The organism is Streptomyces sp. NPDC026092 (genome assembly GCF_040638605.1).
In the GTDB taxonomy this organism is placed as follows: domain Bacteria; phylum Actinomycetota; class Actinomycetes; order Streptomycetales; family Streptomycetaceae; genus Streptomyces.
Genome location: NZ_JBEZYN010000013.1, coordinates 1 through 115,343, shown reverse-complemented (window position 1 = coordinate 115,343; position 115,343 = coordinate 1). Strand labels below are relative to the sequence as shown.

The window sequence follows — 115,343 nt, the reverse complement described above, 5'->3', positions numbered from 1 at the left end:
GCCAGCTGCGGGTCCCCGAACAGGACCGCGAAACGGCACAGTTCGTCGGCGCGGCCGGCGACCGTGCCGAGCCGGTCCAGCCACTCGCGCTCCAACTGGGCCTGGGCGCGCTCCATCTCCTCGGGCGTCGGGCCCTCGGCGGCGAACCGGGCCAGCTCCTCGTCGACGGCCGTCTCGATCTCGGGCACCTCGACGCCACCGGAGGTCTTGACGTCCAGCCAGCCCAGCGAGGGCGCACCGGCCAGGCGCAGCAGGCCGAAGCCGGCCGCCACGGCCGTACGGTCGCGGCGCACAAGGCGGTTGTGGAGCCGGGACGACTCGCCTCCGCCGAGCACGGTCAGGGCGAGGTCGGCGGCGTCGCACGCGCGCGTGCCGTCGTGCGGGAGGCGGTAGGCGGCCATCAGCGCCCGGGCCGGGACCTCCTCCTCGACGACCTCGCGCAGCTGCTCCCCGATGGTGTCGGGCAGGGTGCCGTCGCGCGGGGGCAGCTTGCCGTCGTGGGACGGGATGGAGCCGAAGTACTTCTCGATCCAGGCCAGCGTCTGCACCGGGTCGATGTCGCCGACGACCGAGAGGACCGCGTTGTTCGGCGCGTAGTACGTACGGAAGAAGGCCCGCGCGTCCTCCAGCGTCGCCGCGTCCAGGTCGGCCATGGAGCCGATCGGCGTGTGGTGGTACGGGTGGCCGTCGGGGTACGCGAGGGCGGTCAGCTTCTCGAAGGCCGTGCCGTACGGCACGTTGTCGTACCGCTGGCGGCGCTCGTTCTTGACGACGTCCCGCTGGTTCTCCATGGACTCGTCGTCCAGGGCGGCGAGCAGGGAGCCCATGCGGTCCGCCTCCAGCCAGAGCGCGAGCTCCAGCTGGTGCGTCGGCATGGTCTCGAAGTAGTTGGTGCGCTCGAAGCTCGTCGTGCCGTTGAGCGAGCCACCCGCGCCCTGCACCAGCTCGAAGTGGCCGTTGCCGTGGACCTGCTTCGAGCCCTGGAACATCAGGTGCTCGAAGAGGTGGGCGAGGCCGGTGCGGCCGGCGACCTCGTGGCGGGAGCCGACGTCGTACCAGAGGCACACCGCGGCGACCGGGGTCAGGTGGTCCTCGGAGAGCACCACCCGCAGGCCGTTGGCCAGCCGGTGCTCGGTCGCTGTCAGGCCGCCTGAGCCGGCCTCTGCCGTGGCCGTGTGACCCATGGGCATGTACGTCCCTTCGATCGCGATATGGAAAAGTCCTGCCACCCTATGCAAGCGCACTGACCCCTCGCGAAGTTCCCACAGGTTCCCCGCGTCCCTCTTCCGGGTCGCGTGGGCGTCGCGGAAACGATTCACGGCCCGATGACGGACGGCTCACGACCCGACGGCGGGCGGCTCACGGCCCGACGGCGCACGGCTCACGGCCCGACGGCGGACGGTTCACGGCCCGACGGCGGGCGGTTCACGAACCGCTCGCGGACCGTGCTCGAACCGCTCCGCTACGGCCCGACCGCCGCTCACGCCCGGGTCGCGGTCGGCGTTGTCGGTGGGACGGTCCACAATGGTCCGCGTCAGATCAACCTTGTTGGTGAAGGAGCCGCAGCCGCGATGGCCCGCCGCAGCACGAAGACACCGCCGCCGGACGACGCGTTCGAGGAGAGGATCCTCGACATCGACGTCGTCGACGAGATGCAGGGCTCCTTCCTCGAGTACGCGTACTCGGTGATCTACTCCCGCGCGCTGCCGGACGCCCGCGACGGCATGAAGCCGGTGCAGCGCCGCATCGTGTACCAGATGAACGAGATGGGGCTCCGCCCCGACCGCGGCTATGTGAAGTGCGCCCGCGTCGTCGGCGAGGTCATGGGCAAGCTGCACCCGCACGGCGACGCGTCGATCTACGACGCGATGGTGCGCATGGCACAGCCCTTCTCCATGCGCCTCCCGCTGGTCGACGGCCACGGCAACTTCGGCTCGCTCGGCAACGACGACCCGCCGGCCGCCATGCGGTACACCGAGTCGAAGATGGCCGCCGCCGCGCTGATGATGACGGAGTCCATCGACGAGGACACCGTCGACTTCACGCCGAACTACGACGGCCAGGAGCAGGAGCCGGTCGCGCTGCCGGCCGCGTATCCGAACCTGCTGGTCAACGGCGCCTCGGGCATCGCGGTCGGCATGGCGACGAACATGCCCCCGCACAACCTGGGCGAGGTCATCGCGGCCGCCCGGCACCTGATCCGCCACCCGAACGCGGACCTCGAGGCGCTCATGCGCTTCGTGCCGGGCCCCGACCTGCCCACCGGCGGCCGGATCGTCGGCCTCTCCGGCATCAAGGACGCGTACGAGAACGGCCGCGGCACGTTCAAGATCCGCGCCACCGCGACCGTGGAGAACGTGACGGCCCGGCGCAAGGGCATCGTCGTCACCGAGCTGCCCTTCACGGTCGGCCCGGAGAAGGTCATCTCCAAGATCAAGGACCTGGTCGGCTCCAAGAAGCTCCAGGGCATCGCCGACGTCAAGGACCTCACCGACCGCAGCCACGGCCTGCGCCTGGTCATCGAGGTCAAGAACGGCTTCGTGCCGGAGGCGGTCCTTGAGCAGCTCTACAAGCTGACGCCGATGGAGGAGTCCTTCGGCATCAACAACGTGGCGCTCGTCGACGGCCAACCGCTCACGCTCGGTCTCAAGGAGCTCCTTGAGGTCTATCTCGACCACCGCTTCGACGTGGTGCGCCGACGCTCGGAGTTCCGCCGTACGAAGAAGCGCGACCGGCTGCACCTCGTCGAGGGCCTGCTCGTCGCGCTGCTCGACATCGACGAGGTCATCCGCCTCATCCGCTCCAGCGAGAACTCGGCGCAGGCGAAGGAGCGGCTGATCGAGCGCTTCTCGCTGAGCGAGGTCCAGACGCAGTACATCCTGGACACCCCGCTGCGCCGGCTCACCAAGTTCGACCGGATCGAGCTGGAGACCGAGCGCGACCGGCTCAACGGCGAGATCGACGAGCTGACCGGGATCCTGGAGTCCGACAGCGAGCTGCGCAAGCTGGTCTCGGCGGAACTGGCGGCGGTGGCCAAGAAGTTCGGCACCGACCGTCGGACGGTCCTGCTGGAGTCGGCGGGCGCTTCGGTCGCCGCCGTGTCCCTCGAAGTCGCGGACGACCCCTGCCGGGTGCTGCTGTCCTCGACGGGGCTGCTGGCGCGTACGGCCACGGCCGAGATCCCGGCCCCCGCCGAGGACGGCAAGCGTGCGAAGCACGACGTGATCGTCTCGGCGGTCCCGGCGACGCAGCGCGGCGACGTCGGCGCGGTGACCTCCACGGGCCGGCTGCTGCGGCTCGCGGTGATCGACCTGCCCCAGCTGCCGGACACGGCCGCCGCGCCGAACCTGGCGGGCGGGGCGCCCCTGGCGGAGTTCCTGACCCTGGAGGACGACGAGACGGTGGTCTGTCTGACCACGCTCGACGAGTCCTCGCCGGGTCTGGCGCTCGGCACGCTGCAGGGCGTGGTCAAGCGCGTGGTCCCGGACTATCCGTCGAACAAGGACGAGCTGGAGGTCATCACCCTCAAGGAGGGTGACCGGATCATCGGCGCGACCGAGCTGCGGACGGGCGAGGAGGACCTGGTCTTCATCACCTCCGACGCCCAACTGCTGCGCTACCAGGCCTCGCAGGTACGGCCCCAGGGCCGTCCTGCGGGCGGCATGGCGGGCATCAAGCTGGCGGACGGCGCCGAGGTGCTCTCGTTCACCGCGGTGGACCCGGCGGCGGACGCGGTGGTCTTCACGGTCGCCGGCTCCACGGGCACGCTGGACGACGGCGCCGCCACGTCGGCGAAGCTGACGCCGTTCGACCAGTACCCCCGCAAGGGCCGTGCGACCGGTGGCGTGCGCTGCCAGCGGTTCCTGAAGGGCGAGGACGTGCTCATCCTCGCCTGGGCGGGCGCCACCCCGGCGTACGCCGCACAGGAGAACGGCACGCCGGTGGACCTGCCCGAGGTGGACCCGCGCCGCGACGGCTCGGGCACCCCCCTGCCGAAGCCGGTCTCGGTGCTGGCGGGCCCGGCGAGCTAGCCCTCTTCCGGCTCGTTCTCGTTCTCCTGTACGTACCGCAGGACGCCCCACATGCTGTGCTCGTCGGGGGCGTCCTGCGGGCCGTTCACGCGGCAATCGTCGAGCGCCTTGCGCAGGGCTCCGGCGTCGATGCCGGAGCCGATGAGGACGAGCTCGGTGAGCCGCTCCTGCCCGGCGGTCCAGGGCTCGGGGTAGAAGCGCAGGAACCTGCCGACGGCGTGCACCGCATAGCGGTTGGCGGGGTCGGCGGCGCCGAAGTCGAGGAAGCCCTTGATGCGGTAGAGGCCCTCGGGCCGGGAGTCGAGGAACTCCATGAGCCTGCGCGGGTGGAGCGCGGTGCCGGAGGACAGGGAGAGGGTCTCGTAGGCGGCGTGCGGATGGTCGTGCGCGTCGTCGTCCCCGTACAGCAGGTCCTCGATCGACATCTGCCCCTCGATCTCCCCCTCGGGCACGACCCGGTCGAAGAGCAGTTCGGGGTCGACGCGGCCATGCGCGGCCCGGACCACGGCGGCACGCCCGGCGAGCCGCGCGACGCTGTCATGAACCGCTGCCAGCTCCTCCTCCCCCACCCGATCGACCTTGTTGAGGACGACGAGGTCGGCGAGAGCCAGATGCCGGTCGGTCTCGGGGTGCGCGGCCCGAGTCCGCGCGAACTCGGCGGCGTCGACGACCTGCACGAGCCCGCCGTAGACGACGCGCTCGTTCTCGCTGGCGAGCACCATCCGCACGAGCTCCTGGGGCTCGGCGAGACCGCTAGCCTCGATGACGATCACGTCGAGCCGGGCCTCGGGACGGGTGAGCACCTCCAGGTACTCGTCCAGCTCGCTCGCGTCGACGGCACAGCACAGGCACCCGTTCCCGAGCGAGACGGTGGAGCCGACCTGCCCGGCGACGGTCATGGCGTCGATCCCGATGTCCCCGAAGTCATTGACCATGACCCCGATCCGGGTCCCGCGGGCGCTGCGCAGCAGATGGTTGAGCAGCGTCGTCTTGCCCGACCCGAGAAACCCGGAGAGAACGACGACGGGAATCTGCTGCTTGGTCAAGGGAAACCCCTCCGACGACTGGACACACACCAAAGCCCCAGAATAGGCAACCGCCACCCAACCGGCCCCCACCCCACCGCCCCACAGCCGCCGACGGTGAGCAACCGCCCACTGGCCGACCCGCACCTCTGCCCTCCGTCCCGCACGGGTGGTGCGGGTGGGAACCCCAAGCCCGGCCGGAGGCCGGGCGCACCCCCACCGGCCCGCGGCCGCACCACCCGTCCCCGCCCGCGCCGCCGCCCGCCCAAGGGCCCCGCACATTTCCGGTCCCCGCCCCCACCCCCGTACCGTTCCTGCCATGCCCCCCGCAGCGACCACCCCCACGCGACGCAGGCGCTTCGGCTGGCCGAGGCGGGTCTTCGCCCAGGTCCTCCTGATGCAGCTGGCCATCGCCGCCGGCGTCACCGTGCTGGCCACCGGCCTCTTCCTCGCGCCGCTGAGCGACCAGCTCGACGACCAGGCCATGCGGCGCGCCCTCGCCATCGCGGAGACCACCGCCTCCCCCGAGGTGGCAGCCGCGCTGCGGACCACCGGGCCCTCCGCCGACGGCCCGGTGCAGCGCGAGGCCGAGCGGATCCGGCAGTCCACGGGCGCCGAGTACGTCGTGATCATGGACACCCGGGGCGTCCGCTGGTCCCACACCGACCGGACCCAGATCGGCAGGATCGTCTCCACGGACCCCAGCGCCGCGCTCGCGGGCCGCGAGGTCATGGAGATCGACAACGGCACCCTCGGCCGTTCGGCCAGAGGCAAGGCCCCACTGCGGGACGCGGACGGAACCATCGTCGGCGCGGTCTCCGTCGGCATCGAGTACGACAGCGTCCACGACCGGCTCCTCGGGGCGATCCCCGGGCTCCTCGCGTACGCGGGCGGCGCCCTGGCGGCCGGCGCCCTGGCCGCGTACCTGATCTCGCGCAGGCTCCAGCGCCAGACCCACGACCTCGCGTTCTCGGACATCTCCGCGCTCCTCGCCGAGCGCGAGGCGATGCTCCACGGCATCCGCGAGGGCGTCGTCGCCCTCGACCGCACCGGACGCGTCCGGCTCCTGAACGACGAGGCGCAGCGGCTGCTCGGCATCGGCCCCGAAGCGACCGGGCGCCCGCTGGAGGAGGCGCTCGGTTCCGGTCGTACGGCCGATGTACTGGCCGGCCGGGTCACGGGTGAGGACCTGGTCACCGTACGGGGCAACCGTGTGCTGATCGCCAACCGGATGCCGACGGACGACGGCGGCGCCGTCGCCACCCTCCGCGACCGGACCGAGCTGGAGCGGCTCGGCCGGGAGCTGGACTCCACCCGGGGCCTGATCGATGCCCTCCGCGCCCAGGACCACGAGCACGCCAACCGGCTGCACACCCTCCTGGGCCTGCTGGAGCTGGAGATGCACGACGAGGCGGTCGAGTTCGTCACCGAGGTCGTCGGGGTCCACCGCGCCACCGCCGAGCAGGTCACGGAGAAGGTCCACGACCCGCTGCTCGCCGCGCTCCTGGTCGGCAAGGCCACGGTCGCCGCCGAACGGGGCGTGTCCCTGCGGATCTCCACCGACTCGCTCCTCCCCGACCGGCTGGTCGACCCCCGCGAGCTGGTCACGGTCGTCGGCAACCTCGTCGACAACGCCCTGGACGCCGCCGCGGGCACCGCCCACGCGCGCGTGGAGATCGCCCTGCGGGCCGAGGGCCGTACGGTCGTCCTGCGGGTCACCGACAGCGGTCCCGGCGTACCGGACGACCACCGCGAACTGATCTTCACCGAGGGCTGGACCACGAAGGAGCTGCCGTCCCACGGCAAGCGGGGCCTGGGCCTGGCCCTCGTACGCCGGCTCGCCGAACGCCGCGGCGGCAGCGCCCTGGTCGGCACGGGCCCGGACGGCAACGGCGCCGAGTTCACCGTCGTCCTCCCGGAAGCGCTGAACGAGCCGGCGCCGCAGCCAGACCCGGCCCCGGACTCGGACCCGCCGGAGCGTACGGCCGCACCCGTAGGAGATCCGCGATGATCGACGTACTCGTCGTGGACGACGACACCCGCGTGGCGCGGATCAACGCCGCGTACGTGACGAAGGTGCCCGGTTTCCGGGTCGTCGCCACCGCCCACTCCACGGCGGAGGCGCTCGCCCGTCTGAGCGAGGTACCGGTCGACCTGATCCTGCTCGACCACTACCTGCCCGACGAGAACGGACTCGCCGTCGTACGGGAGCTGCGCCGCCTCGGCCATCAGACCGACGTGATCATGGTGACGGCGGCGCGCGACGTGGCGACCGTCCAGGCGGCGATGCGCCACGGCGCGCTGCAGTACCTGGTCAAGCCCTTCGCCTTCGCCGGGCTGCGCGCCAAGCTGGAGGCGTACGCAGGCCTGCGCGACACGCTCGAACGCGGCGGCGAGGCGGAACAGGCCGAAGTCGACCGCATCTTCGGCGCCCTCTCGGCGGGCGCCGTGGAGCCGGACCTCCCCAAGGGCCACTCCCCACCACCGCGGAGCTGCTGCGCCAGGTGCTGCTGGCCGCCGACGGGGCTCTGTCCGCGCAGGAGATCGCCGAGCGGGCGGGGGTGAGCCGGCAGACCGCGCAGCGCTATCTCAAGCTGCTCGAACGGGCCGGCCGGGTGCGGCTCTCGCTGAAGTACGGCGAGACGGGCCGCCCCGAGCACCGGTACGTCTGGGTGAAGGCGACCGGCTGAGCCCTGCGGAGGCTCCCTCCGGGCCTCAGACCGCCCCGGCCCCCGTCAGCGCCCTGACCTCCGTCTCCGCGTGCTTGGCCGCGTCCGGCGGCTCGGGCGAGGTGACGGTGCCGATCCAGCCCGCCAGGAAGCCGAGCGGGATGGAGACCAGGCCGGGGTTCTGGAGCGGGAAGACATGGAAGTCCACGCCCGGGAAGAGCGCCTCGGGGCTGCCGGAGACGACCGGCGAGAGGACCACGAGCAGCATCGCGGGGACGAGCCCTCCGTACACCGACCAGACGGCGCCGCGCGTGGTGAAGTTCCGCCAGAACAGCGAGAAGAGCAGCACCGGCAGGTTGGCCGAGGCGGCGACCGCGAAGGCGAGGCCGACCAGGAACGCCACGTTGAGGTCGCGGGCGAGCAGACCGAGCCCGATCGCGGCCGCGCCGATCCCGGCCGCGGCCATCCGCGCCACGGTCACCTCGCTGTACTGCTTGGCCCGCGCGCGCCTGCGGCGCAGCGAGGCGTACAGGTCGTGGGCGACGGAGGCGGACGAGGCGAGCGTGATGCCGGCGACCACGGCCAGGATGGTGGCGAAGGCGATGGCGGCGACGATCGCGAACAGCACCGTGCCCCCGGTCGACCCGGCCCCTCCGCCGAGGTCGAGGGCGAGGAGCGGTACGGCGGTGTTCCCGGCGGCGTTGGAGGCGCGAACGGCGTCGGGGCCGATGATCGCGGCGGCGCCGAAGCCGAGGACGATCGTCATGAGGTAGAAGCCGCCGATGAGTCCGATGGCCCAGACGACCGAACGGCGGGCGGCCCGCGCGGTGGGCACGGTGTAGAATCGGGACAGGATGTGCGGCAGGCCCGCCGTGCCCAGGACGAGGGCGAGGCCGAGGCTGATGAAGTCCAGCCGGGCGGCCCATTCGCCGCCGTAGCGCAGGCCCGGCGCGAGGAAGTCCCGTCCGTGTCCGCTGCGTTCGGCGGCCGTGGCGAGCAACTGGTTGAAGTCCCCGTGGAAGCGGAGCAGCACCAGCACGGTGAGGGCGATCGTGCCGGCGATGAGCAGCACGGCCTTGACGATCTGGATCCAGGTGGTCGCCCGCATCCCACCGAGCGACACGTAGATCACCATCAGCGCGCCGACGCCGATCACGGTCCAGGAGCGGGCGGCCTCACTGGTACCGCCGAGGAGTAGGGCGACCAGGCTGCCGGCCCCGACCATCTGGGCCACCAGGTAGAGCACGGAGACGGTGACGGAGGACGTGCCGGCGGCGATCCGGACGGGGCGCTCCGCCATCCGCGCCGCGACGACGTCGGCGAGCGTGAACCGGCCGCAGTTGCGCACCAGTTCGGCCACCAGGAAGAGGACGACCAGCCAGGCGACGAGGAATCCGACGGAGTACAGCATGCCGTCGTAGCCGAAGAGCGCGATCAGGCCGGAGATGCCGAGGAAGGAGGCGGCGGACATGTAGTCGCCGGCGATGGCGAAACCGTTCTCCAGGGGCGAGAAGAGCCGTCCCCCGGCGTAGAACTCCTCGGCCGAGCCGTGCCGGTTCCGGCTCGCCCAGGTGGTGATCCCGAGAGTCACGGCGACAAAGGCGCTGAACAGCAGCAGCGCGAGCATCTGATGGTCGTTGGTCACCGCTGCACTCCCCGTGTCATCTCCTGTGCCCGCGTCTCGTCGAACACCGTCCACCGCAGCTCCAGCGCGGCCCGGTCCCGCCGTAGCCGGGCGTGCCGGGCGTAGGCCCAGGTCAGCAGGAAGGTGGTGAGGAACTGCCCGAGCCCGGCCAGCATCGCCACGTTGATCATCCCGATGACGGGCCGGGCCATCAGCTCGGGTGCCGCCGTCGCCGCCACGACATAGGCGAGGTACCAGAGGAGGAAGGCGAAGGTCGCCGGGATCACGAACCGCCGGTAGCGGCTGCGCACTTCCTGGAAGGCCGGGCTGCGCTGGACCTCCAGATAGACGGCCGCCGCACTCCGGTCGGAGCCGTGCACCGAGCCGTGCACCGAGCCGCGCTCGGACCCGTGCCTCGAGTCCCGCCGCCCCGAACCGTGCGCCGACCCGTGTTCCGGCTGCTGTCGCGGTACGGCTCCGGTCGCCGGCGCTGCGGTCCCGTCCTCGGTGGTCGGTGCCTCCGCGTCGACCGACTCGCCCCAGCCGGAGGCGAGTGCGTCGTACCAGGGGTCGTCGATCCGCACCGCGGGGACGCCCGGCCCTTCGTCCTTCTCCACCGCTGAACTCTCCTTGTCAGCGAACCGTTTCGGCCGCGTGCCCAAGGATGGACAGAGCGGGAAGATCCCGGACTCTTCTCCCTCCTTACTTCACCCCATCAGGTGATGGTTTCGCCTGGTGGTGCGACGAGCCCATGCCGATATGCGTACCGGACGGCCTGCACCCGGTCGCGGACTCCGATCTTGGCGAAAAGGTTGTTGATATGGGTCTTCACCGTGGCGGTCGAGATGCTCAGCCGGGCGCCGATCTCCTGGTTGGAGAGGCCGTCCGCGACCAGGGCGAGCACCTCGGCCTCGCGCTCGGTGAGCCCGTCGGGCAGCGTGGCCGGTTGCCGCCGCGGCCGGCCTCCTGGCAGGTCGCCGACGGGTCCGTCGCGCCGCTCGGGTTCGACCATCAGCTTTTCCAGGAGCCGCCGTTGGACGGCGGGAGCGAGTCCGGCCCGTCCGTCGAGCACGTCGTGCACCGCGCGCACGATCTCCTCCCCTCCCGCGTCCTTGGTGAGATAGCCACGTGCCCCCGCCCTGAGCGCCGGGAAGAGGGAGTCGTCGTCGGCATACGTGGTGAGCACCACGACCTCCGTGCCGGGGTGTTCGGCGCGGATCCGCCGGGTCGCCTCGACTCCGTCGCAGCGCGGCATCCGAAGGTCCATCAGCACCACATCGGGGGCCAGTTCGGCGGTCAGGGCGACGGCCTCCTCACCGTCCTTGGCGGCCCCGACCACCTCGATGCCGGGCAGCAGGCCCAGCACGAGCACGATTCCCTCCCTCACCATGGACTGGTCGTCGGCGACGATCACCCGCGCGACCCTGCCGTCGCCCTGCCGGTTCCCGGAGCCGCTCATGCCGGCACCCTCAGCCGCACCGCGAAGCCGTCGCCCTCGGGCCCCGCGTCCAGCGTCCCGCCGAGGAGCTCGGCGCGCTCGCGCATCCCGAGCAGCCCGTAGCCGGACCCCGAGGCGCTCAGCCCCGCGCCGCTCGTGACCGCACCGGGTGCGCCCGAGTCCCGTATCTCCAGGGCGACCTCACCCGTCTCGTAGGCCAGGAGCAGGCGCGCCCTGGCCCCGGGAGCGTGCTTGCGGACGTTGGTGAGGGCTTCCTGCGCCACTCTCCGTACGGCTTGGGAGGCTTCCGCCGGCAGCTGTCGGCGCGCGCCGACCACCTTGACCTCGGCCCGGTCCTCGCGTGCCAGCTCCCGTAGGTAGTCCTCGACGGGCGCCATGTCGCCCCGGAGTGCGGAGAGCGCCTGCCGGGTCTCGGCGAGCCCCTCCCGGGCCATGGACCGGGCAGCGACCACCCGCTCCAGGATCGTCTCCCGCTCGGCGCCGGCCTCGATCTGGAGCCTGGCCGCCTCCAGGTGCACCATCTGCGCGGAGAGGCTGTGGGCCAGGACGTCGTGGATCTCGCGCGCGATCCTGGCCCGCTCGGCCAGGGCCGCGGAGGCCGCCTCGGCGTCGCGTGCGGCGCGCTCCTGGGCGAGCAGCCGGAACCCGGCGCTGCGGGCTTCGGCGTCCAGGCGCAGGGAGTACCCCGTGAGCAGGACCGCGGCGGTGGTGACCGCGGCCCCCGCGACCCCGGTCTCGTCGGCGTCGACGAACCCCCCGGAGAGGAGCAGCACGGTGGCCAGGGCGACGAGCATCGGCAGTCGCTGCATCGCGGCGACGGAGACGACGATCCAGAGCAGCGTGGCGGTGACGTGCGCTCCCGCGAGGTGTGCCGCGAGGCCGAGGCCCGCGACGGCCCCGAGCAGGGCGAGGGAGGGCAGGAGCCGGTTGGCCAGGGTCGTCCGGTGGTAGGCGCAGAGTGCGGCCCCGGCCAGGACGAGGCCCAGCGGTGGAAAGACCCCGTACCAGCCGGGGGAAGCGCCCGAGAGATAGGCGCTGATCACGGTCCACCCGCTTATCGCGGCGAACAACAGTCCGTCGATCACGAGGCGGCCGCGTGGCACACCGACCCGGGTCAGTGCCTCCGGCGCGGGCCACGCGAACCATCGCCCGGTCGACTTGTTGCCTTTCACATCCGTCCCCCTCCGTCATCTCGATGCTACGGAGAGGGAGCGCGTCCGTGATCAGCTCAGGGGTGGAACTCGGTGGCTCCACCCGTGGGTGGAGCCACCGGCTACGCGTCGATCCGCGAACGGTCGAGCGTCGCCGCGGAGCTGGTGATGAACTCCTTGCGGGGCGCCACGTCGTTGCCCATGAGCAGGTCGAAGACCGTCTCGGCCGAGTCCAGGTCGCCGATGTTGATCCGGCGCAGGGTCCGGTGCCGGGGGTCCATGGTGGTCTCCGCCAGCTGGTCGGCGTCCATCTCGCCGAGGCCCTTGTAGCGCTGGATGGCGTCCTTGAAGCGGATCCCCTTGCGCTGGAACTCGAGCAGGGTCTGGCGCAGCTCGTTGTCCGAGTACGTGTAGACGTACTTGTCCTGGCCCTTCTTGGGCTGGACGAGCTCGATCCGGTGCAGCGGCGGCACGGCGGCGAAGACCCGGCCCGCCTCGACCATGGGGCGCATGTAGCGCTGGAAGAGGGTCAACAGCAGGCAGCGGATGTGCGCACCGTCGACGTCGGCGTCGACGAGGAGCACGATCTTGCCGTAGCGGGCCGCGTCGATGTCGAAGGTCCGGCCCGAGCCGGCTCCTATGACCTGGATGATCGCCCCGCACTCGGCGTTCTTGAGCATGTCCGAGACCGAGGACTTCTGGACGTTGAGAATCTTGCCGCGGATCGGCAGCAGGGCCTGGAACTCGCTGTTCCGTGCGAGCTTGGCGGTGCCGAGCGCGGAGTCTCCCTCGACGATGAAGAGCTCGCTGCGCTCCACATCGTCGCTGCGGCAGTCGGCGAGCTTCGCCGGCAGGGAGGAGGACTCCAGCGCCGTCTTCCTGCGCTGCGCGTCCTTGTGCTGGCGGGCCGCGATACGGGTCCTAGCGGCCGCGACGGCCTTCTCCAGGACGGCCCGAGCCTGGGCCTTGTCGTCGCGCTTGGTGGACGTGAGGAAGGCCTTCAGCTCCTTGGCGACCACGTTGGCGACGATCCGGCGGGCCGCCGAGGTGCCGAGCACCTCCTTGGTCTGCCCCTCGAACTGCGGCTCGGCCAGCCGGACGGTCACGACGGCCGTGAGCCCCTCCAGTGCGTCGTCCTTGACGATGTCGTCCTCGGCGACGCGCAGCATCTTCACGGAGCGCAGGACCTCGTTGACCGTCTTGGTGATGGCCTGGTCGAAGCCCGAGACGTGGGTGCCGCCCTTGGGCGTGGCGATGATGTTGACGAACGACTTGACCGTGGTGTCGTAGCCGGTGCCCCAGCGCAGGGCGACATCGACGCCCAGCTCGCGGGTGACCTCGGTCGGCGTCATGTGGCCGCGGTCGTCGAGGACCGGGACGGTCTCCTTGAAGGTGCCCTGGCCGGTGAGCCGGAGCACGTCGCAGACGGCCTTGTCCTGGGCGAGGAACTCGCAGAACTCGCTGATGCCGCCGTCGAAGCGGAACGTCTCCTCGCTCTTGCCCACGCCCTCCAGGTCGCGCTCGTCGCGGACGACGATGGTCAGGCCGGGGACCAGGAAGGCGGTCTGCCGGGCGCGCTGGTGCAGGTGCTCCAGGGAGAGCTTGGCGTCCTTGAGGAAGATCTGGCGGTCCGCCCAGTACCGCACGCGGGTGCCGGTGCGGGTCTTCGGGACGCGCTTGCCCTTCAGCAGGCCGCTGGACGGGTCGAAGGGGCTGTCGGGGCCCTGCTCGGTGAAGATGCCGGGGACGCCCCGGCGGAAGCTGATCGCGTGCGTCGCGCCGTTCCGGTCGACCTCAACGTCGAGCCGGGCCGAGAGCGCGTTCACCACGGAAGCGCCGACGCCGTGCAGACCGCCGGAGGCCGCGTACGAGCCGCCGCCGAACTTTCCGCCCGCGTGGAGCTTCGTCATGACGACCTCGATGCCGGACAGTCCGGTCTTGGGCTCGACGTCGACCGGGATGCCCCGGCCGTTGTCGCGCACCTCGACGGAGCCGTCGTCGTGGAGGATCACGTCGATGTGGTCGCAGTAGCCACCGAGAGCCTCGTCGACCGAGTTGTCGATGATCTCCCAGAGGCAGTGCATCAGACCGCGACTGTCGGTGGACCCGATGTACATACCGGGGCGCTTGCGGACAGCTTCGAGCCCTTCGAGTACGAGCAGGTGCCGCGCGGTGTAGTTGGAACCGTCACGGTCTGCGGTCAGCAGCGCACTGGACGGCACGGACGTCTCGGCGGTCACGCGGTTCGCTCCTCGCTGAATTTGAAAACTGGCCCGGTGGGGTAAGGCCCGGCGTCATTCACCGGTCAGAGGGTACCGATGCCTGGTAGAGCCGTTGTCACGCCACCCTCCTGATTTCTCATGCTAGTGCAGAGTCGCATGGGTGTTCGATCCCTCGAAGGGGTGACGCGAACATCACGTTCCCTTCGAGGCATGAACCATTTAGGCTCCGGGCACGTCCTCATGAACAACCGGCAACCCAGCCGGGAGGACGAAACCGAGACAAGCAATGCGAAATCCGTAGAGCGACGCAATACGGCTCATTCGCCGCCAACCGGCAGCAGACAGCCACCTCGGGAAGAAGTTTCGAGGAAAAGCCACGAGCGGGAACGTTTTCGGCCTGGTTGGATGTTGACCCTGGTACGACAGCTCGTCGAGCTAGAGAAGAGGCGACGTGACTACTGTTCTGACCCCCGCGAGCCCCCTGACGGCCGCTGACCGCTGCGACCGCTGCGGCGCCCAGGCGTACCTGCGCGTCGTCCTGACAAGCGGCGGTGACTTGCTCTTCTGCGCCCACCACGGTCGCAAGTTCGAGCCGGAACTCAAGAAGATCGCCGCGGAAATACAGGATGAGACCGACCGGCTCACCGATGTGCCGGCCAAGGCAGTAGACGAGGACCGCTGACGCCTCGCATCCACGACGAGCCAAGGGCCGGTCACTGATCGGTCGACGGGCGGCCACCCCCGCACCCAGGGGGGTGGCCGCCCGTTCTCGTACCCGAGGGCTCAGAAGCTCTCCGGCAGCACCGTCGAGACGCGGGTGTAGACGCCCGGGTTCTCGGGCTGTCCGCAGCCGCTGCCCCAGGACACCAGACCGATGAGCCGCCCGCCGGCCACCAGCGGCCCGCCACTGTCCCCCTGGCAGGCGTCCCTGCCTCCCTGCGGGTCACCGGCGCACAGCATCGTGGCGGACCGGTACGCCGCCCCCCAGCCCCCCGGATAGGCCCGCTGGCACGCACTGTCGGGCAGCACCTGGACGCGCGCCGAGCGCAGGGTGGAGGCGTAGGTGCCGTTTCCTGTGGTGTCCCCCCAGCCGTACACGTCCGCCGCCGTGCCGGGCGTCTCGGCCGCGTCCCCGGGGACGGCGGTCTTGATCACGTACGACTGCGGCAGCGGGCTCGCCAGCGTCAGTACGGCGAGGTCGTTGGTGTTGGCCGTCGGGTCGTAGTCCGGACTGATCCAGGTGCTGGAGACCCGGATCTCCTGTCCGTCCTGGCCGTGGAGAGCGCTCCGGCCCGCGATCACCTTGAAGTCGGGCAGCTGCGAGGGCTCGCCTCCGAGCACGTCCCTGCCCAGGCAGTGGGCGGCGGTCAGCACCCGCGTGGGTGCCACGACCACTCCCCCGCAGAACTGGCCCGCCCGCGTACCCCCGAACCGGTCACGGCTGGACAGCGCCACGGCCCACGGAGCGTCCGCGGCGTGGGCGGGCTGCCCGCCCACGACGACGCTGTCGGCAGCTGCGGGGGCGACGGCGGCGAACGGACCGGCCGCAGTCGAGATCAGGCCCAGGGCAGTGGTCACTGCTCGGGCGATGGGGCGACGCATAGAGCCTCCTGACTCTCCGGTGACGTCTGTTCACCCAGAGTCGTTCAGGCCTTCCCGCCGTGCACCCGCGCAATGCCGAAGGGCCCGGCCCCCTTTCGGGGAACCGGGCCCTCCAGTTCGAACGATCGCGGACTAGTCGAGGTAGTCGCGCAGCACCTGCGAACGGGACGGGTGGCGCAGCTTCGACATCGTCTTCGACTCGATCTGACGGATGCGCTCGCGCGTCACTCCGTAGACCTTGCCGATCTCGTCCAGCGTCTTCGGCTGACCGTCGGTGAGACCGAAGCGCATGGAGACCACGCCGGCCTCACGCTCGGAGAGCGTGTCGAGCACGGAGTGCAGCTGCTCCTGGAGCAGCGTGAAGCTGACCGCGTCGGCCGGGACGACCGCCTCGGAGTCCTCGATCAGGTCGCCGAACTCGCTGTCGCCGTCCTCACCCAGCGGGGTGTGGAGGGAGATCGGCTCGCGGCCGTACTTCTGGACCTCGATGACCTTCTCGGGGGTCATGTCGAGCTCCTTGGCCAGCTCCTCCGGGGTGGGCTCGCGGCCCAGGTCCTGGAGCATCTGGCGCTGGACGCGCGCGAGCTTGTTGATGACCTCGACCATGTGCACCGGGATGCGGATGGTGCGGGCCTGGTCGGCCATGGCGCGGGTGATCGCCTGACGGATCCACCAGGTGGCGTACGTGGAGAACTTGTAGCCCTTGGTGTAGTCGAACTTCTCGACGGCGCGGATCAGACCCAGGTTGCCCTCCTGGATCAGGTCCAGGAAGAGCATGCCGCGGCCGGTGTAACGCTTGGCCAGCGAGACCACCAGACGGAGGTTGGCCTCCAGGAGGTGGTTCTTGGCGCGGCGGCCGTCCTCGGCGATGATCTCCAGCTCGCGCTTGAGCTTGGGCGCCAGCTTGTCGGAGTTGGCCAGCTTGTCCTCGGCGAACAGACCGGCCTCGATGCGCTTGGCGAGTTCGACCTCCTGCTCGGCGTTGAGCAGCGGGACCTTGCCGATCTGCTTGAGGTAGTCCTTGACCGGGTCCGCGGTGGCACCGGCGACGGCGACCTGCTGCGCGGGAGCGTCGTCCTCGTCCTCGTCGGACAGGACGAAGCCCTTGTTCTCGCCCTCGGCCTCTTCGTCCTCGCCCTTGCCGGGCGCGACGTCCTCGAGGAGCTCCTCGCCCTCGACGGCCTCGTCGGCGTCCTTCTTGGCGGTGGTCTTCTTGGCCGCCGTCTTCTTGGCGACGGTCTTCTTCGCCACCGTCTTCTTGGCGACGGTCTTCTTGGCGGCCGCCTTCTTGGCCGGCGCTCCGGCCTCGTCGGCCGGGTCCGCGCTCTCTGCCGCCGGGGCCGCCGTGGCGGCCGCGACGCTCTTCGTCACGGTCGTCTTGGCGGTGACGGTCTTGGTGGCGGTGCGCTTGGCCGGGCTCTTCGCTGCGACGCTCTTGCGGGCGCGCTTCGGCGACTCCGCTGCACTGACCATCAGCGTCACACCCTCTTCCTCGAGGATCTGGTTGAGGCTGCGCAGAACATTCTTCCACTGGGTTGGCGGAATCTGGTCAGCCTCGAAGGCCCGACGCACGTCATCGCCGGCGATCTGCCCATCAGCCTTTCCCCGCTCGATGAGCGCCATCACAGACTCGGACTCGGCGATCTCCGGCGGGAGCGTACGGGATGTGCTGGCCGACACGAACAACCTCTCGGAACGATGGAAAACGGCTTCCGGCCCCGCCCAGGATCGGGCCGGAGCCGACGACCGTCGACGGGGAATGTGCCGACGGCGCGGGCTGGACCGGGGAACTGCACAGCGCCTGGGACGGCTGCTGTATTCCTTCCTCGGCTGTCACCTCTTAAGTCATCGCACGGCTTCGAGGAGTGTTACGCCCAATCCGCGTGGCCCGAGTCACACCCCATGTGCGACGAAAGCGGCCAGAACGGGCGTTCGTCGCACATTCGCGCCACCGGAGCCCCCGCGACCCCGGGTCTCACCATGATTCCCGGGTTCCGCGCGGCTCCGGCGGCACGTGACGTGTACGCCTCGCGTGCCCGGCCACGGCCCGTAGGTCAGTGCTCGCGCGGAGCGGGCACGACGCGCTCCACCTCCGGGTGGACCGTGAGCAGCTGGCGCATGGCCGTCTCGGCCCCCTGGGCGTCGCCCGTCGCGAGGCAGTCGGCGATGCGCGCGTGGTGCGCCAGGCAGGACTCACCCGGGCGGTCACAGCCGGTGACCGGGCCGCCGGAGACCTGGAGCGCTGCGGCGACGATGCCGGAGAGGTGCTCCAGCATGCGGTTCCCGGCGAGCTGGATGAGCAGGGAGTGGAACTCGGCGTCGGCCCGGGAGAAGGTGATGCCGTCCCCCTGGGCATAGGCGTGGCCCATGATCTCGACCATGTCCGAGAGCCGCTGCTGGACGTCCTCACGGCCGTGACCGGCGGCGAGGCGGGCGGCGAGGGGCTCGATCGTCCACCGCAGCTCGTTGAGCTCGCGGCGCTGGTCGTCGCGAGCCGGGCCGAAGGCGCGCCACTCGATGATGTCGGGGTCCAGCAGGTTCCAGTCGCTGACCGGCCTGACCCGGGTACCGACGTTGGGGCGGGCGCTGACCAGGCCCTTGGCCTCCAGCACGCGCAGCGACTCGCGCACGACGGTGCGGGAGACCTCGAAGCGCTGACCGATCTCCTCCGGGACGAGCGGGCGGTCCGCGCCGAGGTCGCCGGAGACGATCATCTGGCCGAGCTGCTGGACGAGCTGGCCGTGCAGTCCGCGGCCACGGCTGCCGGCGCTGCGACGACCGACCCGGCCGAGGTCCGTCTCCACCCCTTCCCAGGAGGGGGGACCCACGCGCTCGGCGACGGGCGCCTCCGCGTACGGGTAGCGATCGAGATCGCCCGGGGCGCCGAGGCCGGAGTCGACGGGACGGGCGGCGGTCATCATGGTGTGCGCAAGGGTACTCACGCATCCTTTGTCGGCGTGGCCCTCGTGACCCTTGAGGTCTTTGGTGAAAAGCACACGAAAGGGTGATCGGCGCCCCCTACACAATTGACGATTATTCGGACATAGTCGGGCATTTTCAAGAGAGTTACATGGGAACCGGAACGATTCGATCCGGTTTTGATCACCAACGCGCCTTGCGATGAAGGCCCGTGATCACATACGCGCAGAGGAGCGCGGTCAACGCCAGCGCCAGCGCCACCCCCACGGGCTGCGCGACCACCCGGAGGGCGCCCAGCAGCCAGCGGTCGGCCGCCATGGGCCACTCCATGCTGACGAATTCCCTCAGCCTGCCGGGGAGTCCGGCGATCGACCGGCCCGCGGGGCCCGCGGTCGTCTGACGCAGCAGCGGAGCCACGACGACGGGCACCGCGAGCACAGCCGCCACTCCCGCCGCGGCCACTCGGAAGACCCCGGCCCCGAGCACCCCCGCCCAGGCGCACCCGACGATCAGACCGAGCCAACTCGCACACAGAGTCGGCCAGTTTTCCGGTACGGGAATCAACTCGCCGCCGTACACGAGGCGGAGCGCCTCCAGGTCCGCCACCACGACGAGCACCGCGATGACCAGGGCGGTGGCGGCCGCGACCGCGAGCTTGGCGAGCAGCAGCCCCAGCCTGCGGGGAACGACGCCTCGGCCGGTCGTGAGCGCCGGGTAGCGGTACTCGTCCCCGAACGAGAAGGCGCCGAGCAGCCCCGCCCCGAGCGCGGCGGGAGGCAGCGGCGAGACGGCGGGCCATCCGGCGAGCACGGTCGGCAGGGGTGTCCGGCCACTGCGCGCGAGGAGCAGCGAGATCACCACGGAGGCGACGAGGACCGCCGCCACGACGAGCGGTGTCGCCGGCACGCCGAGCAGCCTGCGGATCTCGTACCGCAGCGGCCGCAGCGGCGAACGGGCCGGCCGCCGCCGGGGCTCCGGCGGCCCGGAGTCCGGCGTGGCGGCGGCAGCGGGAGCGGGCCGCTCGGGCTCGGTGTCGGAACGCCCCTCACCCCGGGTGTCGCGGCCGGTGTCGACGGGGGCGGTGTCGCCCACCTCGTCGGTCAGCCGATGGATGAGGACTCCGTGGCGGAAGGCGGTCTCCCCGATGGCGGCGCAGTCGCTGCCGTAGACGGACAGGCGGTTGCCGCGTTCGGTGATCACTTCGACGGTGCGGCGCGCGGCGCGCGCCTCCTGGGTGACGGCGGCGGCGAGCCGCGCGGCATGCGGTGTGCGGACGGCCACGCGCGGCCGGAGCCGGGTGTGCGCGAAGTCGGCGGCCGCCTGGGCCGCGACGAGCCGTCCCTTGTCGAGGGTGACGATCCGGTCGGCGTTGCGGGCCGCGTCCTTGGGGTCCTCGGTGGTGTAGAGGACGGTGCCGCCCTCGGTGGCGTGGGCGCGCAGCAGTTCGTGCAGCCAGGCGCGCTCGCGTACGGAGAGCCCGGCGCCGGGCTCGTCGAGCAGCAGCGTGTGCGGGTCGCCCAACAGGGCCGAGGCGAGGCCGAGTCGACGGTCCATGCCCCGGGAGAGCCGGCCGATGCGCTGATCGTGCAGGCCGGCGAGTCCCACGAACTCCAACATCTCGTCGGCCCTGGACGCGGGGACCCCCGCTGCGGCGCTCAGCATCCGCAACTGGCTGCGCAGGGTCCGTGAGGGGTGTCCGGGAACGTCACCGAACAGCACGCCCACCTCGCCGGCGGGGTGGGCGATGCGCTGCAGGGGGCGGCCGCGGAAGTAGGTGACGCCTCGGCCCGGCTCGAGTTCGAGCATCAGCCGCAGGGCAGTGGTCTTCCCGGATCCGGCGGAGCCGAGAAGGGCGGTGACCTGCCCCGGCCGTGCGTCGAAGGTGAGATCGTCCACGGCGGGCGGGAGGTCGCGGCGGGGGCTGCTGGTGAGTCCGATGACCTGGAGCATCGCTTCTCTCGCGGTAGGTGAGACCGCTCCGCGGCAGGGCGGCTATCGAAGCAAGATAACGCTACATTTCGGACTTTTGGTGCATGGCTGAGGCCACGGGTCGCCCCGGAGCGGGGCGATCAGACCTCGGGACGGAGCATCGGCGGGTTGAGCAGCGTCGCCCCGCCCGCCCTGAACAGCTGTGCGGGACGCCCGCCCTGACGGGTCGTGGTGCCGCCCGCCGGAACCAGGAAGCCCGGCGTACCGGTCACCTTCCGATGGAAGTTGCGCGGGTCGAGCGCGACACCCCACACGGCTTCGTACACCCTGCGGAGCTCGCCGACCGTGAACTCCGGCGGGCAGAAGGCCGTTGCCAGCGAGGAGTACTCGATCTTCGAGCGGGCCCGCTCCACACCGTCACCGAGGATCCGCGCGTGGTCGAAGGCGAGCGGCTCGACCTGCCCGTCGTCGACGGATCCGTCCTTGCCGAGCAGCTCCTCCACCGGGGCCCAGCGGGCGCTGTTCGCGTCGCCGCCCGCACGCGGGGCGGGCAGATCCGGAGAGAGCGCCAGATGGGCGACGCTGACCACCCGCATCCGGGGGTCGCGTTCGGGGTCGCCGTAGGTGGCCAGCTGCTCCAGGTGGGCGCCGTTGGCCGGCACGGGCGCCGGGGCACCCGGGTCGTGGACGCAGAGGCCGGTTTCCTCCACCAGCTCGCGCGCGGCCGCCATGGTCAGGTCCTCGTCGGCCCGGACGAATCCGCCGGGCAGCGCCCACCTGCCTTGGAACGGCGCTTCTCCCCGCCGCACCACCAGGGCGCACAGGGCGTGGCGCCGCACGGTGAGCACGACCAGATCGACAGTGACGGCGAAGGGCGGAAAGGCCGACGGGTCGTAGGGAGGCATGCCGTGATCATAGTCGTCTTCCTGACGATAAACACGCCCCTCCCGTGCATCGACGTCGACTTCTTCCCGCTCCCCCGGGACCGTTCCGGTGCTGAGGGGTTGCATCCGTTCAGCCCCCCAGCTGGAGGCCGTCGGCGGCCTCCTCGACCATGCCGAGGCCCAGCCGGCTCACCCGTGCGGCGAACGGCTCCCCTGCGACCCGAACACCCGACAGCCGTACGGCTCCGAGCGGAGCGGACCGGACGGGGTGCAGGGCGACCGTCCCGCCGGGGGCGTCCGGCCGGATACCCACGAGGGCCGTCACGAGGTGGACAGCACCGGCCGCCGCCACCGCCGCCGGCCGACAGGCCGTCGGATGGGGAACGGGGATCGCCCCGGTCGTCCGCACACCGCCGCCGTACATCTCGGGCAGCCGGTAGCCGAACGCCTCCGCCGCGTCGACAGTCCCCTTCAGCAAGGACCCCGCTTCCCTCTCGTATCCCGCCGCGGCGAGACCCGCGACGGCCACCGCCGTCTCATGGACCCGCACCGCACCGGCCCGGTGCCCGAAGGGGTTGTGGCCGGGCTCCTTGGCACCGAGGCTGCGCAGCCCCCAGCCGGAGTCGAGCGCGGGCGTGCCCAGCAGGCGGGCCAGTTGTTCGGTGGAGGCCTTGTCCAGCAGGCCGGGTGCGTACCGCCCGCCGCCGAGGAGCCCGGTGTCGAGCAGGTGTGCCGCCCAGCCGCCCAGCTGCGTCCACGGCCGGCCGCCGGGTACCAGGGCCGCCGCGGGCCTGCCGCCGGACCTGTCGTCGAGCCAGAACACAGCCCGGAACCGCTCGCGCAGGGCGCGAGCCCACTCCCGCCATTCGTCGGCCCCGGGGCGTCCACAGCCGTCGAGGAGGTCGGCGCCGAGCAGGGCCGCGCGATGGGCGTGGGCCTGGGTCTCCGCCCGCCACGGCCCGGCGGGGCCCGGGTCCGGGACGAAGCCCTGCTCGTCGGCCGCGCCCCTGAGCCACTGGAGGCACCGTTCCGCAGTGGGCAGGAGCTCCACGAGGTCCTGCTCGGGGAGCCCCCACCGCCTCGCCTCGGCCAGGACCGTGGGGAAGGCGAGCGTGGCCTCGATACCCGTGCAGCGCGGAGGGAGGAAGGGGCCGGCGTCTCTGAGGGGCCCCTGGATGCGGCCCCTCGCCGGCCCCGGCCCGTCGAACTGGGCGCGGGCCAGTGCTCGGAGCGTCGTGACGGCGAGTCGGGTGCCCAGCGGGAGGGCCATACGCGCCGCCCAGAGCGCCTCGGCGGTAGCGGGTCCGCAGCGCCACGGGACTCCGGCGGCGAGGTGGACGTCGCTCGGATGCACCGGGTCTCGCTGCAGGAGCGCCCGCAGGTCGTCGACGGCCACCCGCAGGAGCTCGCCGATCCGGGGATCGTCTCCCTCGGCGCGCGCCTCCGCGAGGACGACGCCACTGGGTCGGCCCGTACCGGTGCCCACGGCTCCGGAAGGTCGGGGCGCGCGGTCCGCGCGGACCCTGAGTTCGATGGTCCGGGTCGCCCCGGGAGCCAGCTCCATCTCCCAGCGAAGGAGTCCCGCCGCGGCCAGCGCGTCCGTCGGCGGCGGGTCGGCGCTGACGGAAGCGTACCGTCCGTCACCCGCTGTCCAACGCATCCCCGTGCCGTGAACACTGGCGGCGATTTCGGGTCCGCCCCGCCCCGCCGCCACGGCGCCCAGTTCCGCGAGATCCGTACCCAGAGCGATTTCCACCGGGAGCCGGAGGGGTCTGCCGACGGAGCTGCGCAGGGTGATCCGCTCGGTCCCGTCGGCGTCGCGTGAGCGCTCGACGGTGAGTCCGGGGTCGGGGCCGATGTCTCCCGCCGTACGGACGGCGGAGAGGAAGACGGTGCGGTCCGCCGAGGCCTGGCGGCCCTGCAGGGCGAGAGGCTCTCGGCCGGCCACGCGCAGCACGGAGCGGGCGAGGAGGCGGCGTCCGGAGAGGTAGACCCCTTCGAGGCCGTGACCGGTGAGCTGGCCGTGATCGGGCGAGATCGCGAGGGCGGGCAGGGCCACGCAGAGGAGCGCGTGGTGCACCGACGGCGGTTCTCCCGGTCGGGCGGTGGCAGGAGGCGTAAGACCGCCGGCGGACGCCTGTACGGCCGGGAGTCCGGGGGCTGCCGGGAGTCCGGGGGCTGGGGCGGGACGGGAGGCCATGGGTGGTGTGCGGTGCTCTCTGTGCGATCCGGGCTGCCGACAAGGGTTCGGCGGCACGGGTCGTCGGGCTCCGCCACAGAGGTGAACGCCGCTGCGGGTGGCCTGGTCACGGGCGTCACCGCCCGCTCCTCGTCCCGCGCTGTCCGCCGCGCGGTCCGCCCGGCCGGGTCGCGGCACCCCGCGATCGCTGGGTGGAGCCCTTGCCGGGACGGGTCCCCGCGGTCGGCGCAGCCTTCCTCGGGGCCTTCACGACCTTCCCCGCCTTCGCCTTGGCGGGACGGTGCGCCGCGGCGTGCTGTTCCAGGGCCGCCGCCCTCGACCCGCGCTCCTGCCGCAGGCAGCTCCGCAGGGATTCGGGGTCCAGCCCCTCGTTGCAGGCCTGGTGCAGCAGCCGGGCGAAGACGTAGTCGGGGTCGGCGTCCAGGGCGAGCCCCAGGGCGACCCGGGCGGCCGGCTCGTCCCCGGTGGACCAGGCCACCCAGCCGGCGAGCGTGAGCGGAGCCGCGGCGTGCTCGCCGAACGGAGCGACGCAGCGCCGGGCCAGCACGCGCCACAGCCGCAGCGCGGCGGCACCCTCGCTGCCCTCCATCCATTCGGCGGCCTGGTCCCGTGTCTCCCGGTCCTGGAGCCCCAGGATCAGGGCGGCGGCCTCGTCGGCGTCGAGGATCGCGTCGTCGGCCACGTCCTGTTCGGCCGTCGCGGCGCCACGCACGCCGGCCGGCGCGGGTGGCACGGCCGGGGCGTCGAAGCGTCGGAGGACCTCGCGGGCGAGGTCGATCGTCGTCTCCCTGACCTCTGCACGGCCCGCACCGGGCGGACCGTCGAAGATCTTGGGGACGATCACGGCGGAGGCCTCGTTCAGCGCCTTGCGCTGCCGTTCGTCCTCGGACGAGGGCGACGCACGGGGCGTGAGCCGGGCCTCCATGTCCCGCAGGGATCCCCGGACCTGGATTCCGGCGTAGGCGGCGGAGGCCGCCATGACCGACGTACCGGTCAGGGCGAGGGGTGTGCCGTCGGGCGGGCAGCAGCGGGTGTCGGGGCAGCAGTAGGAGAAGTACAGGCCGTCGGAGATGCAGAGTGCTTCGTAGACGGGAATGTCGAGCGCGCCGCAGGCGGTGCGCAGGCGCTGGGCGAACGGGCGCAGCCGCTCCATCACATGACGGCCCGTCTCACCGGGCGCCGGGTCCTGGCAGAGGAAGACGACGATGCCGTCCGGCCGGGTGCCGCGCCGGGCACAGCCCTCGACGAGGCACTCGGCGAGGTGTTCGGCCGTCGAGGGCCATTCGTTCGCGGACCGCGGGATGCCGAGCCTGACCCGGCCGCCGAATCGTCCGAGCTCACCGTGGAGCGCGACGAGGACGACGGAGTCGCTCGGGTGAAAGCCGAGCATGAACGGGAGTGCGTCGGCCAGCTCGGCGGGGCCGCGCAGCGTGATCTGCTGGGATTCGGTCGTTCCACGGAATTCGTGCGGGTTCGTGTTCATGGTCACGACGGTCTCGCGCCGACCGCCGACTCCGAAAGCCCTGTGGATAACTCCCCGGCCGACCCGCCCGGCAGTTGTCCACAGCTCGGACGGCTCGCTCACGCGATGTCCGAGGCATCGGCTTACCTGGGGTCATGAACCACACAGACCGCCAGGACACGTGGCGCTCGTCGAAGCCGTTCAGCGACCGAACGCACGGGCGCCCTGCCCGCATTCACGCCGATGCCGCGAGAACCAGCGGGAGAACCGGACCGCTGCCGGCGCGGCGGAGCTGGCGGGTCGCGACGGCGAGGGTCCAGCCGGAGTCGGTGTAGTCGTCCACCAGCAGGACGGGCCCGACGGCCCCTGCCACGGCGGCGGCCAGCTCCTCCGAGACGGTGAAGGCACCGAACAGACCCGTCAGCCGTTGCGCGGAGTTGCTGCGGCGTGCCGCTTCGGCGCCGCTCGGCCCGGTGTAGGTCAAGGTGCCGAGGTAAGGGAGGCGACCGATGGACGCGATCCCCTGCGCCAAGGAGCCGACGAGCTGCGGTCGGCGGAGGGACGGCACGGCGACGATGCCCACGGGCCGGGCGGAGGCGTCCGCGACGTTCGGTGCCCACCCGCCGGCAGAGCGCGCCCAGTCGGCCAGGACGGCCACCGCCGCCTTCAGGACGTCGTCGGGGACCGGGCCGTCGGGGGCGTTCTCGGCCAGCAGGGGGCGCAGTCGGTTGCCCCAGCCGATGTCCGAGAGCCGGCCGAGGGCACGCCCGGTGGACCCCTGCTCACCGGCGGGGATACGTCCCTTGAGGTCGATGCCGAGGGCGGGCATGCCGGTCGGCCACATCCGGCGCGGCTCGACCTCCACACCCGGACGGTCCAGCTCTCGCGTGGCACCCGTCAGCGCCTCGGTCGAGACGGAGGAGCCGATCCAGGCACCCGCGCAGTTGTCGCACCGGCCGCACGGCTCCGCGCCCTCGTCGTCCAGGTGCTGACGCAGGAACTCCATCCGGCACCGGGTCGTGCTCACGTAGTCGCGCATGGCCTGCTGCTCGGCCTTGCGCTGCCGCGCCACCCACGCGTACCGCTCCGCGTCGTAGGCCCACGGCTGCCCCGTGCTCTCCCAGCCGCCCTTCACCCGCTTGACGGCCCCGTCCACGTCGAGGACCTTGAGCATCGTCTCCAGGCGGGTGCGGCGCAGATCCACCGCCGCCTCCAGGGCCGGCACGGACAGCGGCCGTCCCGCGTCCGCGAGGGCCGTGATCGTCTGACGTACCTGGGCCTCGGGCGGGAAGGCCGTGTCGGCGAAGTAGCGCCAGATCGCCTCGTCCTCCTTGCCCGGCAGCATCAGCACCTCCGCGTGCTCCACCCCGCGTCCGGCACGGCCCACCTGCTGGTAGTACGCGATCGGCGAGGACGGCGAGCCGAGGTGGATCACGAAGCCGAGGTCGGGCTTGTCGAAGCCCATGCCCAGGGCCGAGGTCGCCACCAGCGCCTTCACCCGGTTCTGCTGCAGGTCGGCTTCGGCCTGCAGCCGGTCGGCGTTCTCCGTACGGCCCGTGTACGAGTCCACCGTGAAACCGCGCTGCCGCAGAAAGGCCGTGGCCTCCTCGGCCGCGGCCACGGTCAGCGTGTAGATGATCCCGGAGCCCGGCAGCTCGTCCAGGTGCTCGGCGAGCCAGGCCAGGCGGTGGGCGGCGTCCGGCAACTGGACGACGCCGAGCCGGAGGCTCTCCCTCTCCAGCGAGCCACGCAGGACCAGGGCCTCTCCTGCGCCCGTGCCCAGCTGCTCGGCCACGTCCGCGGTGACCCGCGCGTTGGCGGTCGCGGTGGTGGCAAGGACCGGCACGCCCGGGGAGAGCTCTCCGAGCATGGCCCGCAGCCTGCGGTAGTCGGGGCGGAAGTCGTGGCCCCAGTCGGAGATGCAGTGCGCCTCGTCGACCACCAGCAGACCGGTCGTGGCCGCGAGCTTGGGCAGCACCTGCTCGCGGAAGTCGACGGAGTTGAGGCGCTCCGGGCTCACGAGGAGAACGTCGGTCTCGCCCCGCTCGACCTCCCCGTAGATGGTGTCCCACTCCTCCGGGTTGGCGGAGTTGATGGTGTGCGCCCGGATACCGGCCCGCTCCGCCGCCTCGACCTGGTTGCGCATCAGCGCCAGCAGCGGCGAGATGATCACCGTCGGGCCGGCCCCACGGCGCCGCAACAGAGCCGTCGCGACGAAGTACACCGCCGACTTGCCCCAGCCGGTGCGCTGCACCACCAGCGCCCGCCGACGCTCCTCCACCAGGGCGGACACCGCCTGCCACTGGTCCTCCCGCAGCCGCGCGGAGCCCCCGGGATCTCCCACGAGCTCGGCAAGGATGGCGTCGGCTTCGGCACGGAGCTCCAGGTTGTCCATGCCCCCCATGCAACCCGATGGCACTGACAATCGGCCAATTCACTCGGAGCGACATCTCGCTCTCGAACAGTCCCCGGCGCGGGCACCGGCGAGGCCGGTTCGGGCGTGTTCCCTCTGACGCCTGACGTCCAGATGTGAAACGGAGCGTGAACAGTGGGTGTCTGGGCAGGGATATGAGTGCCATACCGACCCATTCCAGTCAGCGGCGTCAATTGCTCGTTGCCGCTCGCGCACGGGCCAGCAAGAATTGGGAAACCGCCCGGCATGGCCCCGTACGCGGTCCGGAAGGACTGTGCCGTGGTGCGCCCTCACTCGACCCTGCCCGCCCAGCGGGCGCGTATCCGAAGGGAGGACCGTGACCTTCGGATTCGCTCCGTCCGCAGCCACTTCGATCAACTCGTCGACCGAGTCCGCCAGCCGCCTCGCTCGGATGCTGGAGCCGGCGGAGTGGGCGGCGGCCGAAATCCCGCTGCTCCGCAACCCCCGTGAGGTCGTCAGCGGGCTGCACACCCGCCACCGCCCGACCCCGGCGACGGCGGTCGTCGCCGTGCTCGACCACGAGGAACGGCTCACCGCCAGCGCGTCGTTCACCCGTCGTCCGGTCCCGGCGGACGGCTGGGAGTTCCGCAACGTGCTCCTCGCCCATCTGCGCCGCGTCATCCCGCACGACCTGCGCCGCCGGACACCCGTGCGGACGGCGGTCCTGCTCTACTGCCGGGACGGCGACGAGCGGTGGACGGAGGAGGACGGCGCCTGGATGTGGGGCCTGCGGGACGCCTGCACGCTCCACGGGCTGCGCTGTGGCGCGTACATCACCCTGACGCGCGGCGGCTGGCAGGTGCTGGGCGAGGGGCGCGGCGGCCGGTACCCCGGCTCGGGTTCGCGCCCCGCACCGCTCGGCGATGTTCCGTCCGAGCTCGGTCTTCTGACGCCCCGTACGGCCGGCGGTGCCGCCGAACCGTTGCGCCGGACGGCGGCCCGCTGAGGCGGACCGCACCGGCCACGGAAGCGGGGCGACCGCCCGGCCGCCCCGAAGGGCAGCCGGGGCAGGACCACGCGAGGTGACCCTGCTGGGACCTCGGACGTCAGACCTCGGCGGTCAGCCCCCGGACCTCAGGCCTCGGACCTCGTAAAGGTCAGACACCCACGCCGAGCACGGCGTTGATGCGCTGCGGGTCGCCGCAGACGATGAGCAGCGCGGTCGCGCGCCCCATCGCCAGGGGCAGCGCCTTGGCGACCGCCTCCTCGGCTCCGCCGTTGACCGCCACCACGACCACGGGCCGGGCGGCCGCCCGCTCCACGGCGTCGGCGTCGGCGAAGAACACGTCGTCGCCGGCGTCCTGCTGGGCCCAGTAGGCGGTCTCGCCGAAGGACAGCTCGTGCGCCGCCCACGGGTGCTGCTCACCGGTGGTGAGCACGAGGATGTCGCCGGGGGAACGGCCGCTGTCCAGGAGCAGATCGACGGCCTCTTCGGCGGCGTCGACGGCGCCGTCGACTGGGGCCGGGATCAGCTGGATCTGCGGGCCCGTGCGCTGCTCGGAACGATTCTCCGGACGGGTCGACGGGGTCTGCGCGGCGCCGGTGTGCGGGCGGGGCATCGGCGGTCCGGGCCTGGCCGATCCGGGACCGGGACGCCCGGGACGCGGCGAGGCCGCGGAACGCGGACCGGGTACGGGACGGGGGGTCGGCGCGGGGTGGCCTGCGGCCGTGCCGCGGGGACCCTGGGCACTCTCGTGAATCTGAGGCTCCTCGGGGAAGAGAGGCATGAGTGGATGTCTATCAAACGCCGGTGCGCGGGGCTCCGGCGGGTGGGCACAATCGTGCGACCCGGCCGTCGGCATGAGCCTGCCGGGAAGTTCAGAAATCGAAGCCGAGTTGGCCCCCGCTTTCCAGTGCGGCCGCCTCGGCGGAGATGCGGATCTTCTTGAGGTGCCGCCACTGGGGCAGCGCGTCGAGATACGACCAGGAGAGCCGGTGGAAGGGCGTCGGTCCCCGCTCTTCCAGGGCGGCCTTGTGCACCGGCGAGGGGTAGCCCGCGTTGGCGTCGAAGCCGTATCCCGCGCACCCCTGCGACTCGCCCTCGAGCTCGGCCATCATCGCGTCGCGCCGGACCTTGGCGATGACCGAGGCCGCCGCCACGGCGATGCAGGACTGGTCGCCCTTGATCACCGTACGGACCTTCCAGGGGCTGCCCAGGTAGTCGTGCTTCCCGTCGAGTATCACCGCGTCGGGGCGGACCGGCAGTGCGTCCAGCGCGCGCACGGCGGCCAGCCGGAGCGCGGCGGTCATGCCCAGCTCGTCGATCTCCTCGGGGGAGGCGTGGCCGAGCGCGTAGGCGGTGACCCACTTCTCCAGTTCCGCGGCCAGGGCGGTACGACGCTTGGGGGTGATCAGCTTGGAGTCGGTGAGCCCCTCGGGGGGCCTGCGGAGGCCGGTGACGGCCGCGCAGACCGTCACGGGACCGGCCCATGCCCCGCGTCCGACCTCGTCTACCCCGGCGACGATCTTGGCGCCGGTGGTGGCTCGGAGCGAGCGCTCGACGGTGTGTGTGGGTGGTTCATAGGGCATGGCGCGAGCAAGGTTACGCCGATGGGCACCGCCCGCGATACCCGGATTCCCCTCGGATGTCCGAACGGGCCGTGTGAAGCCGGTCCGAGACGGCTTGATCTGATCGATCGAAGGGGATCCGGAACGCACGCACCCCGGCCCCTTCCCCTCTCGAGCGGGCCAGGAATCGGGGTGGTGCGCGCGAGGCGCCGACCTCAGGGGGCCCCGTACGGATCGCCCGACCGATCGCCGTTCTCGTAGGGGTCGTAGCCGTCCAACCTGCTCACCGCCCCGCATTCGGCCGGGGTCCGGTCGACGCCCCGCTCCGCCAGGAGCGTGCGCGCCCTCGCCTCCGACCAGCTCGTGGCGTACCAGCCTCCGTCGTCGCCGCGCAGGCGCACCTCGATGCCGAGGAGGGCGCAGGAACGCTGCGGCTCCGGAAGCCGGTCGAGGGCGGGTACGGCGTCCGCCGAGAGCGCGGCGAGATAGGGAATGTCGATCTTCTTGGAGCTGCTGAACCGCTCGACATTGCGTTCGGCGACGAGGGCGTCGGGCGAGGCGAGGCCGAAGGCGAGTACGCCCGCGGCGGCGCTGACGGCCACCGCGCGGGGCAGCAGACGCGCGCCGAAGATCCCTGCGGCCATGATCAGCAGAATGACCAGACCCAGCCAGATCTCCATCGCGGCCACGGAGATGCGCAGCCGGGTGAGCCCGTACGCGTCGACGTACAGGTCCATCCTGCGCAGCGCGGAGGCGACCACGACGAGCGTGAGGACGCACAGGGTGCCGAGGACGGCACGGACGAGCGTACGGTCGCGGGCGCCGTCGCGCGGCGCCCAGCGCAGGGCGAGACCGATCACCACGAGGGTGAGCAGGGTGGCCATGAGCAGCTGCCAGAAGCCCTGGCGGGCGTACTCGGAGTAGGTCAGGTCGGTCTCTTCGAGGACCTTTTCGTACCCGCCGAAGAGAACGGCGAGTTGGACCCCGTTGAACGCCGCGAAAAGCAGGTTGAGCACGATCAGCGGAAGGGCCCACTCCAGTCGCGCGCGGGCCCGGCCGGGGCGGATCACCATCCGGTCCCAACGCAAGGGCGCGGCGGCCGTACGGGCGAGGGCGACGGCGCCGAAGAGCCCGAGCAGGAAGAACGAGAGCCGCCAGGGCGCCTGCTCCAGCGAGATGTCGGGCATCAGGGAACCGAGCAGGTCGGCGAAGGCCGCGTCGGCGCCGGCGAACAGCGCGCCGAAGACGACGAGCAGGGCGACGGCCACTCCGACGGTCCGCACGACCGGGCCCCACCGGCCGCGCGAGCCGTCCGCACGATCACGTACGCCGCGCCAGATCCAGCCGGTCCCTGAACCGAGGGAGTCGAACAGACCGAAGGGCGCGAAGAGAACGCTCGGCCAGCCCCGGCCGCCGTGCAGGGCGAGGGCCGTCACGCCGATGGCGGTGACGATCGCGAGGAAGGTCGGCCATCCCGCGTCCCGGAGCGCGGGGACGGCGAGGAGGGCGAGGCCGCCGATCGCCCAGACCAGCGTCCAGGGCCGGAGCCGCCTGCCCGCCGCCCGCGCGGCGAAGGCGGCCGCGAGGACCGCGGGAGCGGCCACGATCATCAGGTTGAGGCCGATTCCCTCGTCGAGGAGCAGGGCGGACAGCAAGGCGGTGGCGAGGACCGCCCAGAGCGTCGGGGCGGTGACCTGGGCCGGCGCGGCGGGGCGCAGTCGGGTCAGCCAGGTGTCGCCGGGGGGCGCGGGCGGAGCCCAGGGGTGCGGCGGCCGGCCACCGGGCCACGCCGTCGCCGCCGCGGCCCGCTGGTGGGGCGGCGCGTACGGCGCGTAGTACGGCCCCGGCGGTACGGGACCCGGGGGCACGGGACCGGGAGGCACTGGACCGGGACCGGGACCGGGAGCGGGACCCGGGGGCACGGGAGCGGGACCGGGCTCCGGCTTGCGGTCGGCCGTCATCCCCGCCTTGGGCTCGACCGCCGTCGCCGCCTCGGGCTCGGCCGCTGTCCCCACGATGGGCTCGGCAGCGGTCGCCGCCCTGGGCTCGGACGTGGGCTTCGGCTCGCTGACGGGCTGAGCTCCGTCCTGCGGTGGTGGATCGGACGGTATGTCGGACACGGGACCCCCTCCCGACCCGGCTCGCATGCGGTGCCTCGCCGGCGGAGGGCTGCGGTCCGGGTGTCGTGTCGGCGCGCTCTTGACATGATCAGCGCTGCGGAGTGGCCGACTCTAACGGCGGTCCGCCCGTTCGGACCCGACCGGACGGCGCTGTGTCAGGACCGTGACACTCACCTCCCCGTTCCCGGGGTACGGGAAGGGGCCGGATCAGGGCCGTACGCCGGCGGGCACCCAGTCCGGCAGTTCCTCCGTCTGCTCCAGCCAGGAGGCGGGCGGCGCGCCGGCCGCACCGGAGGCCACGACTCCGCCGGCGATCGCGCAGGTGGTGTCGACATCGCCGCCGACCTGGGCGGTCGTCCAGAAAACCTGCTCGTAGTCGCCGAGCGCCCGGGCCGCCGACCAGAGCGCGAACGGCACGGTGTCGTGCGCGCTGGTACGGCGCCCACTGCCCAGGACCGCCGCGACCGTCCCGGCGTCGCCGTAGTCGAGCATGTCGCGGGCGCGGCGCAGCCCCGCGCCGACCGCGCTGCGCGGTACGAGGGCGATCACCCCGTCCAGGAGGTCCGTCGGCGTGGGCGGACCCGCCGGGTCCGCGGCGAGCGCGGCGGCGGCCGCGACGGCCATGGCGCCGACGACGGCCTCACGGTGCTGGTGCGTGGTGTACGCGGAGATCTCGGCCTGGTGGGTCGCCTGCTCCGGGTCGTCCGCGTACCAGGCGCCGAGCGGGGCGATCCGCATCGCGGCTCCGTTGCCCCACGAGCCCTGACCGTTGAAGAGCGCGGCGGCGAGCTCACGCCAGTCGCCGCCCTCCCTGATGAGCCGGAGCATCCTGTTGACGGCGGGGCCGTAGCCCCGGTCGAAGTCGTGGTGCTCGGCGAACGCGTGCGCGAGCGCGTCCTGGTCGATCCGCCCGTGGCTCACGAGCACGGCCAGGACCGAGCCGGCCATCTCGGTGTCGTCGGTCCACTGCCAGGTGCCCGGAGGCAGCTCGCGTCGCTTGAGCAGCGGATAGTTGACGGGAACGAAGAACTGGGAGCCCAGGGCGTCTCCCACGGCCAGCCCTCGAAGGCTGGCCAGGGCGCGGTCGAAGCGCCGGTCGAGAGTGGAGTCAGCGGTCATCGCTTCACCACTCTATCCGGTGGAGCCGTACGGTTCCGGGGTACGCCAGCGCTCGAACGGCCGGTCCAGGCTGTATCTGCCGTCCTCGCCGAGCAGCAGCGTCCGCGTCTCGCCGTTGCCCGGGTTGGACAGCGACTCGAACTCGGCGACGCTCCAGTGGAACCACCGCATGCAGAACAGCCGCATCGTCAGCCCGTGGGTCACAAGGAGCACGTTCGGCGGGTGGTCGGGCGCCTCGAAGCTGCGGTAGAGGCTCTCCAGGAACGCCCCGACCCGGTCGTACACGTCGGCCCCGGACTCGCCCTGCGCGAAGCGGTAGAAGAAGTGCCCGTACGCGTCCCGGTACGCCTTCTGCAGGCGTACGTCATCCCTGTCCTGCCAGTTTCCCCAGTCCTGCTCCCGCAGCCGCGGCTCCTCCCGAACCCGGACCTGCCCGGGGTCGAGCCGGAACTCCCGGAAGGTCTGGTGCGTTCGACGGTACGGCGAGACGTACACGCTGACCTGCTCCTCCCCGAAGAGGTCCCGCAGTTGCTCCCCTGTCTCCCGGGCCTGCCGCAGACCGGTCTCGGTGAGCCTGAGCGCGTGGTCGGGCTCCCGCTCGTACACCGTGTCGTCGGCATTGCCTTCGGACTCTCCGTGCCGTACGAGGACGATGCGCCGCGGTCTTGCCATGCCACGACCCTAGATCGCCCGCTTCGCGCGGGCTCAGCCGGGGAGGCACCCGGCGTCCATCCGGCGTACGCGGCCGGCACACCGCCTGCGGGTGATCAGACCGTCCAGGACGGTTCGAGCTGCACCACGTCCCCGCTGAGCGCCGCCACGTCGGCCTCCGTCTGGGCCCGCAGCCCGAGCCGTTCGACGCGCTCCACCCGGTACTTGCCGTGCTCCGCGGCGGACCGCCACATCGAGAGCACCACGAACTCGTGCCCCGGCGCCTCTCCGAACACCCCGCGCAGCATCCCGGGAGAACCGGCCATCGCCGGGTTCCACACCTTCTCCTGCATCAGCGCGAAGTGCTCGACCCGGTCCTCGTGGACGCGGCAGTGCGCCACGCGCGCCACGTCGGCGTCCGTGAACCGGGGTTCGAAGCCCGTCTTCACGTCGAAACGGTGGTCGAAGAGTTTGACCTGGAGGTCCTTGAACGAGCCGGACTGCGTGGCCGCGAGCCGGTCGTGCGAGCGCGCCATGAACGAGTCGTAGAAGGCGCGGCTCTCCCAGAACGAGAAGACATGAGCGACATCGGGCCGCGCCCGGCTCCACCCACCGCCCTGGCCCCGGAATCCCGGCTCGCCCAGCAGCCCCGCCCATTTCCGCTGTCCCCGTTCGAACCCCCGACGGTCCACGACGGTGCAGCGAATCCACTTGACCAGCACGGCGCCATCGTACGGGGCATTCACCCTCCGCCACCCCGTTCTCGCGGTGAGTGCGCATGACACCATGAACAACCGGTCGGAGACCATGGGCAGTTGACCGGGCCCGCGGTACCAGTCGTACGCAGAGAGGGAATTCACGGTGAGCGGACTCAACAAGGGGGTCGGCAAGGTCGAGGTGACGCTCAAGTGGGACCCCAGTCCGATCGGCGCGTCGGCGCACGATCTGGACATCATCGCCGGGGTCTACACGGCGGACGATCCGTACGGTGCGCCCGCCTACCTGGTGCACTTCGACAGCCGCTCCCCCGACGGCACGATCACACTCGCCCGGGACAGCCGTACTGGCCAGGGCTTCGGCTACGACGAGGCCATGACCCTGGAGCTCAACCGGCTCGCGCCGCGGTACGCGCGCGTGGTGGTGGGAGTGGCCATACAGCAGGGTTCCGGACGGCTGACGTTCGGCGACATCGTCAACACCGGTGTACGGGTGCGCGAGGGCTACCGGGACCTCGCCGAGCACGGCTTGGAGGCCGTCGCCGGATCCACGGCGGCGACGGTCGTGGAGTTCACCCGGGACGGACCTGATGCCTGGTCCTACCGGTCCGTGCTCCGCGGCTTCGACCTGGACCCGCGGGCCTTCGCGGCGGTGATGGGCGCCCAGCACGTCTGAGAGCCCGACGGAGACCCGCCTGAAGCGAGAAGGGGACCGGCCTGAGGCCGGTCCCCTTCTCATTCACCGTTCAGCCGGCGGCTCAGCTGCAGCCGCTGGTCGAGCCGCAGCCCTCGCAGATGTAGCAGGAGCCGGCCCGCTGCATCTTCGTGCCGCAGGAGAAGCAGAGCGGGGCGTCCGCGCTGATGCCCAGCTGCATCTCGACGAGCTCCGCCGAGGTGTGCGCCTGCTTCGGGGCCGGGACCTCGACCTTCGGCGGGGTCGAGACGGCCTTCAGGGTCTCCGTCTGGCGCGGGGCGGACTGGGCGAGGCCCTCGACGTCCACCTCGTCGTCGGAGGGCTCGTAGGAGCCCGTCTCCAGGTGACGCTGACGCTCCTCGGCCGAGTGGATACCGAGCGCGGAGCGGGTCTCGAAGGGCAGGAAGTCCAGCGCCAGGCGGCGGAAGATGTAGTCGACGATCGACTGCGCCATCCGCACGTCCGGGTCGTCCGTCATGCCGGCCGGCTCGAAGCGCATGTTGGTGAACTTGGAGACGTACGTCTCCAGGGGGACGCCGTACTGCAGACCGACGGAGACGGCGATGGAGAAGGCGTCCATCATGCCGGCGAGCGTCGAGCCCTGCTTCGACATCTTCAGGAAGACCTCACCGAGACCGTCGTCCGGGTAGGAGTTGGCGGTCATGTAGCCCTCGGCGCCACCGACCGTGAAGGAGGTGGTGATCCCCGGACGGCCCTTGGGCAGACGCTTGCGGACCGGGCGGTACTCGACGACCTTCTCGACGGCCTCGCGGATCGTCGCCTCGGACTTCGCGGTGACCTCGGCCTTCTCCTCCTCCTTCTTCTTGGCGGAGAGGGGCTGGCCGACCTTGCAGTTGTCGCGGTAGATCGCGAGCGCCTTGACGCCCATCTTCCAGGCCTCGAAGTAGACCTCCTCGACGTCCTCGACCGTGGCCGTCTCCGGCAGGTTCACGGTCTTGGAGAGGGCGCCGGAGATCCACGGCTGGATGGCGGCCATCATGCGGACGTGGCCCATCGCGGAGATGGAACGCTCGCCCATGGCGCAGTCGAAGACCTCGTAGTGCTCGGTCTTCAGGCCGGGGGCGTCGATCACGTTGCCGTGCTCGGCGATGTGGGCGACGATCGCCTCGATCTGCTCCTCCTGGTAACCCAGGCGGCGCAGGGCCTGCGGGACGGTGCCGTTGACGATCTGCATCGAGCCGCCGCCGACCAGCTTCTTGAACTTGACCAGGGCGAGGTCGGGCTCGAGGCCGGTGGTGTCGCAGGACATCGCGAGACCGATGGTGCCGGTCGGGGCGATGACCGACGCCTGAGCGTTGCGGAAGCCGTTCTTGGCGCCGAGGCGGATCACGTCCTGCCAGGCCTCCGTGGCGGCGGCCCAGATCGGCGAGTCGAGGTCGTCCACGTGGACGGCCGCGGTGTTGGCGTCCGCGTGCTGCTTCATGACGCGCTGGTGCGGCTCGGCGTTGCGGGCGTAGCCGTCGTACGGGCCGACGACCGCGGCGAGCTCGGCGGAGCGCTTGTACGAGGTGCCGGTCATCAGCGAGGTGATCGCACCGGCGAGGGCGCGGCCGCCGTCGGAGTCGTACGCGTGGCCGGTGGCCATGAGCAGGGCGCCGAGGTTGGCGTAGCCGATGCCCAGCTGACGGAAGGCGCGGGTGTTCTCGCCGATCTTCTGGGTGGGGAAGTCGGCGAAGCAGATGGAGATGTCCATCGCCGTGATGACCAGCTCGACGACCTTGGAGAAGCGCTCGACGTCGAACGACTGGTTGCCCTTGCCGTCGTCCTTGAGGAACTTCATCAGGTTCAGCGAGGCGAGGTTGCAGGACGTGTTGTCCAGGTGCATGTACTCGCTGCACGGGTTCGAGCCGTTGATCCGGCCGGACTCGGGGCAGGTGTGCCAGCGGTTGATGGTGTCGTCGTACTGGATGCCCGGGTCGGCGCAGGCCCACGCGGCCTCGGCCATCTTGCGGAACAGCGACTTGGCCTCGACCTCCTCGATGACCTCACCGGTCATGCGGGCGCGCAGGCCGAACTTGCCGCCGTTCTCGACGGCCTTCATGAACTCGTCGTTCACACGGACCGAGTTGTTGGCGTTCTGGTACTGGACGGACGTGATGTCGTCGCCGCCCAGGTCCATGTCGAAGCCCGCGTCGCGCAGGGCGCGGATCTTCTCCTCCTCCTTGACCTTGGTCTCGATGAAGTCCTCGATGTCGGGGTGGTCGACGTCGAGGATGACCATCTTGGCCGCGCGGCGCGTCGCGCCGCCCGACTTGATCGTTCCCGCGGACGCGTCGGCGCCACGCATGAAGGAGACCGGGCCGGAGGCGTTGCCGCCGGAGGAGAGCAGCTCCTTGGAGGAGCGGATGCGGGAGAGGTTCAGGCCGGCGCCGGAGCCGCCCTTGAAGATCATGCCCTCTTCCTTGTACCAGTCGAGGATCGACTCCATGGAGTCGTCGACGGACAGGATGAAGCAGGCGGAGACCTGCTGGGGCTGCGGCGTGCCGACGTTGAACCACACCGGGGAGTTGAAGCTGAAGATCTGGTGCAGGAGGGCGTAGGCCAGCTCGTGCTCGAAGATCTCGGCGTCGGCGGGCGAGGCGAAGTAGCCGTACCCCTCACCGGCCTTGGTGTAGGTCTTCACGATGCGGTCGATGAGCTGCTTGAGACCGGTCTCGCGCTGCGGGGTGCCGACGGCCCCGCGGAAGTACTTGCTGGTGACGATGTTGACCGCGTTCACCGACCAGAAGTCGGGGAACTCGACGCCACGCTGCTCGAAGTTGACCGAGCCGTCGCGCCAGTTGGTCATGACGACGTCACGACGCTCCCAGATCACCTCGTCGTACGGATGCACGCCCGGAGTGGTGTGGATGCGCTCGATACGCAGGCCCTTGGCACCCTTGGCTCCCTTGGCGCGGGAACCTCGTGCCGGACCGCTCGCCGTCTCTGTCATGCCGCCTCCCATATACGGGCAAAACACCCTTAAGTGCCCAGATAATCCCAGGGCACTGTCTTCTTTGTCTGCTGTCGCGGGCGCCGCTCGGAACGCCCGTGACACGTCTTTTCGGCCGCGACGCGGCCGGCCACGACCGGACCCTCGGTCCGGCCGGCCGGTCAGTCGGCGGCGGTGGCGGGAACGGGGACCTCGGGGGTCGCTCCGGGCCCGCAGCCCTCTGCGGATGGCCGTCGTTCGCGGAGTTCCGCGACCGCGGCCTCGAAGTCGTCGAGGCTGTCGAAAGCCTTGTAGACGGATGCGAAGCGCAGGTACGCGACGAGGTCGAGATCCTGCAACGGGCCGAGGATGGCCAGACCCACGTCATGGGTGGTCAGCTCGGCGCTCCCGGTGGCCCGCACCGCCTCCTCGACCCACTGGCCGAGCTTGGCGAGGGCGTCCTCGGTCACGGGCCGCCCCTGGCACGCCTTGCGCACACCGGAGATGACCTTGGTACGACTGAAGGGTTCGGTCACGCCCGAGCGCTTCACCACCATGAGCGAGCACGTCTCCACCGTCGTGAAACGACGGGAGCAGTCGGGGCACTGGCGGCGGCGTCGGATCGACGTCCCGTCGTCGGTGGTGCGACTGTCGACGACACGGCTGTCGGGGTGCCTGCAGAAGGGGCAGTGCATGGTTTCCGACCCTCCCTCACGGCGCGACTGAATAGCCTCACCGGGCCCGTCAAGGCCCTCGAAGCGACCACCAGCATAGGCGATGCGGATCCCCCCGGAAGACCGGGGACCACTACGTGTAGGTGGCTGATGCAATCCAACCACTAGATCTAGGGTTCAGCCCGTTTCCGGCACTTCGCGCGTGTCGCGCGGTCCAGCCGCACGGCCGACCGGCCACGAGGGTACGGGACGCGCGCGGCGCCGCCGATTCCGGCCCGCCGGATGCGAGACTGGAACGGCACCCCCGCCCGCGTGCGGCCGACGGCTGAACGGTACCGTAATGACCGAATTGCCTCCGGCGCCCGGGCTCGCATATACACCCAGTCGCGAACACACGTAAGGCAATCTGCGTTTTTTCACTCGAACGTGTGTTTGGCGCAACCTTTCGAAAGCCACTACCGTTGTGCCAGCGAGGGAGACCATTCGAGAGGGGCCGCCGACGTGACCACCACCGCAGACAGTGCCACCATCACTGCCCAGGACCGCTCCCAGGGCCGACTCGAGGCGGTGCATGCCATGAATGACGCAGCCACGAACGGGGACGGGGAGCCAGGGCGACCTGCGCGCTCGCTCCCCGGACGACCTCCAGGCATCAGGGCCGACAGCTCGGGCCTGACCGACCGGCAGCGCAGGGTCATCGAGGTCATCCGGGACTCGGTCCAGCGGCGCGGATACCCGCCGTCGATGCGCGAGATCGGTCAGGCGGTGGGCCTCTCCAGCACGTCCTCCGTCGCGCATCAGCTGATGGCGCTGGAGCGCAAGGGCTTCCTGCGCCGTGACCCGCACCGCCCCCGGGCGTACGAGGTGCGCGGCTCCGACCAGCCGAGCACCCAGCCGACGGACACGACCGGCAAGCCCGCCGCGTCGTACGTGCCCCTCGTCGGCCGGATCGCCGCCGGTGGCCCGATCCTCGCCGAGGAGTCCGTCGAGGATGTCTTCCCGCTCCCCCGGCAGCTGGTCGGTGACGGCGAGCTCTTCGTCCTGAAGGTCGTCGGTGACTCGATGATCGAGGCCGCGATCTGCGACGGGGACTGGGTCACCGTCCGGCGCCAGCCGGTCGCGGAGAACGGAGACATCGTCGCCGCCATGCTCGACGGCGAGGCCACGGTCAAGCGCTTCAAGCGCGAGGACGGCCACGTCTGGCTGCTGCCGCACAACGCGGCGTACCAGCCGATCCCTGGTGACGAGGCCACCATCCTCGGCAAGGTCGTGGCGGTACTGCGGCGGGTGTGACACCACCTCGCCGGCTCTGACCGGGCCCCGGGACCCACTGCGCCGGTCCCGGGGCCCTGCTCTGTCCTCGACCGGGTCCTGCCGTGCCACGGCAGGACCCGGTCCGCGTCTCAGCCCTCAGGCTTCTGCCGCCTTCGACGCCGCGTCGATCGCGGCCAGCGACTTCCGCACCTGATTGCGGTCCGTCGTGTACCAGAAGTCGGGCAGCGAAGCCTTCAGATAGCTGCCGTACCGGGCCGTCGCCAGCCTCGGATCGAGTACGGCGACCACACCACGGTCTCCGGTGGCCCGGACGAGACGTCCCGCGCCCTGGGCCATCAGCAGGGCCGCGTGCGTGGCGGCGACGGCCATGAAGCCGTTGCCACCCGCGTCCTCCACCGCCTTCTGGCGGGCGCTCATCAGCGGGTCGTCGGGGCGCGGGAAGGGGATCTTGTCCATGACAACCAGCTGGCAGCTGGCCCCCGGGACATCCACTCCCTGCCAGAGGGAGAGCGTACCGAAGAGACATGTCTGGGGGTCGGCGGAGAAGTTCTTGATCAGCTCGCCGAGCGTGTCCTCGCCCTGGAGCAGGATCGGGAACTCGGGGATCCGGGTCCGCAGCTCCTCGGCGGCGAGCTGGGCGGCACGCATCGAGGAGAACAGTCCGAGCGTCCTCCCGCCCGCCGCCTGCATCAGCTCCGTGAGCTCGTCGAGCATGTCCGTCCGGTCGCCGTCGCGCGCGGGGCGGGCCAGGTGCTTGGCGACGTAGAGGATGCCCTGCTTGGGGTAGTCGAACGGCGAACCGACGTCGATGCCCTTCCACTCCGGGATGTCGTCGCCCTTGGTGCCCTCGGGGGCCAGCCCCAGGGAGGCCCCGACCCCGTTGAAGTCGCCGCCCAGCTTCAGGGTGGCCGAGGTGAGGACCACCGAGCGGTCGGCGAAGAGCTTCTCGCGGAGCAGCCCCGACACGGAGAGCGGGGCGACCCTCAGGGAGGCGCCGAAGCGGTCGTGGCGTTCGTACCAGACGACGTCCCACTCGGAGCCCAGGGTGATGCGCTCGGCGACGGCGTGGACGCTCTCCACGGAGGCGAGGGCCTGCTTGCGGACGGCGTCCTCGTCCTGGACGGACTTGTCCCGGGTGGTGCCGAGCGCCGAGATCACATTGCGGGAGGCGTCCCTCAGGGCCATCAGCGCGTAGCCGAGGTCCTCGGGGATCTCCTCGAGCCGGCCCGGCAGGGCCAGCTCCATCAGCCGCTCGAAGCCCTCCGCGGCGGTCTGGAGCTGGTCGGCGACCTTCTCGTCGACGAGCTTCGCCGACCGGCGGACGGCGCGGTTGACCTGGCCCGGGGTGAGCTCGCCGGTGGCGACGCCGGTGACCCGGGAGACGAGCTCATGGGCCTCGTCCACGATCAGCACTTCGTGCTGCGGCAGGACAGGCGCGCCCTCGATCGCGTCGATGGCGAGCAGGGCGTGATTGGTGACGACGACCTCCGCCAGCTTGGCCCGCTCCCGCGCCGCCTCGGCGAAGCACTCGGCCCCGTACGCGCACTTGGTCGCGCCCAGACACTCACGGGAGGAGACCGACACCTGGCCCCAGGCACGGTCCGAGACACCGGGGGTCATATCGTCCCGGTCGCCAGTCTCCGTCTCGTCCGACCAGTCGCGGAGCCTCAGCAGGTCCTGCCCCAGCTTGCTGGTCGGGGCCGCGGCCTCGAAGGGGTCGAAGAGGCCCTCCTCCTCGTCCTGGGGCACGCCCTCGTGGAGGCGGTGCAGGCACAGGTAGTTCGATCGCCCCTTGAGCATCGCGAACTCCGGACGGCGGCGCAGCTGCGGGTGGAGCGCGTCGACCGTGCGCGGAAGATCGCGCTCGACCAGCTGGCGCTGGAGCGCCAGGGTGGCCGTGGCGACCACCACGCGCTCACCGTGCGCCAGCGCCGGCACCAGATAGCCGAGGGACTTTCCGGTGCCGGTGCCGGCCTGGACCAGCAGGTGGGAGCTGTCGTCGATGGCCTCGGCAACGGCCTCGGCCATGGTGACCTGGCCGGGCCGCTCCGTCCCGCCGACGGCGGTGACGGCGGCGTGCAGGAGGTCGGGGAGGGATGGCTTCGTCATAGCGCGTCCACCCTACGGCGCTGCACTGACAGTCGGATCACGCGAGCGGATTCGGCACCGTTCCGTGGACGGCGGCGTGCGGGCGCTGGGGGCGGTCGCGGTAGCCGTCCAGGTGGAGACGGTTTCGGTTGAGACAGAGCCGCTCGATCCGCGGGACGAGAAGATCGAAGAGCTCGAACCGTTCCTTCAGCTCGGGGAAGCGCGCCTGGTGCCGCAGGATCTCGGCCCGCACGAGCGCCCAGAAGTCGGCTTCCGGTACGCCGAGTTGCTCCTCGCAGAGCGGCGCCAGGTAGCGGAAGACGCCGACGAACAGCCCTGAATGGATGAACTGGGTGAGGAAGTCGGGCTCCTCGGTGAGCAGGACGGCCCGGACGTCGTCGGGCATGGCGTCGTGCTCGGGCAGCGGGTGGGCACTGATGTTGACGTCGTCGACGAAGTCCTTGATCGCCAGGCGTACGGGAACGTCATGTTCGTCGAAGACGACGACGGCGTTCTCGCCGTGCGGGGAGAACACGGTTCCGTACTGGTAGAGGAAGTGCAGCAGCGGCGGGAGCAGCGCGGCGAAGAGCCGCTGCAGCCAGACCGTGGGGGCGAGTCCGGACCGCTCGACGAGTTCGGCGACGAAGGCGCGGCCGTCCGGGTCGGTGTGCAGCAGGGCGGCCAGCGTCCGGGCGCGTTCGCCGGGCGGGAGCCTGAGCGGTTCGCGCCAGATCGTGCCGAGGAGTTCCTTGTACTGGTACGGAACCTCGGGGAGCCGGTCGTAGAGGGGGTGCTCGACCGTGACCGACGCGACCTCGCCGAGCAGGATCACCCCGCACTCGTCGCGCAGGAAGGGATCGGCATCGCGGAGGCCGTGGACCCAGGCGGTCACTGCGGGGGCGGCGAGGGTCCGCTCCGTGGGGAGTCCGCGCCAGACGAGGGTGTTGAGCACGGAGAGCGGCAGCTTCACGGTGTGCCGGTCGGGCCTGCTGGTGTTGAGGAACGTACGGATGGACTGCTGCGGCAGGCGCAGGTCGCCGTCGGCGGGCAGCGGGACGATGGCGCCGGCCGCGACGGCGGGGGCGTAAAGCGGCAGGATGATCTCGTCCCACTGCCAGGGGTGGACGGGCAGCAGGAGGTACCGGTCGGGGTCGAGGCCGCGGGCGCGCAGCGTGGTGCGGTAGGTCTTGCGGATGTCGGTGTCGAGTTCGCGGTCGTAGAGCCGGTCGGGGGTGTCGAGGCCGGGGACTCCGCGATAGGCGGCGATGTCGGTGCTGACGGCGATCCAGGGGAGGCTCGCGGGCCGGCGGGCTTCGGGGGCCCAGCGGGTGGCGTCGGTGGCGGAGAAGCCGATCCGGCCCTTGTTGAGGACGAGCCAGGGGTGGCCGGTCATGTGGCCTTCGAGCTCGGCGTATCCGAGGTCCGCGAGCCGGTCGGCCGTGAGTGCCGTCCGGTCGAGGCGGGCGTCGGCGGCGAGGGTGGTGGTGAGCTCGCGGATCAGATGGCCGAGCGTGGCGCCGTCGAGGTCGAGGAGGCGGCGCGCGCGGACGAGGAAGCCGAGGGGGTCGGTCAGCGGCCGCCCGTCGAGCGCGATCGAGTCGAGGGCGAGGCGCCAGCTTCCGTAGGCGCCTCGGACGGCCGTGAAGGTCAGGGCCGACCCGTCGTCGAGGCGGAGGGTGTAGGGGCGAGGGGCGGGATCGGAGCCGGGTCCGGGGCTGTCGGGCGTCTCGGCCGCCGCGGTCTCCGCCGCCTCGATGTCGGCCGCCGGGACCGGCTCGATGATCTCTTCGTACGCGAACTCGGCGATGGTCTTGGCGAGCAGGCGGGCGGCGGCCCGGTTCCAGGCCTCGGCGGTCAGCTCGGGCGGCGCGAGCAGAACGGAGTCATGGGTGGCAGGGGACGTCGGCACGAGGACTCCTCGGGGTGGGAACCGCTGTGGGTCGAGCGGTGTATGTAAGGCAGGGAGGCGTTCACAGGACGTGACGAAGGGCGCGTTCGCGGACCATGAGGGCGGCTCGCTTGTCGGGGAGGTCGACTTCCGAGGAGAGGCGGAAGCCGGCGCTCAGGAAGGCCGAGACGGAAGGGGTGTTGCGCAGGTCGGGTTCGGCGATGACGCGGGTGCACCGGGGACGGTGGTCGAGCGCGAGATCGGCTACGGCACGGAGCAGCGCGGTGCCGACTCCACGGCCTCGGTCGGCGACGCCGCCGAGGAGGAGGTGGATGCCCGTGTCGTGCGGGCGGGCCGGATAGTGCCGGGCGAGCGGGTCGAGGTCGGCGCGGTAGATCTCGAAGTAGCTCATGGGGGTGGAGTCGAGGACTCCGAGGCAGGGCACGCTGCGTCCGTCGCCGTCGAGTTGGCCGCGGATGTGGGTGGCCGTGACGGTCTCGGGACCGGCGAGCTCCCAGAAGGCGGCGACGGCCGGGTCGTTCATCCACCGGGCGACGAGGCTGAGGTCGCGTTCGAGCCGGACGGGTACGAGGCGGAACGAGCCGACGGGGGTGGTGACGGGGCCCCAGGAGGCGACCGCGTCGAGGAGGTCGCCGTCCGTGGGCGCCGGGCTCTCGCCGGCGGCGATCAGGGCGACGAGTTCGTCCGAGAGGCGCAGGTCCAGGGTGTCGTCACCGCCCGGGTCGGTGGCGGGGCGCGCATCGGTGGGAGGCACGGTGGGGCTCTCCTCTCGGCGGGTCGGTCGGACGACGGTCGCTCGGCCGTCCGGTCGGGGCGTGGGCTCCAGGAGCCTCAGGAACGGAGGGGGTTGGTGATGGTGACGTAGACGGACTGGGTGTCGACGGGACCGACGAGTTCGTCGAGGCCGTGCAGACGGGTCAGGAGATTGGCCTTGCAGCGCAGCGTGGCGGCTTCCAGGAGCCGGTGCGGCAGCGGCGAGCCGAGGCTGGTGGCGGAGGTGAGGAACTGCCGGAATCCGGCGAGCAGGACGCGTTCGTCGGCGAGGTGCTGGGAGCCGAAGGCGCCGATGAGTCCGAGGACGTTGTTGATGCCGAGGTAGTAGGCGAAGCGCTCGTCGGTGACCTGGTCGGAGACGAAGGTGTCGCTCGTGGCGCCGATGCCCGGGAGGCGGCCCTCCAGCTCGTCGCGGCGGGACTCGCGGAAGTAGTAGCCCTGATTGTCGCGGTAGCGGCCGCCGATCGGCCAGCCGTCCGAGTCGAGGAGCACCAGGGTGTTCTGCTGGTGGGCCTCCAGGGCGACTCCGACCACGCCGTCGAGCCAGAGGACGGGGCGGACGACCTGGTCGAGGTAGCGCAGGAACCACTCGGCGGCGACGGCGGTCGTCGGGCGGCCCGTGCGGGCGGCGAGGCGGGTGACGATGTCGGTGAGCCGGGAGCGCATCCGCGTGGTGCCTTGCCAGGGGCGGAGAGCGGTGAGGGCGGCGATGCAGACGGCGTCGTCGCCGGTGGCGAACGGGTTGTGCCGGATCATGACGTCGAGACCGGGGACGGGCGCTCCGTCCGGGGTGTCGACGGCGAGCCAGGCGGGGTCGCGGACGATGTCGAAGCCGGGATGGGCGGCCTGCCATTGGTCGACCAGGCCCGTGCGCAGGAGCCGGTGGACCTCGACTCCGCGGTGGAGCTCCTTGCGGAGGTTCTCACGGCGGGAGTTGGTGATGCGGACGCCGAGGGAGAGCTTGAGCATCGTGCGGGCGCCGGGCCGGTGCACGGTGCGGACGGAGGAGGTGGGGTGCCAGGAGGCGCCGGCGGGACCGAGGTCGTGGAGGAGACCGGAGTCGAGGAGGGCGGCGACGGCGGGGCGGTGGGTCAGTTCGCGGGCCTGCCAGGGGTGCAGCGGCAACGGGACAGTACCCGAGGGCAGTTCGAGCCCTTCGGCGAGACCGAGGGCGAGCCGGCCGGCGCTGACCGGGCGGCCCTGTTCCGTCCAGGCCGAGTCGGAGGCCAGGACCGAGGGGGCGACAGCCATCCAGTGGAGCGGGAAGGAGCCGTACAGCTCGGGCGAGTAGAGCCGGGCCTCGGCGTCGGAGAGTCCTTCGCGGCTCTTCGGGGTGGGGTGGAGCGGGTGGCCGAGGAGCAGGCACTGCTCGGCGGTGAGGAAGAGGTCGGCGTCCGGGCCGGGGTTCGGGCGGCGCCGCCGGTCGGTGATGAAGTCGGCGGTGCGGCGGGCCGAGTCGGCGACGCGGCCGACGAGTTCGGTGCCTTCGGGGCGGCCGGTCTCGCGGCTGATCAGGGCGGCGACGGTGACCGCGTCGACGTTCGGGGCGGTGGGGTGGAGGCCTTCGAGGGCGGGCGGGCCGAAGCGGTGCCATCCCGTGGGCGACCAGTAGAGGACGGGGACGAGGAGGGCGGTGCCGCTGGCTTCGAGGGGGATGCGCAGGGTGGTCGAGCCGGGGGCCGGCAGGTTCTTCTCTCGTACCCAGCACCTGAGCAGGTTCTCGATGGTCGCCGCGTCGGCGGCACGCTGCGGATCCGGGTCGTCGAGGTGGTCCTGCCGGGGGGCGGCGGCAGTGGCGGCGACGACCGTACGCGCCGGTGTGGGCAGGGTGTCGTACGGACCGGAGTGCTGGCGCGGGACGGTGGCCTGCTCGACGGTGAGCGGGCCGTGCGCGGCGCTGCCGGTGTCGGACGCTTCGGAGGCGGGGCTGGCGTTCACGGGGGCTTCCTTGTGAGGGGGTCCGGGGCGGTCCGGGATCAGTGGGACGGTCCGGTCGGTCCGATCGGTCCGGGGGTGTTCCGGAGGCGTGCGTCGTGCGCGTGCGGGCGCGTGCGGTGGGTGCGTTCGGCGGCGGCCAGGGCGTCGGCGAAGCGGTCGAGGACGGCTTCGGCCTGCTCGTCGGTGAGGGTGAGCGGGGGCAGGAGCCGGACGACGCCCGAGTGCCGGCCGCCGAGTTCGACGATGAGTCCCCGGTGCAGACACTCCTGCTGGACGGTCACGGCGAGTGCCGAGTCGACCGGGGGGACGTCCGCGTCGGCGTCCGCGCTCTCCGGATCCACCAGTTCGACGCCGATCATGAGCCCCCGCCCGCGTACGTCACCGATGCACGGGTGGACGGCGGCCAGGCCCTGGAGGCGGGCGAGCATCCGGGCGCCGAGCGTCGCGGCACGGTCGGCGAGCCGGTTCTCCCGTACGTACGCGAGGGTGGCGGCCCCGGCGGCCATGGCGAGTTGGTTGCCCCGGAAGGTGCCCGCGTGGGCGCCGGGCTCCCAGGCGTCGAGTTCGGCGCGGTAGACGACGACCGCGAGCGGGAGGGAGCCGCCGATGGCCTTCGAGAGGACCATGACGTCGGGGACGACCCCGCTGTGCTCGACGGCCCAGAAGGCGCCGGTGCGGCCGACGCCCGTCTGGACCTCGTCGGCGATGAGGGGGATGGACCGCGCCGCGGTGATCTCCCGCATGCGCCGCATCCAGTCGTCGGGGGCGGGGATGACCCCGCCCTCCCCCTGCACCGGTTCGAGGATCATCGCGGCGGGCGTCGTGACCCCGCTCTTCGGGTCGTCGAGGAGGTTCTCCGTCCAGCGCGCGGCCAGTTCGGCGCCTCGGGGGCCGCCGACGCCGAAGGGGCAGCGGTAGTTCTGCGGGTAGGGCAGCCGGGTGACCCGGACGTCCGTCGCGCCGCCGGAGGCGTCCAGGGCGCCGGCCGTCATGCCGTGGTAGGCGCCGGTGAAGCTGAGCAGCCCGCTGCGGCCGGTGGCCGTGCGGACGAGTTTCAGCGCGGCCTCGACCGCGTCCGTCCCGGCCGGTCCGCAGAACTGGATGCGCGCGTTGTCGGCGAGTCCGGCCGGCAGCGTCGCGAACAGCTCGGTGGTGAAGGCGTCCTTGACCGGGGTCGCCAGGTCGAGGACGTGGAGGGGGGCTCCGGAGTCGAGCACCTTCTTGATGGCTTCGAGGACCACCGGGTGGTTGTGCCCGAGCGCCAGGGTCCCCGCGCCGGAGAGGCAGTCCAGGTAACGCCGCCCGTCCGCGCCCTCGATGGTCAGGCCCCTGGCCCGGACGGGCACGATCGGCAGCGAGCGCGCGTACGTGCGCGCGGCGGACTCGCGCAACGACTGGCGGCGCAGGATGCCTTCGAGAGCGGCCCCTTCACCTGCTCTCCGCTCCCCCTGGTACGTCTGCGCGGCCGACGGTACGGCCGGAGCTGGTTCGGTCACGGCCACGGTTCGGTGTCCTCCCGCGGTAACAGTTGCGTTGCACATCGGTACGTTGCTGACCACCGCGAACGGTGGCGCTGAACGCTGCCTCGGTGTCCCCCGTACGTACCAACGACGGGACACGCCAAGGATCACGGGAAAATCCCAAGATCCTTGGCGTGGTGGGGATCACGACCCGGCAACGGGCGGAACCGTGGACCTGGCGCGTACCGTCCCCTCCGGCACCGGCATCATGGGGGCCGCACTTCGGCGCCCGATTGGGCGCCATCACTGTTCACTCATGCACAAGTTGACGTAGTCCCAGGGGGATCACGAGATGCGATCGATTCGTCCGCTGCTGGCCGCGGCGGCAGCCGTCGCGGCGCTGACGCTGACGGCGACGGCCTGCGGCCCGACCGAGGAGAACGCGGGAGACAAGCCCTCCGCGTCCGCCAGCCCGTCCACCGGCGACAAGATCACGATTCCGGACGATCTGAAGGACCGGCTCAAGGAGCACGGGATCGATCTGGACAAGTGGAGGAACGGCGAGTGGAAGAACTGGGATCGCGACAAGTGGCTGCGTGAGGCGAAGGACTACGTCAACCCGATCATCGAGGACCTCTGGGACCCCGACCGGATGCGGGACGCCCAGCGCCCCGACAAGCCGGTCGAGGAGGAGGACCTGCAGGGCGACAAGGGCGTCACCGACCCGACGCCCGCGCCGGTGAGGGCGAAGGGTGTGCCCGCGCCGTACCACTCCAACGCCCCCGAGGCGGGCAAGGTGTTCTTCGACGGCCCCGAGGGTTCGATGGTCTGCTCGGCCACTGTCGTGAAGGACCCGGCCAACCCCGGCAAGTCCAACATGGTCTGGACGGCGGGCCACTGCGTGCACGCGGGCAAGAAGGGCGGCTGGTACCGCAACATCGCCTTCGTGCCGTCGTACAACGACAAGGCCCTGCCGACCGCTCAGCTGCAGAACGCGACGCGCGAGCAGGTCGCTCCGTACGGCGTGTGGTGGGGCGACTGGGCGCAGACCTCCGAGCAGTGGATCTCGGAGGGGGCCTCGACCGGTGGTCAGGGCGCTCCGTACGACTTCGCGGTGATCCACGTGACGCCTGAGAAGGGCGGCACGACCAAGTCGCTGGAGGAGACGGTCGGTTCGGCGCTGCCGGTGGAGTTCAACGCGCCGACGGTCGCGAAGATCGCGAACATGAAGGCCATCGGCTACCCGGCGGGTCCGCCGTTCGACGGCCAGAAGATGTACCAGTGCACGGACAAGCCGGGCCGTCTGTCGGTCAAGGCGGAGCAGCCGACGATGTACCGCATCGGCTGCACGATGACCGGTGGTTCGTCCGGTGGCGGCTGGGTGGCCGCGGGCCGCGACGGCAAGCCGGCGCTGGTGTCCAACACCTCGATCGGCCCGGTCACGGCCGGCTGGCTGGCCGGACCGCGCCTGGGCGCCGAGGCCAAGGGCATCTACGACGAGGTCAGCAAGAAGTACGCCGGCCGCTAGGCGACGGCTTTCGGGGCGGGATCCCGACGGGTCCCGCCCCGTCCCACGACATCATCGGGCGCCCGCGCGCGGACCGTTCACCGCGCGCTGCCCGCACTTCCATCAGGGGGACCCCTCCACATGCGTTCCATACGACTGCTTCCAGCCACCCTCGGCCTGGTCTCGGCGCTCGCGCTGACGGCCACCGCCTGCGGCCCGACCGAGACCCCGGCGGCCGACAAGCCCGCCGGGGGTTCGAGCGCCTCCGCTTCCGCCACGGAAGGCGGCGGGGCTGACCCCGCCATCCCGTCCGACATCGCCGACAAGCTGAAGAAGCACGGCGTCGACGTCGACAAGTGGAAGGACGGCGAGTGGAAGAACTGGAACAAGGACACCTGGCTCCGTGAGGCCGAGGACTTCGTCAACCCTGTGATCGACGGGCTATGGGACTCCGAGCGCATGCAGACCGCGAAGAGCCCGGACCAGACGATGACGACCGCGGCGGGCTCCGGGGGCAGCGACCCCGTGCCGCGTCCCGTCCAGGCGCAGCGGGAGAAGACTCCGTACCACCGCAACGCGGCGCCGGTCGGCAAGATCTTCTTCGACTCGCCGCAGGGCAGCATGGTCTGCTCGGGCACGATCGTGAAGGACCCGCGCCGGCCCGGGAAGTCCAACATGGTGTGGACCGCCGGTCACTGCGTCCACGCCGGCCAGCGGGGCGGTTGGTACCGCAACATCACCTTCGTCCCGGCCTACAACGACCTCGGCAAGTCGCCGGCCGCGCTGCGCAACGCGAAGCCGCACGAGGTCGCGCCGTACGGTCAGTACTGGGCGGACTGGGCCGTGACCTCGGGCGAGTGGATCAACAAGGGCGGTTCGAACGGGGCCTGGCCGTACGACTACGCCGTGCTCCACGTGAAGCCGCAGCAGGGCAAGAAGTCCCTGGAGGAGACCGTCGGCGTCGCGCTGCCGATCGACTTCTCGGCCCCGGCGCACGCCAAGGCCGGCTACATGGGCGCCTGGGGCTACCCGGCGGCGGCTCCGTACAACGGTCTGATCATGCACAAGTGCGTCGACCGGCCGACCCGTCTGACCACCGCGCCCGCGACGCCCACGATGTACCGCATCGGCTGCACGATGACCGGCGGCTCCTCCGGCGGCGGCTGGATCCGCACCATGCCGAACGGCAAGCCGGCGCTGGTGTCGAACACCTCGATCGGCCCGGCCGGCGGCAACGGCTGGCTGGCTGGACCGCAGCTGGGCAAGGGCGCGAAGGACGCGCACGAGATGGTGAGCAAGAAGTTCGCCCGCTGATCGAGCTCGCCCACTGATCACCGTACGGATGTGTCCGTACGGATGTGACATGCGGAAGGCCCCGCTCCTCGATGAGGAGCGGGGCCTTCGTTCAGCTCTCGGACGAACCGGTCAGTGCGCGGCCGGGACGAACGGGGCGAGGAACGCCGCGAGCTCTTCGTGCACCCGAGCCTTCAGCAGCGTGCCCTCCGGGGTGTGCTCCTCGGAGAGCAGCTCACCCTCGGCGTGCACCCGGGAGACGAGACCGCCTTCCGTGTACGGCACGAGTGCCTCGATCTGGACCTGCGGGCGCGGCAGCTCGGCGTCGATGAGCGCGAGCAGCTCGTCCATGCCCTCGCCCGTGCGGGCGGAGACCGCGATCGCGTGCCGCTCGGCGCGCATCAGCCGCTGGAGGACGAGCGGGTCGGCCGCGTCCGCCTTGTTGATGACGACGATCTCCAGCACGTTCACCGCGCCGACGTCACGGAAGACCTCACGCACGGCGGCGAGCTGCTCCTCCGGGGCCGGGTGCGAGCCGTCCACCACGTGCAGGATGAGGTCGGAGTCGCCGACCTCCTCCATGGTGGAGCGGAACGCCTCGACGAGGTGGTGCGGCAGGTGCCGTACGAACCCGACGGTGTCGGCCAGGGTGTACACCCGGCCGGTGGGCGTCTCGGCCCGGCGCACGGTCGGGTCGAGGGTGGCGAACAGCGCGTTCTCCACCAGCACACCCGCGCCGGTCAGCCGGTTGAGGAGCGAGGACTTGCCCGCGTTGGTGTAACCGGCGATGGCGACCGACGGAATCTTGTGACGCCGCCGCTCCTGGCGCTTGACGTCGCGGCCGGTCTTCATCTCCGCGATCTCCCGGCGCATCTTCGCCATCTTCTCGCGGATCCGACGCCGGTCGGTCTCGATCTTGGTCTCACCGGGACCACGGGTGGCCATGCCGCCACCGCCGCCGCCACCCATCTGACGGGAGAGCGACTGACCCCAGCCTCGCAGTCGCGGCAGCATGTACTGCATCTGCGCGAGCGCGACCTGCGCCTTGCCCTCTCGGGACTTGGCGTGCTGGGCGAAGATGTCGAGGATCAGGGCGGTCCGGTCGACCACCTTGACCTTGACGACGTCTTCGAGGGCGATGAGCTGACCGGGGCTGAGCTCGCCGTCGCAGACGACGGTGTCGGCGCCGGTCTCGAGGACGATGTCCCGCAGCTCACGGGCCTTGCCCGAGCCGATGAACGTGGCCGGGTCCGGCTTGTCACGGCGCTGGATCACGCCGTCGAGCACCAGGGCACCCGCCGTCTCGGCGAGGGCCGCGAGCTCCGCGAGGGAGTTCTCCGCGTCCTGAACGGTCCCCGAGGTCCATACGCCGACCAGCACGACACGCTCGAGGCGCAGCTGCCGGTACTCGACCTCGGTGACGTCCTCGAGCTCGGTGGAGAGGCCCGCCACGCGCCGCAGGGCGGCGCGCTCGGAGCGGTCGAACTGATCGCCGTCCCGCTCTCCGTCGATCTCGTGGCTCCAGGCGACGTCCTCTTCCATCAGGGCATCGGCCCGAAGGCTCTCGGTGCGGCGCGTGTCCGCGAAGCTCTGCTCGTCCTGGGAAGGGGATGAAGAGGAGGTCATTGGATCCTTACGTCGATGGAAAGTGGTTGCGTCGATCACAACGTGTGACGGCGGGGAAAGATTCCCGGCCGGCCGCGTCGTCGACCTGACGATGGTGACATGGTCGCCCCGAGCCCGTCATCCCGGTTTCACCGCGCCTTCGCCGGGCCGCGCGCCTCGCCCGCCGGGCGGGAGCGCCAGTCCGGGTGCCCGGGCATCGGCGGGGTCTTCTCGGCGTACAGCCAGCCGGTGAAGAAGGACGTGAGGTCACGCCCCGCGATCTCGGCGGCCAGGGCGGTGAAGTCGGCGGTGGTGGCGGTGGCGTGCTCGTGGTCGCTCACCCAGCGGCGCTCCAGCTTCTGGAAGGCCTCCGTGCCGATCTCCTCGCGCAGCGCGTAGAGGACCAGGGCGCTGCCGTCGTAGACGACGGGCCGGAAGATGCTGATCTTCTGGCCGGGCGTGGGCGGCTCGGGGGCGGCGGGCGGCCCGCCGTTCGCGCGCCAGGTGTCGGAGGCGCCGTAGGCGGCCTTCATGCGCCGCTCCAGGGACTGTCCGGCGGTCTCGTCCGCGTACAGGGCCTCGTACCAGCTCGCGTGGCCCTCGTTGAGCCACAGGTCGGACCAGGCGCGGGGCGAGACGCTGTTGCCGAACCAGTGGTGGGCGAGCTCGTGGACCATGACCGAGTCGACGTACCACTCGGGGAAGCCGGGGTCGGTGAACAACCTTCTCTCGAAGAGAGAGAGGGTCTGTGTCTCCAGCTCGAAGCCGGTCTCGGCGTCGGCGATCAGCAGTCCGTACGTCTCGAAGGGGTACGGGCCGACCTGGCGCTCCATCCACTCGACGTGACCGGGGGTGCGCTTGAGCCAGGGCTCCAGGAGGTCGCGGTCGGCGGTGCGGACGACGTCCCGCAGGGGCAGGCCGTGCGGCCCGGCGCGGTGGACGACGGTGTTGCGGCCGATGGAGACCTGGGCGAGTTCGGTGGCCATGGGGTGGGCCGTGCGGTAGGTCCAGGTCGTGGTGGCCCCGTCGGTGGTCCGGCCCGCGGGGAGGCCGTTGGCGACGGCCGTCAGGGCGTTGGGCGCGGTGATGCGGAAGGTGAAGTACGCCTTGTCGGCGGGGTGGTCGTTGGAGGGGAAGACCCGGTGGGCGGCGTCGGCCTGGTTGGCCATGGCGAGTCCGTCGCCGGTGCGAACCCAGCCGCCGGAGTCCGCGGAGCCGCTGGGGTCGCTGGTGTGGGTGACGGAGATGGTCAGGGCGTCGCCGCTCTCGGTCGCCCGGCCGGGCGTGATCACCAGGTCTTCGCCGGTGGTCTCGAAGGTGGCGGGCTCGCCGTCGACGGTGACGGCGGAGACCTTCCCGTGCGTGAAGTCCAGGTTGATCCGCTCCAGGTCGGCTGTGGCCCGGGCCTCGATGCGGGTCACGCCGGCGAGCGGTGCGGTGTTCTTGCCCGGGTAGGTGAGGCCGATGTCGTACGAGAGGACGTCGTAGCCGGGGTTGCCGAGGTGGGGGAAGAGGGGGTCCCCGATGCCGAGCGGCACGGGCGCGGGGAGGGCGGCGGCGACGAGTCCGGCCGATGCGGCGACCAGGACTGCGGAGCGCAGCCACCGCGCGCGTGGGGAGGGGTTTCGGGGTGGTGTGAGCGGCATGGGCTACGGCTACCAGTGCCGTGGCCGCTCCCCCGGGCGGCGCGCGCGCCGGCCACCCGAAGGGGTCACGCGGGTGCTGAGGCGAGCGCGCCCCTGTGGCCTGCGCGTACGCAGCCTCAGGCTTCAGGTGTCGCCGGGTGCTGGGCACGGCTGACGTCGTACACCCCGGCCACGTCCCGCATGGCCCGCATGAGGGAGGGAAGCCCTGCCGCGTCCGGGAGTTGGAGGGTGTACGTGTGCCGGACCCGCTGTTCGTTCGGGGGCTCGACGGTCGCCGAGACGACGGCGACGTCCGCCGCCGCGATGGCCTCGGTGAGGTCGGCGAGGAGCCGGGGCCGGCCGAAGGCCTCGGCGACGAGGGTGACGCGGCACTCGGCGGTATCGCCCCAGCGGACGGGGACAGGTGCGCGCCCGAGCCGCCGCATCGTGTCGACGGAGGCGCAGCCGGTGCGGTGGACGGTGACGGAGCCGCCGCGTACCTGGAAACCGGTGATCTCGTCGGGGGGTACGGGGGTACAACAGCCCGCCGGGCGTACGGCGGTGGCCTGGGCGCCTTGGAGGTCCGCGTGCAGCTTGGCGCCCGAGCGGCGGTCGGCCGTGACGGAGACGGGCGGTCTCGGGTCGGCCTCCGGCGCCCCGGCGGCCTCCGGGTGCGCCTGGAGCCAGGCCGTGATCGCGATCCGCGCGGCGGGCGTACGGGCGTGGTCCAGCCACTCCGGGGAGGGCCCGGAGGCGGTGTCCTGGGCGAGCAGGAGCTGGACGGTGTCGCCGTCGTTCAGGACCGTACTGAGCGTCGCCAGACGGCCGTTGACGCGGGCGCCGAGGCAGCCGTGGGCGGCGGCGCCGTGCTGGGCGTAGGCGGCGTCCACGCAGCTCGCCCCGGCCGGCAGGCCGAGCGTGCCGCCGTCGGCGCGGAAGACGGTGATCTCCTGGTCCTCGGCGAGGTCGGCGCGCAGCGAGGTCCAGAAGGTGTCCGGGTCGGGCGTGGACTGCTGCCAGTCGAGGAGCCGGGAGAGCCAGCCGGGCCGGGTGGGGTCGGCGCGCTCGCCGTCCTCCGCGGGCTCGACGCCGTCGCCGCCCGTCGGGGGCGTGTACGGGTTGCCGAGCGCGACGACGCCGGCCTCGGCGACCTTGTGCATCTGGTGCGTACGGATGAGGACTTCGGCGACGGCCCCGTCCGGGGCGGCGACGGCGGTGTGCAGCGACTGGTACAGGTTGAACTTGGGGGCCGCGATGAAGTCCTTGAACTCGGAGATCACCGGGGTGAAGCAGGTGTGGAGTTCGCCGAGGACGGCGTAACAGTCGGCGTCCTCGGCGACCAGGACGAGGAGGCGTCCGAAGTCGCTGCCGCGCAGGTCGCCGCGCTTGAGGTGGACGCGGTGGACGGAGACGAAGTGCCGTGGCCGGACGAGGACTTCGGCCGCGATGTCCGCCTCGCGCAGGACGGCGGAGACGCTCTCGGCGATGGCGGCGAGCGCGTCGCCCGCGCCGGTGTTGCCGGCGATGAGGGCGCGGGTCCGCTCGTACTCCTCGGGGTGGAGGATCGCGAACACGAGGTCTTCCAGCTCGGTCTTGAGCGCCTGGACTCCCAGCCGTTCGGCGAGCGGGATGAGGACGTCCCGGGTGACCTTGGCGATCCTGACCTGTTTCTCCGGGCGCATGACACCGAGCGTGCGCATGTTGTGGAGCCGGTCGGCGAGTTTGATCGACATGACGCGGACGTCGTTGCCGGTGGCGACGAGCATCTTGCGGAAGGTCTCGGGTTCGGCGGCGGCGCCGTAGTCGATCTTCTCCACCTTGGTGACGCCGTCGACGAGATAGGCGACCTCGTCGCCGAACTGTTCCCGGACCTGATCGAGCGTCACTTCCGTGTCCTCGACGGTGTCGTGGAGGAGGGCGGCGGTCAACGTCGTCGTCTCGGCGCCGAGTTCGGCGAGGATGAGGGTCACCGCGAGGGGGTGGGTGATGTACGGCTCACCGCTCTTGCGGAACTGGCCCCGGTGCGAGAACTCGGCCAGGACGTACGCCCGGCGCAGCACGGCCAGGTCGGCGTCGGGATGGTGGGCCCGGTGGGCTTCCGCGACGTGCCCGATGGCGTCGGGCAGCCGGTCCCTGGTGGCGGGACCGAGCAGTGCGGCGCGGCCCAGCCTGCGGAGGTCGATCCTCGGCCGGGCGCGCCTGCGGCTGGGAGCGTCGGGGCCCGCGGCCTCCGCTGCGCTCACAGGGTTGGTGGCCTCTGCACTCATGGGGCACCTCCGGCGACGTCGACCGGCGGTGGACGGGCAAGGCGTGCCCGCGGGGCCGGTGCTTGATGCTACCGACCCCACCACGGGGTGCAGTCCCGCTCTCGCCCAGCGTGAAACGGATCACCCATTCGAGCGAACGGTCAGTCGTTGACAGTTTCGAATGGGTCGCTTCCGGTCCCCACCGTTGTTCGTCGACCGCCGCGGCCGGCTCAGGCGTCCGCGAGCCAGTTCGGGTCGAACGTGCCCTCGCCGACGATGACGGCCGGGCCGGTCATGTCCAGCTCCCCGTCGGGGTGCTCGGTGATGGTCAGCGTCCCGCCCAGGACGTCCACGGTGTACGTGACGGGCGTCCCGCTCACGGCGGGGTCGACGCCGTCCCGGCGCGCGGTGGCGACGGCGACGGCGCACGCGCCCGTGCCGCAGGAGCGGGTCTCGGAGGCGCCGCGCTCGTGCACGCGCATGGCCACGTGGCGCGGGCCGCGGTCGGCGACGAACTCGATGTTCACCCCGTCCGGGAAGACCTCGGCGGGGGCGTACGGGGGCTCGGTGAAGAGGGTGCCCGCGTGGTCGAGGGACTCGACGAAGGCGACCGCGTGCGGGTTGCCCATGTTCACGTTGCGGGCGGGCCAGCTGCGGCCGTCGACGGTGACGGTGACACCGTCCTCGGGGAGCCGGGCGCGGCCCATGGAGACGGTGACGGAGCCGTCCTTGTCGAGGTGGACGTGCTTGACGCCGCCCCGGGTGGCGACGGCGACCTCGCCGGCCGTGATGTGCCCGGCGTGCTCCAGGTAGCGGGCGAAGACGCGGACGCCGTTGCCGCACATCTCGGCGACCGAGCCGTCGGCGTTGCGGTAGTCCATGAACCACTCGGCCTCGCCGGCCATCGCGCGGGCCTCGGGGTGGGCCTCGCTGCGGACCACGTGCAGCACGCCGTCCCCGCCGATGCCGGCCCGGCGGTCGCACAGCCGCGCGACGAGGGCGGGGGGCAGCTCGATGGCGTTGTCGGCGTCGGGGACGATCACGAAGTCGTTCTCGGTCCCGTGGCCCTTGAGGAATGCGAGTGGCGAGGTCTGCGTGGTGGTCACGGGATCAACTGTACGGGCCGGGTCCGACAGCCGCTCGAAGGTCCACTCCTCGGGCGGGCCCACCGGACGGGGGTGGCCGGACGCGTACGGCCGGACGGTCAGCGGAGGCGGGCCACGCGCCAGACGGCCAGGGCCACCAGGAGCGTGCTGAAGAACACGTACAGGGCGATCACTCGCCAGTTCGGCCGCTCGCCGGAGCCACGGGCCGGGAGGCCCGGCCAGGCGGAGCCGACCCTGCGGGCCGCCATCATGCCCCAGCCGGCGGCGCAGGAGCTGATCAGGAGGCCGAGCATGGCGACCACGGCGCCGCCGTCCCCGGAGCCGAAGGCGAGGGGGAAGGCGAACATCAGCGACCCGATGGCGGCGAGCCCCACGATGGGGGCGAGCTGCCAGATCCGCAGCCTGCGCTGCGGCCGCAGCTCGACCTCGACCTCGTCGGCGTCGACCTCGACGGACGAGCCCTCGGCGTCGTCCGGTCCGTCCGGGCTCAAACCGGGCGCGTCACCCGGAGCTTCGCCCGGGACCGCGTCCTGCTGCTCTGTGTCACGAGGGCCGGCCTCCATCGCCACGCGCCCTCCCACTCGGACTCCACTTGGTCGATCGATGCTCGATGATGGCACGCCAGAGACCCCTGGAATGACGGGCATGGCGTCCCGATGCCATCACGTGATCAGGCTGTAACCGCTCGTTCGACCAACGTCAGCGCCTGTCCCGGGAGTTCCCCGCGGTCCTCCGCGGCGCCGCTCAGCCAGTGGACGCGCGGGTCGCGCCGGAACCACGAGTCCTGGCGGCGCGCGAAGCGTTTGGTGGCGCGTACGGTCTCGGCCCGCGCCTCGTCCTCGGTGCACTCCCCCGCGAGCGCCGTGAGCACCTGCTGGTAGCCGAGCGCGCGGGCGGCCGTGCGCCCCTCCCGCAGCCCTCGCGCCTCCAGGGTGCGCACCTCGTCGACGAGTCCGGCCTCCCACATGCGGTCCACGCGCGCGGTGATCCGTTCGTCGAGCTCGGGGCGTGCCACGTCGACGCCGATCTGCACGGTGTCGTAGATCGGGTCGGGGCCGGGCAGGTTGGCGGTGAAGGGCTTGCCGGTGATCTCGATGACCTCCAGGGCCCGGACGATGCGCCGGCCGTTGCTGGGGAGGATCGCGCGCCCGGCGTCGGGGTCGGCCGCGGCGAGACGGGCGTGCAGCACCCCGGAGCCGCGCTCCTCCAGCTCGGCCTCCAGGCGGGCCCGCACGGCCGGGTCCGTGCCGGGGAACTCGAGGGAGTCGATGGCCCCGCGTACGTACAGACCCGAGCCGCCGACCAGGACCGGGGTACGGCCCTCGGCCAGCAGCCGGTCGATCTCGGCGCGGGCGAGGCGCTGGTACTCGGCGACGCTGGCGGCCTCCGTGACGTCCCAGATGTCGAGGAGGTGGTGCGGGATCCCGCCGCGCTCCTCCAGCGTCAGCTTGGCGGTACCGATGTCCATCCCTCGGTAGAGCTGCATCGAGTCTGCGTTGACGACCTCGCCGCCCAGTTGCCGGGCAAGGAATACGCCCAGATCGGACTTTCCGGCCGCTGTGGGACCGACGACGGCGATGACCCGCGGGGCGGGAGCTGCACTTCTCACCGTCACAGTCTCGCAAACCTCGGAGGAGGTCCCCGAATGAGCGACGTGACGGTCCGCCACCGGGTTCGTTGCCAGTTTCGAGGTTCCGACCGCCGGTTTTCCGTACCGGCTGCGCCGGGTGGCGCAACAGGGCGCTCCGGGCGCCGCGGGCCTTATCCCACACGAGTACGCTATGGAGTTGAAATGGGCGTTTTTGCAATGTTTCGGCGGAAGGGCAAGGAAGCTGCCGAGGCGTCGACGGAGGAGGCCCAGGCTGTCGCCGTGACGGACGCACCGGACGAGGCGGAGGCCGGAGCGCCGAGCGGTGAGGCCACGGAGGCCGAGGCGGGTGCCGAGACCGGTGCCGAGACCGGTGCCGAGACCGGTGCCGAGAGCGGCCCGTCGGCGGAGTCGGCCGAGGGCGCCGAGGCGGGCGACGAGGCCCCCGTGGCGGAGACCGTCGAGGTGGTCGAGGCGGCCGTGGAAATTCCGAAGCAGCAGTCGGCGGAAGAGGCCGCGGACAACGAGGCCGGCGAGAGCGCCCGGAAGTAGCGCTCCCGGCGACAGGGCACGGCAGACGGACGCACCGGAGGGAAGGTGGCCCATGGGTCTCCTGGATTCACTGAAGGCCAAGCTCGCCCCGGCCAAGGACAAGGTCTCGGGCCTCGCCCAGCAGCATGAGGCCAAGATCGACCAGGGTCTGGACAAGGCCGCGAAGCTGGTCGACGAGAAGACCAAGGGCAAGTACAGCGCCAAGATCGAGTCGGGCACCGGCAAGGCCAAGGACGCCCTTGAGCGGATCGCCCACAAGGACGACGACGGCACGAAGGGCCCCGGCGGGGACGCGGGTCCGGGGCAGGGCCAGGGTCCAGGAGCGGGGCAAGGTCCGGGGCAGGGTCAGGGTCAGGGTCCCGGGCAGACTCCGCCGCCGGCCACCTGACGTCCGGCGTCACCCCACGGTCCCTCGCGCACGGCGGACGGCCACGGAGCATCGCGCTCCGCGGCCGTCCGCCGTTCTTTCGTGCCTGTGCCGTGGGCGCCGTTACGACCAGGCCGCCACGAAGTAGCCGACGCCGTACGGGGCGTCCTCGTAGAGCAGCCGTCCGTCGAGGTCCGCTCCCTCGGCCGCGCCCGCGAGGACCTGCCAGGGGGCCCGGCCGGCCGCCTTCAGCTCGTACGCGAGGTTCTCGTCGAGCGCGAGCAGGGCGTCCACGTCCGCCGTGCCCAGCGCGCGGGCGGCCTCCGCGTCGAAGGCGGCGGCGCGCTCGTCCAGGTAGCCGGGGGCCTTGAGGGTCCGGCAGGCGCTGCCGTCGCCCATCACGAGCAGCGCCACGCGGTCGGCCGCGGCAGCCAGCTCACGGCCGGTGGAGACGCAACGGTCGGCTTCCAGCGGCTGACCGACCCCGAGGCCTTCGACGGGCGCGTCGGCCCAGTCGGCGCGCTGGAGGAGCCAGGCGGCCACGGCGAGGGATGCGGGCAGCGGGCGCTCCCCGGCGGGCCCATCACCGAGGCGTACGGAGAGATCGACGCCGAAGCCCGCGAAGCTGCCGGTCGAACCGCCCGGGAACGTACCGCGCGCGCCCTCGTCGGCGGGGCCGACGACGAAGAGCCGGTCGGGCCGGGACGCGGCGAGCAGACCGACGGCGTCGGCGCAGGCCGTCCGGGCGGCATCGAGCTCGCCGGCGGCTCCGGCCGCCACGTCGGGCACGAGCAGAGGAGGACAGGGGCAGACGGCTGCGGCGACAAGCATGATCCGCAGCCTACTGCGACGGTCCCCAGTCCATGGGCGGGACGCTGTCCTGCGGCTCGCCGCCGGTCGGGGCCCCCTTCACGAGCGCGGGGCCGGCCGAGTCGTGGACCAGCTCGGCGATGCTCAGGACCGTGTGTGTCTCCGACATCAGCCCTTTGACGATCACCAGGCAGCTGTCACCGCTCGGGAAGCGGTACACCTCGCGCGACTTCTCGCGCCACGGCTCCTTGTACGTCAGCGAGGCGGCGCGCATCGCCTCCTGCGCGTCCTCCCGTGTGCCGGTGATCCTCCGGACCACTTCGGCGAGGTACGTGTCACCCCCGGCCCCGCGCTGTGCGACGACGACCCACTTCCCCATCCCGGCCCCCCGGTTCCTCGAATGCGGCGGCTCTCGGCGTGTCCGAGGGTGTCAGTGACCGCCTCGGTTGTCAGTGGCTTCCGCAGGCCGGGGCGGAGGCCTCGGGCAGCGGGTCCGGGACACCGATCTTGGGGAGTCCGAGCAGGACGCCGGCCGGCTTCGCGGCGGCCGCGGTGGTGCGCTTCTCCCAGGCGTCGCCGGCGCGGGTGCGGCGCACCGCCGTCGTCGGGCCTTCGGCGAGCAGGTGGTGCGGGGCGGCGTAGGTGACCTCGACGGTCACCACGTCGCCCGGGCGGACCTCCTGGTCCGGCTTGGTGAAGTGGACGAGCCGGTTGTCGGGGGCGCGGCCGGAGAGGCGGTGGGTGGCGCCGTCCTTGCGGCCCTCGCCCTCGGCGACCATGACCTCCAGGGTCCGGCCGACCTGCTTCTTGTTCTCCTCCCAGGAGATCTCCTCCTGGAGGGCGACCAGACGCTCGTAGCGCGCCTGCACGACCTCCTTGGGGATCTGCCCGTCCATCTCGGCGGCGGGGGTCCCGGGCCGCTTGGAGTACTGGAAGGTGAAGGCGTTGGCGAAGCGGGCCTCGCGGACCGTGTGCATGGTCTGCTCGAAGTCCTCCTCGGTCTCGCCGGGGAAGCCCACGATGATGTCGGTGGAGATGGCGGCGTGCGGGATGGCCGCGCGGACCTTCTCGATGATCCCGAGGAAACGCTCCTGCCGGTAGGAGCGGCGCATGGCCCTGAGGACGGTGTCCGAACCGGACTGCAGCGGCATGTGCAGCTGCGGCATGACGTTCGGCGTCTCGGCCATCGCGGCGATGACGTCGTCCGTGAAGTCGCGGGGGTGCGGGGAGGTGAAGCGGACCCGCTCCAGGCCCTCGATCTGGCCGCAGGCGCGCAGCAGCTTGGAGAAGGCCTCGCGGTCGCCCAGGTCGGAGCCGTACGCGTTGACGTTCTGGCCGAGCAGGGTGATCTCCGAGACGCCCTCGGCGACCAGGGCCTCGATCTCGGCGAGGATGTCGCCAGGACGGCGGTCCTCCTCCTTGCCGCGCAGCGCCGGGACGATACAGAAGGTGCAGGTGTTGTTGCAGCCGACGGAGATCGAGACCCAGGCGGCGTACGCGGACTCGCGGCGGGTCGGCAGCGTGGAGGGGAAGGCCTCCAGCGACTCGGCGATCTCGATCTGGGCCTCTTCCTGGACGCGGGCGCGCTCCAGGAGGACCGGCAGCTTGCCGATGTTGTGCGTGCCGAAGACGACATCGACCCAGGGGGCCTTCTCGACGATGGTGTCGCGGTCCTTCTGGGCGAGACAGCCGCCGACGGCGATCTGCATGCCGGGGCGCGTGGTCTTCCTGGGGGCGAGCCGGCCGAGGTTGCCGTAGAGCTTGTTGTCGGCGTTCTCGCGGACCGCGCAGGTGTTGAAGACGACGACGTCGGCGTCACCGTCGGAGCCCTCGGGGGCGCGGACGTAGCCGGCGTTCTCCAGCAGACCGGAGAGCCGCTCGGAGTCGTGGACGTTCATCTGGCACCCGTAGGTGCGCACTTCGTAGGTTCGCTGGACGTCCACTGCCTGGCTCCGGTCGCTGCTGGTCATGGAACAAGGGTATGCGGTGCCGGGGATAGCCCGTCCCCGAGCCGCCGGGGCGAGGGCGCAGGGACGCTCCCGGCCGCTTCGAGGGCTGCGCCGAGCTGGGCGGCGAGGGTGCCCGCGCGGGGCCGGAGGGACCCGTCGAAGGCGGCGGATCCGATGGTGAAGGCGTCGGCTCCGGCGGCCGCCACCGCTCGTATCCGGTCGGTCGTGGAGATGCCGCCGGCGACGACCAGGCGGCCCGTGGTGGCCGCCCGGGCGGCACGGACGAGGTCGAGCGGGTCCGCGTCGGTGGCCCGGTGGGCGAGGAGGTCGACGCCCGCGCAGCCCGCGGCCTCCGCCCGGAGGCAGTCCGCGGAGATCCGGTCGGGGCCGCCGGCGAGGCGGGTGGGGTGGCCGAGCGGTTCACCCACGAAGGGAAGGTACTCGACGGAGGTGCCGGCGAGGAGGGCCAGCGTCTCGTCGATCCAGGTGCCGCCCATGAGCCGGTCGACACCGAGGTCGACCGCGCGGCGCACGGAGGTGAGCGCCTCCTCGCGGGTGGTGCTGACCACTTCGAGGTAGCTGGTGGCTCCCATCTCCTTGATCTGCCGGTGGAGCCGGTCGAGGGTGGCCGGCTCGACTCCTACGTCCTTGAAGCCGATGTGCGAGACGCCGAGGTCCCGGACGGTGTCGAGGACGTCGAGGCAGTCGGTGACGGTCCTGTCGTCACGGGTGAGCATGAAGATGAAGTCCACGGGGGTCCTCCAGGTCGGGGCGATGGCCTGCGGGGGCAAGGGGTGGAGACCCTCGGGGCGGCCGGGGTCTGCGGGGCGGGGCCTGGTGAGCGCGCCTACGGGGCGGCAGGGGCCTGGGCGGTCAGCTCGTCGGCGTGGTGCAGGGCGGTGAGCAGGCTGGTGTGGTCGGCGGTGCCCCGCCCCGCGAGGTCGAAGGCCGTGCCGTGGTCGACGCTGGTGCGCACGAACGGCAGGCCGATGGTGATGTTGACGCCGTGCTCCAGGCCCAGGTACTTGACCGGTATGAGCCCCTGGTCGTGGTACTGCGCCACGACGGCGTCGAACTCGCCCGCGCGGGCGCGCATGAAGACGGTATCGGCGGGCCAGGGACCGCTGGCGTCGATGCCTTCCCGCTGAGCGGCCCGTACGGCCGGTTCGACGATGTCGAGGTCCTCACGCCCGAAGAGTCCGTTCTCCCCGGCGTGCGGATTGACGGCGGCGACGGCGATACGGGGGCGGGTCCCGGAGCGCACGCTCGGGTGGCCGGCTCGGAACGTCCGGTCGGTCAGCCGGATGATCTCCAGCTCGCGGGCGGTCGTGAGGGAGTCGATGGCCGTGCGCAGCGACTGGTGGACGGTGACCAGGACGACCCGCAGGTCGTCGTTGGCCATCATCATCGCGTAGTCGCTGGTACCCGAGAGCTCGGCGAGGATCTCGGTGTGGCCCGGGTAGGGCAGCCCCGCCAGCCGGAGCGCCTCCTTGTTGATCGGCGCGGTGGTGAGGGCGCGGACCTCGCCGCGGAGGGCGAGCTCGATGCCTCGGCGTACGTACCCGAACGAGGCGGCTCCGGCGCGGGCGTCCACTGTGCCGAGCGGTACGTCCTCGGGGAACGTGCCCTCGGGGAGGACGTCGAGGATCCCGGGGGCGTGGGCCGCGTCCGAGACGGAGGCGATCGGCCGCACGGTCAGCTCGGTGCCCGTGATCCGGCAGGCGCGGGCGAGCGTGGCCGGGTCGCCGATGACGACGACCGGGGGCCGACGCCGTGGGTCGGCGTACGCCTTGACCGTGATCTCGGGGCCGATGCCGTTCGGGTCGCCCATGGTGAGCGCGATGGGCTGCGTCATGGCGTCGGCCCACCCTCCGCGCTCGACCCGTCCCCCGTGCTCGGCCCACCGTCCATGAGGAGGCGGCAGAGCCGGTCGAGTGTCCCGTCGTCGCCGAAGCCGCCCGCCTTGATCAGCACGGGGAGGCGGGGCGGGCCGAGCAGCACACCTCGGGCGACCCCCGGTTCGGGCTCGTCGGCGAGGTCGACACCGGCGGCGCCGAGGGCTTCGAGGGCGGCCACGGCCGTCTCCCCGCCGGTCAGCACGAGCCCGTCGACCAGCCCGTCCGTCACCAACTCCCGTACGGCGAGGGCGAGCTCGCCGGTCAGCGAACCGGCTGCCGTGCGGCGGGCGTCCGGGGTGTGGACGACGAGCACGGGCGCCGTGGCCCGGCGCAGAGCGCTCAGGGCCTCGGCCGGAGCGTCGGCCGTCGCCGCAGCGGTCACGTCCACGCGCGTGCGCAGCCGGTCCAACTGGCGGCGCGTCGCCGGGTGCGCGCTCCCGACCACGATCAAGGGGCGCCGTGCGCGAGGTGGTTCGGGCGGAGGCTCGGCCGGGATACGGGAGTGGTGTCGGGCCAACGCGGCGGCGAGGCCCGGGGAGCCGACCCAGAGCACGTCGCCGGGTCGGGGCACGGAGGCCACCAGGAGGTCGAGGTCGTCGTCCGTGGCCGCCGAGCAGACGAACAGGCCTCCGCCGTCGATCAGTTCCGGCAGCTTCCCGAACCGCTCCGGTTCCAGGACGTCCGCTTCGGGCAGCAGCTTGGCGAGGTCGGCGGTGCGGACGGGGTGGACCGGGTCGCGCGCGAAGTCCGTCTCGTGCACCGGGACGCCATGGACGTGCTGGACCCCTCGGACGGTCGTCCTGCCCTCCGCCGGGAACGCGGGAGCGACGACCACGGCCCGTCGGCCCGAGCCTGCGTGGGCGGCGCGGACCTCGGCCGCCACATGGCCCCGGAGCGTCGAGTCGACGGTCTTGATCAGCAGCTCGGAACCGGCGAACGCGCCCGCGGACCAGGCGGCCACGGCCGCGGCCGACGCCTCGTCGAGCAGCCGGCTCCCGAGGTCCACGGCCACGACGCCGTCGACCGCCGGTGCGGCCGGCTCGACGGCCTCGGCCAGCAGGACCTTCGCGCGGTGGCCCGTGCCGCGGAAGGGCGCCGCGCCGTCGCCGGCGCTCGTCAGGTCGTCCGCGAGGACGGCGATGCCCCTCACGGGCTCGGCCGGGTGTTCCCGCATGTCTCGTCCTCCTCGAAGTCGCCGCCACTGACGTCAACCCTGGCGTTCGGAAGGCCGCCCGACAAGCGATTCCTTCTCACCCCACCTGTGAGTAGATTTCACGCATGCGCTGGCCCGACCTCCCCCCGCTGAACACGCTGCTCCCCTTCGAGGCGACCGTGCGGCACGCGAGCATGACCCGCGCCGCGCAGGAGCTGCACGTGACCCACGGCGCGGTCTCCCGGCAGATCCAGAACCTGGAGAAGTCGCTCGGTGTCACGCTCTTCGAGCGAGGGACCCGTTCGCTGCGGCCGACCCCGCAGGCCCGTCGTCTCGCGGCCGCCGTCCGGGACGCGCTCGACCAGATCGACACGGCCACCCGGGAGGTTTCGGGCCGGGAACGCGGAGGTCCGCTGGCCCTGTCGTGCGAGCCGACGCTCCTGATGCGCTGGCTCATCCCCCGCCTGCCGGACCTCGCCGTGCAGGTGCCGGGCCTCACCGTCCACCTGTCGGCGGGCGGCGGACCCGTTGCCTTCGACCGGGACCCGGTCGACGTCGCCCTGCGTCGCGACGACTTCCCCGTACCGGCGGACGTGACCCGCTCCCCCCTCTTCCTGGAACGCATCGGTCCGGTCTGCCGCCCGGACGTGGCGGAGCGCCTCGCCGCCGGCAGCGGAGTCGCAGGTGTGACGATTCTGCACACCAGCACCCGGCCGCGCGCATGGGCGGACTGGCAGCGCATCACGCGGCGCTCCGTCGAGCCCACCGACGAGCAGACCTTCGAGCACTTCTACCTGGCGCTGCAGGCGGCCGTCGCCGGTGTCGGCATGGCGATCGGCCCGTACGCGCTGGTCCACGACGACCTGGTGAGCGGGCAGCTCGTGGCGCCCTTCGGCCTGGTCGAGGACGGCACCGGGTACCACCTGCTCAGCCCGCAGCCGCCCGAGCGGGACGAACGGATCGCCGCCCTGCTCGGCTGGCTGCGGGCCCAGGCGACCGGCCTGTGACGGCCCCCGGCCTCCCGCCACGAACCACCACGACCACCCCACGCCCGCCCCACCACGACCACCCCACAGCCGCCCCACCACGCGCGCGTGAAGCAGCACACCACCTCCCGGCCTGGCCAGGGCGGGGACCGAGCTGGCAGGATCGCGCCATGCTCGCCTCGTACTCCCGTTCCGCTCGCCGCCGCCTTCTCCAGGCGTCCGCGGCGGTTCTGGTGGTCTGCGGGCTGCTGGTCTGGTGGCTGGTTCCGTTCGGTACACCGGCGCCCAGCGGGCGGGTCACCTTCAGCACAGGCGTCCCCACCGGGGTCTACCAGCGGTACGGCGAGCTGCTGCGCCAGGCCCTCGCCACGGATCTGCCGGACGTGTCGATAACGCTCAAGAACAGCCAGGGCTCCCAGCAGAACCTCGCCCGCCTGGCCTCCGGCGAAGCCGATTTCACCGTCGCGACCGCCGACGCCGTGGCCCAGTACCAGCGCGACGGCAAGCCGGGCCACGACCTGCTGCGCGGCTGCGCCCGGCTCTACGACGACTACGTCCAGCTCGTCGTCCGCAAGGATTCGGCCGTACGGTCCGTGGCCGATCTGCGCGGCCTGCGGGTCGGCGTCGGCCAGGAGGGCTCCGGTGTCCGGCTCATCGCGGACCGGGTCCTCGCGGCAGGCGGTCTCGCCCCCGACACCGACGTGAAGCCGGTCTCGGCCGGCATCGACACCATGCCGGGCCTGCTGGAGAACCGGCAGCTGGACGCCTTCTTCTGGTCGGGCGGCCTGCCCACCCAGGCCGTCCAGGAACTCTCCGAGCGCATCCCGGTCCGGCTGATCCCGCTCGACACCGCCCTCGTGGACAAGGTCCACAACGCGGGCAAGGCGACGCGCCACTACCGCTCCGCCGTCATCCCGGCGGAGGCCTACGCCCTGGCCCAGGACGGGCAGCCGGTGAAGACGCTGGCCGTCGCCAACCTGCTGGTGACGACGGACGCGGCGGATCCGGCGATGGTGGAGGGTTTCACCCGTACGGTGATCAGAAGCCGGGACGGCATCGGCCGCCAGGTCCACCCGGCGCAGCTGGTGGACCTCCGCACCGCCATCTACACGGAGCCCCTGTCCCTCCACGAGGGCGCCCGCCGCTACTACCGCTCCGTGAAGCCGTAAGGGAAGCCGTAGAAGCGGTACGGCACCAGACCGGTACAGCGCCGGAGCCGGTCCAGCACGGTCACCGCCCCTGCGGCCCCGTCCTCGGCACCGTGAGCGTGACCCGCAGCCCGTGCGGCTCGTGCGGCGCGTATGCGATCGAGCCGCCGCCCGCGGCCAGCAGGACCCGGGAGATCGACAGGCCGAGGCCCGAGCCCTTGATGTTCTGGTGGCGGTTGCTGCGCCAGAAGCGGTCGCCGACCCGGTCGAGCTCCTCCTGCATGAGCCCAGGCCCCCGGTCCGCCACCACGATCGTGCAGGTGTCGCCCTCCGAGGCCACGGCGACCGTGACCTCCTCGTCCTCCGGGGTGAACTTCAGCGCGTTGTCGATCACCGCGTCGAGCGCGCTGGAGAGCGCCACCGGGTCCGCCCAGGCCGTCACCGCCCTCCGCTCCCCGAGGAGCCGTACGCCCTTCTCGTCGGCGAGGGGCCGCCACGCGGCGATCCGCTCGGCCACCAGCGCGCCGATGTCGACGAGGCGCAGATCCGCGGCGGCGTGCTCGGCGAGCGCGAGGTCGAGGAGGTCGTCGAGGACCTGGGCGAGCCGCTTGCCCTCGGTACGGACGGAGGCGATCTCCTCGTTCCCCTCGGGGAGTTCGAGGGCGAGCAGCTCGATGCGGAGCAGCAGCGCGGAGAGCGGGTTGCGCAACTGGTGCGAGGCGTCGGCGACGAAGGCCCGCTGCTGCTCCAGGACGTCCTCGACGTTGTCGGCCATCTCGTTGAACGAGCGGGCCAGGCGGCGCAGTTCGGGCGGTCCTCCGGCCGCGGCGACCCGGGACTTCATCCGCCCGGTGGCGATGTCGTGGGTGACGGCGTCCAGGACGCGGACGGGCTTCAGCACCCAGCCGGTGAGCCGGAAGGCCGCGCCGATGGCGACCAGCATCGCCGCGAACTCCCCGGCCGCGATGATCAGCCAGCCGCTCAGGATCCGCGAGCGCAGCTGCCCGGTGGGCGAGTCGGTCACCACGACGGCGACGACGTCACCGTCCCGTACGACCGGTGACGCGATGGTGAGGCGGGCGTGCGGCTGCCACGGCCACACCTGGGGCGGGTCGTGGCTCCGGCGCCCGAGCAGGGCCTCGTTGAAAGCGCGGCGCCCCTCACCCTCGTAGGGGACGACCCAGTCCTCGGGCGCGGCGGCCATGGCCCGGTTGTCGCGGAAGAAGATGCCCGTACGGATGCCGTAGACGTCGTGGTAGCTGGCGAGTTCGCCGCGGAGCGTGGTGCGGCGCTCGTCGACGAAGGGTTCGGACTCGTTGACGAACTGGGCGAGCGCGGCGAACCGGGCCCCGTCGTCGAGCCGGTCGACGACCACGCGCTGCTGCTCGGCCGCGGCGAGGCTGGCGGCGAGCGGGAAGCCGAGGGCGAGGAGCACCCCGGCCATCAGGACGAGGAGGAGCGGAAGGAGGCGTGTGCGCACGAAGGACCCGGACGGCTAGGCGGCAGGGGCGACCAGGCGGTAGCCGACGCCGCGCACGGTCTCGATCAGGGCGGGCATGGCCAGCTTGGAGCGGAGCGAGGCCACGTGCACTTCGAGGGTGCGGCCGGTCCCTTCCCAGTTGGTGCGCCAGACCTCGCTGATGATCTGCTCGCGCCGGAAGACCACGCCGGGCCGCTGCGCGAGCAGGGCCAGCAGGTCGAACTCCTTGCGGGTGAGCGGCACGGCCGCGCCGTCGACGCTGACCCGCCGGGTGGGCAGCTCGATGACGACCGAGCCGAGCCGCAGCGCGGCGTCGTCACCGGCCGAGCCGGTCTCCTCGCCCACGCCGGTGCGCCGGCTGACGGCGTGGATCCGGGCGAGCAGCTCCCCGGTGTCGTACGGCTTGACCACGTAGTCGTCGGCCCCGAGGTTGAGGCCGTGTATCCGGGACCGTACGTCGGCACGCGCCGTCACCATGATCACCGGGGTGGTGGTGAGCTTCCGGATCCGGCCGCAGACCTGGTAGCCGTCCTGGTCGGGCAGACCGAGATCGAGCAGGATCACCCCGAAGGAAGGGCGCTCGCCGTGCGCGGCGGGCAGCACCGCCTGGAGGGCCTCCTCGCCGTTCCTGGCGTGCGTGACGGTGAAACCGTGCTTCGCCAGTACGGCGGACAGAGCCGCGGCCACGTGATCGTCGTCCTCGACGAGCAGGAGTCTCATGGCCCCCTCCGGTGGCTCGGTGATCGTGGGTGCGCCATCTCCTGATGGCAATCTGCATGGCTATCCGTGTACCTACGCATGAACGCCGATGGTCGCCGTCACAGTCAAGTCTCCCCCAGTTACGCAGCGGTTTCCGTTATGCACCCGGTACGCCACCGGGCGCCCCCTTCACGCAGCGTGTCCGGCCGAGGCCTTTTCGTTATCCTCAATTTCCGCTCAGATGTGATGACGGTCATCCTGCGGCGTGTCTAGTGTCCTCCCCAACCGAGGAGGACGGAGCAAAAGCCGATGAGCGGAGTGTCAGTGACCAAGGGCTCGGAAGACGCCATAGCGGCGGCCGGTGACCTGGTCGTGCTGTCCAACGTGAACAAGCACTTCGGCGCGCTGCATGTGCTCCAGGACATCGACCTGACCATCGCCCGTGGCGAGGTCGTGGTCGTGATCGGGCCTTCGGGTTCCGGCAAGTCCACACTGTGTCGCACCATCAACCGCCTGGAGACGATCGACTCCGGCGCCATCACGATCGACAACCGGCCGCTGCCCCAGGAGGGCAAGGAGCTGGCCCGGCTGCGCGCCGACGTCGGCATGGTCTTCCAGTCCTTCAATCTCTTCGCGCACAAGACTGTGCTCGAGAACGTGATGCTGGGTCAGGTGAAGGTCCGCAAGACGGCCAAGGCGGCCGCCGAGTCCAAGGCTCGCGCGCTGCTCGACCGGGTGGGTGTCGGCACCCAGGCGGACAAGTACCCGGCCCAGCTGTCGGGCGGTCAGCAGCAACGTGTCGCGATCGCGCGGGCGTTGGCGATGGACCCGAAGGTCATGCTCTTCGACGAGCCGACCTCGGCTCTCGACCCCGAGATGATCAACGAGGTTCTCGAGGTCATGCAGCAGCTGGCCCGGGACGGCATGACCATGGTCGTCGTGACCCACGAGATGGGGTTCGCGCGATCCGCCGCCAACCGCGTGGTGTTCATGGCGGACGGCAAGATCGTCGAGCAGGCCACGCCGGACGAGTTCTTCAGCAACCCGCGAAGCGACCGCGCCAAGGACTTCCTTTCGAAAATCCTGCACCACTGACGGCGGTCAGCCCCATGCTTCAACCTGCCGTTCAACAACCCACGAATCAAGGGATGTTCACCATGAAGCTCCGCAAGACCGCGGCCCTGGCCGTCGCCGTACTCGCGCTGACCGCGACCGCCTGTGGTGGCAAGGAGGGCTCGGCCGGCGACAAGCCCGCCGTGAAGCCCGGCGACTCGAACGCCCCGCAGCTCCCCAAGTACATCGTCGCCACCGATGTGAAGCTGGAGTCGCCGACCTTCAAGGAGGCGCAGAAGCGCGGCAAGCTGATCATCGGCTCCAAGGCCGACCAGCCGTACCTCGGCTTCGAGGACCAGGCGACCAAGGAGCGGTCCGGCTTCGACGTCGAGATCGCCAAGATGATCGCGGCGGAGCTCGGCTTCACCGAGGACAAGATCGAGTGGATGACCGTCGACTCGAAGTCCCGTGAGTCGACGATCTCGCTCGGCAAGATCGACTACTACGTGGGTACGTACACGATCAACGACAAGCGCAAGGCGCTCGTCGGCTTCGCGGGTCCGTACTACAAGGCCGGGGCCGACCTCCTGGTCCGCAAGGACGAGACCGCGATCACCGGTCCGGAGACCCTCAAGGGCAAGAAGGTCTGCTCCATCACGGGCTCGACCCCGCTGCAGGAGATCAAGAAGCCCCAGTACGGCGCCGAGACCACCGAGCTCGCGAAGTACTCGGACTGCGTGCAGCAGCTGCTCACCAAGCAGGTCGACGCGGTCACCACCGACGACGCGATCCTCAAGGGCTACGCCGCCGCCAACAAGGGCAAGCTCAAGGTCGTCGGCAAGCCGTTCACCGAGGAGCCCTACGGCGTCGGCCTGAACAAGGACGACAAGATCCTGCGCGACAAGATCAGCGACATCCTCGAGAAGAACATCAAGGACGGCACGTACAAGAAGATCTACGAGGCGACTCTGGGTCTCTCCGGCTCCTCGTACGTCGAGCCGCCGGCGCTCGTCCGCTACTGATCCTCCTCGAAGTCGAGCGCCCCGTACGGGAGTACGGAGTACGGGGCGCCGCTCACCCTGCCCTCAAGCCGCTGATACCGCCGACGCGGAGACCTCATGAACGTACTGCTCGACCATTTCCCGGAGTTCCGCGACGGATTCATAGGAACCGTGTCGATCACCGCCGTCAGCTCGGTCATCGCGCTGGTCCTCGGCATCGTCGTCGCCGGCTTCCGGGTCTCGCCCGTCCCTCCGTTGCGCTACTTCGGGACCGCCTGGGTCACGCTGCTGCGCAACACCCCCCTGACGCTGCTCTTCCTGATCTCGTTCTTCGTCGTCCCCGAGATCCTGTTCCCGGGTATGAGCCCGTTCGTGCTCGGCTCGCTCGCGCTCGGCTTCTACACCTCCGCGTTCGTCTGCGAGGCCGTCCGCTCCGGCATCAGCACGGTGCCGATCGGCCAGGCGGAGGCCGCCCGTTCGCTCGGCATGACGTTCTCGCAGACGCTTCGGATGATCGTGCTGCCGCAGGCCACCCGGACCGTACTGCCCCCGCTGAGCTCGATCTTCATCGCGCTCACCAAGAACTCGGCCATCGCGGGCGCCTTCAGTGTCACCGAACTCTTCGGCTGGCAGCAGCTGATGAGCGAGCAGGGCTACGCCATCGGCCCGATCTTCCTGTGGGTGGCCGCCGCGTACCTCGTCGTCACCTTCACCATCAGCGGGATCTTCCGTCTCCTTGAGCGCCGCATGGAGGTCGCCCGATGAGTGCCAGCGTTCTCTTCGACACCCCCGGCCCCAAGGCGCGTGTCCGCAACCGGATCTACGCCGTCGTGGGCACCCTCGCCATCATCGCGCTCCTCGCCGTCAGCGTGGTCCGGCTGGCCGACAAGGGGCACCTCGACCCGGCGATGTGGGACATCTTCAACTACGCGGGCATCCGGCAGAACATCGCCGACGCGCTCGTCGCCACCCTCAAGGCGTTCGGCCTCGCGGCCGTCGGCTCGCTCGTCCTCGGTGTGCTGCTGGCCGTGGCCCGGCTCTCCGACCACAAGCCGGTCCGCGTGGCGGCCACCGTCTTCATCGAGGTCTTCCGCTCCATCCCACTGTTGATCACGATCTTCGCGGTGTGGTTCGCCTTCCTGATCGACCATTCGCTGTGGGCGCTGGCCATCGGCCTGTCGATCTACAACGGCTGCGTCCAGGCCGAGGTGCTCCGCGCCGGCGTGAACGCCGTCCCGAAGGGGCAGCGCGAGGCCGCGTACGCCCTGGGCATGAGCAAGACGCAGGTCATGACGACGGTCCTGATGCCGCAGGCCGTCCGGGCGATGCTGCCGACGATCATCAGCCAGCTGGTGGTCACCCTGAAGGACACCTCGCTCGGCTTCGTGATCCTCTACCCCGAGCTGCTGTACTCGGCCCGACTGATCGCCTCCAACACGCAGGTCAACGGCCAGTACCCGTACGTGTCCACGATCGTGGTCTTCGGCGTCATCTACATCGCGCTGTGCCTGGCGCTCTCCGCGCTCGCCACCTGGATCGAGAAGCGGGGCCGCCGGTCCAAGACGGGCGTCCTCGCCCCGGCCGCCGCGGCCCAGGACGTCGTGCTCACGGCCGACCCCGGGAACTCCTTCGGCAACGGGGGCGACGGCGCGAACGGGTCCGGCATCTCGAAGAACTGACAGTATGTGACATCATCCGGGGGCAGTGGCGGTCGCGCCGCTGCCCCCGTCGCTTGACGCAAGCACCCGCAATGGGTTGCATACGTTCTGTGATCACGCACCGGGCTCGCGCCACACTTCGCTGTGCTACCCGCATGACCGAACGGCCTTCAGGAGCCGCGCCGTGGACCCGGTGATCATCGTCGGCGCGGGGCCCGTGGGCCTCGCGCTCTCCCTTGCCCTGGCCTCGCAGGGAGTACCCTCCGTCGTCCTCGACGAGGGCTCCGGCAAGGAGGATCCGCGCCCCGCCCGTACGGTCGTGCTGCGCGCGGACATGGCCGCGATGGTCGAACGCCTCGGCTGCGCCACGCTGCGTGACGAGGGGGTCCGCTGGGTCGGCTGGCGATCCGTGCGACGCAGGCAACAGATGAGGCACATCGAACTCAGTCTCGGTCTCGGCGACACGGAGAGCGACGGCGAGGGTCCGGCGGCTCCGCTGCACATCCCGCAGCACGCCCTCGCGCGTGGTCTGCGCGACGCGATCGCCGGACAGGAGCTGATCCAGCTCGTCACCGACGCCCGCCTCGACACGATCGAGCAGGACGCGAGCGGGGTCACGGCGCACACCCGCGGCTCCTCCGGAACCGGAGCGAGCGGTGGTACGAGCGGTACGAGCCGTACCAGCCGTACGAGTGGCAGCGGCGGCACCTGGTGGCGCGGGAGCCATCTGGTCGGCTGCGACGGCGCCCGTTCCACGGTCCGCAAGCTGCTCTCGATCCGCTTCCCCGGGCGTACGGCGGTGGAGCGGCACGCGGTGGCCGCCCTGCGTACCGAACTCCCATGGCCCGGCGAGGCCCTGTTGCACCGTCAGCCGCCGTGGCGGGGCGGCGGCGAGGAGGTCACGGCCCGCCCGCTGCCGGACGGAGTCTGGCGCATCGACTGGCTGCTGCCGCCTCGCGGCGACCTCGTCACCCCGGACGCCCTGGTCACCAAGATCCGCGACACCCTGGCCGGCTGGTGCGGTGGGGTGACTCCCCCGTACGAGTTGATCGACACCGGTGTCCACACGCTGCACCACCGGCTCGCGAAGCGCTGGCGTGTGGACCGGGTGTTCCTGGCGGGCGACGCGGCGCATCTGCTGGGCGCGGTGGGCACGCAGGGGCTCGACGAGGGGCTGCGGGACGCCGACAACCTGGCCTGGAAGCTCGCGTACGCCTGGCACCACGGGGCCTCGGACACGCTCCTCGACAGCTACCAGAGCGAGCGGCGGGCCGCCGTCGCCTCCCGGCTGCGCGCCGCCGACCAGTCGCTTCCGGTGCTCCGGGGCGGCGGGGGCCTGCGGACGTACCTGCCCGGCGGGTCCCGCAGCCACGACGTGCTGTTGACGGACGGTCATCTCGGACGCGGACCGCTGGGGGCGCCTCCCGCCTACCCGCACTCCCCCCTCGCACCCCAGGACGCCGGGGCGTCACGGAGCGTGGTGGGTACGGGGGCGGGTGCGCCGGTCGAGGACGTACGCGTGACGGCGCCGGACGGCACGACCGTACGGCTCCGGGACCGGCTCGGTCAGGGGCGGCTGCTCGTGGTCCTCGTCGCGCCCGGTACGGGGGTGTGGGACCGGCGGCACTGGGTGAGCGCGGGTGTGATGCCGCGGCTCGCAGAGGCCGTACGGGCGCTGCCGGTGAAGGCGGAACTGCTGGTGACGGAGGCGTACCCGGGCGCGGTCGCCCACACCGTCCTGCTGGTACGTCCGGACGGGCATCTGGTCGCCTCGTTCCCGGGGGTCCGGCCGGACGAGCTGTACGCGGCGGCCGACGCGACCCGGGGCGGCAAGGCGGAGCCCACGGGGAGCGGGGGGACCGAGGGCGCGCGGAGGGCCATCTCACGAGGGGCGACGCCGAGCGACCGTACTGCGGACATCAATTGACCCTCGCGGGCGCGCATGGTGTACTCCGGAGCGTGACCGACACCGATGTGCGCCTGTGGCGGAGGGTCCATATGGATCTTCTCCGTTTCGCGGGCTGCGTGTGTCGCCCGTCCTGCTGAATTCGCCCCTTCCTTCGCGTGCTCTCGGCCGCCGACCGGTGTCGGCGTGGCTGTCGCGCGTCTCTTCCGCGAACTTCCAGGACGGTTCTCCGTGCCCCAGCCTGCCTCCCCCTCCCCCGCCGTACCCTCCGCCGTGCCTTCCGTCGTCCGTTCGGCCGCCGCGCCGACGGCGGCGGACCTGCTGGACTTCGTCCGTCGGACGGCGTCGGACGACGAACTGATCGACTCCCTTCCCCTCGATCCCGAGGGCCGTACGTGGGTGCGGCTCGACGGCCCCGGCGGCAGCGAGGCCTGGCTGATCGGCTGGCCGCCCGGCACGGGCACGGGCTGGCACGACCATGCCGAGTCGCACGGCGCGTTCACCACCGCGCGCGGCGCGCTGCGGGAGAGCTCCCTCGCGGTGCGACTGCCGTCCGGCGGCTGGAAGACCCTGGAGCTGGCCGACGGCGTCGACCGGGAGCGGCGCCTGCCGGCCGGCAAGGGGCGCGCGTTCGGGCAGCACCATGTGCACGAGGTGCTGAACGACTCCGCCGACACGCACGCCGTGTCGGTCCACGCGTACTATCCGCCGCTCCCGTTGATCCGGCGCTTCAGCCGGTCGGGCGCGGTACTCCGTCTTGAGCAGGTCGAGCGTCCGGAGGACTGGCAGTGAGTGAGCAGCGGGCAGACGAGCGGGTGGGGATCGACGAGCTTCTCGAGCGGGTCAGGTCGGGGATCGACCGGATCGAGGCCCGGGCGGCCCATGAGGTGTACGAGGCGGGTGACGCGCTGCTGGTCGACACCCGGTACGCGGCGCTGCGCGAGCGGGACGGGCTGGTTCCGGGCGCGTTGATCGTGGAGCGCAATGAACTGGAGTGGCGGCTCGACCCGTTGGGCAGCCACCGCGCGCCGGAGGCTGACAGCCACGACCTGCGGGTGGTGGTCTTCTGCAACGAGGGGTACGCGTCCTCGCTGGCGGTGGCGTCGCTGCGGCAGTTGGGGTTGCACCGGGCGACGGATGTGATCGGCGGCTTCCAGGCGTGGAAGGCGGCAGGCCTGCCGGTTCTGCCGCCGGGGCCACCAGGCACGCCTGCGTAGCGGGTACGCGCACCCCGCCCCGCATGGGGCCGCGCTGCACGGAGCCGCGGCTGCACGGGGCCGCCCCCGCCCTCGGCGGCCGCCCGGTCCTCGGGTCAGAAGGGCTCGTCCAGGCCCTCCGTGTCCTCGCCCTCGGCCTCCAGGGCCTGGCGGACGACCCTGAGGGCCATGCCCTCGGGGTAGCCCTTGCGGGCGAGCATGCCGGCGAGGCGGCGCAGCCGGCGGTCCCGGTCGAGGCCGCGGGTGGCGCGGAGCTTGCGGTCGACGAGCTCGCGCGCCGTGATCTCCTCCTGCTCGGAGTCCAGTTGGCCGACGGCGTCCTGGATGAGCGAGGGGTCGACGCCCTTGGTGCGCAGTTCGCGGGCGAGGGCCCGGCGGGCGAGTCCACGCCCATGGTGCCGCGACTCCACCCAGGCGTCGGCGAAGGCGGCGTCGTCGATCAGCCCGACGTCCTCGAAGCGGGAGAGGACCTCTTCGGCGACCTCGTCGGGGATCTCGCGCTTGCGCAGGGCATCGGCGAGTTGTTTGCGCGTACGGGGGGTCCCGGTGAGCAGGCGCAGGCAGATCGCCCGCGCCCGCTCAGCCGGATCCTGGGGCGACAGCTCCTTCTCGGCCCTCGACGAGTCGGGGCTGTCGCCCGGCCATTCGGTGCGACCGGTCACTGGCTCAGCTCTTGGCCGCCGGGGCCTTGGTCGCCTTGGTGGCCTTGGCCGCCGGGGCGGTCTTGGCCGCGTCGTCCGTCGCGGTGGCGGTGGCCGCCTCCGCGCCGTCCGTGGTCTCCTCGGCCGGGGCGGCACCCGGCCGGACGCCGACGCCCAGCTTCTCCTTGATCTTCCGCTCGATCTCGTCGGCGAGGTCGGGGTTGTCCTTCAGGAAGTTGCGGGCGTTCTCCTTGCCCTGGCCGAGCTGGTCGCCCTCGTACGTGTACCAGGCGCCGGCCTTGCGGACGAAGCCGTGCTCCACGCCCATGTCGATCAGGCCGCCCTCGCGGCTGATGCCCTGGCCGTAGAGGATGTCGAACTCGGCCTGCTTGAACGGCGGCGCGACCTTGTTCTTGACGACCTTGACGCGGGTGCGGTTGCCGACGGCGTCGGTGCCGTCCTTGAGGGTCTCGATACGACGGATGTCGAGGCGCACCGAGGCGTAGAACTTCAGGGCGCGGCCACCGGTCGTGGTCTCCGGCGAGCCGAACATGACGCCGATCTTCTCGCGGAGCTGGTTGATGAAGATCGCGGTGGTCTTGGACTGGTTGAGCGCGCTGGTGATCTTCCGGAGGGCCTGACTCATCAGTCGGGCCTGGAGACCCACGTGCGAGTCGCCCATCTCGCCCTCGATCTCCGCGCGCGGGACGAGCGCGGCGACGGAGTCGATGACGATCAGGTCGAGGGCGCCGGAGCGGACCAGCATGTCGACGATCTCGAGGGCCTGCTCGCCGTTGTCCGGCTGGGACAGGATGAGGTTGTCGATGTCGACGCCGAGCTTCTTGGCGTACTCGGGGTCGAGGGCGTGCTCGGCGTCCACGAAGGCGACCTGGCCGCCGGCCTTCTGGGCGTTGGCGACGGCGTGCAGCGTGAGGGTCGTCTTACCGGAGGACTCCGGGCCGTAGATCTCCACGACACGGCCGCGGGGCAGGCCGCCGACGCCGAGCGCGATGTCGAGGGCGGTCGAGCCGGTGGAGATCACCTCGATCGGCTCCTGGGTGCGGTCGCCCATGCGCATCACGGCACCCTTGCCGAATTGCCGTTCAATCTGCGCGAGTGCGGCTTCGAGTGCCTTCTCGCGGTCGGTACCTGCCATGGGTTCCACCCGGTTTGCTTGAGTCGATCGCTTCATGTGAAAGACGCTAACCCCTGCCACTGACAATGGGCTCCGACGTCCCTCCGACCTGTGGATAACTCGCCCACAACCCCGCGACTCCAAGGGCCGGAATCCCATAAGAATGGATGTTCGATTTTGGTGTCAAGCGCACCACGCGGGCTCACGGCCACCGTCTGCGGCGCCCCGGCCTAGGGTGGAGGGAGTGCTGGAACGCCCCGGAAAGGTGGGTCCGATCGTGCGGCCGAGCGAGATCACCGAGGTCCTGAACCGTCCGACCAGCCAGGAGCTGCTGGCCCGCGACGTCACCAGGCTGGCCTACGTCGCCGAGGACGGCACTCCGCGGGCGATCCCGATCGCCTTCGCCTGGAACGGCACGGAGATCGTCATGTGCACACCGCCCAACGCCCCCAAGCTGGCGGCCCTGCGCGTCAACCCGGCGGTCGCCCTGACGATCGACACCGAGGCCCACCCGCCGATGATCCTGCTGGTCCGCGGCCGGGCCGAACTGGACCCCGTCGACGGCATCCCGGACGAGTTCCTCCAGGCCAACACCTCGTACGAGATGACGCCCGAGCAGCGGGTCACCTGGGAGGCCGAGGTCCGTTCCCTCTACGCCGACGGCATGGTGCGGATCGTCGTGACCCCGACCTGGGCGAAGCTGATCGACTTCGAGACGACCCTGCCGACCGCGGTCGAGGAGCTCGTACGCGCGCGTGAGGAGCGTCGACGCGCCTGAACGGCCCCGCACCGCGCCCGCCTATCCTTCCTGACATGGCCCTCCCCTTCCGCGTCCGCGGCGGCGGCATGCCCCCGCGGGCCGCCGATGCCGTCGTGGCCCTGGTCGTCACCCTCGTCGTGACCGTCTGGACGCTGCTGTCCGCGCGGAACGTGGACGAGCCGGTGGCCAGGACGGTCGTCGCCTGGGCGCTGATTGCGGTCGGCTGCGGGGCACTCGCCTTCCGGCGGCGGGCTCCCGTCGCCGTGGCCGTCGTGACCCTGATCGCCTGTGTCGTCTACTACCCGGTGTCGGCGCAGGACGGGCCCCTGATGATCACCTTCGCCCTCGCGCTGTACACCACGGCGGCGGAGGGCCGGTTCGTCGCGGCCGTCGCGCTGGCCGCCGTGACGCTGCTCGCGGTCGGCCTCGGCGAGTTCCGGCAGGAGGGCGGCCGGCGGCAGATCGACGACACCTCGCTCGCGATGCTGTCCGGCTGGCTGATCAGTCTCGTCGCCGTGGGCCGCGCCCAGCGGACCCGGATCGCCTATCTCCACGAAGTGGAGCAGCGGGCGCTCGCCGCCGAGCGGGAGCAGGAGGCGCGGGCCCGGCAGAGCGCCACGGAGGAGCGGCTGCGGATCGCCCGGGAGCTGCACGACGTGCTCGGCCACAGCGTCTCGCTGATCAACGTGCAGTCGGGGGCGGTCCTGCACCGGCTGAGCAAGAAACCGGAGCCCGAGATCGCGCTGGCCGCGGCCGAGGAGGCGCTCCAGGCGGTCAAGGCCACCAGCAAGGACGCGCTGCGCGAGCTGCGCGCCACGCTCGGGGTGCTGCGCCAGGCCGACGAGGCCGCGCCGACGGGCCCGACCTCCGGACTCGCCCTGCTCGGGGAGCTGGTCGAGCGGGCCAGGAGCACGGGCCTCGACGTCCGCACGGAGCTGACGGGCACTCCCGTACCGCTGGCGCCTCCGGTCGATCTCGCCGCGTACCGGATCGTCCAGGAGTCGCTGACCAACGTGACCCGGCACTCGGGTGCCCGTACCGCCACGATCGCCCTCGACTGGCGCGCCGACGAGCTGCGGCTGCGCATCGAGGACGACGGCGAGGGGGCTCCCGAGGAGCTGCCGCTGGGCAGCGGCATCCGGGGCATGGCCGAGCGGGCCCGGGCCTTCGGCGGCGAACTGACCGCGCACAGCACGCCCGAGGGCTTCCGGGTGGACGCCCGTCTTCCGCTCGCCGCACCCGCGTCGACGACCACCACGTCCGAGGGGGACCCCCGATGATCCGCGTCGTACTCGCCGACGACCAGACCCTGGTCCGGGCCGGGTTCCGCTCGATCCTGGCCGACGAGGACGACATCGAGGTGGTCGGGGAGGCCGGGGACGGGGAGCAGGCGATCGCGCTCGCCCGCGAACTGCGCCCGGACGTGGTCCTGATGGACATCAGGATGCCCGTGCTCGACGGCCTGGAGGCCACCCGCCGGATCACCTCCGACGCCCGTCTCGAAGGGGTCCGGGTCGTCATCCTGACCACCTTCGACATCGACGACCACGTGTACGGGGCGCTGCGCGCCGGGGCGAGCGGCTTCCTCGTCAAGGACACCGAGCCGATGGAGCTGCTGCACGGGGTACGGGTGGTGGCGCGCGGCGACGCGCTGATCGCCCCGGCCGTGACCCGCCGGCTGATCGCGGAGTTCGCGAGCCGCTCGAGGCAGCCGGATCCCAGCCCGCGCCTGAACGCCCTGACCGAACGGGAGCGCGAGGTGATGGGCCTGGTGGGGGCGGGGCTCTCCAACGACGAGATCGCCCAGCGCCTGGTCCTCTCCCCGGCGACCGCGAAGACGCACGTCAGCCGGATCATGACCAAGCTGGACGTCCGGGACCGGGCGCAGCTGGTGATCCTCGCGTACGAGTCGGGGATGATCACGCCCGGCTGGCTGGGCTGACACCCGGCCGACGTCCCCTAGGGGGCACACGCGCGTGGACGCAACTCCTGGGGTACGCGCGCGTGGGGCGGCGCAACCGCGGGGGTACGGCCACTGACCACCGCCGGGCGACGCGGGCCCCGTAGCCGTACGCCGACGCTGGCTGCGTGAACCCAGACGTCCTCGATCTCGCCCGGCTGCAGTTCGCCCTCACGGCGGGCGGCCACTTCCTCTTCGTCGCGCTGACACTGGGGCTCGCGACCGTGGTCGCCGTCGTGCAGACGGTGGCGACGATCGGACGGAAGCCCGTGCACGCGCGCATGGTCCGCTACTGGGGCCAGCTGTACGTGATCAACTACGCGGTCGGGATCGTCACCGGCATCGTGATGGAGTTCCAGTTCGGAATGAGCTGGAGCGGGCTGACGCACTACGCGGGCAATGTCTTCGGCGCCTCGCTCGCGGTCGAGACGATCGTCGCGTTCTTCGTCGAGTCGACCTTCCTCGGGCTGTGGATCTTCGGCTGGCACCGCTTCAACCGGTGGGTCCATCTGGCGATGATCTGGACCGTCACGCTGACCGCGTACCTCTCGGCGTACTGGATCCTCGTCTCCAACGGCTTCCTCAACCACCCGGTCGGGTACCGCGTGGCCGAGGGCGGCGACATGCTCGTCCTGGACGACCCGGTCGCCGTGCTGACCAACCCCTCGGCGCTGCTCGCCTTCGGGCACATTCTCGCCGGAGCACTGCTCACGGCCGGCTTCTTCGTGGCCGGCGTCAGCGCGTACCACCTCTTCCGGCGGACGCCCGAGTGGGAGTTCTTCGGCCGGAGCCTGCGGATCGGGGTTTTCCTCTCGTTCCCCGCGCTGATGGTCACGGCCGTCTTCGGCGGCGTCCAGTTGGCCACGCTGAGCACCTTCCAGCCCATGAAGTCCGCCGTGTTCAGTCAGAAGACCGCCGAAATCGCGCGGATCCAGGCGGACATGGTCGCCCGGTTCGGCCCCGGCGACTACGTCCCCTCCGAGGCGTGGACCCGCGGCGGCGGGCTGATCATGCTCATCTGCTTCGCCCTGATGATGTACTTCACCTTCGCCGGCGTGATCCTGGCCTGCTTCAGGACGGTCGTCTTCCGCTTCCGGCTCTGGCATCTGGCCCTCATGGCCGCCGTACCGCTGCCCTACCTCGCGATGATCAGCGGCTGGGTGTTCCGCGAGGCGGGCCGCCAGCCCTGGGTCGTGTACGGCCTGTTGAAGACCGAGGACGCGGTCTCCGACCTCTCCCCCGGCGCCATGCGCGCCTCGCTGATCGTCTTCACCACCCTCTTCGGGCTGCTCGTCGTCCTCAACGCCTGGCTGCTCGCCCGGACCGCCCGCCGGGGCCCGGTCGACGCCGGTCTCGGCCACGACGACCGGGACGGACGCGAGGACGGACGCGGGACCGAATCCGGCGGAGGCCCCGACGACGGGCCCGAAGACCCCGCCGACTCCCTGCCCGCCACGAGCTACTGAGGAGCCCGGCCGTGGAAACCCTCGCCATCGCACTGCTCGCCTTCTTCGCCACCGGCTACTTCGTGCTCGCGGGCGCCGACATCGGAACCGGGATGCTCAGCCCGTACCTCGGGCGCACCGACCGCGAACGCCGGCTCGTCATCGCCTCCTTCGCGCCCTTCTTCCTGGGCAACGAGGTGTGGCTGATCGCCACAGCGGGCGTGCTCGTCGGCTGCTTCCCCGACGTCGAAGGGGAGCTGCTGACCGGCCAGTTCACGGTCCTCGTCCCCCTGCTGACCGGCTGGATCGTCCGTGACCTCGGGCTGTGGTCGCGCGGCCGTGGACCGGGACGGCGCTGGCGGGCGGCCTGCGACGGCGCGGTGGTGTGCGGCAGTTGGACGGTCGCCCTGTCCTGGGGATGGCTGCTGGCCGCGCCGCTGACCGGTGCGCCGTACGAGCGGGCCGGCGGCGTGACCGCGGTCCTCGTCGCCCTCGCCACGGCCGCCCTGTTCGCGGCGCACGGGCTCGGCTTCGCCGCGCTCCGGCTGACGGGTCTGCCGTACGAACGCGCCCGGCTGCTCGTCGGCCGGACCGGGCGGTGGCAGTCCTTCGCGCTCACCGCCGCCCTGCTCGGCGCCCTGCCTCTGCTGGCCGGGAGCGCCCTCCCGCTGACCGAGCGGGCCGCGGACGGCGCCACGCTCACCCTGCTCGTGCCCGCGCTGCTCGTCGTCACCCCGCTCCTCGTCGCCGCACAGGTGTGGACCTGGCGGACCTTCCGGCACCGGGTGACCCGTCCCTCGTACCTGTAACTCCCAGAAGGGGAAACAATCATGACCGTCACGCGGGACACCGATCCCACGACGAAACCACCGACCCGGCGGGGCAGCGTCTTCGAGCGCCTGGCCGGCTTCTCGTACCGCCACCGCTGGTCCGCCGTGCTGCTGTGGATCGTCGTGGTGGTCGCCGCGACCGGCGCCTCGACGGCGGTCGGGAGCGCGTACCACAACGACTTCTCGCTGCCCGGCACCGATTCGCAGGCGGCCAGGACCGTCCTGGAACGGCACGGCTCCGACCAGGCCACGGACGCCACCCTGCAGATCGTCGTCAAGGACGAGCGGGGCGTCCGGGAGAAAACCGTCCACGCGCGCGTGGAGGGACTGCTCGACACGGTCGAGGGCCTCCCCGGCGTGACGGACGTCCGCAGCCCGTACGAGGAGAGGGCGGCGGTCTCCGGTGAAGGCACCGTCGCCTACGCCACCGTCACCCTCGACGGCGCGGCGGAGAACACCGACCGCACCGAGGTCCTGAAGATCATCGACACCGTGCGGGCGGCGCAGGGCGACGGGCTGACCGCCGCCGTCGGCGGTGACGCGGCCCGCGGCGCCGAGGAGGGCGGCGGCGGTCCGGCCGAGGGCGCGGGCATGCTGGGGGCCCTGGTGATCCTGGTCTTCCTGTTCGGGTCCCTGGTCGCGGCGAGCCTGCCCGTGGTCACCGCGCTCTTCGCGGTCGGCAGCTCCATCGGGCTGATCGCACTCGCCTCGCACCTCGCGGACGTCGCGGACTTCACCCCGCCCATCATGATGCTGGTCGGCCTCGGGGTCGGCATCGACTACGCGCTGCTGATCTTCTCCCGCCACCGCACCGAACTGCTCCACGGCGCCGCTCCCGAGCAGGCCGCCAGGACCGCGCTCGACGCGGCGGGACGCACGGTCTTCTTCGCCGGCTGCACGGTGATCATCGCGCTGATGGGTCTGGTCGTGCTCGGTCTCGGCTCGCTGCAGGGCGTGGCGCTCGCCGTCGCGCTGACCGTCCTCGTCACGATGGCCGCCTCGCTCACCTTGCTCCCGGCACTGCTCGCCCTCTTCGGCCGGCGCATCCAGCGCCAGGTCACCCGGCGGGCCGCGAAGGCGAAGCGCCCGGAGGGCGCCCGGTGGCGCGGCTGGGCGACGACCGTGCAGAAGCGGCCGTGGGCGGCGCTGCTGGTCTCCGTGGTGGCCCTGGGCGCGCTCGCCGCGCCCGCGCTCGACATGCGGCTAGGCTTCGCCGACGCGGGCAACGACGCCCCGGCGAAGTCCAGCAGGCAGGCGTACGACCTGCTGGCCGAGGGCTTCGGGCCCGGCTTCAACGGGCCGCTGATCGTCGTCGCGGACGGCGGCGGGGAGCGCGCCGCGGTCGCTCTGCGTCAGGCCCTGGAGAACACCGCCGGCATCGCGGCGGCGACCGGGCCGATCCCGACGCGGGACGCCGCCGTCTCGACCGTCATCGCCTTCCCCGCGTCGGCGCCCCAGGCCGAGGCGACCTCGGAGCTCGTCGACCGGCTGCGCTCCGAGGTCCTGCCGCCGGTGGAGCGGGCGACCGGCGCCGATCTGCTGGTCGGCGGACCGACGGCGGCGACCGAGGACTTCGCCGCCACGGTCGCGGACCGGATGCCGCTCTTCGTCGCCGTCGTCGTCGGCCTCTCCATGGTCCTGCTGCTCCTCGTCTTCCGGTCCGTGCTGATCCCGGTCAAGGCGGCGCTGCTCAATCTGGTGAGCATCGGAGCGGCCCTCGGGGTGATCACCCTGGTCTTCCAGCACGGCTGGTTCGGGGTGCAGCCCGGCCCGATCGAGGCGTTCATCCCGGTGATGATCTTCGCGATCGTCTTCGGTCTGTCGATGGATTACGAGGTCTTCCTGCTCTCCCGGATCCACGAGGAGTGGGAGCGCACCCAGGACCCGCAGGGCGCGGTGCGGGAGGGTCTCGCGTCGACCGGAAGGGTCATCACGGCCGCCGCGGCGATCATGATCGTGGTGTTCTCGGCCTTCGTCCTCAGCCCCGACCGGATGCTCCAGCAGTTCGGGCTCGGCCTGGCCGTGGCGATCCTCCTTGACGCGGTGGTCATCCGCTGCCTGATCGTGCCCGCGGTGATGCAGCTGCTCGGCCGGCGCGCGTGGTGGCTCCCGGCCCCGCTGGCGCGGGTCCTGCCGAAGGTCCGGCTGGAACGCGACTGACGCCGCCGCGCGGGCTGCTCAGGGTTGGGTGCCGTCCTCCCCGGACGGCGCCCGGCCCTGCTCCTTCTTGTGGTGCAGCGCCTTCTGGAGCCGGGCGACGACGGCCTCGCCGTAGCGCCGGTGGCCGTGCACGCGCGGGTCGTCGGTCACGTCGTACCGCTTCACATAGGCGCCCAGGAAGGCCTGCAGGGTGGCGACGGCCGGGATCGCGATCAGCGCGCCGACCGCGCCGAGCAGCGCCGTGCCGGCGATCACCGAGCCGAACGCGACGGCCGGGTGGATGTCCACCGTCTTGGACGTCAGCTTCGGCTGCAGGACGTAGTTCTCGAACTGCTGGTAGACCACGACGAAGGCCAGCACCCACAGTGCGTACCAGGGGTTCACGGTGAACGCGATCAGCATGGGCAGCGCGCCCGCCAGGTACGTGCCGATGGTGGGGATGAACTGCGAGACCAGGCCCACCCAGACCGCGAGCGCCGGGGCGTACGGCACGCCCAGGATCTCCAGCAGGATGAAGTGCGCGACGCCGGAGATCAGGGCCATCAGGCCGCGCGAGTACAGATAGCCGCCGGTCTTGTCGACGGCGATCTCCCAGGCCCGCAGGACCTCGGTCTGGCGGGCCGGGGGCAGAACGGAGCAGAGCGCGCGGCGCAGCCGGGGCCCGTCGGCGGCGAAGTAGAACGAGAACAGGAAGATCGTCAGCACCTTGAACAGGCCGCCGAGGACCGTGGCCGAGACGTCCAGGACGCCGCTCGCGCTGTTCTGCACGTACTTCTGGAGCCAGTCGGAGCGCAGGAGGCTGTCCTGGACCTCGACGCGGGACAGCTCGGTGTGGAACGTCTGGTTGATCCAGTTGATCAGTGAGTCGAGGTACTGGGGGAAGTTCTCGACCATGTCGACGATCTGGCCCGCGAGCATCGAGCCGAGCAGGACGACGAAGCCCACGCCGAAGACCATCACGGCGAGGAAGACGAGGAACGTGGCGAGTCCTCGCCGCATGCCCCGGGCGGCCATCCTTCCGACGGCCGGTTCGATGGCGAGGGCCAGGAAGAACGCGACGACGATGTTCACGAGCAGCCCGATGAGCTGGTGGAACGCCCAGCTGCCCAGCTGGAAGCAGGCGTAGAGCGCGAGGGCGAGCACCATGGCCCGGGGCAGCCAGCGAGGCATCCGGGCGTGCGGCCCGGCCTTCACTCCCTCTCCCGGCCCACCGGAGCCGGCCCCGGCTCCGGCCGGGGACGTCACGGGCCCGCTCCCGGGGGTCGGGATGCCGCCCCGGGCCGGCGCGGGCACGGAGCCGGAGGTGGCGGGCCTGGATCCGGGGCTCGCCGGCCCCGACGTCTCGGAGCCCGGGATCGCGGACCCGGACGTCCCCCCGGAGGCTCTGCCCGCGGCCGACCGCCCCTCCGACCGCGCTCCCGGGGTGCGCCCGGTCAGAGCCTGGTCGAGGTTCCCGTCGGCGGTCGTCTTGCCGGTCTCGTTGCCGGTCGCGTCGGTGTCGTCAGTCGGAGCCACCCCGCCAGTCTCGCGCACCGCGCCGACATTCCGTCCCCGCCGGGCCCGTCGCGTGGCCGGTCACCGCGTGGCCGGTCGCGATCAGCGCCTGTCGGCCGGTACGTCCATGGCGGCGCAGACCGCCCGCCACACGTCCTTCGCCTCCCACCCGGCGTCCAGTGCCTCGTGCACCGTACGGCCGCCCAGTTCGGACATCACATGGTCCCGTGCGAAGGATTCGGCGTAGGACCCGCCGAAGTGGTCCGCCATCCGCTCCCAGAAAATCGTCAACCGCATGAACCCAGTATCCCGCCCCCAAGAGTGCAGCCCGGTCGGTAAGCCTTGTCACACGTCCCGGGCGGCCTACGGTCGGAACCATGGCTGGAACTCCTCTCGCGGCTCCGCATCCGACTCCACGCGCGCGTGCCGAACAGTTCGTCTGGCTGACGGCCCGCGTGCTCGAACAGCGCCGGTTCGCCTACCACTTCCTGCGCGGCGGCGCGGAACCCGTCGAGGTGGCGCTCGCGGCGTACCTCAACGAGGACGGCGGCTACGGCCACGCCCTCGAACCGGATCTGCGCGGCCCGGTCAGCCAGCCGCTGCACACCGGGCACGCGCTGCGGGTCCTGGACTCCGTCGGCCGCTGCGGCGGGCTGCGGATCGAGCGGATCTGCCGCTACCTCACCGAGGTGTCCACGCTCGACGGGGCGCTGCCCGCCGTCCACCCGTCCCAGCGCGGCTACCCCGCCGCGCCGTTCGTGCCGATCGTCGACGACCCGCCCAGCGCGCTGCTCTCCACCGGCCCGGTGGTCGGCCTCCTCCACCGCAACCAGGTGTGGCACGCGTGGCTCTTCCGGGCGACCGAGTTCTGTTGGTCGGCCGTCGAGTCGCTGGAGAAGTCGCACCCGTACGAGATCGAGGCCGCCGTCGCCTTCCTGGACGGGGTCCCGGACCGGTCGCGGGCGCAGGCGGTCGCCGACCGCCTCGGCCGCCTGGTGCGGGAGCAGGGGCTCGCGGTCCTGGATCCGGGGCGGCTCGACGACTTCCCGGTGGCGCCGGGGTACGCGCCGGAGGAGCACCACTTCCCGTACGACTACGCGCGCGTGCCGGACTCGCTCGCCCGGCGCTGGTTCACGGACGAGGAGATGGCCCGCTCGCTCGACCACCTGACGGCGGCCCAGCAGGAGGACGGCGGCTGGCCGGTCACCTGGCGCCAGTGGGCCCCCGGCACGGCGCTGGAAGCCCGCCCGATCGTGACGATCGAGGCGCTGCGAACACTGCGCGCCCACGGCCGCCCGATCGACTGACGCAAGGCGGCCCGGCCGGTCCGTCTATGCCTCCCGGGCCTCGCGCAGCAGCAGCGCCACGAGGGCGTGTGAGCCCGCTAGCCGCCCAGGGCTCGTACGCCCGCCGTGACGACGACGGCCGCGCCGACGACCACCAGGAAGGGGGCGCGCAGGACCAGGGCGACGGCCGCCGCGGCCACACCGGCCGCGCGGGCGTCCAGGGCGAGTCCGGAACCCTCCCCGAAGGTCTGCTGGGCGGTCAGCGCCGCGAGCAGGGCGACCGGCAGCAGGGCCGCCAGGCGTTGGACGAGCGGTCGTTCCAGCGCGCCCGCCGGCACCAGGAGCCCGAGCAGCTTGACGAGGTAGCAGCCGACGACCGTGAGGCCGATCGCGATCCAGACGGTCATCGGTCGCCCTCCTTGTCCTTCGCACCCGTCTCCGCGGCACGGCCGCCCGTGCCCGTCCCGTCGGCCAGGCGACGGCCCCGCAGCCACAGCACCGCGGGGGCGGCGAGCGCCGCCGCGAGGACGGGGACGCCGGCCGGCAGCACGGGCAGCAGCCCGAGGCCGAGCACGACCGCGAGGGCCGCCGTGTACAGCTCCGTGGCCGTCTTCAGCATGGGCGCGAGGAGCGCGAGGAAGACGGCGGGTCCCGCCGCGTCCAGGCCCCAGGCCTTGGTGTCGCCGATGGCCTCCGCGCCGAGGGCGCCGAGGAGCGTGGTCAGGTTCCACAGGACGTAGAGCGTGAGTCCGGTGACGGTGAACCCGATCCGCGCGGCCCGCCGCGTCGGCTGCGCCAGCGCCACGGCGGCCGTCTCGTCGATGACCCACTGCGCGGCGAAGGGCCTGACGGGGCGCGGCAGCGCGAGCAGCTGGGACAGGCGCAGCCCGTAGAAGGCGTTGCGGGTGCCGAGGAAGAAGGCTCCGGCCGCGGCCGTGAACGGGTTCCCGCCCGCCGCGAGCGCTCCCACCAGCGCGAACTGCGAGGCGCCGGTGAAGACCAGCAGGCTGAGCGCGCAGGTCTGGAGCAGGGTGAGTCCGGATCCTGCGGAGGTCACGCCGAAGGCGAAGCCGGAGAGGCCGACGGCGATCCCGACGCCGAGCGCGTCGCGCACGACCGCCGAGTCCGCCTTGGTCGACTCCCGTATGACTGGGGGTGCTGTCTGTTCTGCCACGTCAACGACGGTACGGGCCCGTCCGCGCGCGGTCTTGTACGTTCTTGCGCCGACGCCCCGCCAAGGACGCCCGGGACCCCGCCGCGGACGCCCCGCCCCGCGACCCCGCGCGTGCCCCGCTACGACGCGCGCGAGCGCTGGTACGCGCCGGGCGGCACCCCCACGCTCCGTGCGAAGTGCCGACTGAGGTGGGACTGGTCGGTGAAGCCGACGGCGGCGGCCGTCTCGGCCGGCGCCGTCCCCATCTCGAGGAGCCGCCGGGCCCGCCGGACGCGCGCGTCGGTGAGCCAGGTGTGCGGCGGCATCCCGTACGCCTCCCGGAAGGCCCGCAGCAGGGCGAAGGGGCTGGTGCCGAGGTCGGCGGCGAGGCGCTCCAGGGTCGGCGGGTCGGTCATCCGCTCCTCCAGGACGGCACGCGCGCGTGCCGCGTTCCTGGCGCCCGCCGAGCGGGGGGCGAGCGGCGCGATCCGGCCCCCGTGACTGCGCAGCATCCTCGCCGTCACCAAGCGCAGCAGGCTGTCGGCGGCCAGTGCGTTGCCCTCCTCGGCGGCGCGGTGGACACCGATGACGAGCTGGGCGGCGTACGGATCGTCCACGACCGGGTCGGTGAAACCCACGTCGCCGCGCAGCGCGATCGTGTCGGCGGCGATGGAGCGGATCAGCGCGGCGTCGGGGTAGATCGTGCGGTACGTCCACCCCTCGGGCACGCCCGCGTGCCCGGTGTGCGGGGTGTCGGGGTTGACCAGGGCGATCTGCCCCGGACCCGCGTACACCAGGTCGTCGCGGTAGTGGAAGGCCTCCACGCCGTCGGTGATCGCGGCGAAGACGAAGGTCTCGTGCGTGTGCCGGGCGAAGGCCTTCTCCACGTAGTGGGCGTGCAGCAGATCGACGCCGGGCAGCTCCGCGTACCGCCAGTACCGTGCCCGTTCGCCTGTCGCCATGTCCCCATTCTGCGTCACCGAGCGGCCCCGCCACGAGCCGGTTTCCCCAGGTCCGGGCGGTTGTCAGTGGCTGGGTGCACGATGGGGGGCATGGTCAGGTCCGCGCTCGACTCGTTCTCCCCCGCGACCCGTGGTTGGTTCACCGGGGCCTTCCACGCGCCCACGGCCGCGCAGGAGGGCGCCTGGCAGGCCATCGGCGCGGGCTCGGACGTGCTCGTCGTCGCCCCGACGGGCTCGGGCAAGACGCTCGCCGCCTTCCTCGCCTCCCTGGACCGGCTGGCGTCGACCCCGCCGCCGGCCGACCCCAAGAAGCGCTGCCGCGTCCTGTACGTCTCGCCGCTGAAGGCCCTGGCCGTCGACGTCGAGCGCAATCTGCGGTCCCCGCTGACCGGCATCCGCCAGGAGTCGGTACGCCTCGGCCTGCCCGAGCCGGACATCAAGGTCGGCATCCGCTCCGGGGACACGCCTCCCGCCGAGCGCCGCGCGCTCGCCACGAAGCCGCCGGACATCCTGATCACTACCCCCGAGTCGCTCTTCCTGATGCTGACCTCCGCCACCCGGGACGCGCTCGCCGGGATCGAGACGGTCATCCTGGACGAGGTCCACGCCGTCGCCGGGACGAAGCGCGGCGCGCACCTCGCGCTGTCCCTGGAACGGCTCGACGAGCTGCTGCCGCGCCCGGCCCGCCGCATCGGCCTGTCGGCGACGGTCCGCCCGGTGGACGAGGTGGCCCGCTATCTCTCCCCGCAGCGCAAGGTGGAGATCGTCCAGCCGCCGTCCGGCAAGGAGTTCGACCTCTCCGTGGTCGTCCCCGTCGAGGACATGGGAGAGCTGGGCGGCTCGCCCGCCTCCGAGGGCAAGGACGGCGGCGACAAGCCCTCGATCTGGCCGCACGTCGAGGAGCGCATCGCCGATCTCGTCCAGGCCCACCGCTCCACGATCGTCTTCGCCAACTCGCGCCGGCTGGCCGAGCGGCTGTGCAACCGGCTCAACGAGATCGCCTACGAGCGCGCCACGGGCGAGCCGCTGCCCGACGACGGCCGGCCGCCGGCCGAGATCATGGCGCAGTCGGGCGCCGCCCAGGGCGCACCCGCGCTTCTGGCCCGCGCGCACCACGGCTCGGTCTCCAAGGAGCAGCGGGCGCAGGTCGAGGAGGACCTGAAGGCGGGCCGGCTGCCCGCCGTGGTGGCCACCTCCAGCCTGGAGCTGGGCATCGACATGGGCGCGGTGGACCTCGTCGTGCAGGTCGAGTCGCCCCCGTCGGTCGCCTCGGGCCTCCAGCGGGTGGGCCGCGCCGGCCACCAGGTCGGCGCCGTCTCCACGGGCGTGGTGTTCCCGAAGTACCGGGGCGACCTGGTGCAGGCGGCTGTGGTGACCGAGCGGATGCGCAGCGGCTCGATCGAGTCGATGCGCATCCCGGCGAACCCGCTGGACGTCCTCGCCCAGCAGCTCGTGGCGATGGTCGCCCTGGACAGCTGGCAGGTCGACGACCTGCTGGCGGCGGTCCGCAGGGCCGCCCCGTTCGCCTCGCTCCCCGAGTCGGCGTTCACGGCCGTCCTCGACATGCTGGCCGGAAGGTACCCCTCGGACGCCTTCGCCGAACTGCGCCCGCGCGTCGTCTGGGACCGGGTGACCGGCACCGTCACCGGCCGCCCCGGCGCCCAGCGGCTCGCCGTCACGTCCGGCGGCACCATCCCCGACCGGGGCCTCTTCGGGGTCTTCCTCGCCGGTTCCGACCCCAAGAAGGGCGGCGGCCGGGTCGGCGAGCTGGACGAGGAGATGGTGTACGAGTCCCGGGTCGGCGACGTCTTCACGCTCGGCACCACCTCCTGGCGGATCGAGGACATCACCCGGGATCGGGTCCTGGTCTCGCCGGCCCCCGGGGTGCCAGGCAGGCTGCCGTTCTGGAAGGGCGACCAGCTGGGCCGCCCGCTCGAACTGGGGCGCGCGGTGGGCGCGTTCCTGCGCGAGGTCGGCTCCCTGGAGACCGAGGAAGCCCGGCTGCGTCTGGTCGCCGCCGGCCTGGACGCCTGGGCCGCCGACAACGTGCTCGCCTACCTCACCGAGCAGCGCCAGGCCTGCGGCCATGTGCCGGACGACCGGACGATCCTCGTCGAGCGCTTCCGGGACGAGCTCGGTGACTGGCGGGTCGTCATCCACTCCCCCTTCGGGGCCCAGGTGCACGCCCCCTGGGCGCTGGCCCTCGGGGCGCGGCTCGCCGAGCGGTACGGCATGGACGCGCAGGTCATGCACGCCGACGACGGGATCGTGCTCCGGCTGCCGGACGCCGATCTGATGGGCCTGGACCTCCTGGACGAGGAGCCGGTCGACCCCGGACGGCACCTGGACACGACGTACGACGCCGACCAGGCCCCGATCGGCGCCGCGGACGCCCTGTTCGACAAGGGCGAGATCGGCCAGATCGTCACCGACCAGGTCGGTGGATCGGCCCTGTTCGCCTCCCGCTTCCGCGAGTGCGCCGCGCGCGCCCTGCTGCTGCCCAAGCGCAACCCGGGCAAGCGCACCCCGCTCTGGCAGCAGCGTCAGCGCGCCGCCCAACTGCTCCAGGTCGCGAGCGAGTTCGGATCCTTCCCGATCGTCCTGGAGGCGGTCCGCGAGTGCCTCCAGGACGTCTTCGACGTCCCCGGGCTCGAAGAGCTGATGGGGGACATCGAGTCCCGTCGTGTCCGGCTGGTCGAGGTGACCACCCCCGAGCCGTCCCCCTTCGCCCGCTCCCTCCTCTTCGGCTACGTCGCCCAGTTCCTGTACGAAGGAGACTCCCCGCTCGCCGAGCGGCGGGCCGCCGCCCTCTCCCTGGACTCGCGGCTCCTCGCCGAGCTGCTCGGCCGGGCCGAACTGCGCGAGCTGCTCGACGCCGACGTGCTGACGGAGCTGGAGCGGGAGCTCCAGTGGCTCACCGAGGACCGCCGGATCAAGGACGCCGAAGGCGTGGCCGACGCGCTGCGCGTCCTCGGCCCGCTCACCGAGGCCGAGTTGACCGAGCGCGGCGGCGAGCCTGCCTGGGCCCACGAGCTGGGCACGGCCCGCCGGGCCATCCGGGTCCGGATCGCGGGCACCGACCACTGGGCGGCGATCGAGGACGCCGGCCGGCTGCGGGACGCCCTCGGCACGGCCCTCCCGGTGGGCGTTCCCGAGGCCTTCACGGAGCCGGTGAAGGACCCCCTGGGCGACCTCCTGGCCCGCCACGCGCGCACCCACGGCCCGTTCACCTCCTCCGAGGCGGCCGCCCGCTTCGGCCTCGGCCCCGCCGTCACCGACGGCGCACTGCAGCGTCTGGCCGCCGCAGGCCGGGTCGTCCAGGGCGAGTTCCACCCCTCCGGCATCGGCCAGGAGTGGTGCGACGCGGCCGTGCTGCGCCGCCTGCGCCGCCGTTCGCTCGCCGCGCTCCGGCACGAACTGGAGCCCGTACCCCCGGCCGCGCTCGCCACCTTCCTGCCGCAGTGGCAGCACCTGGGAAGCAGCAGCCTGCGCGGGATCGACGGACTCGCCCGCGCCGTCGAGCAGTTGCAGGGCGCGCCCGTACCGGCCTCGGCCCTGGAGAAGCTCATCCTGCCGTCCCGGGTCAGGGACTACTCCCCCGCGCTCCTCGACGAGCTGACCACGACCGGCGAGGTCATCTGGGCCGGCGCGGGAGCCCTCCCCGGCAAGGACGGCTGGATCTCGCTCTATCTGGCGGACGCCGCACCCCTGCTGCTCCCGCCGCCGCACCCGCTGGAGCAGACCGCGCTCCACGAGTCCGTGCTCACGACCCTGTCCGGCGGATACGGTCTGTTCTTCCGCCAGATCGCCGACCAGGTCCGGGCCACCACCCACCCGGACGCCACCGATCCCCAACTGGCCGACGCCCTCTGGGACCTGGCCTGGACGGGCCGGCTCACCAACGACACGCTCGCCCCGCTGCGCTCCCTCCTCGGCTCGGGCCGTACGGCGGGGTCGACGGCCCACCGCGCCAAGCGGACGATCCCGCGCGGCCGTTACGGCACACTCACCGCCGCCGCACGGCCCGCGTCCCGGACGGGCCCGCCGACCGTCAGCGGACGCTGGTCGCTGCTCCCGCCCGTCGAACCGGAGCCGACGCACCGCGCCCACGCCCTCGCCCGCACCCTGCTCGATCGGCACGGCGTGGTCACCCGGGGCGCCGTGGCCGCCGAGGGGGTAGAGGGCGGGTTCTCCGCGACGTACCGCATCCTGTCCGCCTTCGAGGACAGCGGGCAGGCCCGCCGCGGCTATGTGGTGGAGGGCCTCGGCGCGGCCCAGTTCGCGATGGACGGGGCCGTGGACCGGCTCCGCGCGGCGGCAACGGCACGGGACCGCGGCGTGGAGGCGGGCGCCGGCCCCCACGCGGCCGTCCTGGCCGCAGCCGACCCCGCGAACGCGTATGGGGCGGCGCTGCCCTGGCCCGAGCCGCCGAGCGGCGCGGGGCACAAGCCCGGCCGGAAGGCGGGGTCCATGGTCGTCCTGGTCGACGGGGAGCTCACGCTCTACATGGAGCGCGGCGGCAAGTCCCTGCTGTGCTGGCCGGACGACCCCGAGGACCCGGTGCTCAGAGCCGCGGCCGAGTCCCTGGCCGCGGCCGCCCTCGCGGGCTCGCTCGGTACGGTCACAGTGGAGCGCGTCAACGGAGCCACGGCCCTCACCTCACCCCTCGCCCGCGCCCTGGAGACCGCCGGCTTCCACGCCACCCCGAGGGGCCTGCGCCTGCGCCCGTAAGAGACACGGCCCCCGTCGCCGACCCATCATGGAACCATGCCCGAAGGAGACACGGTCTGGCGGACCGCCCGCAGCCTGCACACGGCCCTCGCGGGTCGCGTCCTGATCCGGTCGGATCTGCGCGTGCCCCGGTTCGCCACCGCCGATCTCACCGGCCGCTCCGTCCTGGACGTGACCCCCCGCGGCAAACACCTCCTGACCCGGTTCGACGGCGGTCTGACCCTCCACTCCCATCTACGGATGGAGGGCGCCTGGCGCGTGTTCGCCACCGGGGAGCGCTGGAGCGGGGGCCCGGCGCACGAGATCCGGGCGATCCTCGCCAACGCCGAGCACACCGCCATCGGCTACCGCCTCCCGGTCCTGGAACTCATCCGCACGGCCGAGGAGGAGAACGCGGTCGGCCACCTGGGCCCCGACCTCCTCGGCCCGGACTGGGACCCGGCGGAGGCCGTCCGGCGTCTCACCGCCGACCCCGCCCGCCCCCTCGGCGAGGCCCTCCTCGACCAGCGGAACCTCGCGGGCATCGGCAATGTGTACAAGTCCGAGCTGGCCTTCCTCGCCGCCGTCACCCCCTGGCTCCCGGTCGGCGAGCTCCCTCCCGGCATCCCCGAACGCCTGGTCGCCACCGCCCACCGCCTCCTGGAGGCGAACAAGGACCGCCCGGACCGGCGCACCACCACGACCCGCCACCCCGCGCACCACCTCTACGTGTACGGCCGCGAGCACCGCCCCTGCCTGCGCTGCGGCACCGAGGTCCGCCGCGCCGGCCCCACGGCCCACCGATCCGCACCCGACGACCGCGTCTCGTACTGGTGCCCGGGCTGCCAGAAGGGCCCCACGGCCTGACCTCAACGGCCCCCGATCAATCCGCACCCACCAATTGACGGACCGTCAGATCCAGTCGTACGGTCCGCTCATGGCCCTCACGGCGTACGACTTCACCGGCCGCACCGCCTTCGTCACCGGAGCCGCGAGCGGTATCGGTCGCGCGACCGCCACGCTCCTGGCCCAGGCGGGCGCCACCGTCCACTGCGCGGACCGCGACGAGCCCGGCCTCCACGAGACCGCGAAGCTCGTCGGCGAGCACGGCGGCACCGCGCACACCCACGTTCTCGACGTCACCGACCGCGCGGCCCTCGCCACGGCAGTCGCCGGCGCGGGCCCGCTGCACACGATGGTCGCCGTCGCCGGGATCATGCACACGAGCACCGTCCTGGAGACCCGCGACGATGACCTGGACCGCGTCCTCGCAGTCAACTTCAAGGGCGTCCTGTACGCCTGCCAGGAGGCCGCCCGCTCGATGATCGCGACCGGCACCCGCGGCTCCATCGTCACGATGGCCTCGGGCGCCATGGACACCGCGAGCCCCGGCCTGCTCTGCTACAGCGTCACCAAGGCAGCCGTCGTCCAGCTGACCAAGACGCTGGCCACCGAGGTCGGGCAGCACGGCATCCGGGTCAACGCGATCGCCCCCGGCTGGATCCGTACCCCCATGACCGACCGGCACGAGCCCGCGGCCCAGGAGCAGGCGGAGGCGGCCATGGCCCGACGCTCCCCCCTGGGCCGGGTGGGCGAACCGCAGGACATCGCCCACGCGGTGCTCCACCTCGCGTCCGACGCCGCCGCCTTCACGACGGGTCAGATCCTCCGCCCCAACGGCGGCGTCGCGATGCCGTGGTGACCCGTGCGGCGGACGCCGTCACGTGCACCGGCAGCAGACTCAGCCCCCAGCCGCCGGCCGCGACCGCCCCTTCGACCAGCCCCGACTGCTCGGGGACCAGCACCAGTCGCAGCACCGCCCACCACCACAGCCCGCCGGCCGCGAGGCCGCCCGTCACCCACCCGAGCGTCCCCAGCGCAACCCGTCGCCGTACCATGGCCGCCTCCTGCGGTCGACGCTAGACCGGCCGTATCACCCTGCGGGAGGGCGCACGGGAGGCAGCCCCGGCGCACGAGCCGCACAGCGCGGGCGCCACGCTAGGCGCTCTCGGCCTGGAACATCCAGGCATGCTTCTCGAGATCGGCCGTCAGACCGATCAGCACGTCCTGGCTGATCGGGTCGGGGTCACCGGTCTCCTGGATGCGCTCCCGCATCCCCACGATCACCGCGTCGAGCGCCTGGACGAGGATCGCGACCGCGTCCTTGTCCTTGATCCAGCCGTTCGCCACCGCGACCGCCCCCACCGCACTCGTCGAGGCGACCGTCGCGGATCGCCCGTCCGGGTTCACGCCGATCGCCGAGGCGCGCTCGGCGACGACATCGGAGTGCTGACGGGCGGTGAGCACGACCTCGTCGAGCTGCAGATGGATCGAGCGGAACCGGGGTCCCACCACGTTCCAGTGCACCTGCTTGGCGACCAGGGCCAGATCGACGAGGTCGACCAGCGCTCCCTGCAGTGCGGAGCCGACCGTCTTCAGGTCGGCGTCGGACAGGGGGCTCTTGACGACAGACATACGGAATCTCCAACCAGTCGCACGTTCTCCCCACGATGCACGAAGCACTAAAACGGGGCATCTCGGAACAATCCGTAACCGCACAACCGAGTTCAACCGAGTTCAACCGAACTCAACCCGGAAACGACGAAAGCCCCAGTCGATGTCCGCACGGGACACCGACCGGGGCTTCGCCCACTTCGGTTCAGGCAGCGACGACGTCCACCGCTTCCGCGGGCGCCTTGATGGTCACCCGCTCGGTGGGCACACCTGTCACCGACGTCACCGACACCGAATTGAGCATCGGGCGTACCGGCGCCGGCACCGGTTCGCTCGCCGCTGCCGACTCGGCCAGTTCGGCCAGCGACAGCTCGTCGCTCACTTCACGCATGAGCTCGGACATCCGTACGTCAAGCGCGTCGCAGATCGCGGAGAGCAGCTCGGAGGAAGCCTCCTTCTGCCCCCGCTCCACCTCGGAGAGATAGCCGAGCGAAACTCGGGCGGACGAGGAGACTTCGCGCAGAGTACGGCCCTGGCGCTGGCGCTGCCGACGCAGCACGTCACCCAACAGGCGACGGAGCAGAATCATCGGTGGCTCCCTCCTCGGACCGCGTAGCCGCATCCTTCACGCCCCACCGTACCGCCTCGCGCTGCGGCCGTGCGGGGAGCGATGTCGTGTTCACTCAGGGCTGCAAACATCAATTCCCCCCGTTCTGTTCCGTATCCTGTGCGCGCCCATTTCCCGAGAGTTCGTCGCCGAGCAGTTCCAGCACGCTCCGTACGCTCTCTCTACGGATTTCCGCACGGTCGCCGTTCAACCGCAATGCGACCACTTTCCCGGCGCCGACGGGCCCCGCCACCGCCACGTAGACCGTGCCGACGGCCTGGCCGTCCTGCGGATCGGGCCCGGCGACACCGGTCGTCGCGACGCCCCAGTCGGCGCCGAGCCGGACCCGCGCACCCACCGCCATCTGCAGCGCGACGTCGGGGTTCACCGCGCCGTGCTCACCGAGCAGGAACTCGTCGACACCCAGGAGATCCCGCTTCAGGGCCGTCGCGTAGGCCGTCACGGACCCGCGGAAGACTTTTGATGCCCCGGGCACCGAAGTGAGCTCCGCGGCCACCAGACCGCCCGTGAGGGACTCCGCCGCGGCGAGGCTCTGACCACGCTCCGCAAGCAGCTCCAGCACGCGGGCGGCCCGGTTCATCGCGCCGACCCCGCAGCGGGCCCCGCCGTGGAGGCGTCACTCGTCGGCGCCCCTGAGTCCTCAGGACCGCTCGCCGGCCCCGGCACGGGCTGCGGCGCACCCTCGGAAGCCTCACCGGAACCACCCGAAGCGCCGGCAGCACCAGCAGCAGCGCCACCCGAACCACCGGCAGCACCCGCCGCCCGCTCCTCGGCGAGCCCCCGGCGCCGCAGGACGATCGCCTGCCGGACGTAATCCAGACCGGTGACGACCGTCAGCACGACGGCCACCGCCATCACCCAGAAGCGCAAGGTGGCGAGTGGACCGGTCAGCACCAGCACGTACATCCCGACCGCCGTGCCCTGCGCCAAGGTCTTCATCTTGCCGCCGCGACTGGCCGGAATCACCCCGTGCCGGATCACCCAGAACCGCATCAGCGTGATCCCGAGCTCTCGCGCGAGGATCACGATCGTCACCCACCACGGCAGGTCTCCGAGCGACGACAGGCAGATCAGCCCGGCCGCCATGATCGCCTTGTCGGCGATCGGGTCGGCGATCTTGCCGAAGTCCGTGACCAGGTTGTACGTCCGCGCCAGATGGCCGTCGAAGACGTCCGTGATCATGGCGACGGCGAACGCGGCCCAGGCCCAGGCGCGCCAGACGGGGTCATGACCGCCGTCCTGGAGCAGCAGCACCACGAAGGCGGGCACGAGCACCAGCCGGATCATGGTGAGGATGTTGGCGATGTTCCACAGGCCGGCCTGATCGACCGCCGCGGAGCCCAGCTTGCCGCCGGGCGCGGGCCTACCGGTCCCGCCCGTCGCGGATGCCGGGACTCCGGTCATCTGCCCGCCTCCTCGAAAAGACACTCGGCCACCAGGTCGACGCCTTCCGTCGCCACGACCTTCGCCTCGACGATACGGCCAGGAGTCAGCTCCCGGCTCGCGGCGGAGTCCGCGGTGATGACGACCTGGCCGTCCGTCTCCGGCGCCTGGTGCGCCGCGCGGCCGATCACGCCGTCCTCGTCGTCGACCGATTCCACCAGTACTTCCAGGGTCTCTCCGATCCGCTCCTCCGCACGCTGGGCGGTGAGCTCCTCGGCAAGCCGGGAGAGGTGGGCGAGCCGCTCGTCGACGACCTCCTGGTCGAGCTTGTGCTCGTACGTGGCGGCTTCGGTGCCGTCCTCGTCGGAGTAGCCGAAGACGCCGATGGCGTCGAGCCGCGCGTGGGTGACGAAGCGTTCCAACTCGGCGAAGTCCGCCTCGGTCTCGCCGGGGAAGCCGACGATGAAGTTGGACCGGGCACCGGCCAGCGGGGCCTTGCCGCGGATGGTCTCCAGGAGCTCCAGGAAGCGGTCGGTGTCGCCGAAGCGGCGCATGGCCCGCAGCACGTCGGGGGCGCTGTGCTGGAAGGACAGGTCGAAGTACGGGGCGACCTTCTCGGTCGACGTGAGGACGTCGATCAGGCCGGGCCGCATCTCCGCGGGCTGGAGGTAGCTGACCCGGACCCGCTCGATGCCGTCGACGGCCGCGAGCTCGGGCAGCAGGCTCTCCAGGAGGCGGATGTCGCCGAGGTCCTTGCCGTACGAGGTGTTGTTCTCGGAGACCAGCATGACCTCCTTCACACCCTGCTCGGCGAGCCAGCGCGTCTCGTTGAGGACGTCGGAGGGCCGCCGCGAGACGAAGGAGCCGCGGAAGGACGGGATGGCGCAGAACGAGCAGCGGCGGTCGCAGCCGGAGGCGAGCTTGACCGAGGCGACGGGGCTGCGGTCCAGGCGGCGGCGGAGCGGGGCACGCGGCCCGGAGGCCGGCGCGATCCCCTCGGGCAGGTCCGCCGGCACGTTCTCGGGCGCCTCGACGGGCGCCTCGACGGTGCCGTGGCCCGGCAGGGCCACCGCGGCGGCGGCCTCCTGGCGCTCCACGGGGGACAGCGGCAGCAGCTTGCGGCGGTCGCGCGGGGTGTGGGCCTCCACGCTGCCGCCGCTGAGGATGGTCTGGAGCCGGTTGGAGATGTCGGCGTAGTCGTCGAAGCCGAGCACACCGTCGGCCTCGGGGAGGGCGTCGGCGAGTTCCTTGCCGTACCGCTCGGCCATGCAGCCGACCGCGACGACGGCCTGGGTCTTGCCGTGATCCTTCAGATCATTGGCTTCGAGGAGGGCGTCGACGGAGTCCTTCTTGGCGGCCTCGACGAATCCACAGGTGTTGACGACGGCGACATCGGCTTCCCCGGCGTTCTCGACGAGCTCCCAGCCGTCCGCTGCCAAGCGGCCTGCGAGCTCCTCCGAGTCCACCTCGTTACGGGCGCAGCCAAGAGTGACAAGGGCGACGGTACGGCGTTCGGGCATGGACTCAAGACTACTTCGTCCCGGCCGTACCCCCGCCGCGCAGGGTTCACCTGCGCGACGGTCGCCGGCGGGATCATCCGGCCTCGGGGTCGCCCTTGGCGTAGGAGAGCCGCTCGACGGCACCCGATTCGAACTTCTCTTCGATCTTCTTGCCGTTCACGAAGAGCTCGATCGCACCGGCGTTGCCGAGGATCAGGTCGACCCGCTCGTCGTCCTGGAAGGTCTTGGACTCGCCCTCGAGCAGGAGCCCGTCGAAGAGCAGCTTGCCGTTGCTCGCCTTGGCCGAGATCCAGCTCTTGTCGTTGGTGGCGGTCAGCTTGACCGTGACCTTGTCCTTCGGGACCGCCGCGATGGCGCTCGGCACCGGGCGCGGCGGGGCGGTGGTCGGCTTCGTGGTCGGAGAGGTGGTCTTCTTCTCCGGAGCCGGGCCCTCGGCGACGGCACCGGCGCCGTCCGTCGTATCGGTCCCGTTGAACATCGTGAAGCCGACGAAACCGACGACGGCCACGATCGCGGCGACCATCGCCGCGGTCCAGTTGGGGCGGCGCGGCTCGGGGCGGATGCGTTCCGCCTCGAACAGCGGCGCCGCGGGGGTGGGCGCGGGCCGTCCGCCGTGGTCGGCGTCGTACTGCTCGATCAGTGGCGCGGGATCGAGTCCGACGGCGCGGGCGAGCGTGCGGATGTGCCCGCGGGCGTAGACGTCTCCGCCGCAGCGGGAGAAGTCGTCCTCCTCGATCGCGTGCACGATCGGGATGCGGACCCGCGTGGAAGCACTGACCTCGTCGACGGTGAGACCGGCGGCGATCCGGCCCTGCTGGAGGGCGCGACCGATCGAATCCCGGTCGTCTGCCGGGAAGTTCCGGTCGTCTTCGGGGGATTCGGGGGAGTTGCCGATGGACACGAGAGCGCCTTTCGAGCGTGTAACCACCTGCTGGATGCTCAGTCTATGGGTGGTACGAAAGGGTGGGGCAACCGGGCATACGCTGTTTGTACGCCATGAGGCTGGGACATCATGCTGTCCCTCCCTCCAACTTGACGTACGCCCAAGGGAAACGGTTGCCCAAGTTCCCTTACGAGTGAGTCTCGGCCAGGTCTCGTTATGGCCAGGGCCGCCGCCCGGGGCACGGGCCCTACTCCGTACTCTCCCCCCGGATGACGGCGAGCACCCCGTCCAGCTCGTCCGGCTTGACGAGCACGTCCCGCGCCTTGGACCCCTCGCTCGGCCCGACGATGTTCCGCGACTCCATCAGGTCCATCAGCCGCCCGGCCTTGGCGAAGCCGACCCGCAGCTTGCGCTGGAGCATCGAGGTGGAGCCGAACTGCGTGGAGACGACCAGCTCGGCGGCCTGGCAGAGCAGGTCCAGGTCGTCGCCGATCTCCTCGTCGATCTCCTTCTTCTGCTTGGTGCCCACGGTGACGTCGTCCCGGAAGACCGGCGCCATCTGGTCCTTGCAGTGCTGGACGACGGCCGCGACCTCGGCCTCCGTGACGAACGCGCCCTGCATACGGACGGGCTTGTTCGCGCCCATCGGCAGGAACAGTCCGTCACCCTTTCCGATGAGCTTCTCGGCTCCGGGCTGGTCGAGGATGACCCGGCTGTCGGCGAGCGAGGAGGTCGCGAACGCGAGCCGCGAGGGCACGTTCGCCTTGATCAGACCGGTCACGACGTCCACCGAAGGCCGCTGCGTGGCGAGCACCAGATGGATGCCGGCCGCACGCGCCAACTGGGTGATCCGGACGATCGCGTCCTCGACGTCCCGCGGCGCGACCATCATCAGGTCGGCCAGCTCGTCCACGATCACCAGCAGGTACGGATACGGCTTCAGCTCGCGCTCGCTGCCCTCGGGCAGCTTGACCTTGCCGTTGCGGATGGCCTCGTTGAAGTCGTCGATGTGCCGGAAACCGAACGCGGCCAGGTCGTCGTAGCGCAGGTCCATCTCGCGCACCACCCACTGCAGCGCCTCGGCGGCCCGCTTGGGGTTGGTGATGATCGGCGTGATCAGGTGCGGGATGCCCTCGTACGCGGTGAGCTCGACCCGCTTGGGGTCGACGAGCACCATCCGGACGTCCTCCGGGGTCGCTCTTATCATGATCGACGTAATCAGGCAGTTGATGCACGAGGACTTTCCGGAGCCGGTGGCGCCGGCGACCAGGACGTGCGGCATCTTCGCCAGGTTGGCCATCTCGTAGCCGCCCTCGACGTTCTTGCCGAGCGCGACCAGCATCGGATGGTCGTCCTCGGCCGCCGCCGCGAGCCGCAGCACGTCGCCGAGGTTGACCATCTCCCGGTCGGAGTTCGGGATCTCGATGCCGACCGCGGACTTGCCGGGGATCGGCGAGATGATCCGTACGTCCGGGGAGGCCACGGCGTACGCGATGTTCTTGGTCAGGGCCGTGATCTTCTCGACCTTCACGGCCGGGCCGAGCTCGACCTCGTACCGCGTGACCGTCGGCCCGCGCGTGAAGCCGGTGACGGCCGCGTCGACCTTGAACTCGCTGAAGACGTTGGAGAGCGACTCCACCACGGCGTCGTTCGCCGCGCTGCGCGTCTTGCCGGGCCCGCCGCGCTCCAGGAGGTCGAGCGAGGGGAGCGCGTACGTGATGTCCCCGGACAGCTGGAGCTGCTCCGCGCGCGGCGGTGACGTCGCGGGTGAGGCCGGCGACCAGCGGCGAGGGCGGCATGCCGTTGAGCACGGCCCCGTCGAGGGCGGCGGCCGCCGCGGCGGCCACGTCCACGGCGTCCATGGGCCGGTCGAAGGCGGGCTGCACCGAGGGCCTGCGCGGGCGCCTGCGCCGGGTGAGCGCCTCCTCCTCGGCCTGGTCGACGTCGTACACCTCCGGGGAGCCGGAGGGCGTGCGCCGGGCGCGCGAGGCGGGCTGCGGGCCGGTCTCGCGCCAGTCGTCCTCGTACGCCTCCGCGTCGGCCTCGGGGTCGTACGCCGGCTCGACCAGACCGAGCCGGGCGCCGAGGGCGCGCAGCCGCTGCGGGATGGCGTTGACGGGCGTGGCGGTGACGACGAGCAGCCCGAAGATCGTGAGCAGCACGAGCAGCGGTACGGCGAGGACCTCGCCCGTCATGAAGATCAGCGGCTTGGACGCGGCCCAGCCGATGAGCCCGCCGGCGTCCTGCATGGCCTCCGTTCCCTCGCCCCGGCCGGGTGACCCGCAGGCGATGTGGACCTGCCCGAGCACCCCGATGACGAGGGCGGACAGGCCGATGACGATCCGCCCGTTGGCCTCCGGCTTCTCCGGGTAGAGGATCAGCCGCACGCCGATCGCGCCGACCAGCAGCGGCACGAGCAGGTCGAGCCGGCCGAACGCGCCGGTGACGAGCATCTCGACGAGGTCGCCGACCGGGCCGCGGAGGTTGGACCAGGTGCCGGCGGCGACGACCAGGGCGACGCCGAGCAGCAGCAGCGCCAGGCCGTCCTTGCGGTGCGCGGGATCGAGACCCTTCGCTCCGCGCCCTATCCCCCGGAACAGCGCGCCCACGCCGTGCGCGAGGCCGAGCCAGAGCCCGCGCGCCAGCCGGTACACGCCACCGGTCGGTGAGGGCGCGGGCTTGGGCGCCGGCTTCTTCGCGGCGGCCTTCTTGGCGGGCGCGCGCTTCGCGGGCGCGGCTTTCTTCGCCGCGGTCTTCTTCGCGGGCGGCTTGGCGGGCGCCGCTTTCTTCGCGGCGCCGCCGCTCGTACGGCCGGCGCGCGGCTTCGCGGTGCCCGCCGCGCCCTGGGAACCCTTGCCGGACGTACGTGAGGCCATGATGCTGAGGTTACCGGTGTGAGCCGCGCGGGACACGTGCCATCCGGGCTCACCCGTTCGTGTCGTCCGTACCAGGGCGTGCAACTGACGCCCGCTCACCGCGGGCGGTCACACCTTGACGCCACGTCAGCTCTGCGAAGGCAGCACGGGCGGTCCGCCCGCACCGGGCTCCAGGGCGTCCAGGGCCCGCCGCAACCCCGTGAGCTTGCGCTCCAGATGCGCGGCGGTCGCGACGGCCGCGGCGTCGGCCGAGTCGTCGTCGAGCTGCTTGGACAGCGCCTCGGCCTGCTCCTCGACCGCCGCGAGGCGGGCGGAGAGCTCGGCGAGCAGCCCCGCCGACTCCTTGGCGTGGCCGCCGGAGCCGCCGCCCTCCAGCTGGAGCCGGAGCAGAGCGGCCTGCTCGCGCAGCTGGCAGTTCTTCATGTACAGCTCGACGAAGACCGAGACCTTGGCGCGCAGCACCCACGGGTCGAACGGCTTGGAGATGTAGTCCACCGCGCCCGCCGCGTATCCGCGGAAGGTGTGGTGCGGTCCGTGGTTGATCGCGGTGAGGAAGATGATCGGGATGTCCCGGGTCCGCTCACGCCGCTTGATGTGCGCGGCGGTCTCGAATCCGTCCATTCCTGGCATCTGGACATCCAGCAGAATGACCGCGAAGTCATCGGTCAGCAGCGCCTTGAGCGCTTCCTCCCCGGACGATGCCCGCACCAGCGTCTGATCGAGCGCGGAGAGAATGGCCTCCAGCGCCAGCAGATTCTCCGGCCGGTCATCGACCAGGAGGATCTTGGCCTTCTGCACCATGCCCCGTCCTCCTCGCCCCGGCATCGGCTCTCCCCGACTCGCCGAGCCGAGGGAAGCACCGGGCGCCGCCCCAGAAGACGACTCCCATGCGCCGTCCGTCCTTGTGCCGGTCATGGTAGCCGCACCCCGCCTGTCGCCACACCCTGTCACCACGATGTCACTGTGCACGTAGCAGAAACGTGGTGAGAGACCAGAAGGTTCCCCGAATCCCGCCCTCTCACACGCCCGCGGCGACAGTGCGTCAACAACCCTCGCTTCCGTTGCCGCGCATCCACTCCTCCATCACCGACAGCAGGTGATCGGGGTCGACCGGCTTGGTGACGTAGTCGGAGGCGCCCGACTCGATCGCCTTCTCCCGGTCGCCCTTCATCGCCTTCGCGGTGAGCGCGATGATCGGCAGCCCGGCGAACTGCGGCATCCGGCGGATCGCGGTCGTCGTCGCGTATCCGTCCATCTCGGGCATCATGATGTCCATCAGAACGACCGTCACATCGTCGTGCTGCTCCAGGACTTCGATGCCCTCCCGCCCGTTCTCCGCGTACAGGACCGCGAGTCCGTGCTGCTCCAGGACGCTGGTGAGCGCGAAGACGTTACGGATGTCGTCGTCCACGATCAGCACCTTCTCGCCGCCGAACAGGAACGTACGGCGCGGCTCGGCCTCCACCCGGTCCTCGTCGGCCCCCTGCTCGCCCTGACCGCCACGGGCCGGCTGGCCCGGCAGCGCCGGCTGCCGCTCGTCGTACGCGGACTGCTGCACCGCCTTGCGCCGGTGCCGGAACAGCGCCCCCGCGCCGGAGCGCAGATCGGCCGCCATCGGCGTGGGCGGGAACGGCGGCAGGATCTCGTCGATCGAGCCGTCCTCCAGACCCGTGCGGGGGTCCACCGTCCCCTGCTCCCCCGGCCCGTAGCCGTGCGGGGGCAGCTCGCTGGGGCTCAGCGGCAGGTAGAGCGTGAACGTGGAGCCGCGGCCCGGCTCGCTCGCCGCGTAGATCTCGCCGCCGAGCAGCCGCGCGATCTCCCGGGAGATCGACAGGCCCAGGCCCGTACCGCCGTACTTGCGGCTGGTCGTGCCGTCCGCCTGCTTGAACGCCTCGAAGATCACCCGCATCTTGCCCGCGGCGATCCCGATGCCGGTGTCCGTCACCGAGAACGCGATCAGATCGGCTTCCGGGTCGCGCAGCGAACCGGACTCCAGGAGCTGCTCCCTGATCGACTGCGGTACGTCCGTCCCGGCCGGCCGGATGACCAGCTCCACGGCGCCCGAGTCGGTGAACTTCACCGCGTTGGACAGCAGGTTGCGCAGCACCTGGAGCAGGCGCTGCTCGTCGGTGTGGAGCGTGGCGGGCAGCTCGGGCGAGACCCGGACCGAGAAGTCGAGCCCCTTCTCGGCGGTCAGCGGCCGGAAGGTGGCCTCCACGTAGTCGACGAGCTGGACGAGCGCGATACGGGTCGGCGATACGTCCATCTTGCCCGCCTCGACCTTGGACAGGTCGAGGATGTCGTTGATCAGCTGGAGCAGATCGGAACCGGCGCCGTGGATGGTCTCGGCGAACTCGACCTGCTTGGGCGACAGGTTGTGGTCCGCGTTGTCGGCGAGCAGCTTCGCCAGGATCAGCAGCGAGTTGAGCGGAGTCCGCAGTTCGTGCGACATGTTGGCCAGGAACTCGGACTTGTACCGCATGGAGACCGCGAGCTGTTCGGCCCGCTCCTCCAGGACCTGCCGGGCCTCCTCGATCTCGGTGTTCTTCACCTCGATGTCCCGGTTCTGCCGGGCGAGCAGCTCGGCCTTCTCCTCCAGCTCCAGGTTGGAGCCCTGGAGCTCCTTCTGCCGGTGCTCCAGCTCCGCCGAGCGCTCGCGCAGCTGCTCGGTCAGCTCCTGGGACTGCTTGAGCAGCACCTCGGTCTTGGTGTTGACGCTGATGGTGTTGACCGTGGTGGCGATCAGCTCGGCGAGCTGGTTCAGGAAGTCCCGCTGGATCTGCGTGAACGGCTGGAACGAGGCCAGCTCGATCACACCGAGCACCTTCCCCTCGAAGAGGACGGGAAGGACGATCACATGCGCCGGGGCGGCCTCGCCTAGCCCGGAGGAGATCTTCAGATAGCCCGGCGGCACATTGACCTGGATCGTCCGCTTCTCCTCGGCCGCCGTCCCGATGAGCGTCTCACCGGGCCGGAACGAGGTCGGCATCGACCCGGCCGAATAGCCGTAACTGCCGCGCATCCGCAGCTCGTACGCGTTCTCCCCCTGCCGGCCGAGTTCGGCGCTCGCGGAGACGGTCGGCATCGCCACGAAGAAGGCGCCGTGCTGGGCGGAGACGACCGGGGTCAGCTCGCTCATGATGAGCGAGGCGACGTCGTCCAGATCGCGCCGGCCCTGCATCAGGCCGGAGATCCGGGCCAGGTTGCCCTTGAGCCAGTCCTGCTCCTCGTTGGCGAGGGTGGTGTCGCGCAGGTTCGCGATCATGGTGTTGATGTTGTCCTGGAGCGCCTGGATCTCGCCCGCCGCGTCCACGCCGTCGATCTTCAGGTTCAGATCGCCCCGCGTCACCGCCGTGGCGACGGCCGCGATCGCGCGCACCTGCCGCGTCAGGTTCCCGGCCATCTCGTTCACGGACTCGGTCAGGTCGCGCCAGGTACCGTCGACGTCCCGGACGCGCGCCTGGCCGCCCAGGATGCCCTCCGTACCCACCTCGCGGGCCACGCGCGTGACCTCCTCGGCGAAGGACGACAGCTGGTCGACCATCGTGTTGATGGTGTTCTTCAGCTCCTGGATCTCACCGCGCGCGTCGATGTCGATCTTCTTGGTCAGGTCGCCCTTGGCGATGGCCGTCGTGACGGCGGCGATCTGGCGCACCTGGCCCGTCAGGTTCGAGGCCATCGAGTTCACCGACTCGGTCAGGTCCTTCCAGGTGCCCGAGACACCCGGAACCGTTGCCTGGCCGCCCAGTTCCCCTTCCGTACCCACCTCGCGGGCGACTCGCGTCACCTCGTCCGCGAAGGACGACAGGGTCGTCACCATCGTGTTGACCGTGTCCGCCAGCTCGGCGACCTCGCCGCGCGCCTCGACCGTCACCTTCTTCGTCAGATCGCCGTTGGCGACCGCCGAGGAGACCCGGGAGATGTTCCGCACCTGACTCGTCAGGTTGTTGGCCATCAGGTTGACGTTGTCGCTCAGGTCCTTCCAGATACCGGTGACCCCGCGCACCCGCGCCTGACCGCCGAGGATGCCCTCCGTACCCACCTCGCGGGCGACTCGCGTCACCTCGTCCGCGAAGTTGGACAGCTGGTCGACCATCGTGTTGACGGTCGTCACCAGCTCCAGGATCTCGCCCTTGGCGTCGACGGTGATCTTCTTCGACAGATCGCCCTTGGCGACCGCCGTGGTGACCTCGGCGATGTTCCGCACCTGAGAGGTCAGGTTGTTGGCCATGAAGTTCACCGACTGGGTGAGGTCCTTCCAGGTGCCGGAGACCCCCTGCACCTCGGCCTGACCGCCCAGGATGCCCTCCGTACCCACCTCACGGGCCACCCGCGTCACCTGCTCCGCGAAGCTGGAGAGCTGGTCGACCATGGTGTTGAGGGTGTTCTTCAGCTCCAGGATCTCGCCGCGCGCGTCCACGTCGATCTTCTGCGACAGGTCACCGCGCGCCACCGCCGTGGCGACGCCCGCGATGTTGCGGACCTGAGCGGTGAGGTTCCCGGCCATGCCGTTCACCGAGTCCGTCAGATCCCGCCACACACCGGCCACGCCGGGCACCTGCGCCTGACCGCCGAGCCGCCCGTCCGTACCCACCTCGCGGGCCACCCGGGTCACCTGATCCGCGAACGCGGACAGCTGGTCGACCATCGTGTTGATGGTGTTCTTCAGCTCCAGGATCTCGCCGCGCGCGTCCACGTCGATCTTCTGCGACAGGTCGCCCCGCGCCACCGCCGTCGTGACCTGCGCGATCTGCCGCACCTGGGACGTCAGGTTGCCGGCCATGAAGTTGACGGAGTCGGTGAGCTCCTTCCACGTACCGGAGACACCGTCGACCCGCGCCTGACCGCCGAGGCGGCCCTCCGTGCCCACGTCCCGCGCCATCCGCGTCACCTGGTCGGCGAAGTTCGACAGCTGCGACACCATCGTGTTGACGGTGTTCTTCAGCTCCAGCATCTCGCCGGCCACGTCGACCGTGACCTTCTGCGACAGGTCACCATTGGCCACCGCCGTCGTGACCTGCGCGATGTCCCGCACCTGACCCGTCAGGTTGCGGAACGCGTTGTTCACCGAGTCGGTCAGGTCCTTCCAGGTCCCGGCCGCGCCCGGTACGTGCGCCTGGCCGCCGAGCAGACCCTCGACACCGACCTCCCGCGCGACCCGGGTCACCTCCGAACCGAACGCGGACAGCTGGTCCACCATCGTGTTGACGGTGTTCTTCAGCTCCAGCATCTCGCCGGCCACGTCGACCGTGACCTTCTGCGACAGGTCACCATTGGCCACCGCCGTCGTGACCTGGGCGATGTCCCGCACCTGCGTGGTGATGTTCCGGAAGACGGTGTTGACCGAGTCGGTCAGGTCCTTCCACGTGCCGGCCGCGCCGGGCACCTGCGCCTGACCGCCGAGCAGACCCTCGGCGCCGACCTCGCTCGCCACCCGGGTCACCTCGTCGGCGAACGTCCGCAGCGTCTCGGTCATCTGATTGATCGTGTCCGCGAGCTGCGCGACCTCGCCGCGCGCGCTGACCGTGACCTTCTGGGTCAGATCGCCGTTGGCGACCGCCGTCGTGACCTCGGCGATACCCCTCACCTGATTGGTGAGGTTTCCCGCCATCGTGTTGACGGAGTCCGTGAGGTCCTTCCACACACCGCCGACCCCGGCGACCTCCGCCTGACCGCCCAGCTCGCCCTCGGTGCCCACCTCGCGGGCGACTCGCGTCACCTCGGCGGAGAACGACGACAGCTGGTCCACCATCGTGTTGACGGTGTTCTTCAGCTCCAGCATCTCGCCGGCCACATGAACCGTGACCTTGTTGGAGAGATCACCCCGGGCCACCGCCGTCGTGACGAGAGCGATGTCACGTACCTGCGCGGTCAATCGATACGCCATCGTGTTGACCGAGTCCGTGAGGTCCTTCCACGAACCGGACATTCCACGCACCTGGGCCTGACCGCCGAGGATGCCCTCCGTACCGACCTCGAGTGCGACCCGCGTCACCTCGTCGGTGAACGCCGACAGCTGGTCGACCAGGTTGTTCACCGTCCGGGCGACCTTCAGGAACTCCCCGCGCAGCGGCCGGCCCTCCGGCCCCTCGGACCGCAGGTCCATCCGCTGCCCCAGGTCACCCTCGGCCACCGCCGACAGCACCCGTCCCACCTCGGAGACGGGCCGCGTCATGTCGTCGACCAGCGCGTTCGCGGCCTCGATCGCCGCCAGCCACGCGCCCTCGCTGGGACCGGCCTCCAGACGCTCGGACAGCTTGCCCTCACGCCCCACCATGCGCCTGACCCGCGACAACTCGCCGGTCAGATGCATCTGCCGGTCCGCGACCTCGTTGAAGACGGCGGAGATCTCCGCCATCATCCCGTCGCCGGACACGGTCAGTCGTTTACGGAAGTTCCCGTCCCGCATCGACACCAGGGCGGCCAGCAGCCGCTCCATGGCCGCCGCGTCCACCTGCACCGTCTCACCGCTCCGGGGCCGTCCGCCCTTCGCGCGCGTCGTGCCACCACCACCGCGCCGCGCCGCCGTGCCAGACTCCACCGTGTCCCTCCCGAAGGGGTTGACCGTACTGCCCGGGCCGTCACCACAAGCCTGCCCAGTGTTTCACCGCAGCCGAACCTGGCGATAACAGTTCGGCAGCTTCGCATAGCGTCCCCGTCCCCGTGGGACGGAAACAGTTGCGACCGGCATCCGCTCGGACAGCGAAGGTAAGTAACCTGGCATCCGGCTGTCCAACCGCCCCGGGCCGCCCGGCGGGGGCGGGGTGGCGCGAAACGACCACCGGGCGCAGCGGGAGGGGCAGACCGAACCATGGCGGAGCCGGGCGTCGAGACGCGTACGAGGAGTTCTGTGATCACCGCGCGGGCGGCTGCCACCTTCGACCCGGTGGGGCGGTCCGTCGCGACCGCCCGCGCCTTCGTCCGGGACACCCTCCAGGGCTGGGGGTATGCCGAGGTCGTCGACGACGCCGTCGTCCTGACCAGCGAACTCGTCACCAATGCCGTCATCCACGCCGGCACCGCGGCCGACGTCCTGTGCCTGCGCAGCGAGGACGGCATCCGCGTCGAGGTGGCCGACCGCTACCCCGAACGCGAGATCCCCGTCCAAGGCAGCCGCACCCTCGCCCACCCCGACCGCGAGAACGGCCGGGGCCTGCTCCTGTGCGCCGCCCTCGCCACCCGCTGGGGCGTCGAGTACACGCCCTCCCGGAAACATGTCTGGTTCCAGCTCGATCTGCCCGAGCGCCCGATCGGCACCCGCTCCGCCGGACCGGTCCTCCCCGACGCCCTCCTCCCCACCGCCGACAGCCGCGTCCGCGTCGCCGTCGCCCAGATCGACCGCGGCGGCGCCATCACGTCCTGGAACGAGGACGCCGAGGAGCTCTTCGGGTACGCCGCCGAGCAGGTCACCGGCAAGCCCCTCGGCGACCTTGCCGCCTGGCCGCACACCCCCGGCATCGGCACCGGCCTCGCCGAGGCCCTGCGCCTCTCCCGCTGGGAGGGCAGCTACGGCGTCCGCTGCGCCGACGGCCGCATCATCCCGGTCTACGCCTCCCACCTCCGTGTCCGCGACGCCGCGGGCGAACCCTCGACGGTCTGCCTGCTGGTACGGGAGTACGAACGCGCCATCCTCCAGACCCCGCAGCGCCCCGCGGTATCCGACCCGGGCGCCGAGAACCGCGCCACGGACCCCTTCGAGGTCTTCATCGGCTCCCCGGCCCCCGACGACCTCGACGGCCTCCTGCAGCGCACGGTGGAGCGCGCCCGCGACATGCTCGACGGCGACTCCGCCTTCCTCCTGCTCGCCACCGACGACGAGACCGAGCTGGAGGTCCGGGCCACCACCGGACTCCCCTCCGCCCGCCAGCGCTTCGCCCGCGTCCCCGTGGAGACCGGCGCAAGCCGCTACGGCTCCGCCAGGATGCCGGCCGTCCACGAGGACCTGGCGGCCGTCCCCGGCGCCGTACCGCTCCTCGAAGGCACCGGCATGCGCTCCGTCGTCACGGTGCCGCTCAAGGTCGAGGGCCGCCTCACCGGCTCTCTCGGCGTCGCCGCCGAAGGCTCCAACCGCTACTCCAACGAGGAGGCCCTGCGCCTCCAGTTCGCCGCCGACCGCATCGCGCTCGCCGTCGAGTCGGCCCGCCTCGGCGAGCTCGAACGGCTCCGCCGCGGCTCCCTCAGCTTCCTCGTCGAGGCCTCCGACCTGCTGGCCGGCACCCTCGACCGCGACCAGACCCTGGCCCTCATGGCCCAGATGACCGTCCCGACCCTCGCGACCTGGTGCGCCGTCTACACGATCGCCGACCAGGCCTCGGACCCGTACCTCTCGTACGTTCTGCACGAGGACGAGGACCGCATCGACGGACTCAAGGCCCTGCTGTCCTCCATCGCCCCGCCGGACCCGGTACCCACCCCCGGCGCCCGCGTCTGGACCGCCCCGGGCGAGGCCGCCCACCGCGCCGCGCTCAGCACCTCGATGCGCGAACTCGGCCACGGCAGCGGCCCGTTGTCCGCCGGCATCGACACCACGCTGGCCACGGCCGCCGCGGTCGGCGGCGAGACGGTGGTCCTGCCTCTGGTCGCCCGCAACCGCGTCATCGGCATGCTCACCCTGGGCAAGCCCTCCGACGACCATTTCCGCCAGGAGATCCTGGAGCTCGCGGAGGACCTCTCCCGCCGAGCCGCCCTCGCCCTGGACAACGCCCGCCTCTACTCGGAGCGCATGGCGATCAGCCAGTCCCTCCAGCGCAGCCTGCTGCCGCCCGGCCTCCCCCAGATCGACAACGTCGAGGTCGAGGTCATCTACCGCGCGGCCGGCGAGGGCAACGAGGTCGGCGGAGACTTCTACGACCTCTTCCCGATCCGCGACAACGCCTACGGCTTCGCCATCGGCGACGTCTGCGGTACGGGCCCGGAAGCCGCCGCCGTCACGGGCCTGGCCCGTCACGCCCTCCGCCTGCTCGCCAGGGAGGGCTTCGGCGGCCCGGCTGTCCTGGAGCGCCTGAACGCGGCGATCCTCGACGAGGGCGCCCGCAGCCGCTTCCTGACGCTCCTGTACGGCGAGATGTGGCCCCAGGAGGACGGCTCCGCCATCCTCAAGGTCGTCTGCGCCGGCCATCCGCTGCCGCTGCGCCTGCGCCAGGACGGCACGGTCGTCCCGGCCGCCGACCCGCAGCCGCTCCTCGGCGTCATCGACGACCTGGAGCTGTACGAGCAGACCATCACCCTGGAACCGGGCGATGTCCTCCTCTGCGTCACGGACGGCGTCACGGAACGCCGCGAGGGCACGAGGATGCTCGGCGACGACGGCCTGATCGAGGTCCTCAAGACGTGTACGGGCCTGACGGCCGGCGCGGTCGCCGCCCGCATCCTCCGCGCCGTGGAACGCTTCGCCCAGGAGCCCGCCTCCGACGACATGGCCATCCTGGCCATGCGCCTCCAGGAGCCCCTGAAGGCCATCTGACGACAGAGACGAGCGGGTCCCTGCTCCCTTCGGGGGAGCAGGGACCACATACTTGAACTGAAAACAAAGAAGGCCCCCGCCTGATGGCGGGGGCCTTCTTTGTTTTCTATGGAGCCCTTTAACGGAATCGAACCGTTGACCTTCTCCTTACCATGGAGACGCTCTACCGACTGAGCTAAAAGGGCGGGAGTTCGGCGGCGTCCTACTCTCCCACAGGGTCCCCCCTGCAGTACCATCGGCGCTGAAAGGCTTAGCTTCCGGGTTCGGAATGTAACCGGGCGTTT

General features: G+C 71.6%; 89 protein-coding genes, 1 tRNA gene, 1 rRNA gene and 2 pseudogenes (1 of these 93 running past the window's edge). 32 read left to right on the top strand and 61 right to left on the bottom strand.

What is annotated here, in order from left to right; genetic code table 11:
• On the bottom strand, positions 1-1,190 hold the 5' portion of the coding sequence (locus AB0F56_RS22020) for a pitrilysin family protein (RefSeq protein WP_362012245.1). The gene continues 172 nt to the left of window position 1, outside the view; the window shows 1,190 of its 1,362 coding nt (coding positions 1-1,190); it begins with the start codon at positions 1,188-1,190; the stop codon falls past the left edge of the window.
• Positions 1,191-1,571: 381 nt separating this feature from the next.
• Between AB0F56_RS22020 and AB0F56_RS22015 the strand changes: the two genes are divergently transcribed.
• Positions 1,572-4,031: a DNA topoisomerase IV subunit A gene (locus AB0F56_RS22015; protein ID WP_362012244.1), complete on the top strand. Its 2,460-nt coding sequence runs from the start codon at positions 1,572-1,574 to the stop codon at positions 4,029-4,031.
• On the opposite strand, the gene AB0F56_RS22010 is transcribed toward AB0F56_RS22015, so the two are convergent.
• Positions 4,028-5,077, bottom strand: a complete 1,050-nt coding sequence (locus AB0F56_RS22010; protein ID WP_362012241.1) for a GTP-binding protein — start codon at positions 5,075-5,077, stop codon at positions 4,028-4,030. The genes AB0F56_RS22015 and AB0F56_RS22010 overlap by 4 nt on opposite strands.
• Before the next feature lie 298 nt (positions 5,078-5,375).
• Here AB0F56_RS22010 and AB0F56_RS22005 point away from each other — a divergent pair, with 298 nt between their 5' ends.
• Both AB0F56_RS22005 and AB0F56_RS22000 read left to right on the top strand, forming a co-directional pair.
• On the top strand, positions 5,376-7,067 hold the full coding sequence (locus AB0F56_RS22005) for a sensor histidine kinase (protein WP_362012238.1): 1,692 nt from the start codon (positions 5,376-5,378) through the stop codon (positions 7,065-7,067).
• Positions 7,064-7,746, top strand: a pseudogene (locus tag AB0F56_RS22000) (response regulator). Before AB0F56_RS22005 ends, AB0F56_RS22000 begins: the two are co-directional and overlap by 4 nt.
• A 25-nt stretch (positions 7,747-7,771) precedes the next feature.
• Here AB0F56_RS22000 and AB0F56_RS21995 read toward each other — a convergent pair.
• From AB0F56_RS21995 to AB0F56_RS21975, 5 genes are all read right to left on the bottom strand, one after another.
• Positions 7,772-9,370, bottom strand: coding sequence for a cation acetate symporter (locus AB0F56_RS21995; protein ID WP_362012235.1), 1,599 nt, complete (start codon positions 9,368-9,370; stop codon positions 7,772-7,774).
• A complete protein-coding gene (locus AB0F56_RS21990; RefSeq protein ID WP_362012233.1) occupies positions 9,367-9,966 on the bottom strand; it encodes a DUF485 domain-containing protein in 600 nt (199 codons plus the stop codon). Before AB0F56_RS21990 ends, AB0F56_RS21995 begins: the two co-directional genes overlap by 4 nt.
• Positions 9,967-10,064: 98 nt before the next feature.
• Positions 10,065-10,808, bottom strand: a complete 744-nt coding sequence (locus AB0F56_RS21985; protein WP_362012231.1) for a response regulator transcription factor — start codon at positions 10,806-10,808, stop codon at positions 10,065-10,067.
• A complete protein-coding gene (locus AB0F56_RS21980; RefSeq protein ID WP_362012229.1) occupies positions 10,805-11,980 on the bottom strand; it encodes a histidine kinase in 1,176 nt (391 codons plus the stop codon). The genes AB0F56_RS21985 and AB0F56_RS21980 overlap by 4 nt, the downstream gene beginning before the upstream one ends.
• Positions 11,981-12,081: 101 nt before the next feature.
• A complete protein-coding gene (locus tag AB0F56_RS21975; protein ID WP_362012226.1) occupies positions 12,082-14,199 on the bottom strand; it encodes a DNA topoisomerase IV subunit B in 2,118 nt (705 codons plus the stop codon).
• A 433-nt stretch (positions 14,200-14,632) separates the two neighbouring features.
• Between AB0F56_RS21975 and AB0F56_RS21970 the strand changes: the two genes are divergently transcribed.
• Positions 14,633-14,863, top strand: a complete 231-nt coding sequence (locus AB0F56_RS21970) for a hypothetical protein (protein WP_137992866.1) — start codon at positions 14,633-14,635, stop codon at positions 14,861-14,863.
• Positions 14,864-14,964: 101 nt separating this feature from the next.
• Here the strand turns inward: AB0F56_RS21970 and AB0F56_RS21965 are convergent, their stop codons facing one another.
• The 8 genes from AB0F56_RS21965 to AB0F56_RS21930 all read right to left on the bottom strand — a co-directional run bounded on the left by AB0F56_RS21965 (position 14,965) and on the right by AB0F56_RS21930 (position 27,572).
• Positions 14,965-15,783, bottom strand: coding sequence for a serine protease (locus AB0F56_RS21965; protein ID WP_362012222.1), 819 nt, complete (start codon positions 15,781-15,783; stop codon positions 14,965-14,967).
• Positions 15,784-15,915: 132 nt separating this feature from the next.
• The gene (locus AB0F56_RS21960; protein ID WP_362012219.1) at positions 15,916-17,463 is read right to left on the bottom strand and encodes an RNA polymerase sigma factor; all 1,548 of its coding nucleotides are present in this window, start codon (positions 17,461-17,463) and stop codon (positions 15,916-15,918) included.
• Between the two features lie 374 nt (positions 17,464-17,837).
• Positions 17,838-18,725 (bottom strand): FadR/GntR family transcriptional regulator, encoded by an 888-nt coding sequence (locus tag AB0F56_RS21955; protein ID WP_362012217.1) that lies wholly within the window; start codon positions 18,723-18,725, stop codon positions 17,838-17,840.
• Between the two features lie 160 nt (positions 18,726-18,885).
• Positions 18,886-20,652, bottom strand: a complete 1,767-nt coding sequence (locus tag AB0F56_RS21950) for an ABC transporter ATP-binding protein (RefSeq protein ID WP_362012215.1) — start codon at positions 20,650-20,652, stop codon at positions 18,886-18,888.
• Positions 20,653-20,771: 119 nt separating this feature from the next.
• A complete protein-coding gene (locus AB0F56_RS21945; protein WP_362012213.1) occupies positions 20,772-21,536 on the bottom strand; it encodes an NUDIX domain-containing protein in 765 nt (254 codons plus the stop codon).
• Between the two features lie 109 nt (positions 21,537-21,645).
• Positions 21,646-23,715 (bottom strand): glycogen debranching N-terminal domain-containing protein, encoded by a 2,070-nt coding sequence (locus AB0F56_RS21940; RefSeq protein WP_362012210.1) that lies wholly within the window; start codon positions 23,713-23,715, stop codon positions 21,646-21,648.
• A 115-nt stretch (positions 23,716-23,830) separates the two neighbouring features.
• Positions 23,831-25,198: a DUF4192 domain-containing protein gene (locus tag AB0F56_RS21935; RefSeq protein WP_362012208.1), complete on the bottom strand. Its 1,368-nt coding sequence runs from the start codon at positions 25,196-25,198 to the stop codon at positions 23,831-23,833.
• Positions 25,199-25,412: 214 nt separating this feature from the next.
• Positions 25,413-27,572 (bottom strand): RecQ family ATP-dependent DNA helicase, encoded by a 2,160-nt coding sequence (locus AB0F56_RS21930; protein ID WP_362012205.1) that lies wholly within the window; start codon positions 27,570-27,572, stop codon positions 25,413-25,415.
• A 355-nt stretch (positions 27,573-27,927) separates the two neighbouring features.
• Between AB0F56_RS21930 and AB0F56_RS21925 the strand changes: the two genes are divergently transcribed.
• Positions 27,928-28,557, top strand: coding sequence for a hypothetical protein (locus AB0F56_RS21925; protein ID WP_362012203.1), 630 nt, complete (start codon positions 27,928-27,930; stop codon positions 28,555-28,557).
• A gap of 151 nt (positions 28,558-28,708) precedes the next feature.
• Here AB0F56_RS21925 and AB0F56_RS21920 read toward each other — a convergent pair whose 3' ends face one another.
• The 6 genes from AB0F56_RS21920 to AB0F56_RS21895 all read right to left on the bottom strand — a co-directional run bounded on the left by AB0F56_RS21920 (position 28,709) and on the right by AB0F56_RS21895 (position 34,731).
• A complete protein-coding gene (locus AB0F56_RS21920) occupies positions 28,709-29,338 on the bottom strand; it encodes a hypothetical protein (protein WP_362012200.1) in 630 nt (209 codons plus the stop codon).
• Positions 29,339-29,429: 91 nt separating this feature from the next.
• A complete protein-coding gene (locus AB0F56_RS21915) occupies positions 29,430-30,140 on the bottom strand; it encodes a ribonuclease HII (protein ID WP_362012197.1) in 711 nt (236 codons plus the stop codon).
• 194 nt (positions 30,141-30,334) lie between these two features.
• Complete coding sequence (locus tag AB0F56_RS21910) at positions 30,335-32,080, bottom strand: DUF4173 domain-containing protein (RefSeq protein ID WP_362012450.1); 1,746 nt, start codon at positions 32,078-32,080, stop codon at positions 30,335-30,337.
• Positions 32,081-32,446: 366 nt separating this feature from the next.
• Positions 32,447-33,358, bottom strand: coding sequence for an ADP-ribosylglycohydrolase family protein (locus AB0F56_RS21905; protein ID WP_362012194.1), 912 nt, complete (start codon positions 33,356-33,358; stop codon positions 32,447-32,449).
• Positions 33,359-33,370: 12 nt separating this feature from the next.
• Entirely contained in the window at positions 33,371-34,030 is a 660-nt protein-coding gene (locus tag AB0F56_RS21900) for a histidine phosphatase family protein (protein ID WP_362012191.1), read from the bottom strand.
• Between the two features lie 95 nt (positions 34,031-34,125).
• Entirely contained in the window at positions 34,126-34,731 is a 606-nt protein-coding gene (locus AB0F56_RS21895; protein ID WP_362012188.1) for a YdbC family protein, read from the bottom strand.
• Positions 34,732-34,870: 139 nt separating this feature from the next.
• Between AB0F56_RS21895 and AB0F56_RS21890 the strand changes: the two genes are divergently transcribed.
• A complete protein-coding gene (locus AB0F56_RS21890; RefSeq protein WP_362012185.1) occupies positions 34,871-35,401 on the top strand; it encodes a TerD family protein in 531 nt (176 codons plus the stop codon).
• Positions 35,402-35,483: 82 nt separating this feature from the next.
• On the opposite strand, the gene AB0F56_RS21885 is transcribed toward AB0F56_RS21890, so the two are convergent.
• Both AB0F56_RS21885 and nrdR read right to left on the bottom strand, forming a co-directional pair.
• Positions 35,484-38,372: a vitamin B12-dependent ribonucleotide reductase gene (locus tag AB0F56_RS21885; RefSeq protein ID WP_362012182.1), complete on the bottom strand. Its 2,889-nt coding sequence runs from the start codon at positions 38,370-38,372 to the stop codon at positions 35,484-35,486.
• A 161-nt stretch (positions 38,373-38,533) separates the two neighbouring features.
• Positions 38,534-39,046 (bottom strand): transcriptional regulator NrdR, encoded by a 513-nt coding sequence (gene nrdR / locus AB0F56_RS21880; RefSeq protein ID WP_362012180.1) that lies wholly within the window; start codon positions 39,044-39,046, stop codon positions 38,534-38,536.
• A gap of 480 nt (positions 39,047-39,526) precedes the next feature.
• On the opposite strand from nrdR, the gene lexA reads away from it, so the two are divergent.
• The gene (gene lexA / locus AB0F56_RS21875; RefSeq protein ID WP_362012177.1) at positions 39,527-40,318 is read left to right on the top strand and encodes a transcriptional repressor LexA; all 792 of its coding nucleotides are present in this window, start codon (positions 39,527-39,529) and stop codon (positions 40,316-40,318) included.
• Between the two features lie 117 nt (positions 40,319-40,435).
• On the opposite strand, the gene AB0F56_RS21870 is transcribed toward lexA, so the two are convergent.
• The 5 genes from AB0F56_RS21870 to AB0F56_RS21850 all read right to left on the bottom strand — a co-directional run bounded on the left by AB0F56_RS21870 (position 40,436) and on the right by AB0F56_RS21850 (position 48,511).
• The gene (locus AB0F56_RS21870; protein ID WP_362012174.1) at positions 40,436-42,409 is read right to left on the bottom strand and encodes an ATP-dependent DNA helicase; all 1,974 of its coding nucleotides are present in this window, start codon (positions 42,407-42,409) and stop codon (positions 40,436-40,438) included.
• 37 nt (positions 42,410-42,446) lie between these two features.
• Positions 42,447-44,297, bottom strand: a complete 1,851-nt coding sequence (locus tag AB0F56_RS21865) for an IucA/IucC family siderophore biosynthesis protein (RefSeq protein ID WP_362012171.1) — start codon at positions 44,295-44,297, stop codon at positions 42,447-42,449.
• Between the two features lie 61 nt (positions 44,298-44,358).
• Complete coding sequence (locus tag AB0F56_RS21860; RefSeq protein WP_362012168.1) at positions 44,359-45,051, bottom strand: GNAT family N-acetyltransferase; 693 nt, start codon at positions 45,049-45,051, stop codon at positions 44,359-44,361.
• 77 nt (positions 45,052-45,128) lie between these two features.
• A complete protein-coding gene (locus AB0F56_RS21855) occupies positions 45,129-47,009 on the bottom strand; it encodes an IucA/IucC family protein (protein ID WP_362012166.1) in 1,881 nt (626 codons plus the stop codon).
• A 38-nt stretch (positions 47,010-47,047) separates the two neighbouring features.
• Positions 47,048-48,511, bottom strand: coding sequence for a diaminobutyrate--2-oxoglutarate transaminase family protein (locus AB0F56_RS21850; protein ID WP_362012163.1), 1,464 nt, complete (start codon positions 48,509-48,511; stop codon positions 47,048-47,050).
• 310 nt (positions 48,512-48,821) lie between these two features.
• On the opposite strand from AB0F56_RS21850, the gene AB0F56_RS21845 reads away from it, so the two are divergent.
• Positions 48,822-49,997 carry a hypothetical protein gene (locus AB0F56_RS21845; RefSeq protein WP_362012160.1) on the top strand — a complete coding sequence of 392 codons (1,176 nt, stop codon included), beginning with the start codon at positions 48,822-48,824 and terminating at the stop codon, positions 49,995-49,997.
• A gap of 120 nt (positions 49,998-50,117) precedes the next feature.
• Positions 50,118-51,290, top strand: coding sequence for a hypothetical protein (locus AB0F56_RS21840; RefSeq protein WP_362012157.1), 1,173 nt, complete (start codon positions 50,118-50,120; stop codon positions 51,288-51,290).
• A gap of 111 nt (positions 51,291-51,401) precedes the next feature.
• Here AB0F56_RS21840 and hflX read toward each other — a convergent pair whose 3' ends face one another.
• From hflX to miaA, 6 genes are all read right to left on the bottom strand, one after another.
• Positions 51,402-52,895 (bottom strand): GTPase HflX, encoded by a 1,494-nt coding sequence (gene hflX / locus AB0F56_RS21835; RefSeq protein WP_362012156.1) that lies wholly within the window; start codon positions 52,893-52,895, stop codon positions 51,402-51,404.
• A gap of 128 nt (positions 52,896-53,023) precedes the next feature.
• Entirely contained in the window at positions 53,024-54,520 is a 1,497-nt protein-coding gene (locus tag AB0F56_RS21830; RefSeq protein WP_362012153.1) for a M1 family metallopeptidase, read from the bottom strand.
• A 116-nt stretch (positions 54,521-54,636) separates the two neighbouring features.
• The gene (locus AB0F56_RS21825; protein WP_362012150.1) at positions 54,637-56,766 is read right to left on the bottom strand and encodes an HD domain-containing protein; all 2,130 of its coding nucleotides are present in this window, start codon (positions 56,764-56,766) and stop codon (positions 54,637-54,639) included.
• Positions 56,767-56,975: 209 nt separating this feature from the next.
• Positions 56,976-57,851, bottom strand: a complete 876-nt coding sequence (gene dapF, locus AB0F56_RS21820; protein WP_362012147.1) for a diaminopimelate epimerase — start codon at positions 57,849-57,851, stop codon at positions 56,976-56,978.
• A 98-nt stretch (positions 57,852-57,949) separates the two neighbouring features.
• On the bottom strand, positions 57,950-58,414 hold the full coding sequence (locus AB0F56_RS21815; RefSeq protein ID WP_362012447.1) for a hypothetical protein: 465 nt from the start codon (positions 58,412-58,414) through the stop codon (positions 57,950-57,952).
• A gap of 107 nt (positions 58,415-58,521) precedes the next feature.
• Complete coding sequence (miaA, locus tag AB0F56_RS21810) at positions 58,522-59,460, bottom strand: tRNA (adenosine(37)-N6)-dimethylallyltransferase MiaA (protein ID WP_362012145.1); 939 nt, start codon at positions 59,458-59,460, stop codon at positions 58,522-58,524.
• A gap of 261 nt (positions 59,461-59,721) precedes the next feature.
• Between miaA and AB0F56_RS21805 the strand changes: the two genes are divergently transcribed.
• Positions 59,722-59,991 carry a hypothetical protein gene (locus AB0F56_RS21805; RefSeq protein WP_362012142.1) on the top strand — a complete coding sequence of 90 codons (270 nt, stop codon included), beginning with the start codon at positions 59,722-59,724 and terminating at the stop codon, positions 59,989-59,991.
• 52 nt (positions 59,992-60,043) lie between these two features.
• Positions 60,044-60,379, top strand: coding sequence for an antitoxin (locus AB0F56_RS21800; protein WP_362012140.1), 336 nt, complete (start codon positions 60,044-60,046; stop codon positions 60,377-60,379).
• Positions 60,380-60,481: 102 nt separating this feature from the next.
• Here AB0F56_RS21800 and AB0F56_RS21795 read toward each other — a convergent pair whose 3' ends face one another.
• From AB0F56_RS21795 to AB0F56_RS21770, 6 genes are all read right to left on the bottom strand, one after another.
• A complete protein-coding gene (locus tag AB0F56_RS21795; RefSeq protein WP_362012137.1) occupies positions 60,482-61,189 on the bottom strand; it encodes a class III extradiol dioxygenase subunit B-like domain-containing protein in 708 nt (235 codons plus the stop codon).
• A 10-nt stretch (positions 61,190-61,199) separates the two neighbouring features.
• A complete protein-coding gene (locus AB0F56_RS21790) occupies positions 61,200-61,547 on the bottom strand; it encodes a hypothetical protein (protein WP_362012134.1) in 348 nt (115 codons plus the stop codon).
• A gap of 70 nt (positions 61,548-61,617) precedes the next feature.
• A complete protein-coding gene (gene miaB, locus AB0F56_RS21785; RefSeq protein ID WP_362012131.1) occupies positions 61,618-63,138 on the bottom strand; it encodes a tRNA (N6-isopentenyl adenosine(37)-C2)-methylthiotransferase MiaB in 1,521 nt (506 codons plus the stop codon).
• Positions 63,135-63,869: a HisA/HisF-related TIM barrel protein gene (locus AB0F56_RS21780; protein ID WP_362012129.1), complete on the bottom strand. Its 735-nt coding sequence runs from the start codon at positions 63,867-63,869 to the stop codon at positions 63,135-63,137. Before AB0F56_RS21780 ends, miaB begins: the two co-directional genes overlap by 4 nt.
• Positions 63,870-63,964: 95 nt before the next feature.
• Positions 63,965-64,972 (bottom strand): 4-hydroxythreonine-4-phosphate dehydrogenase PdxA, encoded by a 1,008-nt coding sequence (pdxA, locus tag AB0F56_RS21775; RefSeq protein ID WP_362012126.1) that lies wholly within the window; start codon positions 64,970-64,972, stop codon positions 63,965-63,967.
• Positions 64,969-66,189, bottom strand: a complete 1,221-nt coding sequence (locus AB0F56_RS21770) for a four-carbon acid sugar kinase family protein (protein ID WP_362012123.1) — start codon at positions 66,187-66,189, stop codon at positions 64,969-64,971. The genes pdxA and AB0F56_RS21770 overlap by 4 nt, the downstream gene beginning before the upstream one ends.
• Positions 66,190-66,293: 104 nt before the next feature.
• On the opposite strand from AB0F56_RS21770, the gene AB0F56_RS21765 reads away from it, so the two are divergent.
• Both AB0F56_RS21765 and AB0F56_RS21760 read left to right on the top strand, forming a co-directional pair.
• Positions 66,294-67,175 (top strand): LysR family transcriptional regulator, encoded by an 882-nt coding sequence (locus AB0F56_RS21765; protein WP_362012120.1) that lies wholly within the window; start codon positions 66,294-66,296, stop codon positions 67,173-67,175.
• A 149-nt stretch (positions 67,176-67,324) separates the two neighbouring features.
• Complete coding sequence (locus AB0F56_RS21760) at positions 67,325-68,323, top strand: TAXI family TRAP transporter solute-binding subunit (protein ID WP_362012117.1); 999 nt, start codon at positions 67,325-67,327, stop codon at positions 68,321-68,323.
• A gap of 61 nt (positions 68,324-68,384) precedes the next feature.
• Here the strand turns inward: AB0F56_RS21760 and AB0F56_RS21755 are convergent, their stop codons facing one another.
• Both AB0F56_RS21755 and AB0F56_RS21750 read right to left on the bottom strand, forming a co-directional pair.
• Positions 68,385-69,782, bottom strand: a complete 1,398-nt coding sequence (locus AB0F56_RS21755) for a HAMP domain-containing sensor histidine kinase (protein ID WP_362012114.1) — start codon at positions 69,780-69,782, stop codon at positions 68,385-68,387.
• A gap of 15 nt (positions 69,783-69,797) precedes the next feature.
• Positions 69,798-70,502, bottom strand: a complete 705-nt coding sequence (locus AB0F56_RS21750) for a response regulator transcription factor (protein ID WP_362012111.1) — start codon at positions 70,500-70,502, stop codon at positions 69,798-69,800.
• 288 nt (positions 70,503-70,790) lie between these two features.
• On the opposite strand from AB0F56_RS21750, the gene AB0F56_RS21745 reads away from it, so the two are divergent.
• From AB0F56_RS21745 to AB0F56_RS21715, 7 genes are all read left to right on the top strand, one after another.
• A complete protein-coding gene (locus AB0F56_RS21745) occupies positions 70,791-71,576 on the top strand; it encodes an amino acid ABC transporter ATP-binding protein (RefSeq protein WP_362012108.1) in 786 nt (261 codons plus the stop codon).
• A gap of 62 nt (positions 71,577-71,638) precedes the next feature.
• A complete protein-coding gene (locus AB0F56_RS21740) occupies positions 71,639-72,556 on the top strand; it encodes a glutamate ABC transporter substrate-binding protein (protein WP_362012105.1) in 918 nt (305 codons plus the stop codon).
• A 96-nt stretch (positions 72,557-72,652) separates the two neighbouring features.
• Entirely contained in the window at positions 72,653-73,300 is a 648-nt protein-coding gene (locus AB0F56_RS21735; protein ID WP_362012102.1) for an amino acid ABC transporter permease, read from the top strand.
• Complete coding sequence (locus AB0F56_RS21730) at positions 73,297-74,214, top strand: amino acid ABC transporter permease (protein WP_362012099.1); 918 nt, start codon at positions 73,297-73,299, stop codon at positions 74,212-74,214. Before AB0F56_RS21735 ends, AB0F56_RS21730 begins: the two co-directional genes overlap by 4 nt.
• A 163-nt stretch (positions 74,215-74,377) precedes the next feature.
• Entirely contained in the window at positions 74,378-76,120 is a 1,743-nt protein-coding gene (locus tag AB0F56_RS21725) for an FAD-dependent monooxygenase (RefSeq protein ID WP_362012096.1), read from the top strand.
• A gap of 252 nt (positions 76,121-76,372) precedes the next feature.
• On the top strand, positions 76,373-76,891 hold the full coding sequence (locus tag AB0F56_RS21720; protein WP_362012444.1) for a cysteine dioxygenase: 519 nt from the start codon (positions 76,373-76,375) through the stop codon (positions 76,889-76,891).
• Entirely contained in the window at positions 76,882-77,316 is a 435-nt protein-coding gene (locus tag AB0F56_RS21715) for a rhodanese-like domain-containing protein (protein ID WP_362012441.1), read from the top strand. The genes AB0F56_RS21720 and AB0F56_RS21715 overlap by 10 nt, the downstream gene beginning before the upstream one ends.
• 95 nt (positions 77,317-77,411) lie before the next feature.
• Here the strand turns inward: AB0F56_RS21715 and recX are convergent, their stop codons facing one another.
• Both recX and recA read right to left on the bottom strand, forming a co-directional pair.
• A complete protein-coding gene (recX, locus tag AB0F56_RS21710; RefSeq protein WP_362012093.1) occupies positions 77,412-77,978 on the bottom strand; it encodes a recombination regulator RecX in 567 nt (188 codons plus the stop codon).
• A gap of 4 nt (positions 77,979-77,982) precedes the next feature.
• Positions 77,983-79,113, bottom strand: a complete 1,131-nt coding sequence (gene recA, locus AB0F56_RS21705) for a recombinase RecA (RefSeq protein ID WP_362012090.1) — start codon at positions 79,111-79,113, stop codon at positions 77,983-77,985.
• A gap of 256 nt (positions 79,114-79,369) precedes the next feature.
• Here recA and AB0F56_RS21700 point away from each other — a divergent pair, with 256 nt between their 5' ends.
• The 6 genes from AB0F56_RS21700 to AB0F56_RS21675 all read left to right on the top strand — a co-directional run bounded on the left by AB0F56_RS21700 (position 79,370) and on the right by AB0F56_RS21675 (position 86,247).
• Positions 79,370-79,870, top strand: a complete 501-nt coding sequence (locus AB0F56_RS21700; RefSeq protein ID WP_362012088.1) for a pyridoxamine 5'-phosphate oxidase family protein — start codon at positions 79,370-79,372, stop codon at positions 79,868-79,870.
• A 35-nt stretch (positions 79,871-79,905) separates the two neighbouring features.
• A complete protein-coding gene (locus AB0F56_RS21695; protein WP_362012085.1) occupies positions 79,906-81,132 on the top strand; it encodes a sensor histidine kinase in 1,227 nt (408 codons plus the stop codon).
• On the top strand, positions 81,129-81,794 hold the full coding sequence (locus tag AB0F56_RS21690; RefSeq protein WP_362012082.1) for a response regulator transcription factor: 666 nt from the start codon (positions 81,129-81,131) through the stop codon (positions 81,792-81,794). The genes AB0F56_RS21695 and AB0F56_RS21690 overlap by 4 nt, the downstream gene beginning before the upstream one ends.
• Positions 81,795-81,940: 146 nt before the next feature.
• Positions 81,941-83,278, top strand: a complete 1,338-nt coding sequence (locus AB0F56_RS21685) for a cytochrome ubiquinol oxidase subunit I (protein WP_362012079.1) — start codon at positions 81,941-81,943, stop codon at positions 83,276-83,278.
• 11 nt (positions 83,279-83,289) lie between these two features.
• A complete protein-coding gene (locus AB0F56_RS21680; RefSeq protein ID WP_362012077.1) occupies positions 83,290-84,066 on the top strand; it encodes a cytochrome d ubiquinol oxidase subunit II in 777 nt (258 codons plus the stop codon).
• Positions 84,067-84,087: 21 nt separating this feature from the next.
• A complete protein-coding gene (locus tag AB0F56_RS21675) occupies positions 84,088-86,247 on the top strand; it encodes an MMPL family transporter (protein ID WP_362012074.1) in 2,160 nt (719 codons plus the stop codon).
• An 18-nt stretch (positions 86,248-86,265) separates the two neighbouring features.
• Here the strand turns inward: AB0F56_RS21675 and AB0F56_RS21670 are convergent, their stop codons facing one another.
• The gene (locus tag AB0F56_RS21670) at positions 86,266-87,441 is read right to left on the bottom strand and encodes an AI-2E family transporter (RefSeq protein WP_362012438.1); all 1,176 of its coding nucleotides are present in this window, start codon (positions 87,439-87,441) and stop codon (positions 86,266-86,268) included.
• 402 nt (positions 87,442-87,843) lie between these two features.
• Positions 87,844-88,038 (bottom strand): DUF3046 domain-containing protein, encoded by a 195-nt coding sequence (locus tag AB0F56_RS21665; RefSeq protein ID WP_361966227.1) that lies wholly within the window; start codon positions 88,036-88,038, stop codon positions 87,844-87,846.
• Between the two features lie 80 nt (positions 88,039-88,118).
• Between AB0F56_RS21665 and AB0F56_RS21660 the strand changes: the two genes are divergently transcribed.
• Positions 88,119-89,048, top strand: a complete 930-nt coding sequence (locus AB0F56_RS21660; protein WP_362012070.1) for a hypothetical protein — start codon at positions 88,119-88,121, stop codon at positions 89,046-89,048.
• A gap of 77 nt (positions 89,049-89,125) precedes the next feature.
• Here the strand turns inward: AB0F56_RS21660 and AB0F56_RS21655 are convergent, their stop codons facing one another.
• The 3 genes from AB0F56_RS21655 to AB0F56_RS21645 form a co-directional block, all read right to left on the bottom strand.
• Positions 89,126-89,434, bottom strand: coding sequence for an AzlD domain-containing protein (locus tag AB0F56_RS21655; protein WP_362012067.1), 309 nt, complete (start codon positions 89,432-89,434; stop codon positions 89,126-89,128).
• Positions 89,431-90,201: an AzlC family ABC transporter permease gene (locus tag AB0F56_RS21650; protein WP_362012064.1), complete on the bottom strand. Its 771-nt coding sequence runs from the start codon at positions 90,199-90,201 to the stop codon at positions 89,431-89,433. The genes AB0F56_RS21655 and AB0F56_RS21650 overlap by 4 nt, the downstream gene beginning before the upstream one ends.
• 119 nt (positions 90,202-90,320) lie before the next feature.
• Positions 90,321-91,142 carry an AraC family transcriptional regulator gene (locus AB0F56_RS21645; protein WP_362012061.1) on the bottom strand — a complete coding sequence of 274 codons (822 nt, stop codon included), beginning with the start codon at positions 91,140-91,142 and terminating at the stop codon, positions 90,321-90,323.
• A gap of 90 nt (positions 91,143-91,232) precedes the next feature.
• Between AB0F56_RS21645 and AB0F56_RS21640 the strand changes: the two genes are divergently transcribed.
• The 3 genes from AB0F56_RS21640 to AB0F56_RS21630 all read left to right on the top strand — a co-directional run bounded on the left by AB0F56_RS21640 (position 91,233) and on the right by AB0F56_RS21630 (position 97,554).
• Positions 91,233-95,873 (top strand): DEAD/DEAH box helicase, encoded by a 4,641-nt coding sequence (locus AB0F56_RS21640; RefSeq protein ID WP_362012058.1) that lies wholly within the window; start codon positions 91,233-91,235, stop codon positions 95,871-95,873.
• Between the two features lie 36 nt (positions 95,874-95,909).
• On the top strand, positions 95,910-96,719 hold the full coding sequence (locus AB0F56_RS21635) for a DNA-formamidopyrimidine glycosylase family protein (protein WP_362012055.1): 810 nt from the start codon (positions 95,910-95,912) through the stop codon (positions 96,717-96,719).
• A gap of 70 nt (positions 96,720-96,789) precedes the next feature.
• Complete coding sequence (locus AB0F56_RS21630) at positions 96,790-97,554, top strand: SDR family NAD(P)-dependent oxidoreductase (RefSeq protein WP_362012052.1); 765 nt, start codon at positions 96,790-96,792, stop codon at positions 97,552-97,554.
• On the opposite strand, the gene AB0F56_RS21625 is transcribed toward AB0F56_RS21630, so the two are convergent.
• From AB0F56_RS21625 to AB0F56_RS21590, 8 genes and pseudogenes are all read right to left on the bottom strand, one after another.
• Positions 97,502-97,750 (bottom strand): hypothetical protein, encoded by a 249-nt coding sequence (locus tag AB0F56_RS21625; protein WP_362012049.1) that lies wholly within the window; start codon positions 97,748-97,750, stop codon positions 97,502-97,504. The genes AB0F56_RS21630 and AB0F56_RS21625 overlap by 53 nt on opposite strands.
• 100 nt (positions 97,751-97,850) lie before the next feature.
• Positions 97,851-98,327 (bottom strand): DNA starvation/stationary phase protection protein, encoded by a 477-nt coding sequence (locus AB0F56_RS21620; protein ID WP_362012046.1) that lies wholly within the window; start codon positions 98,325-98,327, stop codon positions 97,851-97,853.
• A gap of 184 nt (positions 98,328-98,511) precedes the next feature.
• On the bottom strand, positions 98,512-98,895 hold the full coding sequence (locus AB0F56_RS21615) for a helix-turn-helix transcriptional regulator (RefSeq protein WP_126887636.1): 384 nt from the start codon (positions 98,893-98,895) through the stop codon (positions 98,512-98,514).
• A gap of 109 nt (positions 98,896-99,004) precedes the next feature.
• Entirely contained in the window at positions 99,005-99,514 is a 510-nt protein-coding gene (locus tag AB0F56_RS21610) for a CinA family protein (protein ID WP_362012043.1), read from the bottom strand.
• On the bottom strand, positions 99,511-100,338 hold the full coding sequence (gene pgsA, locus AB0F56_RS21605) for a CDP-diacylglycerol--glycerol-3-phosphate 3-phosphatidyltransferase (protein ID WP_362012040.1): 828 nt from the start codon (positions 100,336-100,338) through the stop codon (positions 99,511-99,513). The genes AB0F56_RS21610 and pgsA overlap by 4 nt, the downstream gene beginning before the upstream one ends.
• Positions 100,335-101,837 (bottom strand): 30S ribosomal protein S12 methylthiotransferase RimO, encoded by a 1,503-nt coding sequence (gene rimO, locus AB0F56_RS21600; RefSeq protein ID WP_362012037.1) that lies wholly within the window; start codon positions 101,835-101,837, stop codon positions 100,335-100,337. Before rimO ends, pgsA begins: the two co-directional genes overlap by 4 nt.
• A 73-nt stretch (positions 101,838-101,910) precedes the next feature.
• Positions 101,911-102,738: a helix-turn-helix domain-containing protein gene (locus tag AB0F56_RS21595; RefSeq protein WP_362012034.1), complete on the bottom strand. Its 828-nt coding sequence runs from the start codon at positions 102,736-102,738 to the stop codon at positions 101,911-101,913.
• Between the two features lie 229 nt (positions 102,739-102,967).
• A pseudogene (locus AB0F56_RS21590) lies at positions 102,968-105,374 on the bottom strand (DNA translocase FtsK).
• Between the two features lie 25 nt (positions 105,375-105,399).
• Here AB0F56_RS21590 and AB0F56_RS21585 point away from each other — a divergent pair.
• On the top strand, positions 105,400-105,618 hold the full coding sequence (locus AB0F56_RS21585; protein ID WP_362012466.1) for a hypothetical protein: 219 nt from the start codon (positions 105,400-105,402) through the stop codon (positions 105,616-105,618).
• A 104-nt stretch (positions 105,619-105,722) separates the two neighbouring features.
• Here the strand turns inward: AB0F56_RS21585 and AB0F56_RS21580 are convergent, their stop codons facing one another.
• The gene (locus AB0F56_RS21580; RefSeq protein WP_315893446.1) at positions 105,723-106,397 is read right to left on the bottom strand and encodes a response regulator; all 675 of its coding nucleotides are present in this window, start codon (positions 106,395-106,397) and stop codon (positions 105,723-105,725) included.
• Between the two features lie 241 nt (positions 106,398-106,638).
• Positions 106,639-112,137 (bottom strand): HAMP domain-containing protein, encoded by a 5,499-nt coding sequence (locus AB0F56_RS21575; RefSeq protein ID WP_362012031.1) that lies wholly within the window; start codon positions 112,135-112,137, stop codon positions 106,639-106,641.
• Positions 112,138-112,407: 270 nt separating this feature from the next.
• Here AB0F56_RS21575 and AB0F56_RS21570 point away from each other — a divergent pair, with 270 nt between their 5' ends.
• Positions 112,408-115,059 carry a SpoIIE family protein phosphatase gene (locus AB0F56_RS21570; RefSeq protein WP_362012028.1) on the top strand — a complete coding sequence of 884 codons (2,652 nt, stop codon included), beginning with the start codon at positions 112,408-112,410 and terminating at the stop codon, positions 115,057-115,059.
• Positions 115,060-115,168: 109 nt separating this feature from the next.
• Here the strand turns inward: AB0F56_RS21570 and AB0F56_RS21565 are convergent.
• Both AB0F56_RS21565 and rrf read right to left on the bottom strand, forming a co-directional pair.
• Positions 115,169-115,244, bottom strand: a tRNA-Thr gene (locus tag AB0F56_RS21565).
• Positions 115,245-115,248: 4 nt separating this feature from the next.
• A 5S ribosomal RNA gene (rrf, locus tag AB0F56_RS21560) occupies positions 115,249-115,343 on the bottom strand; the annotation flags it as partial.

Bases quoted from the DNA above. Each gene is read 5' to 3' on its own strand.
- AB0F56_RS22015 (WP_362012244.1), top strand. From the start codon at position 1,572: ATGGCCCGCCGCAGCACGAAGACACCGCCGCCGGACGACGCGTTCGAG.
- AB0F56_RS21740 (WP_362012105.1), top strand. From the start codon at position 71,639: ATGAAGCTCCGCAAGACCGCGGCCCTGGCCGTCGCCGTACTCGCGCTG.
- AB0F56_RS21640 (WP_362012058.1), top strand. From the start codon at position 91,233: ATGGTCAGGTCCGCGCTCGACTCGTTCTCCCCCGCGACCCGTGGTTGG.
- AB0F56_RS21985 (WP_362012231.1), bottom strand. From the start codon at position 10,808: ATGAGCGGCTCCGGGAACCGGCAGGGCGACGGCAGGGTCGCGCGGGTG.
- AB0F56_RS21760 (WP_362012117.1), top strand. From the start codon at position 67,325: ATGCTCGCCTCGTACTCCCGTTCCGCTCGCCGCCGCCTTCTCCAGGCG.
- AB0F56_RS21730 (WP_362012099.1), top strand. From the start codon at position 73,297: ATGAGTGCCAGCGTTCTCTTCGACACCCCCGGCCCCAAGGCGCGTGTC.
- AB0F56_RS21660 (WP_362012070.1), top strand. From the start codon at position 88,119: ATGGCTGGAACTCCTCTCGCGGCTCCGCATCCGACTCCACGCGCGCGT.
- AB0F56_RS21645 (WP_362012061.1), bottom strand. From the start codon at position 91,142: ATGGCGACAGGCGAACGGGCACGGTACTGGCGGTACGCGGAGCTGCCC.
- AB0F56_RS21665 (WP_361966227.1), bottom strand. From the start codon at position 88,038: ATGCGGTTGACGATTTTCTGGGAGCGGATGGCGGACCACTTCGGCGGG.
- AB0F56_RS21615 (WP_126887636.1), bottom strand. From the start codon at position 98,895: ATGATTCTGCTCCGTCGCCTGTTGGGTGACGTGCTGCGTCGGCAGCGC.
- AB0F56_RS21620 (WP_362012046.1), bottom strand. From the start codon at position 98,327: ATGTCTGTCGTCAAGAGCCCCCTGTCCGACGCCGACCTGAAGACGGTC.
- AB0F56_RS21935 (WP_362012208.1), bottom strand. From the start codon at position 25,198: ATGAACACGAACCCGCACGAATTCCGTGGAACGACCGAATCCCAGCAG.
- AB0F56_RS21950 (WP_362012215.1), bottom strand. From the start codon at position 20,652: ATGCTCCAGGTCATCGGACTCACCAGCAGCCCCCGCCGCGACCTCCCG.
- hflX (WP_362012156.1), bottom strand. From the start codon at position 52,895: ATGACCTCCTCTTCATCCCCTTCCCAGGACGAGCAGAGCTTCGCGGAC.
- nrdR (WP_362012180.1), bottom strand. From the start codon at position 39,046: ATGCACTGCCCCTTCTGCAGGCACCCCGACAGCCGTGTCGTCGACAGT.
- AB0F56_RS21690 (WP_362012082.1), top strand. From the start codon at position 81,129: ATGATCCGCGTCGTACTCGCCGACGACCAGACCCTGGTCCGGGCCGGG.
- AB0F56_RS21815 (WP_362012447.1), bottom strand. From the start codon at position 58,414: ATGGAGGCCGGCCCTCGTGACACAGAGCAGCAGGACGCGGTCCCGGGC.
- AB0F56_RS21570 (WP_362012028.1), top strand. From the start codon at position 112,408: ATGGCGGAGCCGGGCGTCGAGACGCGTACGAGGAGTTCTGTGATCACC.
- AB0F56_RS21655 (WP_362012067.1), bottom strand. From the start codon at position 89,434: ATGACCGTCTGGATCGCGATCGGCCTCACGGTCGTCGGCTGCTACCTC.
- AB0F56_RS21790 (WP_362012134.1), bottom strand. From the start codon at position 61,547: ATGGGGAAGTGGGTCGTCGTCGCACAGCGCGGGGCCGGGGGTGACACG.
- AB0F56_RS21580 (WP_315893446.1), bottom strand. From the start codon at position 106,397: ATGGTGCAGAAGGCCAAGATCCTCCTGGTCGATGACCGGCCGGAGAAT.
- AB0F56_RS21795 (WP_362012137.1), bottom strand. From the start codon at position 61,189: ATGCTTGTCGCCGCAGCCGTCTGCCCCTGTCCTCCTCTGCTCGTGCCC.
- miaB (WP_362012131.1), bottom strand. From the start codon at position 63,138: ATGACCAGCAGCGACCGGAGCCAGGCAGTGGACGTCCAGCGAACCTAC.
- AB0F56_RS21885 (WP_362012182.1), bottom strand. From the start codon at position 38,372: ATGACAGAGACGGCGAGCGGTCCGGCACGAGGTTCCCGCGCCAAGGGA.
- AB0F56_RS21940 (WP_362012210.1), bottom strand. From the start codon at position 23,715: ATGGCCTCCCGTCCCGCCCCAGCCCCCGGACTCCCGGCAGCCCCCGGA.
- AB0F56_RS21695 (WP_362012085.1), top strand. From the start codon at position 79,906: ATGGCCCTCCCCTTCCGCGTCCGCGGCGGCGGCATGCCCCCGCGGGCC.
- recA (WP_362012090.1), bottom strand. From the start codon at position 79,113: ATGGCAGGTACCGACCGCGAGAAGGCACTCGAAGCCGCACTCGCGCAG.
- AB0F56_RS21765 (WP_362012120.1), top strand. From the start codon at position 66,294: ATGCGCTGGCCCGACCTCCCCCCGCTGAACACGCTGCTCCCCTTCGAG.
- pdxA (WP_362012126.1), bottom strand. From the start codon at position 64,972: ATGACGCAGCCCATCGCGCTCACCATGGGCGACCCGAACGGCATCGGC.
- AB0F56_RS21900 (WP_362012191.1), bottom strand. From the start codon at position 34,030: ATGGCAAGACCGCGGCGCATCGTCCTCGTACGGCACGGAGAGTCCGAA.
- AB0F56_RS22005 (WP_362012238.1), top strand. From the start codon at position 5,376: ATGCCCCCCGCAGCGACCACCCCCACGCGACGCAGGCGCTTCGGCTGG.
- AB0F56_RS21910 (WP_362012450.1), bottom strand. From the start codon at position 32,080: ATGACGGCCGACCGCAAGCCGGAGCCCGGTCCCGCTCCCGTGCCCCCG.
- AB0F56_RS21915 (WP_362012197.1), bottom strand. From the start codon at position 30,140: ATGCCCTATGAACCACCCACACACACCGTCGAGCGCTCGCTCCGAGCC.
- AB0F56_RS21965 (WP_362012222.1), bottom strand. From the start codon at position 15,783: ATGCGTCGCCCCATCGCCCGAGCAGTGACCACTGCCCTGGGCCTGATC.
- AB0F56_RS21635 (WP_362012055.1), top strand. From the start codon at position 95,910: ATGCCCGAAGGAGACACGGTCTGGCGGACCGCCCGCAGCCTGCACACG.
- AB0F56_RS21630 (WP_362012052.1), top strand. From the start codon at position 96,790: ATGGCCCTCACGGCGTACGACTTCACCGGCCGCACCGCCTTCGTCACC.
- AB0F56_RS21735 (WP_362012102.1), top strand. From the start codon at position 72,653: ATGAACGTACTGCTCGACCATTTCCCGGAGTTCCGCGACGGATTCATA.
- rimO (WP_362012037.1), bottom strand. From the start codon at position 101,837: ATGCCCGAACGCCGTACCGTCGCCCTTGTCACTCTTGGCTGCGCCCGT.
- AB0F56_RS21825 (WP_362012150.1), bottom strand. From the start codon at position 56,766: ATGAGTGCAGAGGCCACCAACCCTGTGAGCGCAGCGGAGGCCGCGGGC.
- AB0F56_RS21675 (WP_362012074.1), top strand. From the start codon at position 84,088: ATGACCGTCACGCGGGACACCGATCCCACGACGAAACCACCGACCCGG.
- AB0F56_RS21770 (WP_362012123.1), bottom strand. From the start codon at position 66,189: ATGCGGGAACACCCGGCCGAGCCCGTGAGGGGCATCGCCGTCCTCGCG.
- AB0F56_RS21745 (WP_362012108.1), top strand. From the start codon at position 70,791: ATGAGCGGAGTGTCAGTGACCAAGGGCTCGGAAGACGCCATAGCGGCG.
- AB0F56_RS21930 (WP_362012205.1), bottom strand. From the start codon at position 27,572: ATGGACAACCTGGAGCTCCGTGCCGAAGCCGACGCCATCCTTGCCGAG.
- AB0F56_RS21905 (WP_362012194.1), bottom strand. From the start codon at position 33,358: ATGACCGCTGACTCCACTCTCGACCGGCGCTTCGACCGCGCCCTGGCC.
- AB0F56_RS21800 (WP_362012140.1), top strand. From the start codon at position 60,044: ATGGGTCTCCTGGATTCACTGAAGGCCAAGCTCGCCCCGGCCAAGGAC.
- AB0F56_RS21845 (WP_362012160.1), top strand. From the start codon at position 48,822: ATGCGATCGATTCGTCCGCTGCTGGCCGCGGCGGCAGCCGTCGCGGCG.
- AB0F56_RS21610 (WP_362012043.1), bottom strand. From the start codon at position 99,514: ATGAACCGGGCCGCCCGCGTGCTGGAGCTGCTTGCGGAGCGTGGTCAG.
- AB0F56_RS21625 (WP_362012049.1), bottom strand. From the start codon at position 97,750: ATGGTACGGCGACGGGTTGCGCTGGGGACGCTCGGGTGGGTGACGGGC.
- AB0F56_RS21750 (WP_362012111.1), bottom strand. From the start codon at position 70,502: ATGAGACTCCTGCTCGTCGAGGACGACGATCACGTGGCCGCGGCTCTG.
- AB0F56_RS21945 (WP_362012213.1), bottom strand. From the start codon at position 21,536: ATGCCTCCCTACGACCCGTCGGCCTTTCCGCCCTTCGCCGTCACTGTC.
- AB0F56_RS21840 (WP_362012157.1), top strand. From the start codon at position 50,118: ATGCGTTCCATACGACTGCTTCCAGCCACCCTCGGCCTGGTCTCGGCG.
- AB0F56_RS21830 (WP_362012153.1), bottom strand. From the start codon at position 54,520: ATGCCGCTCACACCACCCCGAAACCCCTCCCCACGCGCGCGGTGGCTG.
- AB0F56_RS21870 (WP_362012174.1), bottom strand. From the start codon at position 42,409: ATGACGAAGCCATCCCTCCCCGACCTCCTGCACGCCGCCGTCACCGCC.
- AB0F56_RS21920 (WP_362012200.1), bottom strand. From the start codon at position 29,338: ATGCCTCTCTTCCCCGAGGAGCCTCAGATTCACGAGAGTGCCCAGGGT.
- pgsA (WP_362012040.1), bottom strand. From the start codon at position 100,338: ATGACCGGAGTCCCGGCATCCGCGACGGGCGGGACCGGTAGGCCCGCG.